The sequence below is a fragment of the Geodermatophilus sp. SYSU D01180 genome, assembly GCF_054050415.1.
On the sequence record NZ_JBJGZH010000002.1, the window covers coordinates 113,051 to 225,326 of the forward strand.

The following is a 112,276-nucleotide window of genomic DNA, read 5'->3' on the forward strand; positions in this document are numbered from 1 at the left end:
GCCGCCTTCGCCTGACGGCTCAGCCCAGCTCGCGCAGCCGCCCGGCGAGGAAGTCGCGCTCGACGGCGTTCTCGGTGAGCAGCAGCGCCTCGCCGTACGCGACGCGGGCCTCGGCGACGCGACCGAGCCGCCGCAGCAGGTCCGCGCGGGCCGCCGGCAGGTAGCCGTAGCCGGCCAGCTGCGGCTCCGCGGCCAGCTCGTCCAGGGCGGCCAGCCCCGCCGCGGGGCCGGACGCGAAGCCGACGGCGACCGCGCGGTTGAGCGCCACCACCGGCGAGGGCCACACCGAGGTGAGGACGCCGTAGAGCGCGACGATCTCCGCCCAGTCGGTGTCCGCCCACGACGGCGACTCGGCGTGCACCGCGGCGATCGCCGCCTGCAGCGCGTACCGCGACGGCGGCCGGGCGCGCAGCGCCTCGCGGACCAGCGCGACGCCCTCGGCGATGGCGGCCCGGTCCCAGCGCGTGCGGTCCTGCTCCTCGAGCAGCAGCAGCCGGCCGTCGTCGGCGGTGCGCGTCTCGCGGCGGGCGTCGGTGAGCAGCAGCAGCGCGAGCAGCCCGGCCACCGCCGGGTCGCCCGGCAGCAGCCGCCGCAGCATCCGGGCCAGCCCGACCGCCCGCTCCACCAGGTCCCGGCGCACCAGGTCCTCCCCGGCCGGGGTGGTGTGGCCGGTGGTGAACAGCAGGTGCACCACCGACAGGACGGCGTCGACCCGCCCGGGCAGCTCCGCGGCCGGTGGCACGCGGTACGGGATGCGGGCGACGGCGATCTTCTTCTTGGCGCGGGTGATCCGCGCGGCCATCGTCGCCGTCGGGACGAGGAAGGCGCGGGCCACCTCTGCGGTGCTCAGCCCGCACACCAGGCGCAGGGTGAGCGCCACCTGCGTGGGGCGGTCCAGCGCCGGGTGGCAGCAGGTGACCACGAGCCGCAGCCGGTCGTCGGGGTAGCCGTGCGCCTCGTCGACGAGTGAGGGCGCGATCCCGCCATCGACACGGTCGTCCTCCACCAGCAGCGGCAGGTGGCGGCGCTCGACGCCGTGGTGCCGCAGCACGTTGAGCGCCCGCCGCCGGGCCGTGGTGGTCAGCCAGGCGCCGGGCCGGGTGGGGACGCCGCGCGCGGCCCAGTCGGTCAGCGCCGCGGCGAAGGCGTCCTGGACGCACTCCTCGGCGAGGTCGAGGTCGCGGGTGACGCGCACCGTCGCGGCGAGCACGAAGGCCCACTCGCGACGGTGCGCGTCGGCGACCGCGGCCGCGACGGCGTCGGCGGTCGGGGCGGGCACCGGTCAGTCGAAGGTCATCACCGGGCGGACCTCGACGCCGCCGAAGCGGGCCGGCACCGTGCGCGCGACGGCCAGCGCGGTGTCGAGGTCGGGGGCGTCGATGACGTAGTAGCCGCCGAGGGCCTCCTTGGTCTCCACGAACGGGCCGTCGGTGACCTCGCCGCCGCGCACGCTGGTCGCCGTCGCCGTCGGCTCGAGCGCCTCGCCGCCGAGCAGCTTCGCGCCGTGCCGCTCCACGCCCGCGGAGAAGGCGTCGTGCTCGGCCGTGATCTCGCCGTAGACGTCGGGGGTCGCGGTTGCGTACTGCGCCTCGTCCTCGTAGATCAGGACCAGGTACTTCGTCATGGTGTCCTCCGGGGTCCGGGGGCCCGCCTGCCGGGCCCTCCACCTCTACGACACGCAGCACCGCACCAGATCGACAGCCGCCGCGGAAGGACTTCGCGCCGCCCCGTCTCCGGCATGATCTGACAACCGGACGGCCAGGTTCCGCGGTTGTTCTGACGGTGCGCGACAGGTCGGGGACTCCGTAACGTCACTGTCAGCAGTCAGGGCGTACCCGTCCGTCACGTACGGGTCACGCCACCTCCGAGACCCCGAGGAGCTCCCCGTGCCGTCCTCCCGCCTCAGCCTGATCACCGAGTCCTCCGCGCAGCCCGACGCCGTCGGGGGCTCGGTCTGGAACGTCCTCGGCGGCGGCGATGCCGCGTGGCGGCTCGACGCGCTGTGCGCCGAGACCGACCCCGAGGCCTTCTTCCCGGAGAAGGGCGGCTCGACCCGCGAGGCCAAGCGCGTGTGCGCCGGCTGCGACGTCCGCACCGAGTGCCTGGAGTACGCGCTGGCCAACGACGAGCGCTTCGGCATCTGGGGCGGGCTGTCCGAGCGCGAGCGCCGGCGGGTGCGCCTGGCCCGCCGCAGCATGCCGCTCAGCGCCTGACGGCCTGAGCGGGGCGGCACCGGCCCCGCGGGTTACGGTCCGTCGCCGGACCACCGCCGGACCACCGCCGGACCACCGCCTGACGAAGGAGCCGCCCGTGGCCGAGGTCGTGCTGTTCCACCACGCGCTGGGGCTGACGCCCGGCGTCACCGCGTTCGCCGACGATCTCCGCGCGGCCGGGCACACGGTGCACACCCCCGACCTGTTCGGGGGCCGCAGCTTCGGCTCGGTCCAGGCCGGCGTCGCCCACGCGCGGGAGATCGGCCTCGGCGAGGTGGTGGACCGCGGCGCCCGCGCCGTGGCGGACCTCCCCGAGGGGCTGGTCTACGCGGGCATGTCCCTCGGCGTGCTCCCGGCGCAGCGGCTGGCGCAGACCCGGCCCGGCGCCCGCGGCGCGGTGCTCCTCTACTCGTGCCTCCCGGTGGAGGAGTTCGGCTCCTGGCCGGCCGGCGTCCCGGTGCAGGTGCACGGCATGGACGCCGACCCGCTGTTCGTCGACGAGGGCGACCTCGCGGCGGCCCGCGCGCTCGCGGAGCGGGCCGACGACGCCGAGGTGTTCCTCTACCCCGGCGACCAGCACTGCTTCGCCGACCGCACGCTGCCCGCCCACGACCCGGAGGCGGCCGCGCTGCTCACCCGCCGGGTGCTCGATCTCCTGGCGCGCCGGTGAGCTCGCCCGAGGTGGCCGCGGCCCGGGTGCAGGCGGTCCTGGACATCCCGCTGCACCGGCACCTGGGCATGCAGCTGCGCGACCCCGCCGACCCGACCGCCGGCATCTGGTTCCCCGTCGGCGCGGCCGCGCAGAACCAGGCGGCGCTCCTGCACGGCGGCGTCGTCTACACCTTCCTCGACGTCGCGGCCTTCCTCGCGCTGCTGCCCTCCCTGGGCGACGGCGAGCACGCGGTCACCCACGACCTCACCGCCTCGCTGCTGCGGCCGGTGCGCGCCGGCGCGCGGGTCGACGTCACCGGCTCGGTGCTGCGCCGCGGCCGCGCGGTGGCGTTCCTGCGCTCCGAGGCGACGGTGGACGGCGCCCTCGTCGCCTCGGCGCAGGTCACGAAGACGATCGTCCCGGCGGGCTGACCGGGCTCAGCGGAGCCTGCTCACCACAGCGACATCGAGCGGCGGAAGATGCCGGCGACGTCCTCGGCGGTGACCTCCCGCGGGCAGGTGGCCAGTAGCCGCTGCTGCTTCATCGTGCCCTCGACCAGGTCGTCGACGTCGCCCTCGTCGAAGCCGACGGCGGCGATCCCGTTGGGGATGTCGATGTCGCGCATCAGGTCGGTGAGGACGGTGGGCAGGAACTCGGCCGGGTCGTCGGGCTGCCCGGCGTTGGGGGCGAGCAGCTGCGCGGCCCGCACGTGCCGCTCCGGCGACGCCTCGAAGGTGAACCGGAAGGCCTCCGGCGCGGTCAGCGCCACCGACATGCCGTGCGGCACCATCGGCTCGCCGGCCGGGTAGTCCTTGGGGTGGAAGTCCTTCACCTGCCCGGCGATCGGGTAGGCGTTGGCGTGCGGGACGTGCACCCCGGCGTTGCCGAAGCCCATGCCGGCGAAGGTCGCGGCCATCGCCATGTCCCCGCGCGCGGCGGTGTCGTCGCCGTGCCGCACCGCCCGCCGGAAGGAGCCGGCCAGCAGCGACAGCGCCTTCTCCGACCACATGTCCGAGATCGGGTTGGACCCGCAGTAGGGCACCCGCTGCTCGGGGGCCTTGCGGTCGTAGGTCGTGTACCAGCGCGCGGTGTAGCTCTCCAGCGCGTGGCACAGGATGTCCATCCCGGCCGCGGCGGTGACCCCGGGCGGCTGGGTCACGGTGAGGTCGGGGTCGATGACGGCGAGGGTGGGCCGCAGCCGCGCGTGGCTGATGCCGGTCTTCACCCGCTGCGCCAGCACGTCCATCACGCAGATCGTCGTGCTCTCCGACCCGGTGCCGGTCGTCGTCGGGACGGCGACCAGCGGCTTGAGCTGCTCGGTCGGCGCCTGCCCCTTCCCCACCGGCACGTTGACGTAGTCCAGCAGCTCTCCGGGGTTGGTGGTGAGCAGGTTGATCGCCTTGGCGGTGTCGATGCTCGACCCGCCGCCGACGGCGACGAACGCGTCCCACGGCCCGGACGCGCGGGCCGCCTCGATCGCCTCGGTCAGGCTGACGTCGGTCGGCTCGACGTGCACGCCGTCGTAGACCCGCGCCTCGATGCCGAAGCGGCCCATCTGGTCGGCGACCCGCTGCGGCAGGCCGGTGGCCGACACCCCGGCGTCGGTGACCACCAGGACCCGCCGCACGCCGAAGCGGCTGAGGTCGTACCCGATCTCCTCCGACGCCCCGCTGCCGAACTTCAGCTGCGGCGCCCCGTAGGTGAACACGGACTCGGCGGTCATGTCGGCCTCCTCGGCTCGGGCGGATCCCGGTTGCACGGATCGTTGCACCCTCCTTGTGGCAGGGACCACAGCGCGGCAGGGTCGGGTGCGCCCACCAACCTTCCCCCTGGAGGTCAGCCGTGACCGCAGAACCCGAGACCACCGCCGTCCCCGCCCTCGACGACCTGCTCGCCGACTCCCCCACCAACTGGGGCAAGTGGGGTGACGACGACGAGGTCGGCGCCCTCAACTACCTCGGCCCCGAGCAGGTGCTGGCGGCCGTCGGGCTGGTCCGGCAGGGCAAGGTGTTCACGCTGCAGCGGCTGATCGGCGACCCGAAGGGCGACCCGGTGTGGCCCGGCCGCTCCCCCGCCGAGCGCACCCAGATCCTCGACGAGTCCACCTGGGACTCCGACGACGCGCCGCAGTACCCCGGCGGCCTGCACTACGCCGACGACAAGATCAACGCCTTCCTGCAGGGCTCGACGCAGTACGACGGCCTCGGCCACGTCTGGTACGGCGGCAAGATCTGGAACGGCTACGACGCCCGCACCACCGTCGGCGGGCTGGACAAGGCCAGCGTCGAGCCGATCGCCCAGCGCGGCGTCGTCGGCCGCGGCGTGCTGCTGGACATGGCCCGATTCCGCGGCAAGCCCACCCTCGACAAGGGCGAGACCTTCACCCACGAGGACCTGCTCGCCTGCGCGGAGGAGCAGGGCGTGGAGATCCGCAAGCGGGACGTCCTGATCATCCGGACCAACTTCCTGCAGCTGTTCTTCGAGCAGGGCGACGCCTTCTACGACGGCTTCAACGAGCCCGGCCTGGTCTACAGCCCGGAGCTGGTGCAGTGGTTCCAGGACATGGAGATCCCCAACCTGGTCACCGACACCATCGCCAACGAGGTCACCACCGACCCGAACAACGGCGTCGCGCTGGTGCTGCACAACGCCCTGATGCGCAACCTCGGCGTCACCCTCACCGAGATCGCCGACCTCGAGGCGCTGGCCGCCGACTCCGCCGAGGACGGGCAGTACGAGGGCCTCTACGTCGCCGCGCCGCTCAAGGTGCACAAGGGCAGCGGCTCGCCGGTCAACCCCGTCGTCCTCAAGTGAGCCCGTCGTGAGCGTCTACGACGACCGCCCCTGGCTGGCGCTCTACGGCGACCAGCGGCCGGACTACGACATCGAGTTCGGCGACGCCCTGTCGATGTTCCGCGCCGGCGTGCAGCGCGACCCCGACGGCGACGCGCTGCGCTACTTCGACGGCACCGTCGTCCGCCGGGACCTCGACGCGATGACCGACGCGATGGCCGCCGGGCTGCTGGAGTCGGGCTTCCGGCCGGGTGACCGGCTGGCGGTCTACCTGCAGAACGTGCCGCAGTTCGTCATGGCCATGGTCGCCACCTGGAAGGCCGGCGGCGTCATGGTGTCGATCAACCCGATGAGCCGGGCGCGGGAGCTGTCCTACCTGCTGGCCGACTCCGGCGCGACGGTGCTGCTGTGCCTGGACACCCTCTACGACGAGGTCGCCCGCGACGTCGTCCCGGGCACCGACGTCCGCCTGGTGCTCACCACCAGCGGGCTGGACCTGCAGACCCGCAACGACGATCGGCTGTTCGCCGGCGTCACCCGGCAGCGGCACGAGGGCACCACCGACCTGCTCGAGTTCGTCGAGCGGTACCGCGGGCAGACCCCGCCGCCGGTGGAGCTCGGCCCCGACGACGTCGCGTTCCTGACCTACACGTCGGGGACGACGGGCGTGCCCAAGGGCGCGATGAACACCCACCGCAACGTCGTGTTCACCGCGCAGGTCTACCGGGACTGGGTGCACGCCGGGCGGGACGGCGCGATCTTCGGCATCGCCCCGCTGTTCCACATCACCGGCCTGATCGGGCACGTGGCGGTGAGCATGCTGGTGCCGGCGCCGCTGGTGCTGGCCTACCGGTTCGAGCCGCAGGTGGTGCTCGACGCGTTCCTCGAGCACCGGCCGGCGTTCACCATCGGCGCGATCACCGCGTTCAGCGCGCTGCTCAACGCCCCGGGGTTCCGCAAGGAGCACTTCGACTCGTTCACGTCGGTCTACTCCGGCGGGGCGGCGATCTCCCCGGCCGCCGAGCGCGGGTTCTTCGAGGCCACCGGCAAGCAGGTGCACAACGCCTACGGCCTCACCGAGACGACGTCGCCGATGACGGTGACGCCGTTCGGGTCGCCGTCGCCGGTGGACCCGACCTCGGGCGCGCTGTCGGTCGGCGTGCCGGCGCCGAACACGATCGTCCGCATCCAGGGCGACGACGGGCAGGACCTGCCGCTGGGCGAGGTCGGCGAGATCGTCGCCGAGGGCCCGCAGGTGGTGGCCGGCTACTGGGGCAAGCCCGAGGAGACGGCGGCCAACCTGCCCGGCGGGGCGCTCAGGAGCGGCGACGTCGGGTTCATGGACCCGCAGGGCTGGGTGTTCATCGTCGACCGCAAGAAGGACATGATCAACGCCTCGGGCTACAAGGTGTGGCCGCGCGAGGTCGAGGACGTCCTGGCCGAGCACCCCGCCGTCCGCGAGTCCGCCGTCGTCGGCGTGCCCGACGAGAAGCGCGGCGAGACGGTCAAGGCCTTCGTCAGCCTCCGGCCGGGGGCCAGCACCACCCCGGAGGAGCTGATCGCGCACTGCAAGGAGCGGATGGCCGCCTACAAGTACCCGCGCAGCGTGGTCGTGCTCGACGAGCTGCCGAAGACGGTCACCGGCAAGATCCTCCGCCGCGAGCTGCGGGGGACGTGAGCGCGGCCGGGTCCCCGCTCCCCCGGGGGCGGGGACCCGGTCACCGCACCGGCGCGCCCGGCCGGCGCGCCCACGTCGGCCGGGCGGCCCGGATCCCGGCCGCGCCGGTGCCCACGACCGCGACCAGCAGGGCCACCCAGGCCCACAGCCACGGGTCGTCGGCCTCGACGTCCCGGCGGTACCAGAGCACCACCACGAGCTCGAGCGCGCCGAACACGGTGTAGGTGACCGCCGCGACGCCCAGCCGGTCCAGGTCCCGCTCCCGGACCGACAGCGCCGCCGCGAACCCGAGGGCGAGCAGCCAGGCGCCGATCACCTGCGAGCTCAGCGGCGTGATCTCCCACGGCCAGAACGACGCCATGGTCTCCACGTGGTGGTGCACGGTGAGCCCGCCGGCGAACAGGACCGCGCCCGCCCCGGCCAGCAGCACCCCCTCGACGAGCAGCAGCCCGGTCAGCCGGGCGGGCAGCGGCAGCCGCACGGGCGGGCGCCGGCCCCGGCGGACCTCCTGCCCGAGGACCACCGCCAGGCACAGGGCGGGGACGACGAGGTAGACGGCCAGCCACACCCAGGCCGCCGCCCGGGCGACCGGCCCGCCGGTGAGCAGGTGCAGCCGGTGGGTGTGGATCAGCGTCGCGGCGCAGGTGAGGACGGTGAACAGGGTGACCGTGAGCACCGGCACCCGGATCCGGCTCCAGCGGTCCTGCCGGAGGGAGAGGACCGACAGCACCGCGCCGGCGGTGTAGGCGGCGCCGAGGAACGCGGCGGTCGCCTCGGTGCGGATGGACCAGGCCCAGAAGCGGTCGGCGACGTCGGCGAGCAGGAGCAGCTCGGCGACGGCGAGCAGGGTGAGCGCCAGGAAGGCCGTCAGCAGCCAGCGGGTACCGGGGCGGACCTCCTCGCCGGGGTCCGGCGCCCGCGGTGCGACGGGTTCCATCGGCTGCCGCCTGTCGGTCGTGCTCGACGTGCACGTCCACACCGGCTCCGCGACCTGGACCGGCGTCCCAGGCTGACGTGTCCCCGCCGCCGGGGCAAGGGCCCAGGGGCACCGTCCGGGCCGGTCAGCGCACGTTCTCCGTCCACACGTCCCAGCCGAGCCGGACGACGAGCGCGGTGACCACGACCAGGAACACGACCCGGATGAAGCCGGTGCCGCGGGAGGTCGCCGTCCGGGAGCCGACGTAGCCGCCGAGGGTGTTGGCCGCGCCCAGGCACAGGCCCAGGCCCCAGACCACCGACCCGTGCGGCACGAAGAACGCCAGCGCGCCCAGGTTGGTCGCGACGTTGACGATCTTGGCCTTGGCGCTGGCGTTGAGGAAGTCGTAGCCCAGCAGGGACACCAGGGCGAAGACGAGGAACGAGCCGGTGCCGGGACCGAGGACGCCGTCGTAGAACCCGATCACCGCCCCGACCGCGAGCGCCGTGCCGTGGTGGCGGCGGCCGGTGTGCCGCAGCGCCGTCACCTCCCCCAGCGCCGGGCGGAACGCGGTGAACAGCGCGATGCCGACCAGCGCCACGACGATCACCGGCTTGAACACCGCGGCCGGCAGCAGCGCCGCCACCGACGCCCCGCAGAACGAGCCGACCAGGGCGACCGCGGCCATGGGCAGCGCCGTCCGCAGGTCCGGGTGCACCCGCCGCTGGTAGGTGACCGCGCTGGTTGTGGTGCCGAACACCGACGCCAGCTTGTTGGTGGCCAGCGCCTGCACCGGGGCCAGGCCCGGCACCAGCAGCAGCGCGGGCAGCTGGATCAGCCCGCCGCCGCCGACGACGGCGTCCACCCAGCCGGCGGCCAGCGCCGCGACGAGCACGAGGGCGAGCAGGGAGGGCGTCAGGCCCTCCGGGAGGAGCAGGTCAGTCACGCGCGGGTCCCGATGCGGTCACGGACAGCCAGCCTCCCCGACGCCGGAGCGGACGCCGGCGCCGGGTCCGGGGAGCCGCGTTGCGGCCGGTGCCGTCCGGCGGTGCGATCAGGCATGGCGCACACCCGGGACGAGGAGCCCCCCGGCCGTGCGGCGGCGACCGACGCCCACTCGCCGCACCGGCTCACCGCCCGCGACTGGCGCCGGGTGCTGCGCCGCGCCGGGCGCCACGTGCTCAGCGACCGGCTCATGGTGCAGGCATCGGCGGTGGCGTTCTTCGCGCTGCTGTCGGTCGCTCCGGTGCTGGTCACCGCGGTGTCGGTGTACGGCGTCGTCAACACCCCCGAGGACGCGCTGCACCAGCTGTCCGGGGTGGCGGGGATGCTGCCGGAGGACCTGCGGTCGCTGGTGGTCGACCAGCTGACCACGATCACCACCGCCTCCACGCACGTGAACACCTGGCGCGGCCTCGGCGGCCTGGCCGCGGCGCTGTGGACGGCGACGACCGCGATGACCTACCTCATCGACGGGCTGACCCTCGCCTACCACGAGACCGAGACGCGGGGCTTCCTCCGCCGCAGCGCGCTGGCCCTCGTCCTCGTGCTCGGCGGCGCGGTCCTGCTCGGCGGGATCATCGCCGGCGCCGGCGAGGTCTCGAGTGCGCTCGCCGGGGCACCGGGCGCCGTCCGGGACGTCGCCCCCGTGCTGACGTGGGTGCTCGCCGCGGTGCTGATGAGCGCGGTGCTCGCCGTCCTCTACCGGTTCGGCCCCGACCGCGCGCAGGCCCGGTGGCGGTGGATCACCCCCGGGGCGGCGCTGACCACCGGGCTGTGGCTCGCGACGACGATCGGCTTCTTCGCCTACGTCCGCAGCCTGGGCGACTACTCCGCGACGTACGGGTCGCTCGCCGGCGTCGCCATCAGCATGTTCTGGCTGTGGACGACGGTCTTCCTGGTGATCGTCGGCGCGGTGGTGAACGCCGAGACCGAGCGGCAGACCGCCCGGGACTCCACCGTGGGTCCCGAGCGGCCGCTCGGCGAGCGCGGCGCGGTGGTCGCCGACAGCGCGCCGCCCTACCCGGGCGAGCGCTGAGGGCGGTCAGAGGTAGTTGACGTGCACGTGGTCGTAGTGGTTGGCCGTCGTGCCGCCGCGGTCCTCCATCGTCTGCCACGACCCGTTCGGCGAGGACAGCATCCGCTGCTCCCAGATCAGGTAGTCGACGCCGAGCTCGTCCCAGTGCGCGCGGTGGTAGGCGACGATCGCGTCGCCGAGGGCGGCGTCGCTCATGACCATGTAGTCCAGCGCCCTGCCGGAGGGGTGGCCGCCCGGGTCGGCCGCGCTGGCGCGGGTGCCGCCGAGGGTGATCGAGTCCGCCCCCGGCACGTTGCTGACGACGGCGTCCGCGGCGGCCTGCACCTGCGGCTCGACCGGGCCGGCGGTGTTGGTGATGCGGGCGACGACCGAGACGGCGGTGGTGCCCGCGGTCTCCGCCGGGCCGGCCTCCTCCGCGTCCGCGGCCTCCCCGGCCTCGGCGGCTGCAGCGGCTTCGGCGGCTTCGGCGGCCTCCGCCGCGGCGGCGGCCTCGGCGGCGGCCTCGGCGGCCGCGGCGGCCTCGGCGGCGGCACGGGCGGCGGCCTCGGCCTCGGCGCGCTGCCGGTCGACGGTGGCCTGGTCGGCGGCGGCCTGCGACTGCTGTGCCGCGGTCTCGGCGGCCTCCCGCGAACTGCGGGTGGCGGCGAGGTCCTCGAGCGGCGCGAGGTCCGGCGGGGTCGCGGCGGTGACCGGGCCGGACTGCGCCGACAGCCCCAGCGCCTCGGCGACGGCGACCGACTCGCTCGCCGTCCCGGCCTCGGCGGTGGCGGCCGGCTGCGGGCCGACCAGGACGTTGACCAGGACCGCACCGGCGGCGGCGACGCCCAGGTACAGGCCCGGACGGCGGTGCGCGGCCAGCGGACGGCGGCGGTTGGAACGGTTCACGGACGCGCCGGGGCGGCCGGGGGTGGTGCTCAAGGGCATGGGTGCAGGTCTCCCGTCAGCCGCCTACCGAGTTAGCTGACGGGTTCGGGCGGGAAGCGGCCCTACCCGCCCGGACGCGCGGGTCCGGTGCGGGATTCACCCCAGTACTGCGGTGGGTCCCCGGCTCGCCCAGGGGGCGACTCGGCGGCGACCGCCCGGGTCCCCTGGCGGGGACGGGGCCGGACGGCCTCGGCCACGGTAACGGCCGTTATGCGTCCGTGACAAACCCCGGCCGTGTTCCGTGGCGCGGACCACGCTCCGGTCAGGGGCGGGTGAGCAGCCGCCCGGCGACGCGCAGCGGCAGGCGCAGCCACCACCCGGTCACCCGCCAGGGCAGGACCGCCGCGGCCCGGACGCCGCGCGCGCCGAGGGCGGCGAGGTCGGCCCACTCGGCCGGCCGGGGTGCCGGGGCGGCCGGCGCGGCGGCGGGGTGCGGCCCGGCGGGGGGCGGCTCCTCGGCCGGCTCCGGCGTCCCGCCGGACGCCCCGTCCGAGGGCGCCGTGTCCGACGGCACCGCTCCCGACGGCACCGCTCCCGACGGCACCGCTCCCGACGGCACCGCTCCCGACGGCACGCTCTCCCCCGGGTCCTCCCCGGGCACGAGGACGTCGAACGCGGTCTTGCGGCGCGGCGCGCGCAGCGAGTCGAACGACGGGATCGCCGGGGACGGCGGTGCGTCGTCCCCGTCGGGCAGCGGCCACAGGCCCACCGCCACGGGCTCGGGGACGACCGCGCGGACGGCGGCCACCATCGCCGGCCCCAGCCCGGGGACGGCGGCCAGCTCGCGGCGGGTCAGCGCGGACAGCTGCTCGACGGTGGTGACGCCGGCGCGGCTGAGCGCGCCCACCGCCCGCGCGGGCAGGCCCAGCTCCCGGACGCTCCCCGTCGGCTCGACCCGCGACCTCGTCGACATGGCGTCGGACCCTAGCCCGAGCTCACCGCGAGCCGTCCCACGCCGGCTCCGCGGGAGCGGTCGCGCCGGTGCCGGCGTCCGGCGCCGGGGAGGTCGCCGGCGCCTCGCCCGTCGACGTCGTCCCCGCCTCCAGGGCCGGGGGCTCCTCCGGAGTCGGCGGAACGGTGTCCCCGGGCGTCCCGGTCGCCGGCGCCGGCGGTTCCGGCGTCGTGCTGCCGGACGGCGTGCTCCCCGTCGCCTCCGGGGTGCCCTCCGGCGTGGTCCCCGCGGACCCGGTGCCCTCCGCGGTGGGGGCCTCGGGCGTCGTGGCCTCGGGGGCCGGGGCCTCCGGGCTCGGGGCCTCCGGGCTCGGGGCCTCGGGGGTCGTGGCCTCGTCGCCGGGGGCCTCCGGCGTCGTGGCCTCGGGGGTGCCGCCGTCCGCGGCGGGCGCCTCGGGCGTCGCGGCCGGGGACTCCGGCCCCGCCTCGCCGGGCGAGCCCGGCCCGGCACCGCCGGCGGGCGTCCCGGGCTCGGGCACCGCGGTGTCCGGGGCGACGGCGACGAACACCTGCACCCGGTCGCCGGGCGCGAGCTCCACGTCCACCGGGTCCAGCCGCACGACGGTGCCCGGCGCCGCGTCCGCGGTCTGCTCGCTGCGCTGCCCCACGGTGAGGCCGAGGGCGGTGAGGTCGTCGGCCACCTCGGCGACCGGGCGGCCGACGAAGTCCGCGGCCCGCAGCACGATCCCGGCCTGCTGCGTCTCGGCGGCGTCGGCCACCGGCGCGTCGCCGGCCCGGGTCACGGTGAACAGCACGCCGCCGGCGACGAGCACGACCAGGAGCAGCGGCAGCAGGACCAGCGCCCGCCGGCGCCGGTGCGGCTCCGGCCGGGAGACGGGCCCGGCGGCGGGGGCCGCCCCGGGCGCGGGGGCGGCGGCCGCCACCGGGCGGGTGGGCGGCACCGGGGCGGCCTGGTGGTCGAGCGTCTCCTCGACCGCGGACAGGAACGCGGCGCCGTCGGGCAGGCGCTCGCCGGGGTCCTTGGTGAGCGCGGCGCCGATGAGCTCCCGGACGTCGGGCGGCAGGTCGTCGGGCAGGGGCTCGGGCTGCTCCCGGACCTGCTTGAGCGCGACGGTCACCGGGTTGGTGCCGGTGAAGGCGGCGTGGCCGGTCAGCGACTCGTAGCCGACCAGGCCGAGGGCGTAGACGTCGCTGGCCGGGCTGACCCGCTCCCCGGCGGCCTGCTCCGGGGACATGTACTGCGCGGTGCCGATGACCTGCCCGGTCTGGGTGAGCGGCACGCACTCGGCCGACCAGGCGATGCCGAAGTCGGTGAGCTTCACCCGCCCGTCGGGCCGGACGAGGATGTTGGAGGGCTTCACGTCGCGGTGCACCACGCCGTGGCGGTGCGCCTCGGCGAGGCCGGCCGCGGCCTGGCGCAGCACGGACAGCGCGGCGTCGGTGTCCAGCGGGCCCTCGGTCTGGATGAGGCTGGACAGCGGCGCGCCCTCGACCAGCTCCATCACCAGGTAGGCCAGGTGCTCGCCGGTGACGTCGTCGGCGCCCTCGCCGTAGTCCAGGACGGTGGCGATGTTCGGGTGGGTGAGCGCGGCCGCGTGCCGGGCCTCGTTGCGGAAGCGGGCGAGGAAGGTCGGGTCGTCGGCGTACTCGCTGCGCAGCACCTTGACCGCCACCGGCCGGGCCAGCAGGTGGTCCCGGCCCCGCCACACCTGGCCCATGCCGCCCGTGGCGATGAGTTCCTGCAGCTCGTAGCGGTCCCCCAGGGTCCGGCTCCCCTGCTCCACCGTGGTCACTGCGCGACTCCGTCCCGTCCGACGCCGCGGGTCCGCCCCGCCTCATCCGGCCCCCACCGGGAGCTGTCGCGACCGCTCCCCCCGCCGGGCGGCCGACCAGGTGTCGGTTCCCGGCCGGGGGGCCGGTCAACCACCGGACCGCGCACCGCCGGTCCCCCGGTCGCGTGCCGGTGCTCGCCCCGCCGGCCTCCGGTCCGCCAGGATCCGGGCGATCCGTGGCAACGGGGCCGCGGCCGTTCCGGAGGTCGCCCGTGGACTCGGCCCTCAGCACCGTCGCCCTGCCCGCCGCCCTGGCCGTGATCATGTTCGGGCTGGGGCTGTCGCTCACCGTCGACGACTTCGTCCGGGTCACCCGCCGGCCGCGCGCCGCCGTCGTCGCCCTCGGCCTGCAGCTGCTGGTGCTGCCGGCCGTGTGCCTCGGCCTCGTGGTGGTCGCCGGCCTGCAGCCCGTGCTCGCGGTGGGGATGGTGCTGCTGGCCGCCTCGCCCGGCGGCACGACGGCGAACCTGTTCAGCCACCTGTTCCGCGGCGACGTCGCGCTCAACGTCTCGCTGACGGCGGTCAACTCGCTGCTCGCCGTCGTCACCCTGCCGCTGGTGACCAACCTCGCCGTGACCGTCTTCGACCCGCCCGGCGCCGGGTCGATCGGCCTGCAGTTCGGCAAGACCGTGCAGGTGTTCGCGATCGTGCTGGTGCCGGTCGCGCTCGGCATGCTCGTGCGGCGGGCGGCGCCGGCGTTCGCCGCGCGGACGGACCGGCCGGTGCGGGTGCTGTCCGCGCTGGTCCTCGCGCTGGTGATCGCCGGGACCGTGGTCGCGGAGCGGGAGAACGTGGCCGGGTACCTGCGGGAGGTCGGGCTGGTGGCGCTCGCCTTCTGCGCGCTGAGCCTGCTGGCCGGGTTCGCCGTGCCGCGCGGGCTGGGCGTCGGCCACCGGCAGGCGGTCGCCTGCGCCTTCGAGATCGGCGTGCACAACAGCACGCTGGCGATCACGGTGGCGATCAGCGTCCTCGGCAGCGTGGAGCTGGCCGTCCCCGCGGCGGTCTACGGGGTGCTGATGTTCCCGGTGGCCGCGCTGGCCGGCTGGGCGATGACCCGGTCCTCCCGGTCGGGGGCGCCGGAGCGCGTCGCGTCCTGACCCGGCCACCGGCGGGCCAGGGCCGGGACGACCTCCGCGCCGGCGGTGCCGGCCGCGGCCCAGCCGAGGACGACCACCCAGGCCAGCGGATCCAGCGGGGTGCAGCCGAAGAACCGGCTGAGCCCCGGGGTCTGCACGACCGCGGCCAGGGCGGCCAGCGACCCGGCCGCGGTGGCCAGCACCAGCGGACTGCGCCGCCCGGCCCAGGCGGTCTGCCCGAGCTGGGTGGCGATCAGCGCGGCCAGCCCCATCGTGCTGGCCCGCCGGCCCAGGCCGGTGACGCGGCCGGTGGCCCACGCGCCGGTCGCGCCGACGGTGGTGGCCACCCCGCGGACGGCGACCAGGCGGCGCACCGCCTCGGCGAAACCGCGGTACGGGCCGGCGAGCAGCACCGGCGCGAGCGGGTGCCCGGCCAGCGGCCCGCCGTCCGCGGCCGGGGCGGCCGCCCGCGGCCGGGCCACGGCCACGGCCAGCGCCGGGAACATGTCGGTGAGCAGGTTGACCAGCAGCAGCTGCCGGGTGCCCAGCGGCGCCCGGCCGCCCAGCGCGGAGCCCAGCACGGTGAACGCGACCTCGCCGGCGTTGCCCCCGACGAGGATGGCGACGGCGTCCCGGACGCGGGACCACAGCGCCCGGCCCTCGGCGACGGCGTCGACCAGCCGGGTCAGGTCCCGGTCGGTGATCACCACGTCGGCGGCGCTGCGGGCGGCGGGCGACTCGGCGCCGGCGACACCGACCCCGACGTCGGCCAGCCGGATCGCGGCGGCGTCGTTGATGCCGTCGCCGGTCATGGCCAGCGTGGCGCCGGCGCGGCGCAGCGCGCCCACGAGCAGCACCTTCTGCTCCGGCGTCAGCCGGGCGAACACCGCCGCCCCGCGCACCAGGGCGGTCCGCTCGGACTCCGACGCCCGCGCCAGCTGCGCGCCGGTGACCACCCGGCCGGCGTCGGGGACCCCGGCCTCGGCGGCGATCGCGGCGGCGGTCTCCGGGTGGTCGCCGGTGGCCACGAGCACCCGGACGCCCGCCGCGGCCAGCTGCTCGACCGCCGCGGCCGACGAGTCGCGCACCGTGTCGGCCAGGCCCAGCAGGCCGCGCAGGGTCAGTCCGGTCGCCGCCGCCTCGAGGTCGTCGGGCCGGCCGTCCACCGCGCGGTCGGCGACGGCGAGCACCCGCAGCCCGTCGCAGGCCAGCTCCCGGACCCGGTCCGCGGCGTCGCCCGGGTCGGTGCACAGCCGCAGCACGACCTCCGGCGCGCCCTTGACCACCAGCCGGCCCGAGCGCAGCGCCGCCGAGAACCCGCGCCCGGTGGCGAAGGGCACCGAGGCCTCCGGCTCGCCGTCGCCGGCGACACCGTGGTCGGTGGCGGCGGCGTCGACGGCGCGGTCGGTCTCGTGCGCGTCGGTGTCGCCGGCGCCGATCCCGGCCGCGGCCAGGCGCAGCAGGCCGTCCTCCCGGTCGTCGTCCCCGCGGTCGTCCCCGAGGGGCAGCAGCCGGGCCACCCGCAGCCGGTTCTCGGTGAGCGTGCCGGTCTTGTCGAAGCACACGGTGTCCACCCGGCCGAGCGCCTCCAGCACCCGGGCGCTGCGCACCACCACCCCGTCCCGCGACAGCCGCCGGGCCGCCGCCTGCTGGGCGACGGTCGCGACCAGCGGCAGCCCCTCGGGGACGGCCGCGACGGCGACCGCGACCCCGGAGCTGACCGCCTCGCGCAGCGGCCGCCGCCACAGCACGCCGAGCGCGGCCACGGTCCCGCCGCCGGCCAGCGTCAACGGCAGCACCGAGCGGGTGAGCTCGGCCAGCCGGGCCTGCACGCCGGCCGGCGGCCCCCCGCGCCCGGCGGCCCGCGCCGCCCGGCCCGCCTGGGTGGCCGCCCCGACGGCGACGACGACCGCGCGGCCGGTGCCGGCGACGACGGTCGTGCCGTCGAAGAGCATGCAGCGCCGGTCGGGGACCTCGGCGCCCGGCGTCGCCGCCACCGACTTGGCCACCGCCAGCGACTCGCCGGTCAGGCTGGACTCGTCGGCCTCGAGGTCCTCCGCGGCCAGCAGCCGCGCGTCGGCGGTCACCACGTCGCCGGACCCGACGAGGACCACGTCGCCCACCCGCAGCGCGCTCGACGGCACCTCCTCCTCGCCGCCGTCGGCCTCACGGCGGACGCGGGCGTCCTGCTGCAGCAGCAGCGAGGCCAGCGCCGTCTCCGCGCGCATCCGCTGCGCCGCGCCGAGCAGCGCGTTGCCGACCGTCACCCCGCCGACCAGGAACGCGTCCGCGGTCTCGCCGAGCACGGCGGTGGCGCCGGCGCCGGCGCCCAGGACGGGGGTGAGCGGGTCGGCGAGCTCCGCGGCGACGGTGCGGCCGAACCGGACCGGCACCCGGACCGCGGCCGTGCCGGTCCCCCGCCGCCAGGCGCGGGTCAGGGGGCCGGGCGGGGCGTCGTCGTCCCGGGGCAGGCCGGCCAGCCGGCGCAGGACGTCGTCGGGGTCGAGGGCGTGCCACGGCGTGTGCACCGACGGCGGCGGCGGGGGGCGGCGGGCGGCGCGGACCGCCGTCACGGTGCCGTCGACCATCGTCCACAGCGCCGCGGACTTGCCCGGGGCCGTCGCCCGCCGCTGGCCGGCGCGGACCGAGCCGACGGCGGCGAGCAGCCCGCCCAGCACGTTGCCGGTGACCGCGCTCTGCACCGACCGGCGGGCCAGCCGCCGAGCGTCGGCCACGGCCCGCACCACCCGGCAGGCGTCGGCCAGGCCGGTCCCGGTCACCAGGTCCGCCGCCCAGGCGGGCGCCCGGTCCGGCCGCACGGGGGCGACCGCGACGTCGGCGGCCAGCAGCGCGGCCGCGTCGGCGGAGGAGACCAGCAGCACCCCGTGCCCGTCGGCCTGCAGTCGGCGGACGACGCCGGCCAGCGGCTCGTCCGCGGGTGCGACCTCCCCGGCGACGCCGGCGATCTCCCGGCTGCCGGCGTGCGCGGTGAGCACCAGGCGCGCGCCGGTGCCGGCGGCGGTGGTCAGCAGCGCCTCGGCGTGCGGGTCGAGCTCGGGGGCGACCAGCGCGGTGCCCACCCGGCGGCGCCCGGCGTACAGCCTGCGCAGCGCCGCCCCCGGCGCGTCCGGCGCTCCCCGCGGCGGGCCGAGCCGGGTGCCGTCCGCGCCGCCGCCGTCGGCCAGCAGCCGGGCCGCGGCCGTCCAGACGGCGGCGGGATCCCACCCGTCGGCCTCGGCGGTGGCCTCCAGGACGACCGGCGGGCCGGTGCACAGGGTCGCCCCGTCGACCACCACGCAGTCGACGCGGTCCAGCCGGCGGTAGGCCGTGCCGTCCAGGGGCAGCACGCCGGCGCGGCACAGCAGCCAGTCGAGGGTGGCGGCGAAGGACTCGCGGCCGGCCAGCGCGGCCTTGGGCGTGAGCGCCTTGACCAGGTCGGCGGCGCGGCCGGGGCGGCCGGTCAGGGCGAGGACGGCCAGCACGGCGCCGGTCGTCGTCGGGCCCATGCGGTGCTGGTAGCGGTCGACCGCGCCGGGCGGCAGCGGGACCGGCCGCTCCCCGGCGCGGGCCGCCGGGGCCGGGTCCTCCGGCTCGGTCCCGTCCGGCTCGGGCCGGCACAGCTGCTGCTCCCGGCGGCGCCACACCTGCCGCCGGGCGCGGACCTCGAGCACCTGCTGGGCGGAGGCGGCCGCGTTGAGGGCGGGGATGACCGGGCTCTGGGTGGCCGAGTGCAGCACGGCGGAGAGCCCCTCGAGCGCCAGGCGGGTGCCGTACCGGCCGATCCGCCGGGCGAGCAGCTCGGTGATCCAGTCCTGCGTGTCGATCAGCGTGACCGCGAGCGTGGCGTGCCGCGACAGGGCGGGGACGGGCAGCGCCCGGGCGGTGAGCGCGGTGAGGACGCCGAGGGCGTCGACGGCCAGCGCGGTCGCCGTGGCCAGCAGCGGCTCGAGGTCGGCGGGGTGGTCGGCCGCCTCCCGCAGGACGTCCCGCCGGTCGCCGGCGTCCTGCAGGGTGCGCACCGTGCCGACGACGTCGTCCACGCCCACCCGCCGCGTGTCGACGGCGACCAGCGCCCGGCCGAGGACCTCGTTGACCGTGGCCCACTGCACGCCCTCGAGCCGCTCGAGGCGCGCGCGCAGCGTGCGGCCGGCGTCGGGCGGCGCGCCGGGGGCGCACTCGGGCAGTTCCACCTGCACGAGGCCGGCGTCGGCCCACACCCGCGGCGTGTGCCGCCCGCCGACGGGCTCGAACATGCCGGTGGCGACCCGCGCGAGCTCCCGCAGCCGGCCGGTGGGCAGCGGGTCGGCGCCGGTGAGCAGCGTGCCGGCCGCCCGGACGCCGGAGACGGCGGCCTGGGTGAGGTCGACCGGGCGGCCGGCGACCCGGCTGGTCAGGCCCTCCGCCGTGCGCACCGCGGCGCGGGCGGAGACGCCGAGCAGGCCGGCGGTGAGCACGGCCGGCGCGGCGGCGACCTGCGCACCGGTGACCGCGAGGCGCGCCGTGGAGGCCAGGGCGCGCCGGGCGGTGGCGGCGCGGTGGAGGACGCGCATCGGCGATCTCCCCCCTGCGCGACACCTGCTGTCCACCCATCGTCCACCCGATGGTGACCGGAGTCACGGCTTGGTACCGGTCCACGGTCGTCCGCATGCCGTCAGTCCGTCGTGCCGCGCCAGCGCAGCACCTCCAGCGCCGCGGCCACGCCGAGGACGTTCTCGGCCAGCGGCCGGGGCAGCAGCTCGTCGGCGCGGGCCAGCCGGCGCAGCACGGTGTTGCGGTGCGTGTACAGCCGCTCGGCGGTGCGGGAGGCGTTGCCCAGCTCCCGGACGTAGGTGAGCACCGCCTGGCGGGTGTCGGGGTCGGCGGTCGCCAGCCGGCCGAGGGTGCCGGCGAGGAACTCCTCGAGCTGGGTCGGCTCGGTGGTCAGCAGCGACACCAGCTGCACGTCCTCGTAGCGGGCCACCTGCTGCGGGGACGTCAGCCGCGCCAGCATCCGCTGCGCCGTCGCCGCGTCGAGGTGGCTGCGGCGGAACCCGTCGACGTCGCGGCCCGGCCGGCCCACCGCCACCCGGACGTCGGGGTGCGCGGCCAGCGGCCCGGCCAGCTCCGCCGCCCGCGGCGCGGTGCCCACCGGCAGCCACACCCACAGCGCGGCCGCGCTGGCGACGACGGTCAGCCGCCGGGTCGCGCCCGCCGCCCGCATCACCGCCTCCGCGGCGGCCTCCAGCGGGCCGGGCGCGGCGCTGCCCGACCCGGTCCACACGACGGCGGCGGTGTGCGGCCCGGTCAGCCCGTAGCCCAGCTGCGCCTCCGCGCGGGCCCGGCCGATCGGCGCGCCCTCCAGCAGCAGGGTGACCGTGGCCCGGCGCTCGGCGTGCGCGCCGCGGGTGAGCTCGGCCCGCTCGGCCGCCATCCGCTCGGACAGGGCCGCGACCGTGTCGTCGATGAACGTGGTGATCGACAGCGCCGAGACGTCGAGCAGCTCGCGCAGCTCGGCCGGGTCGCCGGTCAGCTCGAAGCAGATCTCCATCCACCGCCGCCAGGCCACGCCCTGCGCCGTCCGGTAGGCGTCCAGCCCGCTCTGGTCCAGCCCGCGGCGGACCAGGTCACGGGCGGCCTCCAGCACCTCCCCGCCGGTGTTGGCCGGCACCCGCCGGCCCGGGTGCTGCACGTTGGCCGCCGCCCAGTGCAGGAGGTTGGCCAGGTTGGCCCGGCGGGTGGCGGCGGCGAGCACGGGGTCCTCGGCGACCGGGCGCATCCGCTCGGTGCCCAGGGACGCCCGGTGCAGCTCCTCGATCCAGTCGGCGCGGGGGTCCAGCGCCACCTCCGCGCCCCGCCGGAACAGCTCCCGGGTGCGGGGCGAGACGGACGGCCACTCGACGTTCCCTGCAGCACTCTGCACCGCATCAGTATCGGATCGGTGCACTTCGTCGTTGCACCGGGTGACCGGGACCACGCAGTGTCGTATGCCGCCGCACCCGTGTCCCGAGGACGGAGCACCGCATTGACCACCACGCAGACGCCGGTCGAGCACCTCGACGTGCTGATCGTCGGCGCCGGGATCTCCGGCATCGGCGCCGGCCGGTACCTGACCACCGAGCTGCCCGCGAAGAGCTTCGCGATCCTGGAGGCGCGCGGCGCCTCCGGCGGCACGTGGGACCTGTTCCGCTACCCCGGCATCCGCTCGGACTCCGACCTGTCCACCTTCGGCTACGAGTTCAAGCCGTGGCGGGACCGCCAGTCGATCGCCGACGCCCCGAAGATCCTGGCCTACCTGCGCGAGACCGCCACCGAGAACGGCCTGGACGAGAAGATCCGCTACCACCACCGGGTGCTGGCGGTGGCGTGGTCCGGCGAGGACGCGCGGTGGACGGTCGACGTCGAGCGCACCGACACCGGTGAGCGGCTGCAGCTGACCGCGGGCTGGGTGTTCTGCGCCGGCGGCTACTACCGCTACGACGAGGGCTTCACCCCGGCCTTCGAGGGCCGCGACCGCTTCCGCGGCGAGATCGTCCACCCGCAGGCCTGGCCCGAGGACCTCGACCTCACCGGCAAGCGGGTCGTCGTCGTCGGCTCCGGCGCCACCGCCGTGACGATCGTGCCGGCCATCGCCGGCACCGCCGCGTCGGTGACGATGCTGCAGCGCACCCCCACCTACGTGCTGCCGGTGCCGCGCGAGGACAAGGTGGCCGCGCTGCTGCGGAAGTGGTTCGGCGACGAGCGCGGCTACGCGCTGACCCGCCGCAAGAACATCGCCCAGCAGCGGGCGATCTGGAGCTTCTGCCAGAAGCACCCGAAGGCCGCCCGCAAGGTGATCCGCTGGGTCAACACCAAGCAGCTGCCCGAGGGCTTCGACGTCGACACGCACTTCAACCCGCCGTACGACCCGTGGGACCAGCGGCTGTGCGCCGTCCCCAACGGCGACCTGTTCCGCGCCATCCGCGAGGGCAAGGCCGACGTCGTCACCGACCGGGTCGTCGCCTTCGACGAGACCGGCATCCAGCTCGCCTCCGGCCGGCACCTGGACGCCGACGTGATCGTGACCGCGACCGGGCTGAACGTGCAGGCCTTCGGCGGCGTCGCGATCACCGTCGACGGCGCGCCGGTGACGCTGTCGGAGACGGTCTCCTACAAGGGGATGATGCTGTCCGGGGTGCCGAACCTCGCCTACGCGATCGGCTACACCAACTCGTCCTGGACGCTGAAGGTCGGCCTGCTCTGCGAGCACTTCGTCCGGCTGCTGCGGCACATGGACGAGCGCGGCCTGGACACCGCGCGGCCGGTGCCGGCCGACCCGGACATGCCCACCCGGCCCTTCCTCGACTTCGCCGCCGGCTACATCCAGCGCGCCGTCGGCCGGCTGCCGCGGCAGGGCGACCGGATGCCGTGGCTGACGTCGATGGACTACCACTCCGACGTCAAGCTGCTCCGGGCCGACAGCGTCGTCGACCCCGAGCTCCGGCTCACCCGCGCGGCCGACCGCGTGACCGCCGCCGAGGCGGTGCCCGCGTGACCGCCGCCGAGGCGCCGGCCCGCCCGGCGGCCGCCGACGAGGACCGCTTCGCCGACCTGCCGGCCGGCCCGCGGATCTGCTACCGCGTCGACGGCCCGGCCGACGGCGAGCCGCTGGTGCTCGTCGCGGGCCTCGGGCTGGACCTGACCTCGTGGCCGCGGCGGATGGTCGACGGGTTCGCCGGCCGCGGCTTCCGGGTGGTCCGGCTGGACAACCGCGACGCCGGCCGGTCCGGCCGGATCGCCACCCCGCCGCCGGGCCGCGCGCGGCAGCTGCTGGCCCGGCCCCGGCCGGACGCCTACGACCTCACCGACATGGCCGCCGACACCGTCGGCGTGCTCGACCACCTCGGCCTCGGCCGGGTGCACCTGGTGGGCATGTCGATGGGCGGGATGATCGCCCAGGTGGTCGCGGCCCGGCACCCGCACCGGGTGGCCAGCCTGACCTCGATCTTCTCGACCACCGGGTCGCGCCGGGTCGGGCAGCCGGCCCGCTCCACGGTCCTGCGGCTGGCGAAGGCCGCGCCGCGCGGCGTCGAGGAGTCGGTCGAGCGGCACCTGGCGATGCTCGGCCACATCGGCGGCCCCGGCTTCCCGCCCGACGACGACCTCGAGCGCGCCTGGGCGGCCGCGGTGTGGGAGCGCGGCGGCGGCGACCGCTCGCAGGAGGTGGCCCGCCAGATCGGCGCCATCCAGGCCTCCGGCGACCGCACCGCCGACCTGGCGCGGATCACCGCGCCGACGCTGGTCGTGCACGGCGACGTCGACCGGATGGTCCACCCCAGCGGCGGGCGGGCCACCGCGGACGCGATCGCCGGCGCCCGGCACGTCGAGATCCCCGGCATGGGCCACCACCTCGCGCCGGGCGTCGTCGACCGGCTCGTGGAGCTCACCACCGACCTCGCCCGGTCCGCGGGCGCCGACCTCCCAGGGGAGAACCGATGAGCAGCGTGCGCGGCAAGGTCGCCGTCGTCACCGGCGCCGGGTCCGGCATCGGCCGGCAGCTGGCCTTCGAGCTGGCGAAGCGGGGGGCGCGGCTGGCGCTGTCCGACGTCGACGAGCTGGGCCTGGGCCAGACCGCCGACCGGGCGAAGGCGCTGGGCGCGGAGGTGCACACCGCGCGGCTCGACGTCAGCGACCGGGACGCCGTGATCGCCTACGCCGACGCGGTGGCCGCGCACTTCGGCGTGGTGCACCAGGTCTACAACAACGCCGGCGTCTCCGGTGGCGGCCGCTCGGTGCTCGACACCGACTGGGAGACCTACGACCGCACCCTCGGGGTCAACCTCTTCGGCGTCGTCAACGGCACCAAGGCGTTCCTGCCGCACCTGGTCGCCTCCGGCGACGGGCACGTCGTCAACGTCTCCAGCCTCAACGGGTTCATGGCCCAGCCCACCCTGTCGGCGTACTGCGCGAGCAAGTTCGCCGTCCGCGGGTTCACCGAGGTCGTGCGCACCGAGATGATCGCCGGCGGGCACCCGGTGCAGGTCACCGTCGTCCACCCGGGCGGGGTGAAGACCAACATCGCGTCGGCGACGGTGGCCGAGGCGCAGGCGCAGGGCCTCGAGCTCTCCCCCGCGGAGCTGGCCCGCAACCGCGTCTACAACGAGAAGCTGCTGACGATGCCCGCCGAGCAGGCGGCGCGGATCGTCGTCGACGGCGTCGAGGCCGGGAAGCCGCGGGTGCGGGTCGGGAAGGACGCCGTCCTGGTCGACCGGCTGGTCCGGCTGTTGCCGGCCCGCTACCCGGTGCTGTCGGCCTGGTACGACCGCAAGCTGTTCGGGCGCGCCTGAGCCCGGGGCCCCGGCCGCCGCCCGGCGGCCGGGGCCCACCCCGTGTTCCGGTCCTCGGCACCCACGGTGCGCAGGTGCCGAGGAGCGGTCAGGGCGTACCGGGGTCGAGCGTCGGCCACCGGTCGACGGCCCACGCGAGCCAGGTCGACCGACCCGGTGGCGGGCTCGGGACGTCCTCCCCCGCGATCTCGGCGGCATCGGGCGCCTGGAACCGGTCACGCCACGAGAGGACGTCGTCCTCGGGCATCGGGAACGTCGCACGGGGGGTCGTGGCCCGACGGTGCGCGATACGCGCGAGCTGGGTGGCCGGGTCGACCGGCAGGTACACCACCTGGGACTGCGCCCCGGCTCCGGCGGCCAGCCAGCGCAGTGCCGACCGCTCGTCTCGGCTCCAGAGTCCGAAGTCGAGGACCACGCTGGTCCCCAGGGTCAGCGCGCGGAGCGCCACCGTGATCAGCCGGCCCTCCAGGACGTCGCGCTTGCCGTCGGCCGTCAGCGACGTACCGAACAGGGGGAGGTGCCACTCGTCCGGGGTCAGCCGCAGCGCGCGGTGCGACGCCGCCAGCTCCCGGGCCCTGCTCGTCTTGCCGGAGCCCGGGAGGCCGACCATCAGGAAGAGCGTGGTGACGGCGGGTCCGGGGGGCGGTCCGGACTCCTCGTGCTCGTGCGCGTGCATGCGGGGCTCCTGGTTGCCGGCAGGTGCCGGGCGACGCGACGTGGCCACCCGGCGGAGAGCCTGGCGGCGCGGGACCGGGGGAGGTACCTCCGGCCGTCCCGGCGCCGTCAGTGGGAACGGCCGGGACGGGTCACGGGGGCGCACGCAGACACGGCACCGACCGTACCGACGGCCGGACGCTCGCCGTGCCCGGCCGCCCGCTCACCGCCGCTCGCCAGGGACACCGGGTCAGAGCCACACGCCGGGCAGGACCCGCCAGATCCGGTCGAGGTCGGTCACGCCCGGCTCCTCGCCGTTGCAGGTGACCGCCACCGCGGTGTGCCGGTCCGCCGACACGCGGAAGGCGCTGCGGAACCCGGCCCAGCTGCCGCCGTGCTCGAGGTCCCCGGCCCGCATGACGAAGACGCCCGCGGCGTAGTCCCGCGCCGCGTCGACCGGGGCGGGGTCGGCGAGCCGGGCCGCGAGCATGGCCTCGCCCCCGAGCCGGCCTTCGCGGTACTCGTCGGCCCAGCGCACCAGCTCCGACGGCGTCGCCCGGACGGCGCCGTCGCCCACCTGCTCGAACCGCGAGCCGGCCGGCCGCCACGGTCCGGTGGCGGTGTCCTTGACGTGACCGCGCGCCGAGGCCGGGTCGGTGGTGTCCGGGGACGCCGCGGAGGGGTCGACCGCGAGGGCGAGGCCGAGGGGCTCGAAGACGCGGGTGCGGAGGAACTCCGGCAGGGGCTGCCCGGACGCCGCCCGGACCACCTCGGCCAGCAGCACGTAGTTGGAGTTCGAGTAGGCGAAGCCCTCCGCCGGCGGCAGCTCCGCGTGGGCGGCGATCGCCGCGACCGCCTGCTCCTGCGTCGTCCGGTCGGTGAGCGCGATCCCGGCCGCCTCGAAGTCGGCGAGGTAGTCGGGGATGCCGCTGGTGTGGTGCACCAGCTGGTCGAGGGTGACCTCGTCCGCCCAGGCCGGGAGGTCCGGCAGCCACCGGGACACCGGGTCACCCAGCGACAGCACGCCGTCCTGCTGGAGCAGCAGCACCGCCGTGGCGGTGAACTGCTTGGCCACCGAGCCGACGTCGAAGGTGGTGTCCGTCGTGAGCGGGCGTCCGGTCGTCGTGTCGGCCACACCCCGGGCCGCGGCCCAGACCACCTCGCCGTCGCTCCCCACCGCCGCGGAGCAGCCCGGCTCGTCGGCCGCGAGGACCTCCTCGAGCAGTGCCTCGCTGCGGGCGACCTGCTCCTCGAGCGCGGCCGCGGTCGCCGGTGCGGCCTCGTCCCCACCCGTGCCGGCGGAGGAGGTGCACGCCGCGAGGACACCGGCAGCGGCCACGAGGGCCGCGACCCTCAGGAGCGGTGGAGCCCCCGGGGCTGCGGGGCCAGGCGCCAGCCGGCCGCGCCGGTGAGGGCGATCGCGGCCGCGACGGCGACGTACAGCCAGGCCGCCGGCCGCTCCCACGCGACGTCGCCGCGGTGCAGCACGACGACCACGAGCTCCAGGACGCCGAACACGGTGTAGGCGATCGTCGCGGTGCGCAGCCGCTCGAGGTCCCCGGCCAGCGCGGCCAGGGCGGTGGCGACGCCGAAGGCGACCAGCCAGGCGCCCACCACCCGCGCGGTGAGCGGGGTGAGCGTCCAGGGCCACAGCGTCGCCGCCGACGACGGCGCGACCGAGATCGCGGCGCCCACGGCCAGCAGCACCACCGACTCCACCGCCAGCGCCGTCCGCAGGACCACCGGCACCGGCCGGGTCCGCGGCGGGTCGGTCCCCGGCGCCCGCTCCTGGACCGGCAGGACGACGAGCATCGCCAGCGGTATGACCACGTAGACGGCGGTCCAGAACCAGGCGGCGCCGCGGGCGAGCAGCGGCGCCGCGGCGAACTCGGCCTGGAAGTGGAACCGGTCGACGTGCACCAGCGTGGCGACCAGCGTGAGCACGGTGAACACCAGGATGGTGAGCACCGGCACCCGGCTGTGCGCCCACACCGGGTCGCGCAGCGACAGCACCACCAGGGTGAAGCCGGCCGCGTAGCCCGCGCCGAGGAAGGCCGCGGTCGCCGGCGGCTGGATGGTCCACGCGAAGCTCTCGCTGGTCCGCGTCGACAGGACGAACAGCGCGACGAAGCCCAGCGCGGTGAGCACGCTGAAGGCCAGGAGCAGCGCCCGCATGGCCGGCAGCAGCTCGCGCCGCCCGGTCGCGGGCCGCACGGCCGTGGGGACAGGGTCCACCGCGGACCTCCGTGGTTCCTCGGCCCCCGTGCGGGCCCCATTGGAGCACCGGCCGTCCGGCACTGTCACCGGACTTCCGCCCCCGTCCGGTACCGCCCTCGGGACCTACGCCTCTACGGCGCGGCGGCCCGTCCTGCGGATGCTCGGACCCGGCAGTGCACCCAGCGGTGCTCGACGCGTGCAGCGAGGCGGGTCCCCATGACGCCACCGCTCCCCGGTCCCCCGGGCGGCCGGGCATGACCGCCGGGGTGGCGCTCTCGGCCGAGACCCGGCTCGCGCGCCTGCTGGAGCGGCTGCTCACCGCCGCCGAGGCGTCGCTGGCCGCCGGCGACCTGGAGCCCGCGCGCACCACGGCCGAGGAGGTGCGCGCCGTCGACCCCGACAACCGGCGCGCCGCGCTCGTCCTGCAGCGGGTCGCCGGCCGCCAGGTCGGCCCGGCCGGCGAGCGGGCCCTCATGACCCTGCTGTTCTCCGACCTGGTCGGGTCCACGCTGCTGTCCGAGCAGGTGGAGCCCGAGCAGCTGCGGGACCTGTTCGCCTTCTACCGGGCGGCGGCGCGCGAGGCCGTCGACCGGTACGGCGGCACCCTCATGCACTACTCCGGCGACGGGATCCTCGCCGGCTTCGGCCACCCGGTCCCGCACGAGGACGACGCCCGCCGGGCGGTGCTCGCGGGCCTGGACCTGGTGGTGGCGCTGCACGACGCCCGCGCGCGGCTGACCGACCGGTTCGGCGTGGCCCTGGACGTCCGGGTCGGGATCCACACCGGCCGGGTGGTGGTCACCGACCTGGTCGACGACGGCGCCGTCGCCGAGCGGGACTCCGTCGTCGGCCTGGTGCCCAACCTCGCCGCGCGGGTCCAGCAGACCGCCGACCCCGGCACGGTGGTGATCAGCGACGTCACCCAGCAGCTGGTCGACGCCGACTTCTACCTGCAGTCCCTGGGCGAGCGCGGGCTCAAGGGGATCAGCCGCCCGGTCGAGGTGTTCCGCGTCGACCGGCCCCGCTACGCCGCGGCCCGCTTCCAGTCCGAGCGGTACCGCAAGGCCGGGCTCGTCGGCCGGGACGAGCCCCGCGCCCGCCTGCTGGCGGCCTGGGACGCCGTGCGGCGGGGCGACACCGGCGCCGCGTTCCTCGTCGTCGGCGAGCCGGGCATCGGCAAGTCGCGGCTGGCGGCGGAGGTCCTCGACCGGGTGGAGGCCAGCGGCGGCCGGGTGGTCGGCGCCGCCTGCCTGCCCTACCACGCCAACGTCTCGCTCTGGCCGATCGCGCGGATGATCGAGCGCCTGGTGAGCCGGGCGGGCGAGGGCGGGGACCGGCTGCGCCCGCTGGTCGCCCACCTGGAGTCCCTCGGGCTGGACCCGGCGGTCGTCGTCCCGCTGATCGGCCCGCTGGCCGGGCTGCCCCCGACACCGGAGTTCCCGGCGCCCGAGCTGGACCCGGGTGCCCTCCTCGACGAGACCCTCGACCGGCTCGTCGACTGGATGGCGGCGGCCGCCGTCCGGCGGCCGCACCTGCTCGTGGCCGAGGACCTGCACTGGGCCGACCCCTCCACCGTCGACCTGCTGGGCCGCCTCGCCGCGCGCCGCCCGGCGGGCCTGCTGCTGCTCACCACCAGCCGCGACGAGACCGCGGTCCCGTGGCGGGACGCCGCCCGCGTGGTCCCGCTCGGCCGGCTCGACGACCGGGCCGCCGACCGGCTGGTCGGCAACCTCACGGCCGGCCGGGACCTCGACGACGCGGTGCGGGCGGCGATCGTCGAGCACGCCGAGGGGATCCCGCTGTTCGTCGAGGAGCTCACCCGCTCCGGCATGGAGGCGCGGCGCTCGGAGCCGATCCCGCTGCGGCTGCAGGAGCTGCTGACCTGGCGGCTCAAGGCGCCGGGGGTCGACCTGCGGGTGGTCCAGGCCGCCGCCACGATCGGGCCCACCTTCGACCCGGCGACCGTCGCCGCGGCGGTGGGCGACCCGGACGTCGTGGCCGAGCAGATGACGGTGCTCGCCGACCTCGGCGTCGTCGAGCCGGCGGGGCTGGCGACGGGCGCCTACCGGTTCCGGCACGCGCTGATGCGCGACGCCGCGTACGAGACCCAGGTGCTCGACGTGCGCCGCCGCACCCACGCCGCCGTGGCCGAGGCGCTGGCCGCCCGCGGTGCCGAGCCGGCACTGGTCGCCCAGCACCTGGACCTGGCGAGCGCGACGCTGCCCGCGGTGGCCCGGTACGTCGAGGCCGCGCGGGCCGAGCAGGACCGTGGCGCGCACGCCGAGGCCGCGCGGCTGCTCACCCGGGCGCTGGAGCTGGTGGAACCCCTGCCCCCGTCCGACGACCGCGACGTGGCCGAGCTGGGCGCCCGGATGCTGCGCGGCCTGTCCACGAGCGCGATGCGCGGCTACGCCGCACCCGAGGTCGAGGCCGACCACCGGCGGGCGCAGGAGCTCGCCACCCGGCTCGGGCGCCCCGAGGCGCTGCCCGCTCTCATCGCGATCTGGGCCTACTGGTACGCCAGCGGCCGGCTGACCACGGCCCGAGGCGTGCTGGACCAGCTCACCGCGATGGCCCGGGAGTCCGCCTTCGCGGCCTTCGGGCCAGAGGTGGCGGCGGTGACCGGGATCCACGAGTTCGCCCGTGGCCACCTCGTGTCCGCACAGGAGCACCTGGAGCGGGCTGTGGCCGGCTTCTGCGCCCGGCCGGCCGAGGAGCGGGTCACGCCGCTGTGGCCTCTGCCCAACGACCCGCTCGCCGGTGTGCTGGCCGCGCACGCCCTCGTGAGCACCGCGCGCGGCGAGCTCGAGGAGGCCGGGCGCCGGGAGCGGGAGGCCTTCCGACGGGCCGAGGAGGTCGGCTCCCCGCGCGCCCCGTCCAGCCTCGCCTTCCTCCACGTCTATGGCTCCTGGATGCGGCACTTCCTCGGGGACGACGCCGGGGCCGCTCGGGCCGGGGCGGCGGCCGCCGCCATCGGCGACGAGCACGGGCTCGCGCTCTGGTCGGCGTACGGCGCCGCGTACGCCGGCACCGACGTCCCTGGGGGACCGCCGGACCGGGCGTTCCTCGAGCGGATCCTCGCGGCCCTGGACCTCATGGGGTTCCGGTCCTTCCTCGCCTTCCACCTCGCCCGGCTGGCGCGTCTGGACGCGGCGGCCGGTGACCCGGACCGGGCCGACGAGCACCTGGCCGAGGCGTTCACCGTCGCCCGGGAGAGCGGTGAAGAGATCCACCTGCCCGAGCTGCTCCGCCAGCGCGCGCACGTCGTGCTGGCGCGCGGCGGGGACCCCGCGGATGCGGCGGCCGACCTGACCCAGGCACTGTGGATCGCGACCGGGCAGGGCGCCCGGCTGTCCCGGCTGCGCGCCGCCCTCGACCTCGCCGGCCTCCCGGCGGAGGGGCGGCCGGAGGACTGGCGGACCCTCCTCGCCGAGGCGCGCGCGGACCTGCCGGCCACGACGGCGACCCCGGAGACGGCCGCGGCCGACGCGCTGCTGGCCGGCCGGCCGGCGCTCAGCGGCGGCGCGGGAGCACCACCCGGGCGCGGGTGACGCCGTCCTCGGAGGTCAGCGTCAGCCGGCCGCGGTGCTTCTGGGCGACCACCGCCAGTGACGTCGCCAGGCCCAGCCCGGTGCCCTGGCCGACCGGCTTGGTGGTGAAGAACGGGTCGAAGGCGCGGGCGAGCACCTCCGGGGGCACCGGCGGGCCGGTGTCCTCCACGTCGACCACCACGGCGTCGTCCTCCCCGCGGGTCCGCACCGTCACGGTGCCGCCGGGGTCCACCGCGGCGAGCGCGTTGTCGAGCAGGTTGGTCCACACCAGCGCCAGGTCCGCGGCCCAGCCCTGCACCGTCTGCGGCCGCGGGTCGAGGTCCTCGACCACCCGGACGCCGGGGGGCACCGCGTGGCGCAGCAGCACCAGCGCCTGCTCCAGGCTCGCGTGCACGTCGACGTCGGCCAGCGACTGGTCGGAGGAGTAGGCCAGCGGGCGCACCCCGGAGACGATCCGGGACAGCTGGTCGGCCCCGGCCGCGACCTCCTCCAGCAGGGCGGCGACCTCGGCCGAGCGGGCCAGCCCGCGCACCGCCCGGCCGCGCCCGGCGGCCGGCAGCGCGGCCAGCGCGCCGGCCAGGCCGGCCGGGTCGACGCCCAGCCGCACCAGGTCGGGGGCGACCGCCCAGCCTCGGTCGACACCCGCCGCGGCGAGGACGTCGGCGAGCGCCCGCTCGGCGTCCCCGCGCGCCAGCGGGTCGTCCGGGACGGGCACCGCGCCGGCGAGCGCGCGCAGCGGGGCGTCGGGGTCGTCGTCGCCGGACAGCAGGGTCCGCAGCCGGGCGACGCCGCGCTGGACGGCGGCCGCCGGGTTGTTGAGCTCGTGCAGCAGGCCCGCCGACAGCGCGCCGAGCGCGGCCATCCGCTCGTGCTGGCGGACCAGGCCCTCCTCGCGGTCCAGCCGGCGGGTGGCGGCCAGCAGCATCGCCCGGGCCGACGCGGGGTGGGTGAGCAGCCGGTCCAGCGCGTCGGCGCCGATCCGCTGGACGCGGGCGGGGGTCCGCGCCCGCACGGTGGCCGAGCGCGGCCGGCGGTGGGCCAGCCCGAGCTCGCCGACCAGGTCGCCGGCGCCGCACACGTTGAGCAGCACCTCGGAGCCGCCGACCTCCCGGCTGACCTCGAGGTCGCCCTCCAGCACGACGTACATGGCCTCCGGCGGCGAGCCCTCGGCCATGAGCACCTCGCCGGCGGCCAGGTCGACGCCGCGGCTGGCCCTGGCCAGCGCGGCGACGTCGTCCTCCGGGAGGTGCTCGAACAGCCGCGAGTGCCGCAGCGCGGCCGCGACACCCTCGTCCGCGGCGACGGTCACCGCGCGCCCAGCCGCTGGTGGGCGAAGCGGACCGCCATCGCGCCCTCCCCCACGGCCGCGGCGATCCGGTTGCCCGACCCGTGCCGCACGTCGCCGGCGGCGAACACCCCGGGCACCGACGTCTCCAGCGGCAGCGGCGGGGTCGACAGCGGCCACTCCGGCGCCCAGGTGCCGACGTCCATGCCGGTGAGCACGAACCCCCCGTCGTCGCGGCGGACCAGGTCGCCGAGCCACGCGGTGCGGGGCGCCTGCCCGATGAAGACGAACAGCGCGTCGGCGGCCACCTCGCGCTCCGCGGTGCCGGTCCGCAGCCGCAGCCCCTCCAGCCGCCGCGTGCCCAGCGCCCCGGCCACCTCGGTGTGGTACTCGACCGCGACCTTCTCCGAGGCGGCCAGCCGGTCGACCAGGTAGCGGGACATGGAGGCGGCGAGGTCCCCGCCGCGGACCAGCAGCGTCACCGACGAGGCGAACGTGGCGAGGAACAGCGCGGCCTGCCCGGCGGAGTTGCCGGCGCCGACGACGAAGACGTGGCCGCCCGAGTGGTCCACGCCCTCGGCCCGCCCGGCGCCGTAGTAGACGCCGACGCCGGTGAGCCCGGCGGCGCCGGGGACGTCGAGGGTGCGGTACTCGACGCCGGTGGCGATGATCAGCGTGCCGGCACTGACCTCCCCGCCGTCGTCCAGGCGCACCACCGTGTACGGGTCGGCCCGGCGGACACCGACCACCTCCGCGGGCACGAGGATCTCGGCGCCGAAGCGGACGGCCTGCTCGCGGGCGCGCAGCGTGAGGTCGGCGCCGGAGAGCCCGACCGGGAAGCCGAGGTAGTTCTCGATCCGGCTGCTCGTGCCCGCCTGCCCGCCGGGCGCGCTGCACTCCAGCACCAGCGTGGCCAGGCCCTCGGAGGCGCCGTAGACCGCGGCGGCCAGCCCGGCCGGCCCGGCGCCCACCACCACGAGGTCGTAGGCCGCGCGCTCGGCCCGCGCCCGCAGCCCGATCCGCGCGCCGACCTCGTGCAGGTCCGGCCGCACGAGCACCTCGCCGTCGTCGAGCACGAGCGCCGGCAGCGAGCCGGCGTCGATGCCGGCCACCTCGAGCAGCTCCCGGGCCTGCGGGTCGGTCTCGACGTCGAGCCACCGGTAGGGCACCAGGTTGCGGGTGAGGAACTCGCGGACCGCGTGGCTGGCCTGCGACCAGCGGTCGCCGACCAGGCGCAGGTTGGCCACCGGCGGCGGCCGGCGCCAGGTCTGCAGCAGGTCGTCGAGCACCGGGTAGAGCCGCTCCTCCGGCGGGTCCCAGGGCTTGAGCAGGTAGTGCTGGACGTCGGCGTCGTTGATCGCCTTGATCGCGGCGTCGGTGTCGGCGTAGGCGGTGAGCAGCACCCGCCGGGCGTCCGGGTAGAGCCGCCGGCTGGCGGCCAGCAGCTCGACGCCGCTCATCCCGGGCATCCGCTGGTCGACCAGCAGCAGCGCCACCGGCTCCTCGCGCAGCCGCAGCCGGCGCAGCAGGTCCAGCGCCTGGTCCCCGGAGGACGCCGCGTACACCTGGTACTGCTCGCCGTAGCGCTCCCGCAGGTCGCGCTCGACGGCGGCCAGCACCGGGCCGTCGTCGTCGACGGCGAGCAGGGCGGGCCGGCTCACCACGCGACCCGCGGGGCTCGGCTGTGCGCGCGGCGGCTGGTGACCGGGCCGGACGGAGCGTCCACGGGCCCACCTCCCGGCGGAGTGGCTGGCGGCCGTAGGCGCGGAGTCTAGGAGGCCCGCCGGTGCCCGAACAGCGCTCCGGCCGTCCGGTCAGGTGACGGTGAACGTGCCGTGCATGCTCGGGTGCGGATCGCACAGGTAGCGGTACTCGCCCGGCTGGAGGTCGAGGACCCAGACGGTCTCGCCGGTGTCGCGCACGCCGGTCTTCTCGTCGACCGCGCCGTCCCCGCCGTCGAGGTGGAAGTCGTGGACGTCGCTGTGGTCGGTGACGACGACGTTGTACTCACCGGCCGGCAGCTCGGTCACCGGCCTGCCCTCCTCGTCGATCAGCGCGATCTCGAAGGCGTCCGGCGAGTCCTCGGTCCCGACGCTGCCCTGCAGCGTCGGCGCGCCGGCCACCGTGGTGGGCGCGGCCTCCGCGTCGTCGCCCCCGGAGCCGCCGCACGCGGCCACGAGGAGGAGCGCCGCCAGGGGGGCTGCTGCTGGAGCTCTCATCGCCATCACCGGGCACCCCGCTCCGGCACCGGGGCGGTCCTGCGTCCCGACGTGGTGCCGCAGCAGGGGAACGGTAGTACGCCCGCGCCCGTCCGAGGGGACGTCGCCGTCCGCTCTCCGCCCCCGCCCCGCGGGCCACACTGTGGCCCGCCGTCAGCCCTGCCCCGGACGTGCGGAGGAGCCAGCGATGCCCGGTCCCGGAGCGCCCCGGACGGGCGGCCCGGCGGCGCCGGTGGCCGAGGCGCCTCCCCCGGCGCCGGCGGCCGCGCCGCCCGCACCCCGGGGCGCGGACCCCTCCGAGGAGGAGGTCACCGGCTACGCGCGGTCCCCCAGCGACGTGCTGCGCACCGCGGTCCTCGCCTCGGTCGCGCTGCTGCTGGTCCTGGTCGCCGCGTGGTCGCGCGAGGCGGCGGCCGCGCTCGACGCCGACCTGGTGGCGCGGCTGTCCGCGGCCGCCCCGGCCCTGGAGCGGTTGCTGACCGGGGCGGTGACCGCGCTGGTGGCGGTCTCGCTCGCCGCGGCGTGGACCGCTCCGCTGCTGCTCCGCCGCCCCCGGCTCCTCGGCTACCTGCTCGCCGGCGGCGCCGCCGCGGTGGGCCTGGCCCGCGCGGCGGCCTGGGCCCTGGGCGGGCAGCCGGGCGACCTGCGCGGCGCGCTCGGGGCGGACGGGCCGGCCGTGGCCGCGGCATCGTTCGTGGTGCTGGCGCCGTTCGTGTCCCGGCGGTGGAGGCGGGCCGGGGCGCTGGTCCTCGCGGTCACCGCACTGCTGCAGCTCCTCGCGCCCCGGGCGTTCCCGGCCACCCTCGCCGTGTCGCTGGTGCTCGGCGCCGCGGCCGGCTCCGCGACGCTGCTGGCGTTCGGCCGTCCCGTGGCCCGGCCGACGCGGGGTGCCGTGGCCGCGGCCCTGGCCGGCAGCGGGCTGGACCCGGTGGAGGTGGCGCCGGCCGTGGTCGACGCCCGCGGCTCGGTGCCCTGGACCGCGCGGCTGCGCGACGGGGACCGCGTGTTCGCCAAGGTGATGGGTGCGGAGAACCGGGCGGCGGACCTGCTGTTCCGCGCCTACCGGTTCCTCCGGCTGAAGGACGTCGGCGACGAGCGCCCGTTCTCCTCGCTCCGCCGCACCGTGGAGCACGAGGCGATGGTGTCGCTGCTGGTCCGCGACGCGGGCGGCCGGACCCCGCGCCTCCGCACGATCGCGCCGGTCGGCCGGGACTCGTGGCTGCTGTCCTACGACCTCGTCGACGGCGCGACGCTGGACCGCGTGCCCGACGCGGCCGTGACCGAGCGGGTGCTGCGCGGCGTCTGGGAGCAGGTGGCGGTGCTCCGCCGGCACGGGGTGGCCCACCGCGACCTGCGCCGGGCCAACGTGCTGCTCGACCCGTCGGGCACGCCGTGGCTGATCGACTGGGGGTTCAGCGAGGTCGCCGCGGCGCCCGCGCTGCTGGACGCGGACGTGGCCCAGCTGCTCGTCGCCCTCGCGCTGCAGGCCGGGGTGGGACCGGCCGTGGACACCGCGGTCGCCGTGCTGGGGCCGGACGCGGTGGCCGCGGCGCTGCCCCGGCTGCAGCCGGACTCGCTCAGCGGCGCCACGCGCGACGCGCTCCGGCGCGACCGGCACCTAGCGGCCCGGCTGCGCGCCGCGGTCAGCGAGCGGTGCGGCGTCCCGGAGCCCAGGCTGGTGGACCTGGAGCGCGTCCGGCCCCGGACGCTGCTCCTCGTCGGCGTGCTGGCCCTCGCCTGCTACCTGCTCCTCCCCCAGCTCGGCGACGTCGCCGGCATGGCCGAGCGCGTGCGGGACGCCGACTGGACGTGGGTGCCGCCGGTCCTCGTGGCGTCGCTGCTGACGTACGTGGGCGCCGCGGCGAGCCTCGCGGGGGCGGTGGCGGTGCGGCTGCGGCCGCTCCCGACCCTCCTCGCCCAGCTGGCCTCCTCGTTCGCCGGCCGGCTGGTGCCCGCCGGGCTGGGCGGGATGGCGTTGAACGTGCGGTACCTGCAGCGGTGCGGACTCGACGTCGCGGTCGCCTCGTCCGGCGTCGGGCTCAGCTACGCGGCCGGGAGCGTCGTCCACGTGGTGCTGCTGCTGGTGTTCGGGATCTGGGCCGGCCGCTCGCTGCCCGACCTCGCCCGGCCGGTGGAGTCGCCGGCCGTCGTGTGGGGCGCCCTCGCGGTGCTCGCCGTCACCGTCGCCGCCGCGGCGGTCCCGGCCGTCCGGCGGTTCACGGCCGCGCGGCTGGTGCCGCCGCTGCGCCGCTCGGTCCACGGCCTGGCCGGGGCGCTGCGCAGCCCCGGCCGGGTGGTGCTGCTGCTGGGCGGGTCGGCGCTGACCACGCTCGGCTACGCGGCCTGCCTCTACCTGTCCACGCGGGCGCTGGGCGGCGACGTGGGCCCGGTCGCCGTGGGCGCGGTCTACCTCGCCGGCGCCGCCGTCGCCGCGGCCGCGCCGACGCCCGGCGGTCTCGGCGCCCTCGAGGCCGCGCTCATCGCAGGGCTCGTCGGCGTCGGGATGGACCACACGGTCGCCGTCCCCGCCGTGTTCCTCTACCGGATCGCCACGTTCTGGCTGCCGATCCTGCCCGGCTGGGCCGCCTTCGCCTGGCTCCGCCGGGAGCACGAGGTGTAGGGCCTCAGAGGCCGAGCGCGCCGGAGGCCGGGTCGGCCCAGCGGCTGGAGTCGTCGTAGGTGCGGACGACGAGCGAGCGCCACCGGCCGGTGCGGCTGATCTCCTTCTCCGGCACGCCGCGGGCGTAGGCGGTGGTGGCGAAGCCGCGGCGCAGCGAGTGCGGGGACAGCCCCTCGGTGGGGACCCCGGCCCGCTCGGCGGCGCGCTCCAGGACCAGGTCGACGCTGCGGGTGGTCAGCGCGCCGGCGCCCAGCCGCGCGGTCCGCCCCTTGCCCACCGACCGGAACAGCGGGCCGGAGGTGACGCCCTGCGCGGCCAGGGCGGCCAGCCACGCCCGGGCGGCACGCACCGGGCAGGTGGCCGCGCGGACGCCGGGCGCGAGGGCGAGGGTCTCCCCCGCGCCCTCCTGGTCGGTCTTGGAGTACCGGAGGAGGACGTCGAGGCCGCCGTGCCCGGCCGGGGTCAGGTCCTCGATCCGCAGCCCGACCAGGTCGGAGGCGCGCAGGCCCAGCGCATAGCCGACGAGGACCAGCGCCCGGTCGCGAACGCCCGCGAGGCTGTCGGGCAGGTCCTCGACCAGCGCCCGGACGGTCGCGGTGTCCAGCGCGCGGGCCCGCCGCGGCCGGACGCCGGCGCGGGCGGCGGTGCGGCGGATGCCGGAGAGCGTGCGGCGCACCCCCTCGCTGTCACCGGGCGGGAGGTGCCCTGCGGTGCGCGAGGCGTCGTTGAGCGCGGACAGCCGGCGGGCGACGTAGCGCGGGCTGTGCCCGGCGTCGGCCATGGCGGCGAGCCAGGCGGCGACGGCGAGCGGGTCGGCCGGCAGCGCGGACGGCAGCGACCGGCCGCGGCACCACTCGGCCCAGGCGGCGAGGTCGCGCGTGTAGGCCGCCCGGGTGCTGTCGGCGAGGGACGCGGCGAGGTAGGTGCCGACCGCGGTCAGGTCCGTCCCCGGGACGACGCCGCCCCGCTCCCCGGGGCGCGGATCGGCCGGGACGGCCATGCCGGCACCTCCGTCCGTCCCCCGATTTCACTTCGCAGAGTAGGGGCTTCTCGGAAGTGATGCAGTGTTCGCTCCTGCCTCGGAGATACATGGATGGGCGCCGTCCATCTATCCTCACGGCATGACGGAGCCCTCCGCCGAGACCGTCTTCGCCACCTGCGCCTATCCCGGCTGCCCGGCACCGCCCCGGCCGCGCAGCCCCGGACGCAGCGGCCCCTCCCCGCGGTTCTGCGAGCGGCCGGACCACAACCCCGAGTCGGCGCGGCAGGCCCGTGCCCGGGCGGCGGGCTCCGCGGCCGCCCGGCTGGCGGCGACCACCGCCGCCCTCGTGCAGGATCTGCCGCCCGAGGGCCGGGTCCGGCAGCTGGTGGGCCGCTGGGCCGACGCCACCCGGGAGGCGGCCCGGACGGCCGAGGCCCAGGCCGCGCTGCTCGCCGCCGCGACCGAGGCGCTGGAGCAGTACCGCGACGAGTCGTCGGTGGAGGCCCGGCTCGCCCGCGCCTCGGCCGACGTCGACGCCGCGCACGCCGCCCGCCTCGACGCCGAGGAGCGCACCCGCGCCGCCGAGGTGCAGCGCGCCGACGCCGAGGAGGCGCGGCAGGCGGCCGAGCGGGACGCCGCGGCCGCTCGTGCCGACGCCGGCGACCGGATCGCCGCCGCGGAGGCGGAGGCCGCGCGCCGGGTCGCCGAGGCGGACGCGGCACGCCGGGCGGCGGAGACCGCCCGGGCGGAGGCGGAGGCGGCGCGCGACCGGGCCGGCGAGGAGCGGGACGCCGCCCGGCGGGAGACCGAGGAGGCCGCCGGCCGCCGGCGGGCGGCCGAGCGGGACGCCGCGGCGGCGCGGGAGGACGGGCGGCGGGCCCGCGCGGACGCCGCCCGGGAGCACGACGCGCTCGTCGAGGCCCGCGCCCGGTGGGACGTCACCGAGCGCGCGCTCACCGCCGACCTGGCGGCGCGGACGCGGGAGCGCGACGAGGCGGCGGTCGCCCGGGACGAGGCGCGCGCCGCCGGCGCCGCCGCCCGGGAGCAGGCCCGCGACGCCGAGCGGGACCGGGACGCCGCCCGGCGCGCCGAGCAGGACGCCCGGACGCTCGCGCGGGAGGCGGCCGACCGCGCGGCCGCGGCCGAGCAGGGGCTGCGCGAGGCGCTGACCGGGGCGGCGCGCAGCGCGGAGCGGGCCGAGGCCGCCACCCGCCGCGCCGGCGAGGCCGAGGCCGCGGCACGGGAAGCCGCGGAGCGCGCCGGCGCACTGACCGCCGAGCTCGAGGACCTGCGCGCCCGGCTCGCCGGGCGGGGCGGGCGGGACGACGGCGACCAGGGACCTCGGACCGGCGCGCCGGGGCCCGACCGCGCGTAGCCTCCCGGGACACGGGGCCGCGCGGGCAGCTGTCGTCGGGGAGCCCGCGCCCCGCCCCCGCTCCCCCGGCCGAACACCCGGCCTCCACCTCCGCCCCGGCGGTCCCGCCGGGCGGCGACCGAGGGACCCCGCCATGAGCGACCAGTGGCAGTACCCGGACCCGACCGCACTGCAGCCCCCCGCGGGGCCGACGGCCGACGTCGCCGTCGGGCCGCCCGTGGACGAGCCCGCCGACCTCGAGGAGGACCGGCGGCTGCTCGCGGACTGGGAGTACGCCGAGCTCGGCGGCGAGGGCTGAGGCCCGCCGCGCCCCGTCAGGGACGGGCGCGCAGGCCCTCGAACGTCGTCCGGACCAGCGCGTCGGCCAGCGCGTCCGGGGACAGGCTGCCGCCGGGCCGGTACCACTCGGTCAGCGAGTTGACCGTGCCGAACAGCAGCCGGCTGGTGACGGCGGGGTCGACGTCGGGGCGCACGTCGCCCTCCTCCTCGGCGGCGCGCACCAGGTCGGTGACGATCCGGTCGAACTCCCGCCGGCGCTGCAGCGCGGCCTGCTCGACCGGGGAGTTGCCGCGCACCCGCAGCAGCAGGGTGACGAAGGGCAGCTCGGCGGCCAGCACCCGCACCGAGCCGCGGACGACGTGCTCGAGCCGGTCGATCGCCCGGCCGGTGCGCGCGCCGGGCTCCTCGGTGACGGCGAACAGCGCGTCGAGCGCCCGGTCCAGCGCCAGCCGCAGCAGCTCGACCTTGCCGGGCACGTGGTGGTAGATCGCCGACTTGGTGACGCCGAGCCGGCCGGCCAGCTCGTCCATGCTGGTGGCGTCGTAGCCGCGCTCGTTGAACACCGCGACGGCGACGTCGAGCAGCGAGTCCAGCGAGTGCCCGGGGCGGCCCCGGCGGGCCCGGGCGAGTTCCGTCACGGACGGTCGCGGTTGTCGGTCATGCGCTGCAGTTTGCCCATCGAGCGCGGCAGCGTCTCCGGGTCGACGACGAGCACCTCGACGGTGCAGCCCACGGAGTCCTTGACGCCGGTCGCGACCTCCGCGGCCGCGGGCTCCCGGCGCTCGGGCGGGCAGTCCGGCCGCGCCTCGACGCGGCAGACCAGGTGGTCCATCCGGCCGCGGGTGACCAGCTCGAGGGCGAAGTGCGGCGACAGGCCCGGCGTCCGCAGCACGACCTCCTCGATCTGCGTGGGGAACAGGTTCACGCCGCGCAGGATGACCATGTCGTCGGTGCGGCCGGTGACCTTCTGCATCCGCCGCATGCCCGGCCGCGCCGTCCCGGGCAGCAGCCGGGTGAGGTCGCGGGTGCGGTAGCGGACGACCGGCATGGCCTCCTTGGTGAGCGAGGTGAACACCAGCTCGCCCTCCTCGCCCTCGGGGAGCACCTCGCCGGTGACCGGGTCGATGACCTCCGGGTAGAAGTGGTCCTCCCACACGTGCAGGCCGTCCTTGGTCTCCACGCACTCCTGCGCGACGCCGGGCCCCATCACCTCGGACAGCCCGTAGATGTCGACGGCGTGGATGCCGGCGCGCTCCTCCATCTCGCGGCGCATCTGCTCGGTCCACGGCTCGGCGCCGAAGATGCCGATCTGCAGGCTCGAGGCCCGCGGGTCCAGGCCCTGCTTCTCGAACTCGTCGACGACGGTGAGCATGTAGCTGGGCGTCACCATGATCACCCGCGGCGCGAAGTCGGTGATCAGCTGCACCTGGCGCGGCGTCATGCCGCCGGAGACCGGGACGACGGTGCAGCCCAGCGCCTCGGCGCCGTAGTGGGCGCCCAGCCCGCCGGTGAACAGGCCGTAGCCGTAGGCGTTGTGCAGCACGTCGCCGGGCCGGCCGCCGGCGGCGCGGATGGAGCGGGCCATGACCGCGGCCCAGGTCGCGAGGTCGCGCTCGGTGTAGCCGACGACGGTCGGCTTGCCGGTCGTGCCGGACGAGGCGTGCACGCGGCGCACCTGCTCGCGCGGGACGGCGAACATGCCGAACGGGTAGTTCTCGCGCAGGTCGGCCTTGCTCGTCGTCGGGAAGCGGGCCAGGTCGGCGAGCTCCCGGCAGTCGTCGGGGTGCACGCCGGCGGCGTCGAAGGCGCGGCGGTAGTGCGGCACGTTGTCGTAGGCGTGCCGCAGCGACCACCGCAGCCGCCCGAGCTGCAGCGCCCGCAGCTCGGCGGCGCCCATCCGCTCGGCGGGGTCCAGGGTCGCGGGGTCGGGGGCCTCGCCCAGCCGCTGCGCCGTGGTCGTCGTCGATGCCGCCATGACTGCCGTCCTCGCTCCGCGCTTGTGTCTCCGGGTGTCCTGGGCCACACTATTCCTGACCGCTCGGTCAGTAAATGGGAGGAAGGCCATGGCCGCACCCGTCGTGGACCGCGCCGCCGTCGACGAGACCACACTCCAGGAGCAGTTCGAGGCGACGATCGCCGCCGACCGGCGGATCGAGCCGCGCGACTGGATGCCCGAGGGCTACCGGCGGACGCTGGTGCGCCAGATCGCCCAGCACGCGCACTCGGAGATCATCGGCATGCAGCCCGAGGGCGACTGGCTGCTCGCCGCCCCGAGCCTGCGGCGCAAGGCGATCCTGCTGGCCAAGGTGCAGGACGAGGCCGGTCACGGGATGTACCTGTACTCGGCGGCCGAGACGCTCGGCGCCGACCGCGCCGACCTCACCGACAAGCTCATCGAGTCCCAGCAGAAGTACAGCTCGATCTTCAACTACCCCACGCTGACCTACGCCGACGTCGGCGTGATCGGCTGGCTGGTCGACGGCGCGGCGATCTGCAACCAGGTGCCGCTGTGCCGCTCCTCCTACGGGCCCTACGCCCGGGCCATGATCCGCATCTGCAAGGAGGAGTCGTTCCACCAGCGGCAGGGCTACGAGCTGCTGATGACGATGGTGCGCGGCACCGACGAGCAGCGGGCGATGGTGCAGGACGCCGTCGACCGGTGGTGGTGGCCCTCGCTGATGATGTTCGGCCCGCCCGACGACGACAGCCCCAACACCGCGCAGTCGATGGCGTGGGGCATCAAGCGGCACACCAACGACGAGCTGCGCCAGCGCTTCGTGGACATGACCGTGCCGCAGGCGCGGGCGCTCGGCGTCACGCTGCCCGACCCCGACCTGGCGCTCGACGAGGAGAGCGGGCACTGGCGGTACGGCCCGATCGACTGGTCGGAGCTCAAGCGGGTGATCAGCGGGGACGGGCCGATGAACGCCGTCCGGATCGCCCGCCGCCGCGCCGCCCGCGACGGCAACGCCTGGGTCACCGAGGCGGCCACCGCCTACGCGGAGAAGCACGCGTGAGCACCGACCTGACCGCTGAGGGCGGGCACGGCGCGGTCCCGACCGGGCCGGAGGTGCCGACGACGCCGGCGCCGTCGGTCAGCCGCCGCGACTGGCCGCTGTACGAGGTGTTCGTGCGGGGCAAGCGCGGGCTCAACCACGTGCACGTCGGCTCGCTGCACGCGCCCGACGACGAGATGGCCGTGCACGCCGCCCGCGACCTCTACACCCGGCGCAACGAGGGCGTGAGCATCTGGGTGGTCCGGGCCGCCGCCATCACCGCGTCCAGCCCCGACGAGAAGGACCCGATGTTCGCCCCGAGCGGCGACAAGGTCTACCGGCACCCGACGTTCTACGAGATCCCGGAGGACGTCCCCCACATGTAGAAGGACCCCCTCTCCCCTCACCCGCTCGTTCCTCGCGGGTGGGGCCCTGAGAGGGGGCCGCCCGCTGGGCACGAACTCATCGAGAGGTTCCGTTGGCATGGTGCACGAGGAGACGGTCTACGACGCGCTGACCAACGCGCACGACGACGCCGGGCACTGGGCGTTCGGCACCGGGTTCGACGACCCGCTGGCCGGGGTGGACACCACCGTCCCCGACGGCGTCGCCCCCGCCGACCTGGGCGCCTACTGCCTGATGCTCGGCGACGACGCGCTGGTGCTCGCCCAGCGGCTGACCCAGTGGATCACCGCCGCGCCCGAGCTCGAGGAGGAGGTCGCGTTCGGCAACGTCGGCCTGGACCTGCTCGGCCAGGCCCGGCTGCTGCTGGCCCGCGCCGGGTCGGCCGGCGTCCTGGGCCGGTCCCGCGAGCGGGCCACCGCGTCGATCCCCGACGAGGACGCGCTCGCCTACTTCCGCGACCCGGACGAGTTCCGCTGCACCGGCCTGGTCGCGGCGGAGAACGGCGACTTCGCGCGCACGATGGTCCGGCTGCTCGCGGCGTCCGCCGTCCGGCTGGCGGTGTTCGCCCGGCTGCGGGACTCCCGCGACCCGGTGCTCGCCGCGATCGCCGCCAAGGGCGTGCACGAGCTGGCCTACCACCGCGACCACGCCGCGCGCTGGGTGCTGCGCCTGGGCGACGGGACGGCCGAGTCGCACCGCCGCGCGCAGGCCGGCGTCGACGCGGTGTGGCCGCACCTCGCGGACCTCTTCGCCGCCACCGACGTCGAGGCCCGGCTGGTCGCCGCGGGCGTCGCCGTCGACCCGGCCGTCGTCCGCGACGAGGTGCGCGGCGTGCTCACCACCGTGCTGGAGAAGGCGACGCTGACGGTGCCGCCGTGGCCGGCCGACGCGCCGCCGCGCGGCCGGGTCGGCGACCACGGCCCGGAGCTGGCCGAGCTGCTCGCCGGCCTGCAGGGCCTGGCCCGGCAGCACCCGGCGGCCACCTGGTGACGGCAGAGATGGCCATCTCTGCCGACCCGCGGGCGGTCGCCGAGACGGTGACCGACCCGGAGCTGCCCACGCTCACGCTCGCCGACCTCGGGGTGCTGCGCGACGTCCGCGTGCACGAGGACACCGTCGTCGTCGACATCACCCCGACCTACTCCGGCTGCCCGGCGATGGGCGTCATGCGCGCGGACCTGCTGCACGCGCTGCACGCCGCCGGGTTCGACGACGTCGAGGTGCGCACCGTGCTCTCCCCCGCGTGGAGCACCGACTGGATCACCGAGGAGGGCCGCCGCAAGCTCGCCGCGGCCGGCATCGCGCCGCCCGGCAAGGCGCCGGTCCGCCCCGAGGGGCCGATCCCGCTGCAGCTCGGCCCGACCCGCCGGACGGCGGCCTGCCCGCTGTGCGGCTCCCCCGACACCGTGGAGATCAGCGAGTTCGGCGCGACGGCGTGCAAGGCGCTGCGCCGCTGCCGCGCCTGCGGCGAGCCGTTCGAGCACGTGAAGGAGATCTGAGTGAGCGCACCGGCCCGCCGCCGTCCGCGGTTCCACCCGCTCCGGGTGGCGAACGTCGAACGGCTCACCGACGACGCGGTCGCGGTCACCTTCGACGTCCCCGAGGACCTGGCCGACGACTACGCGTTCCGGCCGGGCCAGGCGCTCACCCTGCGGCGGGTCGACGGCGACCGCGACGAGCGCCGCTCCTACTCGATCTGCGCGCCGGTGGGCGCGCCGCCGCGGGTCGGCGTCCGCGAGGTGCCCGGCGGCTTCTTCTCCTCCTGGCTGGTGCACGAGGTGCGGCCGGGCGACGCGATCGAGGTGCTGCCGCCGTCGGGCACCTTCACCGCCGACCTGTCGCAGCCGGCCGACCACGTGTTCGTCGTCGCCGGCTCCGGCATCACCCCGGCGCTGAGCCTGGCGAGCACCGTGCTGCGCGACGGCGCGTCGACGGTCACCGTGTTCTACGGCAACCGGCGCACCAACACGGTGATGTTCGCCGACGAGCTCGCCGACCTGAAGGACCGCTTCGGCCCCCGGCTGCAGCTGGTGCACGTGCTGTCCCGCGAGCCGCGCGACACCGAGCTGACCAGCGGCCGGCTCGACGGCGACCGGCTGCGCACGCTGGTCGACGCCCTCGTCGACGCCCCGCACGTGGACCACTGGTGGCTGTGCGGCCCGCACGGGCTGGTCACCGACGCCCGCGCGCTGCTGCGCGAGCTCGGCGTGCCGGACGCGCGGGTGCACCAGGAGCTGTTCTACGTCGACGACGTCCCGCCCGAGCCGGTGCGCGGCGACGAGGAGACGGTGGCGGGCCCGAGCGCCCAGGTCACCGTGGTGCTGGACGGCCGCTCGACGACGCTGGCGCTGCCCCGCGACGTGCCCGTGCTCGACTCCGCGCAGCGGGTGCGCTCGGACCTGCCGTTCGCCTGCAAGGGCGGTGTCTGCGGCACCTGCCGGGCGCGGGTGACCGACGGCGAGGTGGAGATGCGCCGCAACTACGCGCTGGATCCGGCGGAGGTCGACGCCGGCTACGTCCTGACCTGCCAGTCGCTACCGCGGTCGGACGCCGTCACCGTCGACTTCGACGCCTGAGCCCCGTGCGCCCGGTCGCCGTCGGTGAGACCGCGGTGCTCGACGTCGTCGTCGCCGCGGCGATGACCGTGGACTTCGACGAGCTCGGCCCGGTGCACCCGGTCTACGCGACGTACGCGATGGCGAAGCACTTCGAGGAGGCCGGCCGGAAGCTGCTGCTCGGCCACCTCGAGCCGGGCGAGGCCGGGGTCGGCACCGCGGTGTCGGTCGAGCACCGCGCGCCGGCGTGGGTGGGCGACCGCGTCCGGGTGACCGCCCGCGCCACCGGGGTCCGCGGCAACCGGCTGACCTGCGCGTGCCGCGCGGTCGACGCCGCCGGCCGGGAGCTCGGCCGCGGCACCACCGAGCAGGCGGTGCTCGCCGAGGAGGTCCTCGCCGCCCGGCTCACCCGGCCGTCGACCGGCTAGCGGTCGCAGCGCACCACCTGGACAGCGGCCTCAGCCCAGTGGGTCGAGGGGTCACCTGGCTCGCGTGGAGACCGGGTCGAGGAAGAGGAGCTGCTGCGTGCTGTTGTAGTCGAGCACTCGGGCGACGACGTGGACGTTGGTGCCCGCGCCGATGGTGGCCGGGATGTCGGGACCCTCCCAGTGGAGGTCGCTCGTGGTGTTGACGTCACGGAGCAGGAAGTTCGGACCGATCGCCGTCGTCGTGCTGTAGTCCCCTGCGGACACGAGGATGTCGAATCGCGTGTCGTAGTCGCCGTGGTCGAGCATGCTCGCGACGTTCCCGTCGAACTCGATGAGCTGCCCGCGGTACCTGGTCGCGAAGTCGACGACCGTCTGACCGCCCGGATCCGACACCGCCAGCAGGGCGGCGAGGTCGGCGCTGTTCCCGGCGGTCAGGACCTGCTCAGCGAGGGGCTGAGGAGGGACGACCGCCGGCTCGGTCTCCTCGATCACCTGCGGTGCGGCGTCGGAGGCCTGCGCGCTGGGCGCGACGGCGGTCCGGCTGGCTGATGCGGCGGTCTCCGATGCGGCGGTCTCCGAGGCGCTGCCGCCACCGCGCAGCCCGAGGACGACCGCGAGGGCGACCACGAGCAGGACCACGCCGCCCGCCACACCCGCGAGACCGAGCCGCGCTCTCGGCGTCAGACGACGGAAGGCAGCCAGGACCCGGGTGCCGAGCGTCTCCGGCTTCACGCGACAGAACGTCAACTCCGTGCGCAGCAGCGACCCCTGGCTCTGACCGTCGAGCTCCCAGCCGTCCTGTTGCCACTTCGCGATCGTCCTGGACTCGGTGCCGCGGATCGCCCGCACGCTCGTGAACTCGTACTGCTGGTCGTCGGCCACGGCGAGGGACGGTAGGTGGCTGCAACGGGATCTCATGGTTGTTCGCCGTGACACCCGAACAGGCGTGATGCAGGGTTCCCGGGTTCACCCTGGTGCCCCCGGGGCGAACGGGACACCAGGGTGATCGCCGCCCTGTCCGCGGGCGTGGTCCAGCGGTCGCCGCGCACCACGTGGACGGCGGCCTCCTCGGGGACTAGGAGCTCCGCGCCAGACGGTCGCCGTGCTCCTGCTCCTCCGGCCGGACCTCCGACGCCCACGAGCGGACGAGCCGCCACGAGGTGCTCCCGCCCTCCGGGGTCGCGCCCGTGCCCCCGGCCAGGGCGCCGTCGATCGCGGCCCGCACCCGCGGTTCGTCGTCCGGCTCGGCCACGAAGAGCACCCGCAGCCGGACCTCCTCCCCCGCCCGCTCGGCCCGGGTGTGGTGCGGAGCGAGCGGGCACGGCGGCTCGTGTTCCCAGCTGCCGCACAGCGCGACGGTGACGGCCCCGCCCGGCGCACGGTCGTCCGCGCCGGGCGCCATCGACAGGACCGCGTCGTGCGCGAACCGCTCCCGGGCCACTACTCGTCCCCGCGGCGCACCAGGTGCACCGCCGCCTCCTCGGCCGACGCCGCCCCACCGTCGATGCCGAGGTCCTCGCCCAGCAGCTCGTCCTCCCGGTCGACCACGCCGTCGTCGCCGACCTCGGCCAGCCGGCCCGCGCGGGCGTCGCCGACCTCGTCGTCGAGCAGCTCGCCGTCGCCACCGGCGAGGTCACCGAGGCCGTCGGGACCGTCGTCGTCCCAGGACCCGTCCGGCAGCTCGCGGGCCAGCCGCCCGGCGAGGCTCTCGCCGGTGGCCTCCTCCCGCTCGGTGGTGCCCCAGTCGTCCACGCCCCAGGGCCGCTCCGGCGGCGACCAGCCGGTGTCCAGGTCGCGCGGCCGGCGAGGGTCCTCGAGGGTGTCCTCGGCCTCGAGCAGGCCGGTGGCCTCCTCGGGGTCGGTGCCGTCGGTGCCGTACAGGTCGCGGTCCACGGTGGGCTCCTCGGGGACGGGCGGGGCGGACGGCGCTGTCCGGGGCGAGCCCACCCTGCCACCGCGCCGGGCCGGGCGGGAGGGCCGCGCGTGTGACCGAACGAGCAGTCCGACCTGCGGCCACACCGTCCCGCACCGGCGGACACTGGAGACAGCCGACCTCCAGGGAGACCGCCGTGGACACCGCGATGACCACGCTGCACGAGCACTACGTCCGGCGGGTGAACGCCGCCGTCGCCGAGGACCGGACCGACCTCGTCCGAGACCTCTACGAGGAGTACTTCGAGGAGGCGCTGCGGCGCCTGCTCGAGACCAGCGCCGCCGCCTGACCGCCACCGCCTGACGCTCAGCCCGCGTCGGCCCAGGACCGCACGACCGCGACGTCGAGCGGGAAGTCGAGCGGGAACTCGCCGAACAGCAGCCGACCGGCGGTGGCCGCGGCGGCCCGGACCGCGGCGACGACGTCGTCGGCCAGGTCGGCCGGGGTGTGCACGACGACCTCGTCGTGCAGGAAGAACGCCAGGTGCGGCCGCTCCTCCAGCCGCCCCTCCCCCAGCTGCCAGAGCCGGTTGCGCAGGTCGGCCAGCCAGCACAGCGCCCACTCCGCGCCGGTGCCCTGCACGACGAAGTTGCGGGTGAACCGCCCCCACGCGCGCCGGGCGCGGTCGGAGTCGCGACCGCGGGGCTCGGGCGCCTCGCCGAGGTCGGCGTCCCGCTCGGCCCACGCCGCGCCCGGCGGCGGGGAGCCGCGGCCGAGCAGGGTGGACACCACCGCGCCGCGCTCCCCCGCCCGGGCCGCCTCCTCCACCAGCCCGATCGCCCGCGGGTAGCGGCGGGCCAGCCGCGGCACCATCCGCCCGCTCTCGCCGCGGGTCCCGCCGTAGAGCGCGCCGAGCACCCCGACCTTGGCCTCGGCGCGGGTGGCCACCACCCCGGCGTCGACCATGCCGGCGTACAGGTCCCGCGAGCGGGCCGCGGCGGCCAGCGCGGTGTCGCCGCTCATGCCGGCGAGCACCCGCGGCTCGAGCTGGGCGACATCGGCCACCACCAGCGCCCACCCGTCGTCGGCCACCGCGGCCGGGCGCACCTGCACCGGCACCGACAGCGCGCCCCCGCCCGACGACGCCCACCGCCCGGTGACCACCCCGCCGGGCAGGTAGACCGGGCGGAACCGGCCGCCACGCGCCCAGGCGTCCAGCCAGCCCCAGCCGTTGGCCGCGAGCAGCCGGGCCAGCCGCTTGTACTCCAGCAGCGGCGCGACGACCGGGTGGTCGATCCGCTCCAGCGTCCATGAGCGGGTGTCCTCGACCGGCAGCCCGGCTCCCTGCAGCGCGCGCAGCAGCGCCGCCGGGGAGTCGGGGTTGAGCTCGGGGGCGCCGAGCGCGGCGCGGACCTCCCCGGCCAGCGCCTCCAGCACCGCCGGCCGCACGCCCGCCGCCGGGCGCGGGCCGAGCAGCCCGGTGAGCAGCGTGTCGTGAACGTCGGCCCGCCACGGCATCCCGGCGTGCGTCATCTCCGCGGCGGCGAGCGCGCCGGAGGACTCGGCGGCCAGCAGCAGGCCCAGCCGCGCGCGCTGCGGGGAGGCGGCGAGCACGGCCTGCTGGCGGCGGTCCTCGGCGACCGGGTCGAGCGCGTCGGCGGGGTCGGCCAGGGCGAACAGCGCCGGGTCGTCCGCGGTCACCGGCTGCAGCGCCGCCCAGCCCGGGTCCTCCCCCGGCCCGGGACCGGCGTGCGGCGAGCCGCGCAGCACCGCGGCGCACAGCCGCAGGTCGGTGCAGCGCGCCACGCGGACGCCGGCGGCCAGCAGCGCCGGGTACCAGCGGGTGGTGTCGTCCCACACCCACCGGACGCCGGCCCGCTCGCGCTCCCCCACCAGCGCGGCGAGCCCGTCCACGGGGACCTCGGCGACGGTGCCGTCGGCCTCGTGCGCCGCCACGGCGTCCCCGCGGCGGCGCAGCAGGACCCGGTCCACCGCCGCAGTGTGCCCGGCCCCGCAGACGGTCCCCACGGACCCCGCGACGGTCAGGACCGGTCGCCGGCACCCTCCGTGGCCACCTGCCCGGGCGCGCCGTCGGCGGACCCCGGCCCCAGCGCCTGCTCGCCGAGGAGCACCGCGGCGGCCTCGACCGTGGGTGGTTCCTGCGCCGGGGCGGGCCCGGCACCGGCAGCCGGGGCCCTGGGTGGCGGGGCCGGCCGGGTCACCGGGGCCCTGGAGTCCCGCACCGGCACGGCCGTCGGGTCGGCGTGGCCCCAGGCCCGCTCCACCTCCCCGATCAGCGCCTCCAGGTAGGACCGCAGCTGCGTCCGGCACGCCTGGCCGAAGGCCTGCAGGTAGGCCACCTGCTCCTGCAGCTCCTCGGCGGTGCGGGCGTCCCCCGCGGTGTCCGGCGCGCCGCCCTCGGCGACGATCCGGGCCGCGGCCTCGTGGGCGGCCTGGATCATCGCGCCGACCTTCTCGCGCGCGGACTGCAGCTGCTCGTCGTACTGCTGCTGCGCCTCGCTGACCATGACCCGGCTGAACGTCTCCGCCTCCGCCACGTACTGGTCGGCGGTCTGCTGGGCGACCGCGAGCAGGCTCACCGCCTGCGCCGTCGGCTCCTCCCGGGGCTTCTCCTCGCCCACCTGGGCCTGCAGCTCCTGGACCCGGCCGCGCAGCTCGGACTTCTCCGCGTGCAGGCGGGCCAGCTCCTCGCCCACCCGGTCCAGGAACCGGTCGACCTCGGCGTCGCTGTAGCCGGGGTGCAGCATCGACGACCGGGTGAACCGCACCTCGCGCACGTCCGCGGGCGTCAGCCGCCGGCCGTTGGCGGCCACCGGCTCGGATGTCGTCATGACGTCACCTCTCCATCGACATCGGGTCCGGGACGGCTGGGGGCGAACACCTCGGTGCGGATGCGGTCCCGGGGCAGGCCGTGCCGCAGCAACCGCTCGACGGTGTCGTCGACCATCGGCCGGGGACCGGCGACGTAGGCTTCGCGGCTGCCCCACGGCCCGGAGCGCGCCACCACCTCGCCGACGTCGCCGTGTGCCCACTGCGAGTCCCCGTCCTCGGAGACGGCGACGGTGACGGTGAGCCAGGGGTTCTCCTGCTGGAGCCGCGCCAGGTCCACCCGGTCGTACAGGTCGCTCTCGGCGCGGACGCCGACGAAGAGGTCCACCCGCCGGGGCGGGCCGTTGCGGGCGACGTGGTCGACGATCGCCTTGAGCGGCGCCAGGCCCGTCCCCCCCGCCACCAGCAGCAGGTCGCGGTCGGAGGCGGGATCGAACTGCATGTGGTCCACCGGGGGCCCCAGCCGCAGGACGTCCCCGACGTCGACCTGCCGCACGAGGGCGGTGCTGACCGGCCCGCCGGCCTGCGCCCTGGCGTGGATCTCCAGCTCGCCGTCGGGCCGGCAGGCGTTGGCCGGCGAGTAGTAGCGCCACAGCCGCGGCCGCAGCTCGGTCTCCAGGGAGATCGACTCACCGGGGCGGTAGGGCAGCGGGATCTTCGTCCGCAGCCGCAGGACGGCGGTGTCGACGGTGCGCCGCTCGTGCGCCGTGACCTCGGCGTCCCACCACGGCGGCTCGCCGGCCATCTCCTCGGCGGCCGCGACCATCACCGAGGCGACCAGCTCGTAGGCCGCCGTCCAGTCCGCGGCCAGCGCGTCGCTCCAGTCCTCGTCGAAGTGCGCGAGCGTGGCCAGCAGGCTCGCTCCCACCGCGGGGTAGTGCTCGGCCACCGTCCCGAACTTGCGGTGGTCGCGCCCGAGCTGCTGCAGGATCGGCACGAGGGAGTCGAGGTCGTCGACCCGCGCCACCACCTCGCCGAGCGCGGCGAAGAGCCGGTCGCGCTGGTGCGCCATCGAGACCGGGAACATCTGCCGGGTCTCGGGATGGGCGAGGAACAGGTGCGAGTAGAACCACAGCGGCGCCTCGTCCCCGGCGGCCGCGGCCTTGGCGAAGCTCGCTCGCATGGCAGGGATGTCCACAGTCGTCCCCCCCGTGTGCCGTCGGCTCGGCCGTGTGACCTGGCGCACACTAGCGAGGCTCCCGGGCGGCGGCTAGACCCCTCCGGCACCGCACCGGTCGATTTCCGGAGCGGCCCCTGGCAGGGTCGCTCGCAGGGGCGCGCCGGTGGGGCACCCCTCCCCCGCGGACGGCGACGACGGGCGGGCACGGAAACGGGGGCTCAGCAGGTCACCGCGCGCCCGTCGTCCGGCCGAGGAGGACCGCATGCTCTCTGACCGCTCCCGTCCCGTGATCGAGGCGACGCTGCCCGTGGTCGCCGACAACATCCAGGAGATCGCCCGGCGCTTCTACGGGCACCTGTTCGGGGCCCATCCCGAGCTGTTCGACGGCGTCTTCAACCGCGGCAACCAGGCCACCGGGGAGCAGCAGGTCGCGCTGGCCGGCTCCGTCGCCGTGTTCGCCAGCACCCTGGTGAAGACGCCGGAGCAGCTCCCCGAGCAGCTGCTCTCGCGGATCGCGCACAAGCACGTCTCGCTCGGGATCACCCAAGCCCAGTACGACGTCGTCCACGAGCACCTGTTCTGGGCGATCGTCGACGTGCTCGGCGACGCGGTCACCCCCGAGGTGGCCGCGGCCTGGGACGAGGTCTACTGGCTGATGGCCTACGCGCTGATCCACCAGGAGCGCGGTCTCTACAGCGCCCGGGGTGTGCGCCCCGAGACGGTGTGGCGGGAGTGGGAGGTCGCCGAGAAGGTCGAGGAGACCCCCGACGTCGTCACGTTCCGGGTGCGGCGGGTCGACCACCGGCTGGTCAAGACGTCGCTGCCCGGCCAGTACGTCACCGTGCAGGTGCCGATGCCCGACGGCGTGCGCCAGCCGCGCCAGTACAGCCTCACCCGCGCCGACGACGGCGAGCACCGCCACTTCTCGGTCAAGCGGGTGCGCGGAGGGGACAAGCCCGACGGCGAGGTCTCCAACCACCTGTGCGACCGGGTGCAGGTGGGCGACCGGCTGACGCTGTCGGCACCCTTCGGCGACGTCGTCCTCGACGACTCCGGCCGCCCGGTCGTCTTCGCCAGCGCCGGCATCGGGATCACCCCGATGGCCGGGATGCTGTCCCACCTGGCCGCGGCGGGCTCCTCGCTGCCCGTCACGCTGCTGCACGCCGACCTGGACGAGGAGTCCTTCGCGCTGCGTTCCCAGGTCCTCGGGGACCTCCGCACGCTGCCGGACGCCGCGGCGCACGTCTGGTACGAGCGCGGCGCGCAGACCGCGCTGCCCGTGGACGGCGTGCACGACGGGACCATGGACCTCGACGAGGTCGACCTGCCCGAGGGCGCCGCGTACTACCTCTGCGGGCCCCTGCCGTTCATGCGCGCGGTCCGCAGCAGCCTGATCGACCGCGGCGTGCCCGCCCGCGACGTCCAGTACGAGGTCTTCGGCCCCGACCTGTGGCAAGCCGACTTCACCTCCGAGCCGGCGCCGGGCGCGACGGCGGAGCCCGCGGGCACGGGCCGGTAGCCGTCCCGGGCGGCACACTGGGCGGATGTCCCCGACCGCAGCCGCCCGCCGCGGGGTGGTGCGCCTGCTCAACACCTCCGGCGGGCGGGTCCTCTGCCTGGCCGGGGTCGTCGACGCGGACGCCGTCGAGGCGTTCTGGCGCTGCTACGGCCTGGAGCCGGTGCGCGTCGACGTCGTCGACGCCCGCTCGGTGACCGCCCTGTCGGTCTCGGGCCGCGAGCTCGTCGCCGACGTCCTCGAGGCGGCCGCCTGGCGGGGGCGGGAGGTCGTGCTGCGCCCGTCCGAGCCGGTGCGGCGGTCCCTGGCCGGCCGGGCGGTCTGACGCGACGAGCGTCACGGCCCGCGTTCACCTGGGCTTCACGCGCGGCGGGGACCGTGGGAGACGGCCGCACCCGCGGCCGACGGACGACGACGTCCCCCCGGACCCACCTCGAGGAGACGCCATGAGCACGACCACGAGCACGACCACGAGCACGAGCACGACCACCCGTCGCGACCTGCGCGGCTGGCTGCGGCGCTTCGACGCCTACACGCTGCAGGTGTTCAACGCCGGGACGCCCGGCCGGCCCGGGACCCGCTGAGCGAACGGGGCGGGGAGGCCCGGCCTCCCCGCCCCGCCGGTCACGCCCGCCGGCCCGCCGCGCCCTCGAGGATGCGGTGCGGGTCGGTGGCCGCGGCCAGCCCGGCCAGCCGCTCCCGGACGGCGGGGGCGGGCGTGCGGGCCAGCACGTCCGGCGCCGTCCCCCACCCGTGCGCCGGGGCGCGGCCGCCGAGGTCGCCGCCGAGCGCGGCGGCCAGCTCCTCCGCGCAGGCCCGGGTGGCCGCCCGGTCCTCGGCGCCGGTGCCGCCGACCACCCGCACCGCCAGCCGCGCGTCCCGGTGGCAGACGGCGCTGGGCTGCTGCGGCACCCAGCCGAGCGCGCCGCCGAGCAGCCGCACCTCGACCGTGCGCGGCCGGCTCCCGCCCGCCGCGCGCACCAGCGCCGCGACCGCGCCCTCGGAGAGCCGGTCGAGCAGCAGCGAGGACTCCACACCGTCGTCGAGCACCGGCGTGGCCAGGCCCGCCGGTCCGCGCGGCGCCAGGTCGGCCGCGACCGGCGGCGGGACCGTGCGCAGCCCGTCGAGCAGCCCGTCGCCGTCGTCGGCCTCCCCGGCCCAGGCGAACCGGACGGCCACCGACGCCTCGCCCCGCGCCGGCCGGGTGAGCACCAGCGAGGTGCCCGCCTGCGGCGGCAGCGCCGCCGACCAGGTGCGCCACGCCTCCGCCACCCGCGCGCCGTCGGCCGCGGACCAGCGCAGCTCGCCGCCCCACCGCGGCCCGGCGGCGAGCAGGTCCAGCTCCACCGCGGTGACCACGCCGAGCGCCGCGCCGCCGCCGCGGACGCCCCAGTACAGGTCGGCGCCGTCGGTGGGGGTGACCCGGCGCAGCACGCCGTCGCCGGTGACCACCTCCACCGCCCGCACCCGGTCCCCGGCCAGGCCGTAGGTCCGGGCCAGCGGGCCGACGCCGCCGCCGGTGACCGTGTCCGCGACCCGCTCGACCGCCGAGGACCCGGTGATCGGCGTCAGCCCGCGCCCGGCGGCCGCCGCGGCCAGGTCCCGCCAGCGCACGCCGGCGCCGACCCGCGCCCAGCCGGCGGGCGACACGCTCACCCGGGCCAGCCCCGCGGGGTCCACCAGCAGCGCGCGGGCGCCGTCGCCGCTGCGGCCGGGCCCCCGGACGGCGACGGCCACCCCGTGCCGGCCGGCCAGCCGCAGCGCGGCCACGACGTCGGCGTCCTCCGCGACCCGCACCACCGCCCCGTCGGCGAGCACCGCCGCCGGCGAGAGCCGGGCGCGCAGGGCGGCGGTCAGGTCGGGCGGCAGGACGGCCGGCCGCGGGTCCGCGGTGCGGGCCGGGGGCGTCGAGGGGACGGACAGGGTGCTCACGGGGCTTCTCCAGGTGCGGGGGTCGGTGCACCCGGAGGGTGGCCGGCGGTCCTTGGTGTCCCCTTGGCGGCCGCTTGGGCAGCAGGTCACGCGCGCTCCCGGGAGGTCACCGGCAGGTCACGGGGCGTCGCGGGCACTCCCGTGGGCGTGTCCGGGGTCCTACCCTGCCCGCCGATGACCTCCACCTCGTACCGCGTGCTCGGACCCGTGGAGGTCTGGCGCGACGGGCAGCTCCTCGCCCCCCAGTCCCCGCGCCACCGCGCCGTCCTGGCCGCGCTGCTGGTCGACGCCGGGCGCACCGTCCCCGTCGACCTGCTCGTCGACCGCGTGTGGAGCGGCCAGCCGCCCACCGCCGTGTCGGCCACCTTGCAGTCCATCGTGTCCCGGCTGCGCCGGGAGCTCGAGCCCGACGTCACCGGCGGCCGCTGGACGCTGCTGGTCACCCGCGAGCCCGGCTACCGGCTCGAGGTCGCCCCCGAGGACGTCGACGCGTTCCGCTTCGCCCAGCTGCTGCGCTCGGCCCGCGACCTGGCCGCCCGCGGCGACGCCGAGGCCGCCCGGGCCGCGGTGGCCGAGGGCCTGGCGCTGTGGCGCGGCCCGGCCTACGCCGACGTCGCGGCCACCTTCGCCGCCGAGGAGTCCGAGCGGCTCGAGCAGCTGCGGCTGGCGGCCCGGGAGCTGGCCGCCGAGCTGGACCTGCGACTGGGCCGGCACGCCGAGATCGTCGACGACGTCCGGGAGCTGCTGCGCGCCGAGCCGCTGCGCGAGGGCCTGCGCGCCTCGCTGATGCTGGCGCTGTACCGCAGCGGCCGTCAGGCCGAGGCGCTCGAGGTCTACGACGAGGGCCGCCGGCTGCTGGCCGACGGGCTGGGCGTCGACCCGGGCCGGCCGCTGCAGTCGCTGTACGAGCAGATCCTGCGCCAGGACCCGGCGCTGGCCGGGCCCGCCCCGGCGCCCGCCCCCGCCGCCCCGGCGCCGGAGCCCGCACCGACTCCCCCGGCGCCACCGACGGTGCGCGCCCTGGGCCCCCTGCCGGTCCCGCTCACCGCCTTCGTCGGCCGCACCGCCGAGCTCGGCCGGCTGGCCGCCGCGCTGTCCGGGCAGCGGCTGGTCACGCTGGTCGGGCCCGGGGGCAGCGGCAAGACGCGGCTGGCGCTGGAGGCGGCGCGCCGCCGGCCGGCCGGGTCGCCGCCGGCCGCGCTGGTCGAGCTGGCCGGCGTCGAGGACCCCGAGCTGGTCGCCGGGCAGGTGGCCACCGTGCTGGGCGTGACGCTGGCCGGCGGGGACCCGCTGGGCGCCGTCGCCACCGCCCTGCAGGACCGGCCGCTGCTGCTGGTCCTGGACAACTGCGAGCACGTCGTCGACGCCGCCGCCGCGGTGTGCGCCGCCCTGCTCCCCCGCTGCCCCGAGCTGCAGGTGCTGGCCACCTCCCGCGAGCCGCTCGGGCTGCCGGGCGAGGCGGTGCTGCCCTGCGGGCCGATGCCGGCCGACGCGCCGGGCAGCGACGCCGAGCGGCTGTTCCTCGACCGCGCCCGGCTGGCCGCCCCGCACCTGGCCGACCCCTCCGCGGAGGACCTGGGTCACGTCCGCGAGCTGGTCGCCGCCCTCGACGGCCTGCCGCTGGCGGTGGAGCTGGCCGCCGCGTGCCTCACCACCCTGCCGCTGGCCGAGGTCGCCGGCCGGGTCGACGACCGGTTCGCGCTGCTGTCGGGCGGTTGGCGCACCGCGGTGCCGCACCAGCGCACGCTCGCGGCCACCGTGCAGTGGAGCGTGGACCTGCTGGCGCCCGCCGAGCTCGCCGTCTTCCAGGCCGTCTCGGTGCTGCCCGGCACCTTCGGCCCGGACCTGGTCGAGGCGGTGGCCGGGCCGGAGGTCGACGGCCGGGCGCTGGAGCTGCTGCGGGTGCTGGTGGCCAAGTCGCTGGTCGAGCTCGACCACGCGGCCGGGCGCTACCGGATGCTGGAGACGCTGCGGCAGTACGCGGAGCAGGCGCTGGACCAGGCGGCGTCCCGGCGGCTGCGCGACCGGCTCACCGGCTTCGCCGTCGCGCTCACCGAGCGGCTGGAGCCGACGCTGCGCAGCCCGCAGTGGACCGAGAGCGCCCGCCGGCTCGACGCCGAGCAGCCGGCGCTGCGGGCGGCGCTCGGGCACGCGCTGGCCACCGGGCAGGGCGAGGCCGCGCTGCGGATCGGCGGGGCGCTGGGCTGGTACTGGTACCGCCGCGGCCACGTGCAGGAGGGCCGCCGCTGGCTGGCCGCCGCGCTGGACGCCACCCCCGGCGCGCCCGCCGGCGTGCGCAGCGGCGCGCTGCTCGCCGACGCGCTGCTGGCCTACCTGTCCGGCGACGTGCCCTCGCTGTGGGCGCGGACCAGCGAGATCGCCGAGACCGCCGACGACGCCGACCCGGTGCTGCCCCTCGCCCTGGTCCTGCGCGGCTTCGTCCGGGCCCTGCTCGGCCAGCCCGACCCCGACGGCGAGGTCGCGGCGGACATCGCCCGCGGACTGGCGCTGGCGCAGGCGTCGGGCATCGAGTGGGTGCAGGTCGAGATCGCCATGACCCTCGGCCAGTTCTCGCGGGCCGCCGGCGACCTCGACGGCGCGCTGGAGCACCTCGGCCGCGCCGAGCAGCTCGCGCTGCGGCTGGGCCACTCGTGGGCGCACTCCTCGGTGCTGTGGATCCGGGCGAAGGCGCTCACCGACGTCGGCCGGGCCGCGGAGGCGCTGGCCGACCTGTGGGCGATGGTCGAGCTGACCCACCGCGAGGGCGACGCCACCGGCACCCTCGCCGGGCTGCTGGCCGCCGTCGGCGCGGTCACCGCCGCGGGCCGGCCGCGCACCGCCGCGGTGCTGCTCGGCGCGGTGCAGGCGGTCGCCCGGCAGGTCGGCTACGACCCGCTGCGGATGGACCCGATGGACGGGCAGCGCTACGTCACCGCCACCCGCGAGGCCCTCGACGAGGTCGAGTACGACACCGCGCTGGCCGAGGGCGCGGTCGTCGACCGCGGCGAGGCGGTGGTGATGGTGGGCCGGCTGGCCGCGGAGACCCGCGCCGCCGACCCGGTCGGCTAGCCGGCCGGCGGCCGCAGCCCGGCGTACAGCCGGGCCAGGTCGGGCAGCTGGAAGTGCGCGTTCAGCCCGCTCGGGTTGGGCAGCACCCACGTCTCGGCGCCGCCGATCGCCACCGGCTGGCGGCCCCAGCCCGCGCGGGGCGCGCCGGTGGCCAGCCGCCAGGCGGTGAGCCCGAGGACCGCCAGCACCCGCGGCCGGCAGCGCGCGACCAGCCCGGCCAGCGCCGCCGCGCCCGCGCGCAGCTCGTCGGCGGTGAGCTCGGCCGCCGTCCGCGTGGGCCGGTCGACGAGGTTGGTCACCCCCAGCCCGTAGCGGGGCAGCTCGCGGTCCTCCTCCGGCGCCAGCCGGCGGGGCGTGAGCCCGGCCAGGTGCAGCGCAGGCCAGAACCGGTTGCCCGGGCGGGCGAAGTGGTGGCCGCGCTCGGCCGACAGCAGCGACGGGTTGATCCCGCAGAACAGGACGTCGAGGCCGGGGGCGACGACGTCGGGCAGCGGCTTCCCCGTCGTCCCGGAGCCGCTCACCGGCCGCGCCCGCCTGCACTCGTCAGGCGCTGACCTCCTCGTGGGTGTTCACCCCCGGGATCCGGCGGACCGACCCCCACCCGAAGCGGGCCCACGCCACCAGCAGCGCCGCGCCGACCAGGGACCCGAGGGTGTCGCGGACGAGGTCGCCGTTGGTGTCGTCGTTGTCCTCCGACAGCCGGGTGCCGAACCACGCGTCGGACCTCCACTCGTACACCTCCCACAGGGCCCCGATCGTGACGCCGAGCGCCGTCGTGACGACCGCGATCCCGACGTAGTGGCGCAGGTGGGTCTCGTCGCGGGGGTCGGGGACGACGTCGAGGCGGGCGAGCGCGATGTAGACGACGGGCGCGGTCAGCAGCGGCAGCGTGACGTGCACGAGGTCGTCGAACCGGACGAACCGGTCGTAGAGGCCCAGCGTCTCGCCGAACCCCTGCAGCACCATCCCGACGGTCAGTGCGAGGTCGTACACCCGCGGCAGGTCGACCAGCCGCGCCAGGACGGTGACGGCGCCCAGGAACAGCAGGACCGCCGCGTCCCCCGTCCGCCCCGTCACCGCGTAGGCGATCCCGCCCCCGATCAGGACCAGCCGCAGGACGTCGATGCCGTCCCGGAGCACGGGCGTCCAGTCGCCCATCACCAGCCTGCGCGCGTCCACGTCCCCGCCCTACCCGGCTCGGCACGGGGGGACCCTCCGCCGGCACCGGTCCGCCCGCGGTGGTCCGGGCGGGGCGGGACACCGCTCCGGGCGGGCCGCTCACCGCGGCGGGTCGGCCTCCGAGCCCACCGCGTCGTCGACCGAGGTCTCCCCGGCGGTGCGGCCTCCCCCGGCGTGCGCGACGTCCGGGCCGACGCTGGCCTGCGAGCCCTCGTCGTCCGGGCCGGGCTGAGGGGTCGGGTCGGTCTCGCTCATCGCTCCTCCTCGGGTGCGTGCCCTCCGTCCCCTACCCCGCCGGCGGCGGGCCACGCCGCCGGCGGGGCACGGGGCCCGGGTCAGCGCAGGCGCAGCACCTCCACCGCCCGGGCGGCCATCGCCGCCTCGCCGAGGGCGTTCGGGTGCACGATCACCGCGTTGGTGCCCTGCAGCACCGGCTCGACCCAGCGGACGCCGATCGGCTGGCACGCGTCGTGCCCGGCCGAGGCGCGGGAGAGGTCGACGTAGGTGACCCCGGTGGCCGCGGCCGCGCGCCGGACCGCGTCGTTCAGGGTGGTCTGCAGGGAGTGCAGGTAGGGGACGTCGCCCTCGGCGATCGGCATCCGGTCGAAGCAGCCGCCGGTCGGCGGCAGGATCGCCGGGTAGCCGAGGATCGCGACCCGGGCCCGCGGCGCGGCCTCGCGCACCGCCGACAGCGCCTGCACCAGCGCCGGGTAGGTGGAGGTGCGGACGGTGTCCTCGAACGAGGTGCCGTAGGTGTCGCGGCAGGGGCTGCCGCGACCCAGCGTCAGCATCCCGGCGGTGCCGCAGCGCAGGATCGACTCGATGAACACCCCGCTGTCGTTGCCGCCGATGGTCATGGTGACCAGCTGGGTGTCCGGGGACAGCGCCTGGAGCTGCGGCGGCACGCCGGGGTACTGCGCGGCGGCGAGGTCCGAGGTGTCCGCGCCGCCGCAGGTGACGTCGGTCAGCTGGGCGCCGGTCGCCTGCGCGATCACGTGCGGGTAGTTGCGGGTGGAGCGCAGGCACTGCGGCGGGGCGGTGGGGTCGGGGGGCAGCACGCCGGAGGCCGCGCTGTAGGAGTCGCCGAGGGCGACGTAGCGCAGCGGTCCCGGGGGTGCGGCCGAGGCCGGGGGGACGACGAGCAGGAGGCCGGCGAGCGCGGCGAGCAGGACGGTCAGCAGTCGGCGCACGGACCACTCCATCGGGGCCGGGGGCAGGTCGCCGGGCTCAACGACGACGGCCCGATCGGGTGACGGCGGTCACCCGGCCCCGGCGGCGACGAGCGGCTCCACCCGGTGCGTGCGCACCCACGCCGCCGGGTCGCGGCGGCGCAGGACCAGCGGCAGGACCGCGTCGCGGACGGCGCGCCCCGGGGCCGGGGGTGGCTTCGCGCTGCTCCGCCGCCACGCCTGGGCGACCACCCGCTCGGCCCGCGCCCGCCGCCGCTGCTCGAAGGCGCGCAGGGCGTCGTCGACCGGCAGGTCGCGCAGGCACGCGGCGAGGACGACGGCGTCCTCCATCGCCAGCGAGGACCCCTGCCCGGCGGCCGGCGAGGTCGCGTGCGCGGCGTCCCCGACCAGGACCGTGCGCCCGCGGGACCAGCGGCGCAGGGTGGGGACGTCGTACGTGGTCCACCCGCGCAGCGGCCCGGGGGTGGCCTCCACCAGGTCCACCAGCGGGGACCGGTCGCCGCGGAACAGGTCGTAGAGCAGGGCCCGCCAGCGCGGGTCGGGCGTGCCGGCGACCTCGCCGTCGGCCGGCGCGCGGGCCAGCGGCGGGTTGGCGAACCACCAGGTCCCGCCGTCCGGCGCGGCGAGGTACCCGGCGAAGCAGCGGCGGCCGAAGACCATGGTCAGCCGGCCCACCTCGGCGCCGTCCGGCACGTGCGCGGAGTACCCGGCGGTGTTCAGCACCGGCACGAAGCGGGGCGGCGGGGCGCCGGGGTCGACGAGGGCGCGCACCGTCGACCGGACGCCGTCCGCGCCGACGAGCAGGTCCGCGGTCTCCGTGCGGCCGTCGGCGAACTCGGCGGTGACGGCGTCGCCGGTGTCGTCCACCCCGGTGAGGCGGGAGCGGTAGCGGACCTCGATGCCGTGCCGGAGCGCCTCCGCGTGCAGGGTCCGGTAGAGGTCCGAGCGCCGCAGCGAGACGCCGGTGTCCCGCCTCCCGGAGGGGTCCCCGGTGGGCAGGGCGGCCAGGACCCGCCCCGTCCCGCTGCGGAACTCGATGGTCGGTGTGGGGAACGCCGCCGCGCGGACGGCGTCCTCGGCGCCGACCGCCGCCAGGGCGTCGAGGCCGTTGACCTGGACGCCGAGCCACGCGCCGACGTCGCCCTCGGGCGCCGGGTGGGCCTCGTGCACCGTCGCGTCGATCCCCACCCGCTGGAGCGCCATGGCCGTCACCGGCCCCGCGACCCCGCCGCCGACCACGATCGCGCGCGTCATGCCCGGGATTGCCTCACACCCGGCGGCGCGCGCCAACCCCCCGGGGCCCTCCCGTCTGCCAGCATCGGCGGCCACCGACCGGCGCACCCCGGGGAGGCTGCCCGTGTCCGACGTCCAGCGGACCGCCCTGACCGAGGTCGCGATCCCCCCGGGTCCGGGCGGGACGCCCGGGCTGCGCGGGCTGCTCGCCGTGCCCGACGGCCCCGGGCCGTGGCCGGGCCTGGTGCTGCTGCACGAGGCCTTCGGCGTCGACGGCGTGGTGCGGCGGCAGGCGCAGCGGATGGCCGCCGCCGGCTGCCTCACCCTCGTGCCGGACCTGTTCACCGACGGCGGCGCGCGGCGGGCCCTGGTCCGGACGTTCCGCGCGGTGGACGCCGGGCAGGGGCGCCCGTTCGCCGACGCCGAGGCGGCCCGCGCGCACCTGGCCGCGCACCCCGACTGCACCGGCCGGGTCGGCGTGCTGGGGTCCAGCGTCGGCGGCGGGCTGGCGCTGCACCTGGCGGCCCGCGGCTTCGACGCCGCCGCGGTCTTCTACGCGCGGCTGCCGCGGGACCCGCACACCGCGCTGCTCGGATCCTGCCCCGTGGTGGCCGGCTACGGCGGCCGCGACCCCGGGCTGCGCGGCACCGCCGCGGAGCTCACGACGGTGCTGACCCGGGTCGGCGTCCGGCACGACGTCCGCGAGTACCCCGGCGTCGGCCACGGCTTCCTGCACGACGCCCCGGTCGGCCCGCGGGTGCTGCGCCCGCTGCTGCGGGACGTGCTGCGGATCCGGCCGGACCCCGCCGCCGCGGCCGACGCATGGGCCCGGACCGACGCCTGGTTCGCCGAGCACCTGCGGGGGCGGCCGCCGGCCGAGGTGCCGGCGCTCAGGTCGCCGGCGCCGTGACCGGGGACTCCGGCTGCCGCGGGGCCGGGACCACCGGCACGCCGACGACCTCCGGCGCGGCCGCCGGGCGCGCGGGGCGGCGGGCGAAGCCCGCGGCGAACACGTCCGGCAGCACGAACACGACGCGCTGCGGCTGCTCGGGGCCGGCGTCGACCAGGGCGCGGACGCGGGCCAGCTCGTCCTCCGCGGCCCGGGCGTCCTCCCAGACCTCGTAGACCATCACCGACCGCGGCTGCCGGACGTGCCGGCGGGACAGGCAGTGCGGCGGCCGGTCGACGTCCTCCGGCAGTTCGCGGCGCAGCACCTCGTACTGCGCCGGCTCGACGTCGTTCCACCGCAGGTGCAGCACGAGGAGAGACACGGTTCCCCCTGATGGTCTGATGGTCGGTCCGGTGGTGCGGCACGGACGCTAGGGACGGCCGAACGGCACCGTCTGTACGCACTTCTGCGTAGGTGGCGGGCGCGGCACCCCCTTGACGGCGCGGGGATCTCCGTTGACGCGGGCCTGCGGCAGCGGCCACCCTCGTCCTGCGCAGAGGGCTGCACACGCGACCGACGCGGGACCGGCGGGGACCCGCGCAGGATGGTCGGAGGCGGGCCGTGGAGCCTGTGGTCCAGGAGCTCACCGACCTGGTGGTGGGCCTGCTCGACGGGATGGTGGGCCCGCGGCTGCCCGCCGGCCCCGTGTTCGCCGTCCTGTGCCCCCGCCTGGAGGCGCCCGCCGCGGTGCTGCAGCGCACCGACTGGCGCACCGGCGCCACCGAGATCACCGCCACCGGCCTCGACGCCGGCCAGCTGGAGCTGCTGGTCGACGCCACGCACCGCATGCGCTCGGTCCACCCCCTGCTGACCGCCGCCGCGGCCGGGGACCTCACGCCCGCGACCGCGCAGGAGGCGGCCGGCGGCTGGCAGAGCTGGCGCCGGTCCCCCGCCCGGAGCGTCATCGCCTCCGTGTGCGGCTGGGACCAGGTGGTCAGCCTGCCGCTGCGCGGCGGGGCCGAGGTCTGCGGGTTCGCCTTCGGCCGGCCCCGCCGCGACTTCACCGCGGCGGACCTCGCGCTGCTCGACGGCGTCGCGCCGGTGCTGCGGGCGCTGGACCGGCACGTGCGGACGGTGCGCGCCTGGCAGGACGGCGACGGGGACGGCGGCGAGCACGCCCGCTCGGCGGGGCTCACCTGCCGGGAGACGGCGGTCCTGCTGTGCCTGGCGGAGGGGCTGACGGCGACCGCGACGGCGCACCGGCTGGGCTGCTCGACCCGAACGGTCACCACGCACGCCGCGCGGCTGTACCGGAAGCTCGGCGTCCACGACCGGCTGACCGCGGTCCTCGAGGCGCAGCGCCGCGGCATCCTGCCCGCCCCCGCCGTGCCGGCCGGCTGAGCGGCGGGGTCAGCGCGGTGTCCGCCAGGGCAGCAGCCGGGGGTCCAGCGGGGCCCCGAACCAGCAGGCCATCCACCGCATCCGGGCACCGGTCGGCGAGGGCCGGCGGGCCGGCGTCGGGGTCGGGGTCGGGGTCGGGGTCGGGGTCATGGCGTCCTCCCTCGGAGCGGCTGCCGGACGAGCCTCGGACCGGGAGCGGTGCCGTCGCGTCGGGGGAAACCCGCGACCTGGTGGGCCGGGCGGCGGAGCTCGCGCGCGTCGACCGGCTCCTCGACGACGCCCGCGCGGGCCGGCCGGGCCTGCTGGTCGTCGAGGGCGAGGCCGGCGTCGGCAAGACCGCCCTGCTCGAGGCCGCGGCCGCGCGGGCCGCCGGGTGCACGGTGCTGCGCGCCCGCGGGATCGAGTCGGAGGCGACGCTGCCGCAGGCCGTGCTGCTGGAGCTGCTCGGCCCGCTGCGCCCCCTGCTGCCGGAGGTCCCGCCCGGGCAGGCGGCGGCGCTCGCCGCGGCGCTGGGCTGGGGGCCGGCCGAGGTCCCGGGCGAGCGGCACCTGGTCGCGGCGGGCACCCTCTCGCTGCTGGCCGCCGCCGCGGCGGCCGCGCCGGTGCTCGTCCTGGTCGACGACCTGCAGTGGGCCGACGCGGAGTCCGCGGCCGCGCTGCTGTTCGCCGCGCGCCGGCTGCACAGGGACCGGGTCGCGGTGCTGGTGGCGCGCCGGCCGGGAGCCGACCCCCTGCCCGGCGCCGAGGTCCTCCCGGTGGCCGCCCTGCCCGCCGACGCCGCCCGCGCGCTGCTCGCCGGCACCGTCGCCCCCGCGGTGGCGCGCCGGCTGGCCGACCGCGTCGGCGGGGTCCCGCTCGCGCTCCTGGAGGTGGCCGCGGCGTTGCCGGCCGCCCAGCGGGCGGGCACCGAGCCGCTACCGGCCGACCTGCCGGCCGGCCCGGCGCTGGCCGGCACGCTGGAGCCGGAGCTGGCCGCGCTGCCGGCCGGGGCGCGGGAGGCGGTGCTGCTGCTGGCGGCCGCCTACGACGGCAGCGCCGCCGCGGTGGCCGCGGCGCTCGCCCGGTCGGGCACCGACCCCGCCGCGGCCCTGGACGCCGCGGAGCAGCGGGGCGTCGTCGTGCGGGACGGGGACGCCCTGGCCTTCCGGCACCCGCTGCTGCGCAGCCTCGTGTGGCGCCGCGCGACGCCCGCCGAGCGGCGCCGGGCGCACCGGCTGCTGGCCGGGACCGCCCGGACCGGCGACGACCTCGCCGCGGTGTGGCACCGCGCCCTGGCCGCCGCCGGTCCCGACGAGGCGCTGGCCGGCGAGCTGGCCGCAGCCGCCGGCCGGGCCCGGGCGCGGCGCGGGTACGCGGCGTCGGCGGCGGCGCTGGAGCGCGCGGCCGCGCTGACCGGCGACGCCGCCCGGGCCGCGGGGCTGCTGGCGGCCGCGGTCCGGGACGCCGCCGTCGGCGGGGACGCCGCCCGCGCGCGGGCCCTGGCCGGGACCGTGCTGCGGGGCGCCGCGCCGCCGGCCGCGCGGGCGGACGTGCTGCACGTCCTGGGCCGCCTGGAGCAGGACACCGGCTCGGTGCCGGCCGCGGGCGACCTGCTGCGCGCGGCCGCCGACCTCGCCACCGGCCGCACCGCCGCCTGGGTGCTCACCGACCTCGCCGTCGTCCAGCACCGGCTCGGCGACGTGGCGGGCATGCAGGCGACGGCGCGGCGGATCGCGGCCGCCGCCGACGCCGGCGACCCCCTGCAGCGGGTGCTGGCGGCGTGGGTCGCCGGGCTCGCCGCACTGCACGCCGGCGACCCCGACCACGGCCGGCCGCACCTGCGCCGGGCGCTGGCCGGCATGGAGGCCGAGCCGGAGCTGCGCGCCGAGCCCCGGCTGCTGCCGCTGCTGGTCCTCGCGGTGGGCTGGCTGGCCGACCCGCTGGCCGCGCTCCCCGTCGTCGAGCGCCGCGTCCGCGAGACGCGGGAGGTCGGGGCGCTGGGCGTGCTGGTCGCCGTCCTGGCGATGACCGCGCACGGCCGGGCCTGGCTGCTCGGCGACCACGCGGGCGCCTACGCCGACGCCGGCGAGGCCGTCGAGCTCGCCGAGCAGCTGGGCTACGTCGCCGACGCCGCGCCGGCCCTGGAGCTGCTGGCGTCGGAGGCCGCCATGCGCGGGCGGCACGCGGAGGCGGCGGCGCACCTGACCCGCGCCCGCGCGCTGGTCACCCGCGCCGGCACCGGCGCCGTGGCCGCCCACCTGCCGATCTCCGAGGCGTTCTGCGCGCTGTGCCGCGGCGACCCGGCCGCGGCCGCCCGGCCGCTGGAGGCGCGGCTGGCCGCCGACGGCGGGACCGGCGCGCTCGGCGAGCCGCTGGGGGTGGCGCCGCTGCTGGTCGAGGCCTGGACGGGGCTGGGCCGGGCCGCCGAGGCCGCGGAGCTCGCCGCCGCGTACGAGCGGGTGTCGCGGTCGCCGCTGCCGCCGACCGCCGCGCTGGTGGCCCGGTGCCGGGCGCTGACCTGCCCCGACGACGACGCCGCGACGGCGCTGTTCGAGCGGGCGCTCGCCGCCCACGCGCTCGCGCCGGACCCCTTCGAGACCCCGCACACGCGGCTGCTGTTCGGGGCGCGGCTGCGCCGGTCGGGGCAGCGGACGCGGGCGCGGGTGGAGCTGGCCGCGGCGGCCGACGCGTTCGCCGCGCTGGACCTCACCGCCTGGGCGCAGCGGGCCGAGGACGAGCTGCGCGCCACCGGGCGGACCGCGCGCCCGCGCCGGGCGCTGCCCGAGGAGCCCCTCACCGCGCAGGAGACGCGGATCGCCGTCCTGGCGGCTCGGGGCGCCTCCAACGCGGAGATCGCCGCGGCGCTGTTCCTCAGCCCGAAGACCGTGGAGCACCACCTGAGCAGCGTCTACCGCAAGCGCGGGCTGCGCTCCCGCGTCGGGCTGGCCACGCTGTTCCCGCCCGGGGGCTGAGGCGGCTCAGCCGGCCCGGTCGAGGCGGCCGGCCAGCTTGTCGACGAACCGGTCGACCGGGCGCGGCTCCTGACCGGGCGGCAGGGGCTCGGAGGGGGTGAGCACCCACAGCACGGCGTAGAGCACCAGGCCGGCACCGCCGGCGAGGGTCAGGGCGACGGCGGCGGCGCGCCACAGCACCGCGTCGACGCCGGTGTAGGCGGCCAGGCCGCCGCAGACGCCGCCGAGCATGCGCTCGGTGGAGCTGCGCCGCAGCGGCGGCCGGGTCCCGGTGTACGAGGTCGGAGTCGTCATGGCACGAGGCTCCGCCGCCGCGGCCCCGCGGCACATCGGGGAAGGCCCGGAACCGCACCCGGAACCGACCCTGGTCAGCCCGCGGCGACCTTCGGGGCGACCTCGGTGCCCAGCAGCTCGATGCCGCGCAGCAGGTCCTCGTGGGCCAGGCGCGGGTTGGTCATCTGGATGGAGACCCGGTCCACCCCGCCCAGCTGGGCGGAGATCCGCAGCAGCTTCTCGGCCACGGTGTCGGGGTCGCCCGTGAAGAAGGCGCCGTCGGGCCCGCTGGTGGCGTCGAACTGCGCGCGGGTGGGCGCCCGGAAGCCGCGCTCGCGGGAGACCTTCGTGAACATCTCGTGCCAGCCCGGGTAGATCGTGTCCGCGGCGGCCCGGGTGCTGTCGGCGACGTAGCCGAACACGTGCAGCCCCACCTGCAGCCGCTCGGGCGCGTGCCCGGCCTGCGCGCCGGCCTGCCGGTACAGGTCGAACAGCGGCGCGAACTGCCGGGGCTCGCCGCCGATGACCGCGACCATGAGCGGCAGGCCGAGCAGCCCGGCCCGGACGAACGACGTCGGGGTGCCGCCCACGCCCACCCAGACGGGCAGCGGGTCCTGCAGCGGGCGCGGGTAGACGCCCTGGCCGGTGAGCGCCGGGCGGTGCCGGCCGGACCAGGTGACGTGCTCGGACTCCCGGATGCGCAGCAGCAGGTCCAGCTTCTCGTCGAACAGCTCGTCGTAGTCGGCCAGCGACAGGCCGAACAGCGGGAACGCCTCGGTGAACGAGCCGCGGCCGACGACGAGGTCGATCCGCCCGCGGCTGATGAGGTCGAGGGTGGCGAACTGCTGGAACACCCGGACCGGGTCGGCCGCCGACAGCACCGCGACGGCGCTGCCCAGCCGGATCCGCTCGGTGCGGGCGGCGGCCGCGGCGAGGATGACCGGCGGCGCGGAGTCGTAGTACTCGGGGCGGTGGTGCTCGCCGATGCCGAAGGAGTACAGCCCCACCCGGTCGGCCAGCTCGATCTCCTCGAGCAGGTGGGCCATCCGCTCCTCGGGACCCACGAGCCGGCCCGTCCGCGGGTCGGTCACCGCCGCCACGAAGCTGTCGACGCCGAGGTGCACGGCGGTCCTCCTCCCGGGGCGGGCGCCCCTGTCGTCGAGCACTCGGTCGTCAAGCGCTCAACGACCAGTGTTCCAGTCGCCCCCTACCCGCCGCACGCGCGAGCGCCCCTCCGGCCGGGAGCCGGAGGGGCGCTCGTGTGCACGGGTCCTAGGCGGCGGTGGTCGCCCGGTCGTCGGTGCGGGGGCGGGGCGCCGCTGGGCGGTCCTCGGCGCCGGCGCGCAGGCCGGCGAGGTGCCAGGCGGTGCAGTCGGGGCAGCTGGCGATCCAGACGTGCCGGGGGTGGCGGAAGCAGGCGGCTCGGTCGGCCGGAGAGCTGGACATGGTGCGGGTACTCCCTGCCGCCGGTCTGACGGCGGCTCGTGACTCGTGGGACGGGTGGTGCAACACGGACGGACCGCTCCCCCATCCGCGTGTGTGGGAGGACACGTGACAGCCCGCGTGCCTGCACATTCGGCGAGATGTGACGACGGGCACGTCACCCTTTGGCGGCGGGATGGTCACTCTCGACGACCGTGAATGCCGATCCTGGGCGCATGTCCGCTCGACTCGTCGCTGCCGGCAACGCCGCCGCGCAGCAGCCGTGGTCCCGGCCCGTCCCCCCGCCGGCGACCGAGGAGCAGCCCTGGTGGCGCTCGGCCGTCGTCTACCAGGTCTACCTGCGCTCGTTCGCCGACGGCAACGGCGACGGCATCGGTGACCTCGCCGGCCTGCGCGCCCGCCTGCCCTACCTGTCGTGGCTCGGCGTCGACGCGCTGTGGATCAACCCGCACTACCCCTCGGGCGGCGCCGACGGCGGCTACGACGTCGTCGACTACCGGGCGGTGGACCCCGAGTACGGGGACGTGTCCGACGTCGAGGCGCTGGTCGCCGACGCCCGCCGGCTGGGCCTGCGCGTCGTGCTCGACGTCGTCCCCAACCACACCTCCGACCGGCACCCCTGGTTCCAGGCGGCGCTGGCCGACCCCGACTGCCCCGAGGCCTCCCGCTACCACTTCGCGCCGGCGTCGGAGGAGCCGCCGAACAACTGGCGCTCGCTGTTCGGTGGGCCGGCCTGGTCGCGCACCCCGGACGGCCGCTGGTACCTGCACCTGTTCGCCCCCGAGCAGCCCGACCTCAACTGGCGCGACCCGGTCGTGGCCGAGGACTTCGAGCGGACCCTGCGCTTCTGGCTCGACCGCGGGGTGAGCGGCTTCCGCGTCGACGTCGCCTACGGCCTCCACAAGGACGCCGGCCTGCGCGACAACCCCGGCGAGTACTCCCCCACCCTGTTCGGCCACGGCCCCGAGCAGGCCATGACCTGGAACCAGCCCGAGGTGCACGACGTGTGGCGCCGCTGGCGGGCGATCTGCGACGAGTACCCGGACACCATGCTCGTCGGCGAGGTCTGCCTGGCCGACCTCGACGAGGTCGCCCTCTACTCGCGGCCCGACGAACTGCACCAGTCGCTGTCGTTCCGGCTGCTCAAGTCGAAGTGGGACACCCCGGCCTTCGCCGAGGCGATCAGCAGCGCGCTCGACGCCTTCGGCCGGGTGGGCGCGCCGGTGTCCTGGGTGCTCGGCAACCACGACAAGGACCGCATGGTCACCCGCTTCGGCGGCGGCGAGACCGGCCTGGCCCGGGCGCGCGCCGCGGCGCTGCTGCTGCTGTCGCTGCCCGGCTCGGCCTACGTCTACGCCGGCGACGAGCTCGGTCTGCCGCAGGCGCGCGTCCCCGACGAGGCCAAGCAGGACCCGATCTTCTTCCGCAGCGGTGGCGAGCGCGCCGGCCGCGACGGCTGCCGCGTCCCGATGCCGTGGAACGCCACCACCGGCGTCGGCTTCTCCCCCGACCGCTCCGCGAAGCCGTGGCTGCCGGTGCCCGCGGAGTGGAAGCGGCACGCCGTCTCGCGGCAGACCCGCGACTCCGGCTCGGTGCTGCACCTCTACCGGCAGGCGCTGGCCGTCCGCGCCGAGCACCCCGCGCTGGGCACCGGCGAGGCGACCGTCAGCACCCGCGGCGACGTCCTCACCGTGCGCTGCACCGGCGGCGGCCGCACCGTCCGCTGCGTGGTCAACATGGGCTCCGACACCGCGCTGGTCCGCTCGCGCGGACAGGTGCTGCTCGAGTCGGGCCCGGGTGTGCACACCTCGGCCCGCTCGGTGGCGCTGCCGCCGGACACGGCCGTCTGGATCGCCGGAGACTGAGGGCGTGAGCCCGGAGCGCTGCCCCTGCGGCACCGGCCTGGCCTACGCGGAGTGCTGCGGCCGCCTCCACGACGGGACGGCGGCCGCGGCCACCGCCGAGCAGCTGATGCGCTCGCGGTACAGCGCCTTCGCCGTCGGCGACGCCGCCTACCTGCAGGAGACGTGGGACCCGGCCACCCGGCCGCGCACGCTGGGGCTCGACCCGGCGGTGCGCTGGACCGGCCTGGAGGTGCTGACCACCACCGGCGGCGGCCTGTTCGACGCGGAGGGCACGGTGTCCTTCCGCGCGCACTCGCGCGCCGGTGGGGAGGAGCACGTGCAGGCCGAGCACAGCCGGTTCCGGCGCGCCGGCGGCCGGTGGGTCTACGTGGACGGCGCCCCCGCCTGAGGCGCCGGCAGCCAGCGGTCCAGCCAGCGCAGCGTGCGGTCGACGACCTGCTCCAGCGCGCCGGGCTCGGGGAACAGGTGGGTCGCCCCGGGGACGACGGTCAGCTCGGCCGGCCCGCCCAGCCGCGCGGCGGCCTCCCGGTTGAGCGCGAGCACCTGCTCGTCGGCGCCGCCGACGACGAGCAGCGTCGGCGCCCGCACCCGGACCAGCGCCTCCCCGGCCAGGTCCGGCCGGCCGCCGCGGGACACCACCGCGCCCACCCGGCCGGGCCGCTCGGCGGCGGTGAGGAGGGCCGCGGCCGCCCCGGTGCTCGCGCCGAACAGGGCCGGCGGCAGCCCGGCGGTCGCCTCCGCGCGGTCCAGCCGGTCGAGGGCCGCGGTCAGCCGGCCGGCCAGCAGGCCGACGTCGAAGCGCAGCGCACGGGTGCGGTCGTCGACCTCCTCCTCGGCGGGGGTGAGCAGGTCCAGCAGCAGGGTGGCCCACCCCGCCCGCTGCAGCGCGGCGGCCACCTGCCGGTTGCGCGGGCTGTGCCGGCTGCTCCCGCTGCCGTGGGCGAACAGCACCGCCCCGCGGGCGCCCACCGGCACGGCGAGGTCACCGGCCAGCACCGCCCCGGGTGCGGGCACCTCGACGGGGACCTCACCGGGCACGACCGTCCCTCCTCGGACGCTCGGCTCCCGGGTACCCGGTGGGGACCGGACCGACGCCCGGGTGTGGCGGGGAGCGGGCGGGTGTGGTGGTCTGCCGCGGTGCCCGCACCCGCTGCCGACGTCGTCGTCGCCGGGGCCGGGCCGGCCGGGCTGTCGGTGGCCGCCGCCTGCGCCGCCGCGGGCCTGCGCACGGTGGTGGTGGCGCCGGCGGTCCGCCCGTGGCCGGCCACCTACTGCCTGTGGGCCGACGAGCTGGCGGCCGCGGCCGCCCCGCTCGGGCTCGACCCGGCCGCCGTCGCGGCCACGTACGCCCCCACCGTCGTGCGCACCGCGGCCGGCGGCGAGCGGCGGCTGTCCCGCGGCTACGCCCGGCTGCGCAACGACGTCGTCACCGCCGCCCTGCTCGACCGGCTGCGCGCCGCCGGTGGCGAGGTGGTGACCGGCCGGGTGGCCGCGGTGGAGGCCGGGGAGGCCGCCGTCCTCGCCGACGGGCACCGGCTGGCCGCCCGCACGGTGCTCGACGCGCGCGGCGGCGGGCCGGGGACGGCCCAGCAGCGGGCCTGGGGCGAGGTGGTGGCCGGCCCGGTCGACGACGTCGTCCCGCCCGGCGGCGCGCTGCTCATGGACTGGACGGCGCTGGCCGACGCCGCCGCCCCGCCCGCGTTCCTCTACGGCCTGGCCCTCGACGACGGCACGGTGCTGCTCGAGGCGACCTCGCTGGCCGCCCGCCCGCCGGTGCCGCTGCCGGACCTGCGGGCCCGGCTGGACCGGTTCCTCGCCGCCCGCGGCCTGCGCCCGGCCGGGGAGCCCGAGCGGGTGGCGATCCCCCTGGACATCGCGCCGCGGTCCGCCGGCCCGGGGGTCCCGCTCGGCGCGTCCGCGGGGCTGGTGCACCCGGCCACCGGCTACAGCGTCGCATCCTCGCTGCGGCTGGGCCCGCGGGTGGCGGCCGCGCTCGCGGCCGGCGGGGACGCGCGCGCGGTGGTGCGGCGGGCCCGCCCCCGGACGACGGCGGCGCTGCTGGGCGTGGGCCTCGAGGTGCTGCTGCCGCTGGACACCCGCGCCACCGACGCCTTCTTCGCCGCGTTCTTCGCGCTGCCCGAGCGGGCCTGGGCGGCCTACCTGGACGTCGGCTCGCCGCCGGCCGCCGTCGCCGCGGCGATGGCCCGGGTGTTCGCCGCGCTGCCCGGGCCGCAGCGGGTGCGGCTGCTGCGCGGGGTGGCCGGCGGGTCGGCGCGCGGGCTCAGGCGGGCGTGGGCGGCGGCGTCGGGTCGATGACGGCGGCGTGCTCGGGCAGCACGCCGGTGCGCCGCCGCTGGCGCAGCAGGTACCACGCCAGGCCGACCGCGACGATCGCGCCGATGAACACCGGCGCGGCCCACTGCAGGTACCAGTGCGGCTCGCCGGTGGCGTTGTAGACCTCCCGCCGCGGCCAGGCCAGGTTGACCGCCATCCCGGCGCCCCACAGCACCGCGAGCACGTTGACCGGCAGGCCCAGGCGGCCGAGGGAGAACCGGCCCGGCGTCGGCCGGGGCCAGCGCCCGCGCAGCCGGGCGACCAGCATCGGCCCGGTCACCAGCAGGTACGCCAGGTAGATCATCACCACGGCGATGCTGGTCAGCGCGGTGAACACCTGCGGCTGGCGCACGTTGAGCAGCAGCACGCCGACGGCGAGCAGGCCGACCAGGACGGCGGGCACCACCGGCGTGCGCCGCCGCGGGTCGACGTGCGCGAGCCGGGCGGAGGCGGGCAGCGCGTTGTCGCGGGCCATGGCGAAGGTCATCCGGATCGCCGCGGTGTGCACCGCGAGGCAGCAGACGGTGACCGCGACGACGATGCAGACGAGGAACGCCTTCCCCAGGCCGGTGCCGGCCACCGACAGCAGGACGTACTGCAGGCCCCCGCTGCTGGAGGACAGCTGCGGGTCGGTGAGGTCGGGGGCGGCCATGAGCCCGAACAGCAGGATCAGCCCGCCGAGCACGAAGGACGCGGTGATCGCCCGCAGGATCGCCCGCGGCGCGGTGCGGCCCGGGTCGATCGTCTCCTCGCCGAGCGAGCTGGCGGTGTCGAAGCCGTACATGACGTAGCCCGACGCGAGCGCCGCGACGAGGAACGCGCCGAGGTAGCCCAGCGGCTCCCCCTCGCCCCGGCCGCCGGTGTCGAACAGCACGTCCTGCGGCCCGCGGGTGATCGCCAGGGCCAGGACGACGACGATCAGCACCGCGGCCACCAGCTCGATGAACACCCCGGCGCTGTTGATGCGCGCCATCAGCCGCACGCCGAAGGCGTTGACCAGGGTGGTGAACGTGATCAGCAGGCCGCCCAGCACGACGGCGTTGACGGCCACGTCGTAGGTGCCGGTCCCGTCGCCGACCAGCTGGAAGCCCGACCACAGCTGCGGCAGCGTGATCTGGTAGGCCAGCGCGGTCGCGGCGAGGGTGACGACCGAGGCGGTGAGCATCACCCAGCCGGCCAGCCACGACGTCGTCGCGCTGCCCAGGCGCTTGGTCCAGTTGTAGAGCGACCCGGCCACGGGGTAGCGGGCGGCCAGCTCGGCGAAGCACAGCGCGACCATGAGCTGCCCGGCGAAGACCATCGGCCAGGACCACACGTACGCCGGGCCGCCGGCGCCGAAGCCGAAGTAGAAGAGCTGGAACGTGCCGGTGAGGATCGAGATGTAGCTGACACCGGCGGCGAAGCTGGAGAACCGGCCGATGCTGCGGTCCAGGTGCTGCCGGTAGCCGAACTCCGCGAGCTGGGAACCGCCGTCGTCGGTGGGGCGCACGGGGGGCCTTCCGGGTGAGGGGTGCGGGCGCCCCACTGTGTCCGACGGCGCGGTCCCCGGCCAGCCGGGGACCGCGCCGCGTGGCTCAGCCGGCCGAGGGGGCGAACTGGGCCCGGGCCGCGGCCTCGCCCCCGGCGACCTCCTCGGGCGTCGCGGTGCCCGAGGCGGTCACCGTGTCCACCCACGCGTCGACCGACGCCGCGTTGAACCGGCGCACGTCCTCGCCGGCCTCCCACGCGACCGGGTCGGCGACGTCCTCCCCGCGCAGGTGCAGCGCCAGGCCGAGCAGCGCGACGTCCCAGCCCGGGCCCACGAACAGCGCGCCGGCGCCGCTGCCCGCGAGGGCCAGGGGGACGGTGTGCTCGAGCGCCAGGACGGTGCCCGCACCCGCCGGGGTCAACGAGACGGTGACGACGCTGACCGGCCCGCCCCAGGTGAGGACCAGGGTCGACGGCGGCGTGCACTCGCGGATCTCACCGTCGGCGTTGCCCTCGACGGTGAAGGTGCCGCCCGCCCGCAGGTCGCCGGTCACCGGCGCGAACCAGCGGGCCAGGCGGGCCGGGTCGGTGACCGCCTCCCACACGTCCTCGGGCGCGGCCGGGTACTCGCGGCGCACGGTGACGGCGACCAGCTCGTCGTCGCCCCCGCCCCGGCGGGCGACCTCTCGGGCGGTGTCGGCGATCTCGGCCAGCAGGTCTCTCACGGCTCCTCCTCGGGTGGGTGGTCCTGGGGCTGGGACTCGCGCAGGCGGCGCTCGCGCTCCCCCCGCGCGAGCTCGGTGGCGAGTGCGTCGAGGTGCCGGTCCCAGGTGCGGCGGAACCGCTCGAGCCACCGGTCGACGTCCTGCAGCGGCGCGGGCTCGACGGCGTACAGCCGCCGCGCCCCCTCGGCGCGGACCCGGGCGAAGCCGTTCTCCCGCAGCACCCTCAGGTGCCCGGACACGGCCGGCTGGGTGATCCCGAACTCCCGGCGGACGACGGCGGTGACCTCCCCGGCCGACAGCTCACCGTCGGCGAGGAGCTCGAGGATCCGCCGCCGGACCGGGTCGCCCAGGACGTCGAACGCGTGCACGGGAGGAGTGTTCAGTCTCAGCTGATATCAGTCAAGACCTATAGATCAGCCGAAGGTGAGCACCTCCGCGACCGGCCGGCGGTTGGTCGTCGGGCTGCGGTCCCCGGACGGGTACCCGAGCCGCATCAGCATCTGCGGGTGGCCGACCAGCGACAGCCGCGAGCGCAACTGCGCGCGGGTGGCCGGCCAGTCGAGCGCCTGGGTCAGCGGGGAGGCCGCGAGCCCGGCGGCGGTCACCTCGAGCAGCACCCGGCCGAGTGCCCGCCCGGCGGTGAGCCAGGCCCGCCGGTCGTCGCCGTCGGTGCCCAGGAGCAGCACGGTGGGGCGCTCGACGTCCGGCGGCGGCGCGTCGGGGTCCGGGTCGCCGGGCCGGCCGGCCGGTCGCGACCCGACCACGAAGTCGCGGACCAGCCAGTTCGACGGCCGGGTCGCCGGGTCCTCCCCGGGCACCGCCCCGACCGGGATGCCGTCGGGCGCGGCCGGGTCGGTGCGCAGCCACCGCTGCAGCTCGGCGAGGTACTCGGGCTCGCGCTGCTCGACCTCCTCGGCGCGGGACAGCAGGAAGGTCGTGGTGACCTCCTCGTCCTCCCCGCTGATCCGCTTCACCCAGACCCGGAACGCCCCGGCGGCGGCCTGCAGCCGGTCGACCACCCCGTCCGGGACGGCCTGCGGCAGGAACGGCGCCCGCTCGGTGTGCCGGGCGCCGATGGCGTCGGCCAGGGCGCGGTCGGCGTCGTCCGGGGGACGGCCGCCGGTGACGGTGAGGACGGCCAGCAGGTCGGGGTCGGCCGGGTCGGGCAGCTCCTCGACGGCGGTGCCGTGCCCGGCGGCCGCGAGCGCGACGACGGCGAACTCGACGGCGACGCCGCAGCTGACCACCCGTTGCCGGCCGCTGGGATCGAGGGCGGGCAGCGCCCGCGCGGGGTCGGTGCGGACCTCCAGCCGGTCGCCGGACGCGGTGAACCGCCACGGCTGCGTGTTGTGGATCGACGGGGCCCGGGTCGCGGCCTCCACCACACGCGTCCACTCCTGCTGGTCCACCGTCGTCCTCCCGTCGTCCGTGCGTCCCGTGCAGGACCTGCCTACCCCATCCCCGCAGGTCACACCGCGCGGACCGCCGGGGCCTGCCGGAGCCGCGCGGCGAGGAGGACGACGACGCCGCGGCCGGTGACCGCCGCCATCGTCAGGGCCATCGCGAGGCCGCCGAGGACGCCGATCGCGGCGACCGGCACCGGGTCCTGCCCCGGCTGCCACAGCGGTGTGGTGACGGCGGTGAACACGAGCAGGCCGGCGAGCCAGGCCAGCGCGGTGCACGCGATCCAGCGGCCGGCGCGGGGCACGTGCCGGCGCAGGACCGTCCACTGGGCGGCCCCGATGACGGTGAGCAGCAGCGCCGCCGCGAGCAGGGCCAGGGGCACCTGCACGGCGAGCGGCAGGTCGAGCACCCCGGACGCCCAGGTGCTCGGCGCCGTCCCGAGACACCACGCGACGACGGCGGCCGCGGCGGTGCGCAGCGTCCAGTCGCGGCGGGACAGGTCGGGCAGCACGGGGGCGAGCACGGCGGCCTGCGCCGCGCCGAGCAGCGCCCCCTCGGCCGCGCCGGCGGCGGCGAGCACCGCGAGGGCCGCGGGGCCGGGCAGGTCGGCGGCGCCGAGCAGCACCGCGGTCACCGGCACCAGGAACCCCAGGGCCTCGCCGGCGGTGACCACGAGCAGCCAGCGCCGCCACAGCGCGGTCGGGGTGGTCACCGGGGCAGCGTGCCGGGCGGACGCGCGCGTTCCGTAGGGCCGGAGGTCCCGGCCCGCCGGGCCCGCCGGCCAGTACCCTCCCGGCCGGTGAGCGCCCCTCCGTCCGACCCCGGCCCCGTGGCAGCGCTGCTGCGCCGGTGGCGGACGGCGGCCGCGCTCACCCAGGAGGAGCTCGCCGCCCGGTCCGGGCTCACCGCCAAGGCGGTGAGCGCGCTGGAGCGGGGCGAGCGGCGCCGCCCCCACCCGCACACCGTGCGCGCGCTCGCCGACGCCCTCGGCCTCGACGCCGCCGACCGCGCCGCCCTGACCGCTGCCGCCCGCCCGGCCGACCGCGGGCTCGCGGCGGGCCCCCTCCCGCCGCCCGCGGCGCCGGTGTTCGGCCGCGAGGACGACGTCGCGGAGGTGGCCGCGCTGCTGCGGTCGGGCACCGCGCGGCTGATCACGCTCACCGGCCCCGGCGGGGTGGGCAAGACGACGCTGGCGCTGGCCGTGGCGCGAGAGGTGGCGGCCGCGTTCCCCGACGGCGTGACGGTCGTCGAGCTCGCCCCGGTGCGCGAACCGGGGCTGGTGCTGCCCACCCTGGCCCGCGCGCTCGGCGGGCGGCAGCTGGCGGGGCCGGTCGCCGACGCGGTGGCCGCCCGGATCGGCGACCGGCGGCACCTCGTCGTCCTCGACAACGTGGAGCACGTGCTCGACGCCGCGCCGGAGGTCGCGGAGCTGCTCGGGCGCTGCCCGGGCCTCGCGGTGCTGGCCACCAGCCGGGCACCGCTGCGGGTGCGGGCGGAGCGGGAGCGCCCGCTCGCGCCCCTCCCGGTGCCGGCGGGCTCCGGCGCCGCGGCCGTGGCCGCCTCCCCCGCCGCCCAGGTGTTCCTCGACCGGGCGGCGGCCGCCGGGCGCCCGGTCGTCCTCACCGACGCCACCGCCGCCGACGTCGCCGCGATCTGCCGGCGCCTCGACGGGCTGCCCCTGGCCCTGGAGCTGGCCGCCGCGCACGCCCGCTACCTGCGGCCGGCCGCACTGCTCGGCCGGCTGGACGAGGCGCTCGGGTCCGGCGGCGCCCGGGACCTGCCCGAGCGACAGCGCACGATGCGGGCCGCGCTCGACTGGAGCCACGACCTGCTCACCGCCGCGGAGCAGCGGCTGCTGCGCCGGCTGGCCGTCCTCGCAGGCGGCTTCTCCCTCGACACCGCGCGGGCGGTGGCCGGCGTCCCCGACGTCCTACCCGCCCTGGGCGGCCTGGTCGAGCAGTCCCTGGTCGTCCCCGAGGACGGGCCCGAGGCCCGCTACCGGCTGCTGGAGCCGGTACGGCAGTACGCCGCCGCGCGCCTGGCCGACGCCGGGGAGACCGACCTGGCCGCCGACCGCGCGACGGCCGCCGTCCTCGACCTCGCCGCAGGCGCGGAGACCGGGCTGACCGGGCCGGAGCAGGGCGCCTGGCTCGACCGGCTGGAGCGCGACCACGGCAACCTGAGCGCGACGCTCGGCCGGCTGGTGGCCGCCGGCCGGTCCGCCGACGCCGCCCGGCTGGTGCGGGCGACCTGGCTGTACTGGGCCGTGCGCGGCGACGTCGCCGAGGGCCTGGGCTGGGTGGCCCGCGTCGATCGCGCCGGCCTCGAGCCGGTCGACGACGCCCGCCTGCTGCTCGCCCTCGCCGCGCTGCGCTACGCCGCCGGTGACGTCCCCGGCACGGCGGAGGCGGCGGCCGGAGCGGCGACGGCCGCAGCGGACGCCGGCGCCGGGGACCTGCGCGCCCTGGCGCTGGTGCTCACCGGCTCGGCCGCGGTCTTCCGCGGCGACCTCGGCACCGCCGGCCGCGACCTGGACGAGGCGCTGCGGCTGGCCGCGGAGACCGGCGAGGCGTGGGCGCGGGTGCACGCCGTCGTCGCCCAGGGGCAGCTGCTGCTGCAGGCGGGCGACCTCGCCGGCGGGACGGCGGCGCTGGCCGACGCCGAGCGGCTGGCCCGCGAGCTCGGCAGCCCGTTCAGCCTGGCGACGCTGCTCAACGTGCAGGCCTCGCTGGCCGCGCTCGCCGGCGACGAGGACGCCGCCTTCGACCGGTGGGCGGAGGCGGCCGGCCTCGCCGCGGAGGTCCGCACCTCGTGGACGCTGGCCTACACGCTGCCCGGGCTGGCCGCCGTCGCCTCCTCCCGCGGGCTGCCCGAGCTCGCGGCGCAGCTGTTCGCCGCGGGGTCGGCGACGGCGGAGGCGGCGGCGGTCGCGGTGGCCTTCCCGCCCGACGTCGCGCTGGCCGCCCAGGAGCTGCCGGCGGTGCGGGCGGCGCTCGGCGAGGAGGCGTTCGCCCGGGCCTGGGACGCCGGCCGACTGCTGCGCCCGGAGGACGTCCCGGCCCTCGCCGCGGCGATCAGGCGGGCCCGCGGACCTCGCTGACGTAGCGGCGGTACCGCCGGGCGAAGACCGTCCGCAGCAGCACCCGGACCGGGAACGGGACGACGTGCAGCATCATCGTCCGCTCGTCGGGGTCGCACTCCTCCAGCAGCGCGCCGAACAGCAGCGGCAGCTCCCGCACCGACATCTCGCCCTTGCCGTGCTCGCCGAGCCGCGCCCACTCCGCCTGCGTGACGTGCCGCTGCGCCAGGGGCAGGATCTCGGTCTCCTCCTCGGCCAGGTGCTCGGCCAGGACGGCGCCCAGCGCCTCGACGGTGGACGCCACCTCCTCGGCCACCGCCGGCCGCGCCTCGACCTCCCAGCGGTCCAGCGCCGGGCCGAGGGCGCCGATCAGCCGCTCGACCTCGGCGTGCTGGGCCTCCATGCGGTGGACGACGGCGGCGTCGGGCGGGCAGCGCTCGAGCAGCTTCGGCCAGAGCAGGTCGTCCTCGGCGGTGTGGTGCAGGTGCAGGCCGAGCAGCACCATCCGGGCGTGCCGGGCGAGGACGGCGGCGCGGGCGGTGTCGCCGGGGCCGACGGCGCGCACGAGCCCGGGGAGCAGGCCGAACTCGCGGCGGAAGGCGCGGTGGACGACGTACATGTCGCGGACGTCGGCCATCGGGACGGTGGGGGCAGGAGCGGTGTTCGTCATGGCGGCGAGCCTGTCGGCGGGGCCGCGCCGATCCCACCCACAGCAGCCCCACACCGCCCCCACGGTCCATCCGTGGGGGTGTGCAGGGGTCAGCTCTCGGAGGCGTGGTGGTGGAAGCGCCGCCACGGGTGCCGGCGGGCCGTCGGGGGCTCGGGGTGCCGCACCTCGTCCGGCGGCGGCCCCGCGGCCTCCGCCGCCGCGCCGGCCTGGGCGGCCCGGCGGGGGGTGGGCGGCCGGGTGCTGTCGGCCAGCCGCTCGCGGCTGAGCTGGTGCTGCAGGCCGAGCGGGTCGCAGCGGTGGCCGCGCGCGGCGACGTCGTGCTGCGCCTCCCACTGCGCGATGAGCTTCTCGTCGAGCGACATCTCGCGACGCACCGGCTCCTCGGGCGGGCGGGCGGTCGGGTCCATGGTTCCCCCTCTCACCCCCGGGGCCGTCCCCCGGGGGACGCAGGCGTCAGGGCGCGGCGGCTGCGCCGGACCCCACGGCCTCGGCGGGGCCGCGGCGCACCGCGTCGGGCCGCACGACGGTCACCGGGCAGGGCGCCGCGCGCAGCACCGAGGACGCGACCGAGCCGAGCAGCCGCCCGCGGGCGCCGCCCCTCCCCCGCGCCCCCAGGACCAGCAGCTCCGCGCCCTCGGTCGCGGCCAGCAGCGCGTCGACCGGCGCCCGGTGCACCGCGCGGCAGGTCACCGCGACCTCCGGCGGCACGCCGGCCGCGGCGACGTCGTCGGCGAGCGCCTGCTCCACCGCCCGCTCCCAGTCGGCCAGCGGCGGCACGTAGGCCGGTTCCCAGGTGTCCGGGCGGGGTGCGGTCGGCATGCTCCACGCGCGCACGGCGGTCAGCGGCATGCCGGTGCGGGCGGCCATCCGGCCCGCCCAGGCGAGCGCGGCCCGGGCGCACGCCGAGCCGTCCACCCCGACGACCACCCCAGCGGGCCCGGCTCCCGAGGTCACGGCACAGCCCCCCTCAGCACCGGTCACCGGTGGCCGGCGCGCCCCCATGACACGCCGCGGCGGCGCCCGGCGGCAGGGTCGGAGGTCCCGGTCGGCGGGTCTCCGGGCCCATGGAGATCAGACCTCCTCGGTCTCCAGGTCCCCCGCCGCGCGCTGCGCCCAGCCCGCCACCACGACCGCCACGACCAGCGCGGCCAGGGCGCCGACGACCACGGACGCCGGCAGCTCCAGCAGCGCGTCGAGCAGGGCCACGGCCGCGGCGAGCAGCGGCCACCACCAGCCGCGCCGGACGTCCCCCGTCATCGCCGAAGCGGTGACGCTCGCGGCGACCAGGTAGACCGCCACCCCGCCGGCCACCAGCAACCGGGTCCCCGCCGGCACCTCGCCGGCCGCGGCCTCCTTGACCGCGAGCTCGAGGCCCGCGCCGACCGTGGCCAGCGCGAGCGTCAGCGGCAGGTGCCCGAAGACGTAGGCGTCGTGGGCGTGGGCGCCGTTGTGCTCCCCCGCCTCGCCCAGCAGTCGCTTGGCGCGGGCGCCGGCGAGGTCGAAGTAGCTCCACCACAGCGCGGCGGCGAGGACGAAGGCCAGCACCGCCACCGGCAGCGCCGAGCCCGACCAGCCGGCGTCGTACAGGCCGTGCGCGACCGCGGCGACCGGCTCGCCGAGCACGAGGATGACGAACAGTGCGAACCTCTCGGGCAGGTGCTCGACGTGCAGCGGCAGGTCGGCCGAGGACCGCGTCGCCAGCAGCGGGACCAGCGCCTCGGCCAGCACCGCGGCGGCCCACAGCGCGAACGCGGCCGGCCGGGGCACCGCGAGCGACACCGCCCAGAGCGCCGCGCCCGCGGCGGTCCCGGCCAGGTAGAGCCGGGTGATCGGCCGCGCGTCCGGCACGTGCCGGTGGGCGCGGTGGTACTGCAGGAGCAGCAGCGCGCGCAGCAGGAGCTGGCAGACGACGAAGACGGCGAACCGCTCGCCGGTCGCCTCTGACGCCGAGGCCGCCAGCCCGACGACGGCGGCCATGCTCCCGAGCTTGTAGAGGCGGTAGACGACGTCGTCGTGGTCGAAGCGGTTGGCGTAGAGCGTCGAGCTGACCCAGGACCACCAGACGGTCGTGAAGAGCCCGGCGAAGACGAGGAACCCGTGCAGGGTCACGTCCTCGCGCAGCGCGATCGCGAGCTCGGCGACCACCAGGACGAAGGCCAGGTCGAAGAACAGCTCGAGCCGCGAGGCGGACCGGTCGTCGTCCGTGCGCAGTGACGGCGGCCGGACGGCGTCCCGGCCGGGAAGGGCGCCGAGCAGTCGCCGGGCCGGTGCCTGGTCGGGCACGAGTCCCCCCCGGTGTGGCGTCAGGGCGCGGGGGCCGTGTCCTCGACCGGCGCCGACCGGCTCAGCTTGCGCCAGATCCAGCTCTGCGGCACCCGGCGCCCGGTGAGCAGGTAGTCGGCGACGCCGTCGATGAACATCGTCGCCTCCACCTCGCGGTGCACCGCGGCGCGGCCGGCGAACAGCAGCTCGTCGCCGGGGCGGAGCACCGTCCCGGGGTCGGGCGTCAGCACCGCGTCGTCGCCGCGCAGCAGCAGCAGCGGCACGGCCAGCAGGGTCTGGTCCCGGTCGGCCGGGTCGCGCAGCAGGTCGGCCAGCCTGAAGCACCCCTCGGCCAGCCGCGGGTGCAGCGCCGGCGCGTCCTCGGGGGTCAGGCGCACCTTCCACAGCGCCTCGAGGTGCGCGCCGCACGCGTCCAGCAGCCGCTCGACCACGCCGGCCGACCACTCGTCGCTCTGCCCGGGCAGCTCGCGCAGGAACCGCCACAGCAGCGGCGTGCTCAGCCGGGCGTAGGCGTCGTGCGCCACCACCTCGGTGGGTACCAGCAGCGCGTCGACGTCCATCGCGGCGAACAGGGCGGCGTCGGCCGGCTGGTTCTGCCGGGCGGCGACGAACAGGTGCGGGTTGGTGCGCCGCGCCTCGGCCACCAGCGAGAGGTTGGTGGTGTCGTTGTCGGTGCCGGCCACCAGCCCGACCGCCGTCCCCAGGTCGGTCCGCCGGATGACGTCGGGGTCCGCGGCGTCGCCCACCACGACGCCCTCGCCCGGGGTCGTGTCGACGACGGTGACCTCCAGCCCCTCGGCGCCCAGGTCCGCGGCGAAGTGCCGGCCGAAGCGCCCGTAACCGCACACCACCCACCGCCCCGGCGCGGGCGCCGAGCCCCGCGGCGGCAGCTCGGCGCCCGGCCCGCTCTCCAGCCAGGTCGTGAGCTGGTAGGACGCCGGGGTCCGCAGGGCCAGCCGCAGGTGGTCCCCGAACCGGTCGAAGGGGTTGATGATCGTCGGCGAGCCGAACCGGCTCATCCGATCGGCGACCGCGGACGACGTCGTGCGGGTGACCACCGGCAGCTCCGGGCGCAGCAGGGCGGCGGCCATGGTCACCGCGAGGTTGGCCTCGTCGTCGCCGGTCACGGCCAGCACGCCCTCGCACCACGGGTGCCCCAGCCCCGCGACGCCGAGCACGTGCGGGTCGCGCGCGTCGCCCACAACGCCGGGGACGTCGCGCCGGTGCGGCGCGATCTCCAGGGCGTCGATGCGGGCCTCGGCGATGTCGACGACGGAGAACCGGCGGCCCAGCGCGTCCAGCGACAGCGCGAGCGTCTCGCCGGCCTGCCCGTAGCCGCAGATGAGCAGGAACGGCTCGCGCAGCCGGGTCACCTTGCGCGACACGTGCCGCAGCGCCAGCGCCTGCCGGAAGGCGCGGTCCTGCACCAGCGCCAGCAGCGAGCCGACGGCGTAGGCCCACCCGACGACGGTCAGGTAGATCGCACCGGTCACCCACATCCGCTGCGCGTAGCTGAACGCGTACGGGATCTCGCCGAAGCCGATCGTGGTCGCGGTGTAGCTCATGACGTAGAAGGCGTCGAACAGGCTCAGCCGGGCCGGCTGCCCGTCCGCGTCCACGCCCGGCACCAGGGAGAGCCCGAGCACGCTGACGGCGAAGATGACGATCAGCGTGATCAGCGGCGCGCGCATCCGCCGGAGGACGGTGAACACCGTCGCCGAGCCCTCCGCGCGCGGCACCACCGGCGCCCGGCGGCGGACGCGCCGTCCACGGGTGGTGACGGGGGGCGGCGGCGCGGTCTCCACGGTGGGTCAGTGCCGCTGGAAGGACACGGTCTCGACGACGAGCAGCACCACCGAGACCACGTTGGCCAGCAGTGCCCCTCCCGACAGCGACACCATGCTCGCCGTCGTGTGCTCCGTGAGCCCCTCCGCGGAGACGTGCACCGCCCAGGCCCAGGTGATGGTGGCCGCGACCAGCTGCAGGTCGGCGACCAGGCTGGTGGCCAGGTGCACCGCGCCGATCTGCGTGCGGTCGCCGAACTTGAGCACCGTGGCGACGAGGCTGACCACCAGCGCGGCGAACAGCTCGTAGACGTTGTGCAGCGCGGGGTCGGAGATGTCGCCGATGAAGAAGCCGAAGTTCAGCGTGGCGGCGAGCAGCACGAAGAACCCGAAGACGACCTTCTCGAGGTTCACGCGGGAGCCCTCCTCTCGGCGCGGACGACGCTAACCGGATCGGGGCACGCGCACCTCCCGGAGTCGTACCGCACTGTCACCATCGCCGGGTGCTGCTCGCCGACGTGGTCGCCGCCTCCGCGGCCGTGGCCGCCACCCGCTCGCGCACCGCCAAGGCGCAGGCCATCGCCGGGGTGCTGCGCGCGGCCGGGCCGGACGAGGCGGGGCCGGTGGCCGCGTGGCTGGCCGGCGAGCTGCCGCAGGGCCGGGTCGGCGTCGGCTGGCGCACGCTGGCCCGGACCGCGCCGCCGGCCGCGGCCGCGCCGTCGCTGACCGTCGCCGCCGTCGACCGCACGCTCACCGCGCTGGCCGGCACGGCCGGCAGCGGCTCCGCCGCCCGCCGCGAGGCGCTGCTGACCGAGCTGCTCACCGCCGCCACCGCCGACGAGCAGCACCTGCTCGTCCGGCTGCTCGGCGGCGAGCTGCGGCAGGGCGCGCTGGAGGGCGTGGTGCTCGACGCGATCGCCGCCGCGGCCGGCGTCCCGGCAGCGGCGGTGCGGCGGGCGATGATGCTGGCCGGCCGGCTCGACGAGACCGCCGTCCTCGCCCTCGGCGGCGGGGAGGCCGCCCTGGCCGCGGTCGGGCTGCGGGTGGGCCGCCCGGTGCGGCCGATGCTGGCCAGCCCCGGCTCCTCCCTCGACGCCGCGCTCGCCGACCTCGGCCCCGCGGTCACCGTGGAGCACAAGCTCGACGGCGCCCGCATCCAGGTGCACCGCGACGGCGACGACGTCCGCGTCTGGACCCGCACCCTGCGCGAGGTCACCGGCGGCGTGCCGGAGCTGGTCGAGCGGGTGCGCGCGCTGCCGTGCCGCACCGCCGTCCTCGACGGCGAGACCCTGGCCCTCGACGACGACGGCCGCCCGCGCGCGTTCCAGGACACGATGAGCCGGTTCGGCAGCGACGGCGCCGACGCCGGGGTGCTGCTGAGCCCGTTCCTGTTCGACGTGCTGCACCTCGACGGCCGCGACCTGCTCGACGAGCCGCTCGACGTCCGCCTCGACGCGCTGGCCGGCCTGCTCGCCGACGACGCCCACGCGCCCCTGCGCATGCCCGGGGTGCGCCGGCCCACGCCCGAGCAGGCGGCCGACGTGCTCGACGCCGCCCTGTCCGCCGGCCACGAGGGGGTGGTGGTCAAGGCGCTGGACGCCCCGTACGCCGCCGGCCGGCGCGGCCGCGCGTGGCAGAAGGTCAAGCCGGTGCACACCCTCGACCTCGTCGTCCTCGCCGCCGAGTGGGGGTACGGCCGGCGCACCGGCACGCTGTCCAACATCTGGCTCGGCGCCCGCGACCCCGACGGCGGCGAGCCGGTGATGGTCGGCAAGACGTTCAAGGGCATGACCGACGAGCTGCTGGACTGGCAGACCCGCACCTTCCCCGCCCACGCCCGGGCCGAGCACCCGTGGGGCGTGGAGCTGCGGCCCGAGCTCGTCGTCGAGGTCGCGCTCGACGGCGCCCAGCGCAGCCCGCGCTACCCCGGCGGGCTGGCGCTGCGCTTCGCCCGGGTGCTCCGCTACCGGCCGGACAAGACCCCCGGCCAGGCCGACGACCTCGACGCGGTGCGCGCCCTGCTCGCCGGCGGCTGAGCCGTCCGAGCCGGCCGGCAGCCGGCCGCAAGGCGCCGTGCCGAGGCTGCCGGGCGTGACCCCGACCCGCGCCCTCCCCGTCCTGCTCACAGCCGGCGCCCTCGTGCTCGCCGGCTGCACCGCCGTCCCCGACGACCCCGCCGCCGCGGCCGCGCCCGCCGCGCTCGACGAGCTCCCCGGCACCGACCTCGGGCCGTCCCCCGACGGCACCCGGGGCGCCGCGGCCGGCACGTGCGGGGACGCGGAGGTGGTCGCGGTCCTCGTCGGGTGACCCGGGCCGGGTGGTTCACTGCACCGGTCGGTCGGGCGGACGGGGGCAGGGCGTGGCACAGCCGGTCGGCGGCGGTCCGGTCCCGGGTGGGCTGGTCGCCCTGCTCGACGTCGCGGAGGCCGGGCCCGGCCGGTTCCGCGGCGCCGCGCGCGGCGTGCCGGCCGACCGGGCGTTCGGCGGCGCGGTGGTCGCCCAGGCACTGCTCGCGGCCACGGCGACCGTCCCGGACGAGCGGGCGGTGCACTCGCTGCACGCCTACTTCGTCCGCGCCGGCGACCCGGCCGCGCCCACCGACCTGCAGGTCACCCGGGTGCGCGACGGCGGCAGCTACACCACCCGGGAGGTCGCCGCCGTCCAGCACGGGGAGACGGTCCTGGTGCTGACGGCGTCCTTCGCCCGGCCCGAGAGCGGCCCCGAGCACCAGGTGCCCACCCTGGACGCCCCGCCGCCGGAGTCGCTGGCCGCGCCGGCCGACGCGGCGGCCGGCGCGCCCGCCCCGGTCCTCGCGTGGCTGGCGTGGCTGGACGCCCGGCACCCGTTCGACTTCCGGTTCGACGGCGGGCCGCCCCGGGTCGCGGCCGGCCGGGGCGAGCCGGCGCCGCCGCGGCAGCGCTTCTGGTTCCGCTCGCGCGAGGCGCTGCCCGACGACCCGCGGCTGCACGCCTGCGCGCTCGCCTACGCCACCGACATGCTGCTGCTCGCCGTCGCGGTCGCCCCGCACGCGGCGGTCATCGGCGACCCCGGCCTGGTGACGGCGAGCCTCGACCACGCCGTCTGGTTCCACGGCCCGGCCCGCGCCGACACCTGGCTGTGCTTCGAGCAGGAGAGCGCCTGGTCCGCGGGCGGCCGCGCGCTGTGCTCCGGGCGGGTGTTCGACCGCGCGGGCCGGCTGGTGCTGACCGTCGTCCAGGAGGGCGTGCTCCGCCGGCGCCGGGACTGAGCGGCCCCCGGTGCGGGTGCCCGGGCGCGCGTCCCCCCGTCCGGGGGGAGCATCTGCTCTGATGGGAGCTACAGCGGTTCGCCACGCCCCCGCGGAGGTGCCGATGGCCGGCTGCCCGGCGAGCACCCCCGGGCTCACCCGACCGGGTGGGGATCCCGCGTCCGCCCTGTCGCGGCGGGCCGCCCCTGCCGATGGGGAGTCGTGACCAGTCTCGCCGTCCGTCCGGACGCCGGCGCCGTACCCGGGGGGTCCCCGCGGCCGCCGGACCCGCTCGCGGTCCTGCTCACGACGCTCGACGAGCTGGAGACCCTCACCCGCTTCGACTCCGAGGCGGCCGCGGAGCGCGCCGGGGCCGCCGCGGGCACCGCCCGCGAGCTCGGCCGTCCCGACCTCGAGCAGCGGGCGCGGCTGGTGGCCGCCGACCTGCTGCGGCGCCGCGGCTCGGTGGCCGAGGGCGGGCGGATCGCGCAGGAGGTGCACCGCTGGGCCACCGAGGCCCGGTCGCGGCACCTGCTCGCGCGCAGCTCCTTCGTCCTCACCGCGGTGTTCCAGGAGCTCGGCGACCTCGCCGGCGCGCTGGAGCACGCCGTGCAGGGCGTCGACCTGCTCGACGACGACGCGCTCCCCGCCCTGCGGGTCGACCACCTGGTCCGGCTGGCCGACGTCCTGGGCCTGTCCCGCGACCCCGCCGCCCCCGAGCGCTACGCCACCGTCCTCCGGCTGGCCGAGGACCTCGGCGACGTCGACCGCCAGCTGCGCATCCTCAACAACCGCGCCTACACCGACACCCTCGCCGGCCGGTTCGCCGACGCCCTGCACTTCAGCACCCGGCTGCAGGACCTGGCCGCCGCGCACGGCGTCCCGCTCGACGTCGGCCGGCTGGACACCGTCGCCCGGGCGCTCATGGGCCTGGACCGGCTGGACGAGGCCGAGGAGGCGCTGCTGCCGGGCCTGGTGCCGGAGGTGCTCGACAGCTCCCACGACGGCGATGCCGGGGCCGACTTCCTGCTCACCCTCGCCGAGGTGCAGCGCCGCCGCGGCGCCGTCGACGCGGCCCAGCGGACCCTCGACGAGTGCGTGCGCCGCTGCCGGCAGCACGGGCTGACGTCGATCCGGGTGCGCGCCCGCGCCGAGCAGGCCGAGCTGCACGCCGCCGCCGGAGACCACCGCGCCGCCTTCGAGGAGCACAAGCGCTACTGCGCCGAGCTCATGGAGCAGCAGTCCGCCCAGCGCGAGTCCCGCGCCCGCGCGCTGCAGGCCATGTACGAGACCACCGAGGCCCGCCGGCAGAGCCGCCGCTGGCGCGAGCTGTCCCTGCGCGACCCGCTCACCGGCCTGCACAACCGCCGGCACGTCGACGACGAGCTGCCCCGGCTGCTGGCCGACGGCGCGCTGGTGTGGGTGGCGCTGCTGGACCTGGACCACTTCAAGCGGGTCAACGACACCTGCTCGCACGCCGTCGGCGACGAGGTGCTGCGCACCGTCGCGGGGATCGTGCAGGACCTCCCGACGCCGGGCACCGGCTCGCTGGTCGCCCGCCTCGGCGGCGAGGAGTTCCTCGTCGTCCTCGCCGGCGCCGACGCCGCGGCCGCGGCCCGCCACCTGGAGGACGTCCGCAGCGCCGTGGCCGCCCACGCGTGGGGCCCGCTCACCGGGGACCTGCCGGTGACCGTGAGCATCGGCGCCGCCAGCACCAGCGAGGTCCCCGACCGGACGCCCGCGCAGCTGCTCGGCCGCGCCGACGCCCGCCTCTACCGCGCCAAGCGCGAGGGCCGCGACCGCGTCGTCGTCGCGGACTGATCGAGGACCCCCTTGCCCCCCGCCCCTGCAAGGGGGCCTGACGGGGCCGTGCGACGCGCTGCGTCGACCCACGCGGTCGACGCCGGACCGGCCGCGGGGCACGCTGCACGGGTGACCACCGACCCGGCGCCGATCAGCCGCTTCCCCGTCGCCGATTCCGCCGACCTGCCGCCGGACCTGGCCGAGCGCCACGCCGAGGTGCAGGAGAAGTCGGGGTTCCTGCCCAACGTCTTCGCGGCGCTGTCCTGGCGGCCGGCCGAGGAGCGGGCGTTCCTCGCGATGCACGACGCGCTGATGGACAAGGACACCCCGGGCCTGTCGACCGGCGAGCGCGAGCTGATCGTGGTCGCCACCAGTGCGGCCAACGACTGCGCGTACTGCGTGGTGGCGCACGGCGCGATCGCGCGCATCCGCACCCGCGACCCGTACCTCGCCGACCTGGTCGCCGTCGACTGGCGCAAGGCCCCGCTCGACGACCGGGTGCGCGCCGTCCTCGACGTCGCCGTCCGGCTGGCCACCGACCCCGCCGCGGTGACCGCCGCGGACCTCGACCGGCTGCGCGCGCACGGCCTGACCGAGGACGACGTCTGGGACGTGGGCGCGATCACCGCCTTCTTCGCGCTGTCCAACCGGCTCGCGCACTTCGCCGCGATCCCGCCCAACCCCGAGTTCCACCTCATGGGGCGACTCCCCCGGTGACCGCGGGCGGGCCGTCTACCGTGGGCCCGTGACCAGCGCGGACAGCGGGACCGACGACCCGTCGAGGATCGCCGACGCCGACTTCGACCGGCTGGTCGTCCTGGTCCGCACGCTGCTCGACGTCCCCACCGCCCTGGTGACCCTCGTGGAGCCCGGCCGCCAGGTGTTCCCCGGCGCGGTCGGCCTCCCGCCCGAGTGGCAGGCCCGCCGCGCCACCCCGCTGAGCCACTCGTTCTGCCAGTACGTGCGGGCCACCGCGCAGCCGCTGGTGGTCCGCGACGCCCGCGAGGTGGAGGTCCTGGCCGGCAGCCGGGCGATCGACGACCTCGGCGTGGTCGCCTACTGCGGCGTCCCGCTGACCGGCCCGGACGGCGACGTCGTCGGCGCGGTCTGCGCCATCGACTCCCGCCCCCGCGACTGGACCGACACCGACGTCGCCGTGCTCACACAGGTCGCCGGGCTGGCCGCCTCCGAGCTGCGGCTGCGCGCGCTGACCCGCGACGCCGAGACCGCCCGGCGGGCCGCGGAGCGGGTCGGCGAGCAGACCCGGCTGCTGCTGCGGTTCGCCGAGACGCTGGCCGACGCGGTCACCCTCGACGACGTCGCCGCGGCCGTGACCGGCGCCGCCGCCGAGGCGCTGGGCGCCTCGTGGACCTGCCTGGCCCTCGTCGACCCCGCGACCCGCCGGCTGCGGCTGGTCCCCGGCGCCCCGGACGACGCGGCGGGCATCCCGCTCGGCGCCGAGGTCCCGCCGGCGGTCGCGCTGGCCACCGGGCATGCGGTGTTCCTGCCCGACCCGGCCACCGCCGCCGAGCGGTTCCCGCACGCGCGGCCCCCGCGGCCGGCCGGGGCGTCGGCGCACCTGCCGCTGCCGGTCGCCGGCGCGCTGCCGGGCACGCTCGGCCTGGCCTGGGACGAGCCCCGCCGGTTCGGCCCGGTCGAGCAGGCCCTGGTGCTGGCCCTGGCGCAGTACACCGCCCAGGCCGTCGCCCGCGCGGTGCTGCTGGCCCGGCAGGAGTCGGTGGCCACCACCCTGCAGCGCGCGCTGCTCGGCGCGCTGCCCGCCCCGGCCGGGCTGGAGCTGGCCGCCCGCTACCTGCCCAGCAGCGCCGGCGCGCAGGTCGGCGGCGACTGGTGGGACGCCTTCGACGACTCCGACGGCGCCACGGTGCTGGTCATCGGCGACGTCAACGGCCACGACGTCGCCGCCGCGGCCACCATGGGCCAGCTGCGGGCGATGCTGCGCGGTTTCGCCTTCGAGGGCGGCGAGCCGCCGGCGCGGGCGCTGGACCGGCTCGACGCCGCCGTCGCCGGCCTGCGCACCGGCGCCCTCGCCACCGCGCTGGTCAGCCGGGTCGACCTCGGCGACGACGGCGGCCGGGTCCTGTCCTGGAGCAACGCCGGGCACCCGCCGCCGCTGCTGCGGCACGCCGACGGCCGGGTCGAGGTGCTCGCCTCCACCCCGGACCTGCTCGTGGGCCTGGACCCGACCCGGGCGCGGGGCACCCACCGGATCGCCCTGGAGCCGGGCAGCACGGTGCTGCTCTACACCGACGGCCTGGTCGAGCGCCGGCGCACCGACCTCGACGACGGCATCGCCCAGCTCACCGCCGCGGTCGCCGCGGACGGCGCCGGCTCGCTGGACGACCTGCTCGACCGGCTGCTCGAGGGCGTGCGCGGCTCCACCGACGACGACGTCGCGCTGCTCGCCGTCCGCGTGCGGTGACCGCGGTCGGGCGTCCGCGACCCCGCCGCGCCGCCGGGTGACCGGGAACGCCGAGGGGCCCGCGCCGGACCCACCCGACCGGGGCGGGCAGGATCGGCGCCGTGCCCGCCCCCGGTACCCCCCTCGCCCGGCTCGGCTTCCTCACCATCGGCCTGTTCGACCCCGCTGACCCGGCCGCGGGCCACGAGACGACGCTGCGGACGGTCGAGCTCGGCGAGCGGCTGGGCTTCGACAGCGCCTGGCTGCGCCACCGGCACCTCCAGTACGGCATCTCCTCGCCGGTCGCCGTCCTCGCCGCGGCCACGCAACGGACACGGCGGATCGAGCTCGGCACCGCGGTCACCCCGCTCGGCTGGGAGAACCCGCTGCGGCTGGCCGAGGACCTCGCCACCGTCGACGTCCTCTCCGGCGGCCGGCTCAACCCCGGGGTGAGCGTCGGCCCGCCGATGCACTGGGACGACGTCAAGGGCGCGCTCTACCCGGACACCGCCGACGTCGAGGACTTCTCCTACGCCCGGGTGGAGCGGCTGCTGCGGCTGGTCGCCGGGGAGCCCGCGGCGTCGTTCGCGGGGCGCGAGGGCGTCGTCGAGGAGTGGTCGGACCGGGTGCAGCCGCACTCCCCCGGCCTGCGCGACCGGCTCTGGTACGGCGGGGCGAGCACCCGCTCCGCGCAGTGGGCCGGGCAGGCGGGCATGCACCTCCTCACCAGCAGCGTGGTCCGCGCCGAGGGCGGCTCCACCGACTTCGCCGCGATCCAGGCCGACCAGGTGCGCGCCTTCCGCGAGGCCGACCCCGGCGGGCGGGTGTCGCAGGGCCTGGTCGTCATCCCGACCGACAGCGCGACCGCCGAGCAGCGGGAGCGGTACGCCGCCTACGTCGAGGCCCGCAGCCCCCGGGTGGGGACCCCCCAGGGCCCGGGGCGGCTGCTGTTCGCCCCCGACCTGCTCGGCACCTCCGAGCAGATCGCGGAGGCGCTGTACGCGCACGCAGGCTTCCGCGAGGTCACCGAGGTGGTGTTCGCGCTGCCGTTCAGCCTCACCGAGGACGACTACCGGCAGATCCTCACCGACACCGCCGAGCGCCTCGGCCCGCTGCTCGGCTGGTCCCCGGCCGCCTGAGCGCTCAGCGCGGCACGGACACCGACCACGCGGCCGGGGTCAGCCGCCAGGTGCGCGCGCCGGCCGGTGGCAGCAGGTCGCCGTCGGCGTCGAGGCCGGCCGGCTCGCCGGACACGGTGACCTCCCGCCCGCGCACGACGACGACGTCGTCGCGGCCGGGGTGCCGCCCGGCGAGCAGCGCGACGGCGAACGCGGCCCGCGCGGCGGGGCCGGTGGCCGCGCTGACCACGACGTCGGCCAGGCCGTCGCCGGGGTCGGCGCCGGGCGCGAGCGCCGTCCCGCCGCCGATCGTGGGCCCGTTGCAGACGCCGACCATCAGCAGCGGCGTCCCCCCGTCGGCCGCCCAGCCGGCGGGCGCGCGGACGACGGCGCCGTCGACGGTCACCCGCAGCCGGTGCTCCGCGCCGGCGATGCCGGCGACCGCGGCCCCGACGGGGTAGGCCAGCACGCCGAGCCGCTCCTTGAGCCCCGCGGCCTCGTCGGCGGCGAGGACGCCGATCCCGGCGTGCGCCGCGTTGACCACCACGCCCCCGGCGTCGTCGCGCAGCAGGTCCAGCGGGCGCGGGGCGCCGTCGAGGACGCACCGCGCCGCGGCGGCCGGGTCGTCGGGCAGCCCGAGCGCGCCGGCCAGGTCGTTGCCGGTGCCCAGCGGCACGACGCCGAGCGGGTCGGCGGGGTCGAGGGCGCCGGCGCGGTCCAGCGCGGCGACGACCGCGTGCACCGAGCCGTCGCCGCCGGCGACGACCAGCCGGCGCCCGTCCCGCCCGGCGAGCACCCGGTCGAGGTCGCCGGCGTCCGCGGTCGCCGCGACCTCGACGTCGGCGCCGGCGCGCAGCACCTCCAGCGCCGGGTCCAGCCCGTCGGCGCTCCCCGCCGACCCGTTCACCACCAGCAGCAGCCGCACGGGGAGCACCCTCCCAGCCCGCGCGGGGCCCGGCCGCCCGCGGGCAGGATCGGCACCGTGACGAGTGACGCCGACGCCGTGGTCGCGGGCCTGCGCTCCCGCGGCAGCCTGAAGTGGACCCGCTACCCCGACGCGCTGGGCGCCTGGGTGGCCGAGTCCGACCTGGGCACCGCGCCCGCGGTCACCGCCGCGCTGCACGACGCCGTCGCCCGCGGGCTGTTCGGCTACCTGCCCGACTGGCTCGCCGACGACATGGCACGGGCGACCGCCGGCTTCCTGCGCGACCGGCACGGCTGGGAGGTGCCGCCGGAGCGGGTCCGGCCGATGGCCGACGTGCTGGCGGGGCTGTCCGCGGCGATCACCCACCTGTCCCGCCCGGGCTCGCCGGTGGTCCTGCCCACCCCGGCCTACATGCCCTTCCTGGAGGTGCCGCCCGCGCTGGGCCGGGAGGTGCTCGAGGTGCCGATGGCCCGCGACGGCGACCGGTTCGTCTACGACCTCGACGCGCTCGACGCCGCCTTCCGGGCCGGCGGGCACCTGCTGGTGCTGTGCAACCCGCACAACCCGATCGGCCGGGTGCTCGAGCCCGCGGAGATGCTCGCCGTCGCCGAGGTGGTCGACCGGCACGGCGGCCGGGTGTTCTCCGACGAGGTGCACGCGCCGCTGGTCTTCCCCGGCTCCCGGCACGTGCCCTACGCGTCGCTGTCGGACACCACCGCCGCGCACACCCTCACCGCCACCAGCGCGTCCAAGGCGTGGGACCTCGCCGGCCTCAAGTGCGCGCAGCTGCTGCTCTCCAACGACGTCGACGCGCAGCTGTGGGCGCGGGTCGGGCACGAGGTGGAGCACGGCTGCTCGACGCTCGGCGCCGTCGCCAACACCGCCGCCTACCGGGACGGCGTCGGCTGGCTGGAGGAGACGATCGCCGTCCTCGACCGGCACCGCCGGCTGCTCGCCGACCTGGTCGCCTCGCACCTGCCCGGCGTCCGGTACCGCCCGCCGGAGGGCACCTACCTGGCCTGGCTGGAGGGCCTCCCGGCCGACGCCCCCGGCGACCTGCTGCTCGAACGGGCCGGCGTGGCGGTGGTCGACGGCGCGCGCTGCGGCGAGGCCGGGCGCGGCGCGGTGCGGCTCAACCTGGCCACCCCGGAGCCGGTGCTCACCGCGATCGTCGAGCGGATGGCGGGCGTGCTGCGCTGACCGGTCCCCTCAGTTCCGCGCGACGCGGTAGACCCGGTACTCGACCGCCGGCCCGACCAGCACGCGCCCCTCGGCGACGAACAGCGTCTGGTTCACCCAGGCATATCGCTCGTCGCCGGTCTCGAGGCGCGGGGTGGTGAAGAAGTACTGGTCCCCGAAGTCCGTCGAGGCCCCGCCGCCCATGATGGCGAGGATCGCCGGGGTCAGTTCCATCAGGCCCGGGTACTGGGCATAGATGTAGGCGCCGTCCACCGTCTGAATCGTGGCCCGCACGTCCAGGCGGCCGAAACCATCCGGGCCCACCAGCAGCCAGTCGGCACCCGCGCCGACGAGCCGACCCTTGAGGCGTTCGCCGTGGACCTCGCCGCCGGTGATCGTCGCCTCCATGCGATTACCGAAGGGACCCGGCCCGACCGGATGCGGCTCGAGATCGGCGTGGTACTCGAACTCCGGGACCAGTTGTGGCATGGCGTCCCTCCCCCGGGACGAGGGCGGGCGGGAACCCGCCGGGGGGCGGACGGTCCGCCGCCACGACCGGACGGTCAAGGAACCCGCGCGCGCCCGGGCGTTCCGGACACAGCGCGTGCAGGCGGACTTCCGGCTGCGTCAACTGCGGGTGTCGGCCTCCACCGCCTCGAACGCCTTGCGGGCGGCGATGAGCACCGGGTCCCACACCGGCGCGAACGGCGGCGCGTAGGACAGGTCCAGGGACAGGACCTCGTCGACGGTCATCTCGTTCCAGATGCAGATGGCCAGCGCGTCGATCCGCTTGGCCGCGCCCTCCTCGCCGACCACCTGGGCACCGAGCAGCCGGCCGCTGCGCCGCTCGGCGATCATCTTGACCCGGATCGGGGACGCTCCGGGGAAGTAGCCGGCCTTGGTGGTCGAGTCGACGGCGGCGGTGACGAACGCGTAGCCGGCGTCCTCGGCCTCCCGCTCCGACAGCCCGGTGCGCGCGGCCTCGACCGTGCAGATCTTGGTGATCGCCGTCCCGATGACGCCGGGGAAGGTGGCGTAGCCGCCGCCGATGTTGATCCCGGCCACCCGGCCCTGCTTGTTCGCGTGCGTGCCGAGCGCGACGACGACCCGCTGCCGGGACAGCCGGTGCACCGACTCCACGCAGTCGCCGGCCGCCCACACCCCGGACACCTGGGTGCGCATCCGCTGGTCGACGGCGACGCCGCCGGAGGTGCCGAGCGGGATGCCCGACTCCTGCGCCAGCCGCACGTTCGGCCGCACCCCGAGGCCGAGGACGACGAGGTCGGCGGGCAGCTCGCGGCCGCTCTCGGTGACCACCGCGCGCGCCCGCCCGTCGCGGCCGACGTCGATGCCCGCGACGCCGTCGCACAGGACCAGGTCGACGCCCTCGCTGCGGACGCCGTCGGCGATGAACCGGCCGACGTCGGGGTCGAAGGTGCCCACCGGGGTGGCCGACTTGTCGACGACGGTGACCTCGAGCCCGCGCACCCGGCACGCCTCGGCGATCTCCAGCCCGATGTAGCCGCCGCCGACGACGACGACCGTCCGCACGCGCCCGCTGTCGAGCTCGGCGCGCAGCGCGACGCCGTCGTCGAGCACCTGGACGCCGTAGACGCCCTGCGCGTCGATGCCCTCGACCGGCGGGCGCATCGGCACGCTGCCGGTGGCGTAGACCAGGTCGTCGTAGGGCTCGGTGCCCTCGGTGCCGGCGTCGAGGTCGCGCCAGTGGACGACGCCCTTGTCGGTGTCGATGCCGACGACCTCGGTGCGCGTGCGGACGTCGATGCCGGCCGCCCGGTGCTGCTCGGGCGTGCGGGTGACCAGCTGCGCCTCGCTGGCGACGGTGCCGGAGATCCAGTACGGGATGCCGCAGGCGGAGTAGGAGGTCGCGCGGCCGCGCTCGAACATCACGACGTCGAGGTCTGGCTGCCGCTTCCTGGCCTGGGACGCCGCGCTGCCGCCGGCGGCGTCCCCTCCGATGACGACGAGACGACGGGTGCTCACCCCGGCAGGCTAGGACTCAACGGTCCTCCAGGCTCACCGCGACGGTGGCGGCGAGCTCGCGGACCGCCTCGAGGTCGTCCTTCGTCGGCGCGCCGGTGAGCGACAGCGGTGCCGCGACCTGCTTCCACCGCAGCGCGCCGGTGATCGTGCCGATGGCCCGGAGCGCGCCGGCCGTGTCGTCGCCGCCGTGCACCCAGACGCCGAAGGGCAGCCCGACGGTGGCGTCCAGGCACGGGTAGTAGACGGTGTCGAAGAAGTGCTTGAGCGCGCCGCTCATGTAGCCGATGTTGGCCGGGGTGCCGAGCAGGACGCCGTCGGCGGCGAGCAGGTCCGCGGCCCCGGCCGACAGCGCCGGCCGCTCGACCAGCTCGGCCTCCTCGACCATCGCCACCCCCTCGCGGGCCGCCTCGAGCACCGCCTGCAGGTTCGGCGAGGGCGTGTGGTGGACGACGAGCAGCCGCGGCATGCCGCCATCCTCCGCTGTCGAGGTGCGCACCGCGGGCGGCTGCCCCACGATCTGCGCTGGTGGGAGGGGGATGCGCGTGCCCGCCGGGTCGTGTCGGACGTGCCGGACGAAGGAGTCCCCCGCCGTGAGTTCCTACCGCTACAAGTCCAGCGAGCCCGTCGCCGTCGCCGCGCTCGACACGTGGGCGACCTTCTCGGAGCGGGGCCCTGACGACGTTCGTCCGGACCTTCGACGACACCCCTCGCCCGACCGGCCGTGACGCCGCACGTCGACCTGCGGCGGTCTCCGGCGGCTCGAGACCGCAGCAGGTCGACACCCGGCGCGCGCGTGACCGCCGCGGCGGGGGTGCTCGGCGTCGGCCCACGGCGGGACCGCCGCTGCGGGGGCGGACCGCCCGCGGCCGACGCCGGGTCCGGCAGGATCGCCGCCATGGCGGACAACCCCCGGATCGGGCCCATCGAGCGGACCACGAAGCGGTCCTGGGACGAGTGGCTCCGCTTCCTGGACTCCGTCGGCGCGCGGGACCTCGACCACCAGGCGATCGCGCTGCACGTCTACGAGGAGCTCGGCGACGGCTTCGAGCAGCGCGGCTGGTGGACCCAGTCGGTGACGGTCGCCTACGAGCACCACATCGGCCGCCGCGTCCCCGGCCAGCGCTCCGACGGCTCCTTCCAGACCAGCGTCAGCCGGGCCACGCCGCTCGGCATGACCGAGCTCATGGAGCGCTGGCTCGCGTTCGCCGACGGTGACGCGGCCGTGCAGGAGGTCGTCGCCGGCGGGGACCTCAGGGTCAGCGGCACCGACCGGCGCATCACCTGGCGGACGAGGGCGGCCGACGGCTCCTCCGTCGTCGTCACCAGCGAGCCGAAGAGGAACGGGACGGCGTCGCTCGTGGCGACCCAGATGGGCCTGCCCACCCTCGAGGCCAACGAGGCGGCCCGCGCGCGGTGGGCGGGGATCGTCGAGCGGTTCCTGGCGGGCGCGCAGCCGGGACGCTGACCCGCGGTCGGTCACCGCCGCGGCCCGCGCGCTCCCCCGTCGCCGGCCCGCCCGCCCTGCACGAGGAACGAGACGCCCAGCCCCAGGAGGACGAGCAGCTCCAGGGCCGCCGTCCACCACTCCGCGGCGTCGTCCCCGACGACGAGCTGGACGACGGCGAGTGCGGCCAGCACCAGCCAGCCGGCGGCGAGGGCGTACGACAGGCGCGGTGACCGGGGCCTGCTGCGCGTGGACGGGGACCGCTGTGAACCACCGACGGGTGCGTTCATGTAGCGACCCTAGGGACGCCCGGCCCGGTTCAGGGGTGTTTCCGCCCGCGGCCGGGACACCCCTCCACGCGGCACGCAACCGCTACCCTCCCGCCGCCATCGGCGCGGTGAACGGAGGGACGTGGGCCTCAGGATCGGCACGGGGGTGCTGGCGGCGCTGGTCGTCGGCGCGGCCCTCGGCGCGGTCAGCCGCGCGCTCATGTCCCTGGTCAGCCTCGCGGCCACCGGGTCGAGCACGTTCTCGTGGAGCGGGACGTCCTTCGTCCTGCTGCTCTACGTGCTGGTCGCGCTCCCGGGCGGCGCGGTGGCGGGGCTGACGGTGCACCGCCTGCGGTGGCTGCTGCCGGTCGCCGGGGCGCTGTTCCTCTGCCTGCCGGCCGTCGGGGTGGCCGCGGCGGAGGTCGGTTCGACGACCGGGTTCGGCGCCCTCCAGTGGCTCGGCGTCGTGGGCTCCGGCTCCGCCGTGTTCGCCACCATCGGCCTGCTCCCCCTCCTCACCGTCCGGCTGACCGACCGGTGGCTCGGCCGCCGCCGCACCCCCGCCGGCAGAGGGCCCGTGACCGCGGCCGAGGACACCGCACCGGCGGCTGCCACCCCCTGAGCTCGTTGTCGGCACTAGCGTGGCGCGATGGCCATCGAGGTCCACCCGGCGACGCGGGAGCGGTTCGACGACGTCGCGACGGTGCTCGGCCCGCGGAACCCCGACGCGAACGTCTGCTGGTGCCTGAGCCACCGGCTCGACTCGCGGACCAACCGCGAGCTCGTCGGTCCCGCCCGGCGGGAGTACGTCCGCGAGCTGACCGGGCGCCCGGTCGCGCCGGGGGTGCTCGCCTACGACGACGGCGAGGTGGCCGGCTGGGCCGCGGTCGCGCCGCGGGCGGAGCTGCCCTTCGAGCGGTCGCGGAGGATCCCGCACGTCGACGACCTGCCGGTGTGGTCGCTGTGGTGCGTGCGCGTGCGTCCGGGCCACCGCGGGAAGGGCATCGCGCACGCGCTCCTGCAGGGGGCGGTCGGGTACGCGGCGGCGAACGGCGCCCCCGCCGTCGAGGGCTATCCCGCCGACAGCGGGGACGAGCGGGTCGACACGACCATGGCCTACGTCGGCACGCGGCGGATGTTCGAGGCGGCCGGCTTCACCAAGGCCGCGGACACCGACGCCGTCGCCGGCGGGTTCCCCCGCGTCCTCGTGCGCCGCGCCCTCCCCTGAGCCGGGTCGTCACCGGTCGTCACGGCCCGTCGACGAGCGGGCGGCCCACGCCGAGCGCGACCGCCGGCGTGCGCGGGACGTCGTCCGGCGTCCACGGGCGCACGAGGCTGGCCCCAGGAGCGACGGGCACGGGACCGGCTGTCAGGAGTGGGCGATGACCAGGGTGGCGATCGTGACCGGAGGCGCCTCGGGGATCGGGCGGGCGTTGGGTGCGGCGCTGGTGCGCCGGGGTGACCAGGTGGTCCTCGCGGACGTCGAGGGTGCGGCCGCGACCGAGGCCGCCGGGGAACTCACGGCCCTCGGCCCGGGGACGGCGTCGGGGGTGGCCCTGGACGTGCGGGACGCGACCGCGGTCGAGGCGCTGGTGACCGGCACCGCGGCGCGGCACGGCCGGCTGGACCTGCTGTTCAACAACGCCGGAGTGGCCTGGGGCGGCCCCGTGGAGGAGCTGTCCCTCGCCCACTGGGACCGGATCGTCGACGTCAACCTGCGCGGCGTCGTCCACGGCGTGCAGGCCGCCTACCCCCTGATGCTGCGGCAGGGGTCCGGGCACATCGTCAACACCGCGTCCCTGGCCGGGTTGCTGCCGATGCCCGGCAACGTCCCGTACGGCACGACGAAGTGGGCGGTGGTCGGCCTGTCGCTGTCCCTCCGCACCGCGGCGGCGCCTCTGGGCGTGCGGGTCAGCGTGGTGTGTCCGGGCGCCGTGGACACCCCGCTGCTGGACCAGCGGACACCGGCGGACCTCCCGCGCGTCCCCACCGCGGAGGCCATCGACGTCCGCGCGGCGCTGACCCGGGCCAGCGGGGGCCGCCTGTACGGCGCCGACGCGCTGGCCGCCGACGTGCTGCGCGGGGTGGACCGCAACCGGGCGGTCGTCGTCGCCCCCCGGCAGGCGCGGGTCATGTGGCGGCTGATGCGCCTGTCGCCGTCCCTGGTGATGCGCCTCGAGCAGGGGATGATGGCCCGCGAGATGGCTGCCCTGTCGGCCCCGGCCGCGGCGGTGCCGACGCCGAGGACGGAGCCCGCCGAGGACGTCCGCACCTCCGGCTGACAGGACCCGGGCCCGTAGTGGAGCGCCCGCTCCACTACGGTGACCTCGTCCGTCCACGGAGGAGGTCCCGATGCCCCGGCCCCGGGTCCACGCGCCCGACGCGGTCCTCGACGCCGCCGAGGAGCTGCTCGTCGACCGGGGCCGCGCGCAGCTGACCGTCCGCGCGCTGGCCGCCCGGTCGGGGGCCTCGAACGGCAGCATCTACCACGCCTTCGGCTCGCTGGAGACCGTCGTGGGTGCCGCCTGGCTGCGCCGCGCGCGGCAGTTCCTCGACCAGCAGGAGGCCGCCGTCGCCGCGGCCGGCCGGGACGCCCGCCGCGCCGTGCAGGCCGCCGCGGACGCCCCGGCCCGGCTCGCCGGGCAGGACCTGCGGGCGGCGCGGCTGCTGGTCGGGCTGCCGCGCGACGACGTGCTCGCCGACGCCGTCGCCCCCGACGTCGCCGACGGCCTGCGCGCCCTGGACGCCGCACTGCTCGACACGCTGCGCCGGCTCGCCCGCTCGCTGTGGGACCGCGACGACGCGGCCGCCGTCGGTGCCGTCACCACCTGCGTCGTGCGGCTGCCCGCCGCCCTGCTCTTCCCCGGGATCCGCGCCGGGCGGGTGCACCCGCACACCCGCACCCAGCTCGCCGCCGCCGTCGGCGCGGTCGTCGACTGCGGCCCGCCGGCCTGAGCCCGCTCCACCCCACCCACCGAACCGGGAGACCACCGTGCCCACGCTCGACCGCTCCGACGACGTCTTCGTGCTCGACCTCGGCGCCGACGAGAACCGCTTCTCCCCCGACTGGCTCGCCGCCGTCGACGCCGCCCTGGACGAGGTGGAGGGCGCCTCCGGGCCCCGCGCCCTGGTCACCACGGCCACCGGCAAGTTCTTCTCCAACGGCCTGGACCTGGCCTGGCTGCTCGAGCACCCCGACCAGCGGGACGCCTACGTGGGCACGGTCCAGCGGCTGTTCGCCCGCGTGCTGGCGCTGCCGGTCGTGACCGTGGCGGCGGTCCAGGGCCACGCCTTCGCCGCCGGGGCGATGCTCGCGCTCGCGCACGACCAGCGGGTCATGCGCGCCGACCGCGGCTTCTGGTGCCTGCCCGAGATCGACATCGACCTCCCCTTCAGCCCCGGCATGTCCGCCCTGGTCCAGGCCCGGCTGACCCCGCAGACGGCGCACGTGGCGATGACCACCGGCCGCCGCTACGGCGGCACCGACGCCCTCGCCGCGGCGATCGTCGACCGCGCCGTCGTCGAGGAGGAGGTCCGCCCGGCCGCCGTCGAGATCGCCGCCGCGCACGCCGGGAAGGCCGGCCCGACCCTGGGCACCATCAAGTCCCGCCTGTACGCCCCGGTCCTCGCGCTGCTGCGGGGCGAGGTGTCACCCCGGGGCTGAGCGGGGGCCGAGGGCGGCCAGCAGTCCGGCGCGGGCGGTGGCCAGCGACGGGCCGTACCAGGTCAGCGCCCGCCCGGACACCAGCACCGACCGCACCCCGGGGAACGCCTCGGGGCCGTCGTCGGCAGTGAAGACGTAGGGCTCGTCGGGCAGCACGACGACGTCGGGCCGCGCGGCGCGGACGTCGTCGACGGCGACGTGCGGGTAGCGGTCCTCCCCCTCCCCGAAGGCGTTGACCAGGCCCAGGCGGGCGAGCACGTCGCCGGTGAAGGTGCGCGGGCCGACCACCATCCACGGGTCCCGCCACACCGGCACCGCGCAGCGCAGCGGCGGCTCGGGCGCCGGCCGCGCCCACTCGCGCGCGGCGTCCGTCAGCCACGCCGGCTCGGGGACCGCCAGCGCCTCGGCGAACAGCCGGCGCATCGAGGCCAGCGCCTCGTCCACCGACTCGACGACGGTCACCCAGACCGCGATGCCCGCCGCGCGCAGCCGGTCGACGTCCAGGCGCCGGTTCTCCTCCCGGTTGCAGACGACGACGTCCGGCGCCAGCGCGACGACCGCCGCCCGGTCGGGGTTCTTGGTGCCGCGGACGCGCGGCACGTCGAGCCCGGCCGGGTGGGTGCACCAGTCGGTGGCGCCGACCAGCCGGTCGGGCACGGTCACCGCCAGCGCCTCGGTCAGCGAGGGCACCAAGGAGACCACCCGGCGCGCCGGCCCCGCCAGCGGGACCGGCTCCCCCAGGTCGTCGACCGGGGCGGCAGAAATGGCCATTTCTGCCGCTAGACGTTGCGGCGGTACTGGCCGCCCACCTCGAAGAACGCGTCGGAGACCTGGCCGAGCGAGCACACCCGGACGGCGTCCATCAGCGCGTCGAAGACGTTGCCGCCCGTCGTCGCCGCCTCCTGCAGCCGGGCGAGCGCGGTCGGCGCCTCGTCGGCGTGCCGGGCGTGGAAGTCGGCCAGCCGGTCCAGCTGCGACTGCTTCTCCGCCTCGGTGGCCCGGGCCAGCTCCAGCTCCTTCGACGGAGCGTCGTCGCGGTGCGGATCGACGAAGGTGTTGACGCCGACGATCGGCAGCGAGCCGTCGTGCTTGCGGTGCTCGTAGAGCATCGACTCGTCCTGGATCCGGCCGCGCTGGTAGCCGGTCTCCATGGCACCCAGCACGCCGCCGCGCTCGGCGATCCGGTCGAACTCGGCCAGCACCGCCTCCTCGACCAGGTCGGTGAGCTCCTCCACGATCGCCGACCCCTGCAGCGGGTTCTCGTTGCCGGCCAGCCCCCACTCCCGGTCGATGATCATCTGGATGGCCAGCGCCCGGCGCACCGAGTGCTCCGACGGCGTGGTCACCGCCTCGTCGTAGGCGTTGGTGTGCAGCGAGTTGGCGTTGTCGTAGATCGCGCACAGCGCCTGCAGGGTGGTGCGGATGTCGTTGAAGTCCATCTCCTGCGCGTGCAGCGACCGGCCCGACGTCTGCACGTGGTACTTGAGCTGCTGCGACCGCGCGCCGGCGCCGTAGCGGTCGCGCATCGCGACCGCCCAGATCCGCCGGGCCACCCGGCCGATCACCGTGTACTCGGCGTCCATCCCGTTGGAGAAGAAGAAGCTCAGGTTGGGCGCGAAGTCGTCGATCGCCATGCCGCGGGCGAGGTAGGCCTCGACGTAGGTGAAGCCGTTGGCCAGCGTGAAGGCGAGCTGGCTGATGGGGTTCGCCCCGGCCTCGGCGATGTGGTAGCCGGAGATCGAGACCGAGTAGAAGTTGCGCACCCGGTGCTGGATGAACCACTCCTGGATGTCGGCCATGCAGCGCAGCGCGAACTCGGTCGAGAAGATGCAGGTGTTCTGACCCTGGTCCTCCTTGAGGATGTCGGCCTGCACCGTGCCGCGGACGTTGGCCAGCACCCAGGCGCGGACCTCCTCGGCCTCGGCGGCGTCGGGCTCGCGGCCCTCCTCCTCGCGGAACCGGTCCAGCCGCTGCTCGATCGCGGTGTTCATGAACATCGCGAGGATCGCCGGCGCGGGGCCGTTGATCGTCATCGACACCGACGTCGTGGGCGCGCACAGGTCGAACCCGTCGTAGAGCACGCGCATGTCGTCGAGGGTGGCGATGGAGACGCCGGAGGTGCCGACCTTGCCGTAGACGTCGGGCCGCGGCTGCGGGTCGCGGCCGTAGAGGGTCACCGAGTCGAACGCCGTGGACAGCCGGGTGGCCTCGTTGCCGGCCGACAGCACCCGGAACCGCCGGTTGGTGCGGAACGCGTCGCCCTCGCCGGCGAACATCCGCGCCGGGGCCTCGCCGGAGCGCTTGAACGGGAAGACGCCGGCCGTGTACGGGAAGGAGCCGGGCAGGTTCTCCCGCCGCAGGAAGCGCAGCAGGCCGGCGGCGTCGGAGGTCCGGGGCAGCGCCACCCGCGGCACCTTCGTCCCGGACAGCGTCTCCCGGGTCAGCGGCGTGCGGATCTCCTTCCCGCGGACCGTGTAGACGAACTCGTCGCCGGAGTACTGCTCCACCCGCGCCGGCCACTCCTCGAGCAGCGCGCGCACCTCCGGCAGCAGCTCCCGGTCGGCGGCCTCCGCGGCCTCACGAGCGGCTGCGGCCGCGTCCCCGTCCAGCACCTCGGCCGCGGTGGTCAGGTGCTCGCGGCGGCGGACGACGGCGGCCTGCTCCTCGGTCACCCGGTGGTGCGCGCGCACCGCCTCGGCCACCTCGGCGAGGTACCGCGACCGCGACGACGGGACGACGCTGGCCAGCCCGGTCGAGGCGCGCACGTCCACCCGCGGCAGGACGCCGGTGCCCGCGGGCAGGCCCTTCTCGGCGAGCAGGCCGAGCAGGTGCTGGTAGAGCGCGGTGACGCCGTCGTCGTCGAACCGGGCGGCGCTGGTGCCGAACACCGGCATCTGCTCCCACGGGGTGCCGAACGCCTCGCGGTTGCGCACCATCTGCCGGGCGACGTCGCGGCGGGCGTCCTCCGCGCCGCGGCGCTCGAACTTGTTGATCGCGACGACGTCGGCGAGGTCGAGCATGTCGATCTTCTCGAGCTGCGAGGCGGCGCCGAACTCCGGCGTCATGACGTAGAGCGAGACGTCGCTGAACGGCACGATCGCCGCGTCGCCCTGCCCGATGCCCGGCGTCTCCACGATCACCAGGTCGAACCCGGCGGCCTTGACCGCGGCGAGGACGTCGTCGAGGTGCGCGGGCACCTGGGCGCCGGCGGCGCGGGTGGCCATCGAGCGGAAGAAGGTGTGCGAGCCCTCACCGGACTCCAGCGCGTTCATCCGGATCCGGTCGCCGAGCAGCGCGCCGCCCCCGCGGCGGCGGGTGGGGTCGACCGCGACGACGGCGACCCGCAGCTTGTCCTCCTGGTCGCGGCGCAGCCGGCGCAGCAGCTCGTCGGTGAGCGAGGACTTGCCCGACCCGCCGGTGCCGGTGATGCCCAGGACCGGCACGGTGCGGGCCGCGGCGGCCTCGCGCACGCGGGCGGCGAGCGCCTCGTCGGCGCCGGCCTCCAGCACGCTGATCGCCCGCGCCAGCGCCCGCGGGTCGCCGGTGAGCAGCGCGTCGACGTCGGGGCCCTCGGTGGTGAGGTCGACGTCGCAGGCGCGGACGAGCTCGTTGATCATCCCGGGCAGGCCCAGGCGGGCGCCGTCCTCGGGGCTGAACACCCGCACCCCGCGCTCGGCGAGCAGCGCGATCTCCTCGGACACGATGACGCCGCCACCGCCGCCGAAGACCTGCACGTGGCCCGCCCCGGCGTCGGCCAGCCGCTCCTTGAGGTAGCTGAAGTACTCGACGTGCCCGCCCTGGTAGCTGGAGATCGCGACGCCCTGCACGTCCTCCTCGACGGCGGCGCGCACCACCTCGTCGACGCCGCGGTCGTGACCGAGGTGCACCACCTCCGCGCCCTGGCTCTGCAGCAGCCGCCGCATCACGTTGATCGCCGCGTCGTGCCCGTCGAACAGGCTGGCCGCGGTGACGAAGCGGACGGGGTGGACGGGCACGTGCAGCTGCGCAGACGCCATGGCTGAACGGTAGGCCTGATTTAGTAGGACGTCCAACCATCTCGGCGTGTCCCGCACGGGGCGTCGCCGACCGGCCCGGAGACGGCGTCCCGGTGGGAGGCTCTGCGGCACGCGCGGGAACCCCTCGTCAGGTCCCGGCCGTCGTGTCAGGGTGCCCGCCGTCCCCGAACCGAACGGAGCAGCACCCCCATGGCCTTCCGCAACCTGATGGCGAAGCTCGGCGCCGGCAACGCGAGCGTCGACGCCGTCCTCGACCGCCCGGTGACCACCCCCGGCGGCACCGTGACCGGCACCGTGCACCTCACCGGCGGGCAGGTCGCCCAGGAGATCAACGTGATCCGGGTGTCCCTGCAGGCCACCGTGGAGGTGGAGAGCGGCGACCACGAGTGGAGGGAGAACGTCACCTTCGGCACCGCGCCGATCGCCGGCGCCGGCCGGATCGAGGCGGGCGCCAAGGCGGCGATCCCGTTCAGCTTCCCGGTGCCCTGGCAGTGCCCGTTCACGACGCTCGACGGCTGGACGCTGCGCGGCGTGAAGATCGGTCTGCGCACCAAGGTCGACATCCCCGGCGCCGTCGACCCCGGCGACCTCGACGCGGTCACCGTCGAGCCGCTGCCGGTGCAGCGCACCGTGATCCAGGCGCTCGGCGGCCTGGGCTTCGGCTTCCGCGGCGCCGACGTCGAGAAGGGCCGGCTGGCCGGCAGCGACCTGCCCTTCTACCAGGAGGTCGAGTTCGCGCCGCCGTCGTCGCTGCGCAGGAACATCAACGAGCTCGAGGTGACCTTCCTGGCCGGCCCTCAGGGCGTCGAGGTCGTGCTCGAGGTGGACCGGCGCGGCGGCCTGCTCACCGAGGGCCGCGACGTCGGCGGCCGGCTCCGCTTCGGCCTGCACGAGACCGACGTGTCCGGGGTGGCGGCGCAGCTCGACGCCGCCGTCCGCCAGCTCGGCGCCCGGCGCGGCTGGCTCTGAGCAGCCCGGACCGGGCCCTGACACGGGACGGGGCGGCCGCGCGCCTGCGGGACCTCCCGCGGCGCGCGGCCGGCCGCCCCGACCTGCGGCATGCCGCCGTCGCCGTCTGCGTCACCTGCGCCGGCGACGTCCCGGCCCTGCTGGTCACCCGCCGCGCGGCCGGGCTGCGGGCGCACGCCGGGCAGTGGGCGCTGCCCGGCGGCCGGCTCGACCCGGGCGAGACCCCGGTGCAGGCCGCGCTGCGCGAGCTGGAGGAGGAGGTCGGACTGGTCCGCGGGGAGGACGACGTCCTCGGCCTGCTCGACGACTACGTGACCCGCTCCGGCTACGTCATGACGCCGGTGGTCGTGTGGGCCGGCGACGCCGGGGAGCTGCGCCCGGCCGAGGCCGAGGTGGCCGCGGCGTACCAGGTGCCGCTGGCCGACCTCGACGTCGAGCCGGCGCTGGTGTCCATCCCCGAGTCCGACGCCCCGGTCATCCGGCTGCCGCTGCTCGGCGGGTGGGTGCACGCCCCGACCGCCGCGGTCGTGTACCAGTTCTGCCAGGTGGTGTGCCGCGGGCTGCCCACCCGCGTGGCCCACCTGGAGCAGCCGGTCTTCGCCTGGCGCTAGCGGCGGTGCCAGCGGGCGGCGCCGTAGGAGGCCAGCCCCAGCACGATCCCCGACAGGACGGCGCTGCGCCTCGCCACGTCGCCCTCGGCGCGGGAGGTCCACACCGCGGCGGCGTCCAGCGCGGTGAGCAGCAGCGTCACCTCGGTGGTCCGCCGCGCCTGCGGCGCCGGGGTGACCAGCAGCGCGGCGCCCATCGCGATGTTGCGGGCCGCGCCCAGGCGCACCAGCAGCGGCAGCGCGACGTCGCCCCGCGCGGCGTCGGGGCGCACCCCGAGCGTCCGCGCGATCCACCGGGGCGCGAACAGCGCCGCCGTCCCGATCCACATCGACAGCGACCCGACGGTCCTGCGGGTGACGTCCCAGTCGTGACTGCTCACGGGCGGCCCTTGCCCGCGGACGCCCTGCTCGAACCGGCGGCGAGCACCAGCACGACGGCGAGGAACGGCAGCGTCGCCCAGCTGGCCACCACGTCGCTGACCGTCGCCACGGTGAACGCCGCCGCCGACGGGGCGTCCAGCGGGCCGACCACGCCGTCGACACCGAGCGCGGCCACCGACGCCGGGACGGTCAGCAGCGCCGACACCGCGCCGCCGAGCACCACCCCGGCGAGCACCGCGGCCGGCGAGGTGCGCACCGCCCGCAGCGCGGTCGCCGTCCCCCGTCCCAGCGCGCCGGCGGGCCGCCCCCGGCCGTCGCCGGGCAGGCCGGTGAGCGCGCCGGTCAGCCACAGCTGGGCGATCAGGGCGGTGGCGAAGCCGACGACGTCGACCAGCAGCGCGTGCCCGACGCCCGGGTCGTCGTACACGAGCAGCTGGCGCAGCACGTCGGGGACGGTGTTGACCAGCGTGACCGCGAGCGAGAGGGCGTAGACCCGCCCGGCGTGCCGGCGCAGCAGCGCCAGGGTCTCCCGGACGACCGCGGGGACGCGCACGCCCGCCGTCGTCGTGCCCGGTGCGGTCGTGCCCCGGGTGGTCATGCCCGCGTCGCGACGGCCTGGACCCAGCGGTCGCCGGCCGCCCGCCGCAGCCGCCCCGGCGGCACCTCCAGCCCGTGCGCGCTCAGCTCGGCCAGCAGCTGCTCGGTGGAGAACCGGTCGGCCGGGTGGCGGGAGACCGCGCGCAGCCACTGCGCGTCGACGAACCGCGCGGTCATCTCGGTGAGCGCCAGCTGCCCGCCCGGGCGCAGCACCCGCGCGACCTCGGCGACGGCGGCCCGCCAGTCGGGGATGTGGTGCAGCGCGTGGAAGTCGACGACGAGGTCGGCGCTCGCGTCGTCGACCGGGAGCGCGGTGGCGTCCCCGACGCGGAAGGTGACCCGGTCGGCGAGGTCGGCGCAGGCGATCCGGGCGCGGCCGACGGTGGCCGGGTACAGGTCGAACGCCGTCACCCGCGTGGCGCCGAGCCGCTCGACTGCGACCCGCGCGCCCAGGCCGCGGCGGCCGGTGCCGATCTCGACGACGCGCTCGCCGCGGGCGCCGAGGCGGCGCAGGATCCGCCCCTCGACCCGCAGGCCGATCTCGTACCGGGGACGGGAGTCGACCCAGAGGCGGTTGGCGTCGACGTAGGTGGGGGGCACGGTGCGGCTCCCGTGCGCGGCAGTCATGTCGGACGGCTACCCACGTCGCGGGCGAGCGCACCGTAGACGTCGCGGGCGTGGTCGAAGACGAGGAAGTGCCCCTCGCCGGCGTGCCAGTGCGCGGTGACCGACGGCAGCATCCCGGCGAGCACCCGGCCGAGCGCGACCGGCACCTGCCAGTCCTGGGTGCCGTGCCAGATGTGGACGTGCTGGCGGACCTCCCCCACGGGGAAGCCCCACGGCCGGAACAGCAGCGCCCGGTCCTCGGCCAGCACCCCGGCGCCCTGGCGCAGCCCCTCGGTGAACGTCCGCGCCAGCACCCGCCGCACCGCGGGCCGCCCGATCACCCGCCGGTCGGCCGGGTTCAGCCGCAGCTGCAGGTAGCGGGGCAGCAGCTGCGGGCGGACGGTGAGCGGCGCGAACACCGGCAGCAGCAGCGCCGCCGTCGCCGGGGACGGGCGGTGCGCGGCGGCCCGGACCGACGTCGGCAGCCAGCCCGGCCACGGCCACGGGACGTCCGGCGGCGGGGCGCCGCCGAGGATCCCCACGGCGGACACCCGGTCGGGCAGGGCGTGCGCGCAGGCCAGCGCGTAGGCGGCGCCGCCGGACAGCGAGAGGACGGCGAACCGGTCGATGCCGAGGGCGTCGAGCAGCTGGACGACGTCGCCCGGCCAGTCGGTCACCCGCCGGCCCGGCTGCGGGTCGGAGGCGCCGAAGCCGGGCCGGTCGGGGACGACGAACCGCACGCCCCACCGGCGGTAGGCGGCGGGGTCCTCGACGTGCCGCTCCAGCCGGGAGCTGGGCGAGCCGTGGCAGCCGAGCACCGGCCGGCCGTCGGGGTCGCCCCACTCGGCGTAGGCCATCGTGCGGCCGTCGCGCAGCTGCAGCCGGCCCTCGCGGGGCCCGTCGGCGGAGTCGGTGCCGGGGTGCATGCCCGGGGGCTACCCGGCGGGCGGGCGGGTCAGGCGCGGCGGCCGAGCAGCGCCAGGACCCGCGTCGGCCGGTCGGCGCCCTCCGGCGCGTCCACCTGCCGGCAGATGCCCTCCGTGTAGAGGGCGTCGCCCCAGGTGCGGGCGCCGGACTCGATGCGGTCGAGCTCGGCGGCGGTCAGCGTCGCGTCCTGTCCGGTGGCGCGGGCGAGGTCCCAGCGGTGGACGACCATGTCCCACACGTAGAACTGCGCCAGGGTCTCCCCCACCGTCGTCGGGCCGGAGTAGCCGTCGTAGCCGGCGTCGGCGACGGCCGGGTCGGCGACGGCGGCGAGCACCCGGTCGGCGTGCTCGCGCAGCGCCGCGGCGGGGCCGGCGGCGACGTCGGGCGCGGGACCGAGGTCGACGCCCCGGCCGGTGAGGAACTCGCGCTGGGTGTCGACGAGGTGCGCCACCAGGTCGCGGGCGGTCCAGTCCTCGCACGGCGTGGCGGCGTCCCACCCGGCGGCGGGCACGGCGTCGGCGACGGCGAGCAGCGGCTCGAGGACGGCGGCGTAGTCGGCGGCGATCGGGGTGGTGGTCGTCGTGTCCATGGCCCGAGCCTGGCCGCGTGCGGCAGCCTGCGTCTTGATGGAACCCGACAGCACCGCCGTCCCCCGCCGCGACGCCGTCGAGCGGGCGCACCTGCGCGACCCGCGCGACGCCTCGCACGTCATGTACCGCTACGAGGTCACGGGCCCCCTGGCCGCGCTGGTGCAGCGGTTCTGGATCCCGGTGTGGTCGGTGGCGCCCGGCGGGGAGGCGGTGCAGCGGGTGCTGCAGTACCCGGTCTGCCTGCTCGTCGTCACGCCGGACTACGCCCGCTTCTACGGCGTCGTGTCGGGGCTGTCGACGACGACGCTCACCGGCGACGGCTGGGCGGTCGGCGTCATGCTCACCCCCGCCGCGGGCGCGCTGGTGGCCGGCGGGCCGGTGGCCCCGTTCACCGACCGGCACGTCGACGTCGGCGAGGTGCTCGGCGGCGGCGGCGCCCGGCTGGCCGCCCGGGTGCGCGCGGCGATGGCGGCCGACCCGCACTCCCCCGCCGCGCACGCGCAGGCGCGGGCCGCCTACGACGACGCGCTGCGCCGGTTCCTGCCGGTCGACGAGGAGGGCGCGCTGGTGGACCGGCTGGTCGCGCTGGTCGAGTCGCGGCCGGACCTCACCCGCGTGGACCAGTTGTGCGCCGAGACGGGGCTGTCCGAGCGCGCGCTGCAGCGGCTGGTGTCCCGCCGGCTGGGCCTCACGCCCAAGTGGCTGGTGCAGCGGCGTCGGCTGCAGGAGGCCGCGGGCCGGCTGCGCGACCGGACGGCGACGCTCGGCGGGGTCGCCGCCGACCTGGGCTACGCCGACCAGCCGCACCTGACCCGCGACTTCGCCCGGGTCACCGGGATGACGCCGGGCGAGTTCGCCGCGCGGTACGCGCAGTAGCGGCCGTCGTGCTCCCGCGACAGCTCGTCGATCTGCGCCCGCGCCCCGGGGCCGGTGGTCGTGCCGGTCACCCGGCCGCGCGCCTCGGTGCAGGCGGGCTCGCGGGTGACCGGGTGGAGCGAGGGGCCGTCCCGGGTGTCCGCCACCGCGGGTACCCACCCCGTCCGGTTCCGGTGCACGCCGTCCGTGTTGCGGGCCCCGACCCGGCAGCCCACCGTGG

110 protein-coding genes and 1 riboswitch (1 of these 111 only partly in view) are annotated in these 112,276 nt (G+C 77.3%); of the genes, 50 read left to right on the top strand and 60 right to left on the bottom strand.

From position 1 onward, the window contains the following. A protein-coding gene (locus ACI8AA_RS03280; RefSeq protein ID WP_457043090.1) for a D-arabinono-1,4-lactone oxidase crosses the window boundary here: on the top strand, positions 1–15 show its end. Its footprint begins 1,248 nt before the window's first position; only the last 15 of its 1,263 coding nucleotides appear in the window; the start codon falls outside the window, past its left edge; it ends in the stop codon at positions 13–15. 4 nt (positions 16–19) lie between these two features. On the opposite strand, the gene ACI8AA_RS03285 is transcribed toward ACI8AA_RS03280, so the two are convergent. Both ACI8AA_RS03285 and ACI8AA_RS03290 read right to left on the bottom strand, forming a co-directional pair. Then, positions 20–1,279 carry an RNA polymerase sigma factor gene (locus tag ACI8AA_RS03285; protein ID WP_457043091.1) on the bottom strand — a complete coding sequence of 420 codons (1,260 nt, stop codon included), beginning with the start codon at positions 1,277–1,279 and terminating at the stop codon, positions 20–22. Between the two features lie 3 nt (positions 1,280–1,282). Beyond that, positions 1,283–1,624: a YciI family protein gene (locus ACI8AA_RS03290; protein WP_457043092.1), complete on the bottom strand. Its 342-nt coding sequence runs from the start codon at positions 1,622–1,624 to the stop codon at positions 1,283–1,285. Positions 1,625–1,886: 262 nt separating this feature from the next. On the opposite strand from ACI8AA_RS03290, the gene ACI8AA_RS03295 reads away from it, so the two are divergent. From ACI8AA_RS03295 to ACI8AA_RS03305, 3 genes are all read left to right on the top strand, one after another. After that, positions 1,887–2,213 carry a WhiB family transcriptional regulator gene (locus ACI8AA_RS03295; protein WP_457043093.1) on the top strand — a complete coding sequence of 109 codons (327 nt, stop codon included), beginning with the start codon at positions 1,887–1,889 and terminating at the stop codon, positions 2,211–2,213. A gap of 97 nt (positions 2,214–2,310) precedes the next feature. Beyond that, positions 2,311–2,883 (top strand): dienelactone hydrolase family protein, encoded by a 573-nt coding sequence (locus ACI8AA_RS03300; RefSeq protein WP_457043094.1) that lies wholly within the window; start codon positions 2,311–2,313, stop codon positions 2,881–2,883. Further along, positions 2,880–3,296, top strand: coding sequence for a PaaI family thioesterase (locus ACI8AA_RS03305; protein WP_457043095.1), 417 nt, complete (start codon positions 2,880–2,882; stop codon positions 3,294–3,296). Before ACI8AA_RS03300 ends, ACI8AA_RS03305 begins: the two co-directional genes overlap by 4 nt. Positions 3,297–3,316: 20 nt before the next feature. On the opposite strand, the gene ACI8AA_RS03310 is transcribed toward ACI8AA_RS03305, so the two are convergent. Beyond that, entirely contained in the window at positions 3,317–4,588 is a 1,272-nt protein-coding gene (locus ACI8AA_RS03310; protein ID WP_457043096.1) for a hydroxyacid-oxoacid transhydrogenase, read from the bottom strand. Positions 4,589–4,707: 119 nt separating this feature from the next. On the opposite strand from ACI8AA_RS03310, the gene ACI8AA_RS03315 reads away from it, so the two are divergent. Both ACI8AA_RS03315 and ACI8AA_RS03320 read left to right on the top strand, forming a co-directional pair. Next, positions 4,708–5,679 carry a cyclase family protein gene (locus ACI8AA_RS03315; RefSeq protein ID WP_457043097.1) on the top strand — a complete coding sequence of 324 codons (972 nt, stop codon included), beginning with the start codon at positions 4,708–4,710 and terminating at the stop codon, positions 5,677–5,679. Between the two features lie 7 nt (positions 5,680–5,686). Continuing rightward, positions 5,687–7,336, top strand: a complete 1,650-nt coding sequence (locus ACI8AA_RS03320) for an AMP-binding protein (protein ID WP_457043098.1) — start codon at positions 5,687–5,689, stop codon at positions 7,334–7,336. Positions 7,337–7,376: 40 nt separating this feature from the next. Here the strand turns inward: ACI8AA_RS03320 and ACI8AA_RS03325 are convergent, their stop codons facing one another. Together ACI8AA_RS03325 and ACI8AA_RS03330 are read right to left on the bottom strand one after the other, a co-directional pair. Further along, on the bottom strand, positions 7,377–8,273 hold the full coding sequence (locus tag ACI8AA_RS03325; RefSeq protein WP_457043099.1) for a hypothetical protein: 897 nt from the start codon (positions 8,271–8,273) through the stop codon (positions 7,377–7,379). 124 nt (positions 8,274–8,397) lie between these two features. Further along, positions 8,398–9,198: a sulfite exporter TauE/SafE family protein gene (locus ACI8AA_RS03330; protein WP_457043100.1), complete on the bottom strand. Its 801-nt coding sequence runs from the start codon at positions 9,196–9,198 to the stop codon at positions 8,398–8,400. A gap of 114 nt (positions 9,199–9,312) precedes the next feature. Here ACI8AA_RS03330 and ACI8AA_RS03335 point away from each other — a divergent pair, with 114 nt between their 5' ends. Further along, on the top strand, positions 9,313–10,290 hold the full coding sequence (locus ACI8AA_RS03335) for a YihY/virulence factor BrkB family protein (RefSeq protein ID WP_457043101.1): 978 nt from the start codon (positions 9,313–9,315) through the stop codon (positions 10,288–10,290). A gap of 6 nt (positions 10,291–10,296) precedes the next feature. On the opposite strand, the gene ACI8AA_RS03340 is transcribed toward ACI8AA_RS03335, so the two are convergent. The 3 genes from ACI8AA_RS03340 to ACI8AA_RS03350 all read right to left on the bottom strand — a co-directional run bounded on the left by ACI8AA_RS03340 (position 10,297) and on the right by ACI8AA_RS03350 (position 13,919). After that, positions 10,297–11,214, bottom strand: a complete 918-nt coding sequence (locus ACI8AA_RS03340) for a hypothetical protein (protein ID WP_457043102.1) — start codon at positions 11,212–11,214, stop codon at positions 10,297–10,299. Positions 11,215–11,220: 6 nt separating this feature from the next. Beyond that, positions 11,221–11,371, bottom strand: a riboswitch (cyclic di-AMP (ydaO/yuaA leader). A 105-nt stretch (positions 11,372–11,476) separates the two neighbouring features. Continuing rightward, positions 11,477–12,127: a helix-hairpin-helix domain-containing protein gene (locus tag ACI8AA_RS03345; RefSeq protein ID WP_457043103.1), complete on the bottom strand. Its 651-nt coding sequence runs from the start codon at positions 12,125–12,127 to the stop codon at positions 11,477–11,479. A 22-nt stretch (positions 12,128–12,149) separates the two neighbouring features. Further along, positions 12,150–13,919 carry a protein kinase domain-containing protein gene (locus tag ACI8AA_RS03350; protein ID WP_457043104.1) on the bottom strand — a complete coding sequence of 590 codons (1,770 nt, stop codon included), beginning with the start codon at positions 13,917–13,919 and terminating at the stop codon, positions 12,150–12,152. Between the two features lie 251 nt (positions 13,920–14,170). Here ACI8AA_RS03350 and ACI8AA_RS03355 point away from each other — a divergent pair, with 251 nt between their 5' ends. Then, the gene (locus ACI8AA_RS03355) at positions 14,171–15,055 is read left to right on the top strand and encodes a bile acid:sodium symporter family protein (RefSeq protein ID WP_457043105.1); all 885 of its coding nucleotides are present in this window, start codon (positions 14,171–14,173) and stop codon (positions 15,053–15,055) included. Here ACI8AA_RS03355 and ACI8AA_RS03360 read toward each other — a convergent pair. Beyond that, a complete protein-coding gene (locus tag ACI8AA_RS03360) occupies positions 14,962–19,584 on the bottom strand; it encodes an HAD-IC family P-type ATPase (RefSeq protein WP_457043106.1) in 4,623 nt (1,540 codons plus the stop codon). The genes ACI8AA_RS03355 and ACI8AA_RS03360 overlap by 94 nt on opposite strands. Positions 19,585–19,685: 101 nt before the next feature. Beyond that, positions 19,686–20,933: a PucR family transcriptional regulator gene (locus ACI8AA_RS03365; RefSeq protein WP_457043107.1), complete on the bottom strand. Its 1,248-nt coding sequence runs from the start codon at positions 20,931–20,933 to the stop codon at positions 19,686–19,688. Positions 20,934–21,035: 102 nt separating this feature from the next. On the opposite strand from ACI8AA_RS03365, the gene ACI8AA_RS03370 reads away from it, so the two are divergent. The 3 genes from ACI8AA_RS03370 to ACI8AA_RS03380 are packed head-to-tail and all read left to right on the top strand — an operon-like array spanning position 21,036 to position 24,336. Then, a complete protein-coding gene (locus ACI8AA_RS03370; RefSeq protein WP_457043108.1) occupies positions 21,036–22,544 on the top strand; it encodes a flavin-containing monooxygenase in 1,509 nt (502 codons plus the stop codon). Next, positions 22,541–23,488 (top strand): alpha/beta fold hydrolase, encoded by a 948-nt coding sequence (locus tag ACI8AA_RS03375; protein WP_457043109.1) that lies wholly within the window; start codon positions 22,541–22,543, stop codon positions 23,486–23,488. Before ACI8AA_RS03370 ends, ACI8AA_RS03375 begins: the two co-directional genes overlap by 4 nt. Next, positions 23,485–24,336 (top strand): SDR family NAD(P)-dependent oxidoreductase, encoded by an 852-nt coding sequence (locus ACI8AA_RS03380; protein WP_457043110.1) that lies wholly within the window; start codon positions 23,485–23,487, stop codon positions 24,334–24,336. The genes ACI8AA_RS03375 and ACI8AA_RS03380 overlap by 4 nt, the downstream gene beginning before the upstream one ends. Positions 24,337–24,424: 88 nt before the next feature. Here ACI8AA_RS03380 and ACI8AA_RS03385 read toward each other — a convergent pair whose 3' ends face one another. The 3 genes from ACI8AA_RS03385 to ACI8AA_RS03395 form a co-directional block, all read right to left on the bottom strand. Further along, entirely contained in the window at positions 24,425–25,012 is a 588-nt protein-coding gene (locus ACI8AA_RS03385; RefSeq protein WP_457043111.1) for an AAA family ATPase, read from the bottom strand. 228 nt (positions 25,013–25,240) lie between these two features. Beyond that, on the bottom strand, positions 25,241–26,329 hold the full coding sequence (locus tag ACI8AA_RS03390; RefSeq protein ID WP_457043112.1) for a serine hydrolase domain-containing protein: 1,089 nt from the start codon (positions 26,327–26,329) through the stop codon (positions 25,241–25,243). A gap of 14 nt (positions 26,330–26,343) precedes the next feature. After that, positions 26,344–27,225 carry a hypothetical protein gene (locus ACI8AA_RS03395; RefSeq protein WP_457043113.1) on the bottom strand — a complete coding sequence of 294 codons (882 nt, stop codon included), beginning with the start codon at positions 27,223–27,225 and terminating at the stop codon, positions 26,344–26,346. Positions 27,226–27,461: 236 nt separating this feature from the next. Between ACI8AA_RS03395 and ACI8AA_RS03400 the strand changes: the two genes are divergently transcribed. Beyond that, a complete protein-coding gene (locus ACI8AA_RS03400; RefSeq protein WP_457043114.1) occupies positions 27,462–30,758 on the top strand; it encodes an ATP-binding protein in 3,297 nt (1,098 codons plus the stop codon). Here ACI8AA_RS03400 and ACI8AA_RS03405 read toward each other — a convergent pair. The 3 genes from ACI8AA_RS03405 to ACI8AA_RS03415 form a co-directional block, all read right to left on the bottom strand. Beyond that, the gene (locus ACI8AA_RS03405; RefSeq protein WP_457043115.1) at positions 30,721–32,067 is read right to left on the bottom strand and encodes a sensor histidine kinase; all 1,347 of its coding nucleotides are present in this window, start codon (positions 32,065–32,067) and stop codon (positions 30,721–30,723) included. The two genes, ACI8AA_RS03400 and ACI8AA_RS03405, sit on opposite strands and share 38 nt — an antisense overlap. Further along, on the bottom strand, positions 32,064–33,704 hold the full coding sequence (locus tag ACI8AA_RS03410) for an FAD-dependent oxidoreductase (protein ID WP_457043116.1): 1,641 nt from the start codon (positions 33,702–33,704) through the stop codon (positions 32,064–32,066). The genes ACI8AA_RS03405 and ACI8AA_RS03410 overlap by 4 nt, the downstream gene beginning before the upstream one ends. 153 nt (positions 33,705–33,857) lie before the next feature. Beyond that, on the bottom strand, positions 33,858–34,262 hold the full coding sequence (locus ACI8AA_RS03415; RefSeq protein WP_457043117.1) for a cupredoxin domain-containing protein: 405 nt from the start codon (positions 34,260–34,262) through the stop codon (positions 33,858–33,860). 187 nt (positions 34,263–34,449) lie between these two features. On the opposite strand from ACI8AA_RS03415, the gene ACI8AA_RS03420 reads away from it, so the two are divergent. Next, a complete protein-coding gene (locus ACI8AA_RS03420) occupies positions 34,450–36,882 on the top strand; it encodes a lysylphosphatidylglycerol synthase domain-containing protein (RefSeq protein ID WP_457043118.1) in 2,433 nt (810 codons plus the stop codon). Positions 36,883–36,886: 4 nt separating this feature from the next. On the opposite strand, the gene ACI8AA_RS03425 is transcribed toward ACI8AA_RS03420, so the two are convergent. Further along, positions 36,887–37,882 (bottom strand): site-specific integrase, encoded by a 996-nt coding sequence (locus ACI8AA_RS03425; protein ID WP_457043119.1) that lies wholly within the window; start codon positions 37,880–37,882, stop codon positions 36,887–36,889. A 121-nt stretch (positions 37,883–38,003) separates the two neighbouring features. On the opposite strand from ACI8AA_RS03425, the gene ACI8AA_RS03430 reads away from it, so the two are divergent. Together ACI8AA_RS03430 and ACI8AA_RS03435 are read left to right on the top strand one after the other, a co-directional pair. Then, complete coding sequence (locus ACI8AA_RS03430; protein WP_457043120.1) at positions 38,004–39,239, top strand: hypothetical protein; 1,236 nt, start codon at positions 38,004–38,006, stop codon at positions 39,237–39,239. A gap of 133 nt (positions 39,240–39,372) precedes the next feature. Beyond that, entirely contained in the window at positions 39,373–39,537 is a 165-nt protein-coding gene (locus ACI8AA_RS03435) for a hypothetical protein (RefSeq protein ID WP_457043121.1), read from the top strand. Positions 39,538–39,553: 16 nt separating this feature from the next. On the opposite strand, the gene ACI8AA_RS03440 is transcribed toward ACI8AA_RS03435, so the two are convergent. Beyond that, positions 39,554–40,156, bottom strand: coding sequence for a TetR/AcrR family transcriptional regulator (locus ACI8AA_RS03440; RefSeq protein ID WP_457043122.1), 603 nt, complete (start codon positions 40,154–40,156; stop codon positions 39,554–39,556). Continuing rightward, positions 40,153–41,493: a phenylacetate--CoA ligase PaaK gene (gene paaK / locus ACI8AA_RS03445; protein ID WP_457043123.1), complete on the bottom strand. Its 1,341-nt coding sequence runs from the start codon at positions 41,491–41,493 to the stop codon at positions 40,153–40,155. Before paaK ends, ACI8AA_RS03440 begins: the two co-directional genes overlap by 4 nt. Before the next feature lie 88 nt (positions 41,494–41,581). On the opposite strand from paaK, the gene paaA reads away from it, so the two are divergent. The 6 genes from paaA (at position 41,582) to ACI8AA_RS03475 (ending at position 45,902) form a co-directional block, all read left to right on the top strand. Further along, entirely contained in the window at positions 41,582–42,535 is a 954-nt protein-coding gene (gene paaA / locus ACI8AA_RS03450; protein WP_457043124.1) for a 1,2-phenylacetyl-CoA epoxidase subunit PaaA, read from the top strand. Beyond that, positions 42,532–42,900: a 1,2-phenylacetyl-CoA epoxidase subunit PaaB gene (paaB, locus tag ACI8AA_RS03455; RefSeq protein WP_457043125.1), complete on the top strand. Its 369-nt coding sequence runs from the start codon at positions 42,532–42,534 to the stop codon at positions 42,898–42,900. Before paaA ends, paaB begins: the two co-directional genes overlap by 4 nt. A gap of 97 nt (positions 42,901–42,997) precedes the next feature. Continuing rightward, on the top strand, positions 42,998–43,909 hold the full coding sequence (gene paaC, locus ACI8AA_RS03460) for a 1,2-phenylacetyl-CoA epoxidase subunit PaaC (protein WP_457043126.1): 912 nt from the start codon (positions 42,998–43,000) through the stop codon (positions 43,907–43,909). Positions 43,910–43,917: 8 nt separating this feature from the next. Continuing rightward, positions 43,918–44,418, top strand: a complete 501-nt coding sequence (gene paaD / locus ACI8AA_RS03465; protein WP_457043127.1) for a 1,2-phenylacetyl-CoA epoxidase subunit PaaD — start codon at positions 43,918–43,920, stop codon at positions 44,416–44,418. After that, positions 44,419–45,495, top strand: a complete 1,077-nt coding sequence (gene paaE, locus ACI8AA_RS03470; RefSeq protein WP_457043128.1) for a 1,2-phenylacetyl-CoA epoxidase subunit PaaE — start codon at positions 44,419–44,421, stop codon at positions 45,493–45,495. Positions 45,496–45,500: 5 nt separating this feature from the next. Further along, positions 45,501–45,902 carry a thioesterase family protein gene (locus tag ACI8AA_RS03475; protein WP_457043129.1) on the top strand — a complete coding sequence of 134 codons (402 nt, stop codon included), beginning with the start codon at positions 45,501–45,503 and terminating at the stop codon, positions 45,900–45,902. A 51-nt stretch (positions 45,903–45,953) separates the two neighbouring features. Here ACI8AA_RS03475 and ACI8AA_RS03480 read toward each other — a convergent pair whose 3' ends face one another. The 3 genes from ACI8AA_RS03480 to ACI8AA_RS03490 form a co-directional block, all read right to left on the bottom strand. Continuing rightward, a complete protein-coding gene (locus ACI8AA_RS03480; RefSeq protein ID WP_457043130.1) occupies positions 45,954–46,784 on the bottom strand; it encodes a DUF4839 domain-containing protein in 831 nt (276 codons plus the stop codon). A gap of 193 nt (positions 46,785–46,977) precedes the next feature. Then, complete coding sequence (locus tag ACI8AA_RS03485; protein ID WP_457043131.1) at positions 46,978–47,343, bottom strand: hypothetical protein; 366 nt, start codon at positions 47,341–47,343, stop codon at positions 46,978–46,980. After that, positions 47,343–47,795, bottom strand: coding sequence for a DUF5709 domain-containing protein (locus ACI8AA_RS03490; protein ID WP_457043132.1), 453 nt, complete (start codon positions 47,793–47,795; stop codon positions 47,343–47,345). The genes ACI8AA_RS03485 and ACI8AA_RS03490 overlap by 1 nt, the downstream gene beginning before the upstream one ends. A 176-nt stretch (positions 47,796–47,971) precedes the next feature. On the opposite strand from ACI8AA_RS03490, the gene ACI8AA_RS03495 reads away from it, so the two are divergent. Next, positions 47,972–48,124, top strand: a complete 153-nt coding sequence (locus tag ACI8AA_RS03495) for a hypothetical protein (protein WP_457043133.1) — start codon at positions 47,972–47,974, stop codon at positions 48,122–48,124. A 17-nt stretch (positions 48,125–48,141) separates the two neighbouring features. Here ACI8AA_RS03495 and ACI8AA_RS03500 read toward each other — a convergent pair whose 3' ends face one another. Genes ACI8AA_RS03500 through ACI8AA_RS03510 form a run of 3 tightly spaced genes read right to left on the bottom strand, consistent with a single transcriptional unit; the run spans position 48,142 to position 51,748 of the window. After that, positions 48,142–49,767 carry a bifunctional 3'-5' exonuclease/DNA polymerase gene (locus tag ACI8AA_RS03500; RefSeq protein ID WP_457043134.1) on the bottom strand — a complete coding sequence of 542 codons (1,626 nt, stop codon included), beginning with the start codon at positions 49,765–49,767 and terminating at the stop codon, positions 48,142–48,144. Between the two features lie 50 nt (positions 49,768–49,817). After that, entirely contained in the window at positions 49,818–50,627 is an 810-nt protein-coding gene (locus tag ACI8AA_RS03505) for a DivIVA domain-containing protein (RefSeq protein ID WP_457043135.1), read from the bottom strand. After that, positions 50,624–51,748 carry a globin domain-containing protein gene (locus tag ACI8AA_RS03510; RefSeq protein ID WP_457043136.1) on the bottom strand — a complete coding sequence of 375 codons (1,125 nt, stop codon included), beginning with the start codon at positions 51,746–51,748 and terminating at the stop codon, positions 50,624–50,626. Before ACI8AA_RS03510 ends, ACI8AA_RS03505 begins: the two co-directional genes overlap by 4 nt. A gap of 259 nt (positions 51,749–52,007) precedes the next feature. Between ACI8AA_RS03510 and ACI8AA_RS03515 the strand changes: the two genes are divergently transcribed. From ACI8AA_RS03515 to ACI8AA_RS03525, 3 genes are all read left to right on the top strand, one after another. After that, positions 52,008–53,264 carry an FAD-binding oxidoreductase gene (locus ACI8AA_RS03515; RefSeq protein ID WP_457043137.1) on the top strand — a complete coding sequence of 419 codons (1,257 nt, stop codon included), beginning with the start codon at positions 52,008–52,010 and terminating at the stop codon, positions 53,262–53,264. Between the two features lie 25 nt (positions 53,265–53,289). Next, positions 53,290–53,586 (top strand): hypothetical protein, encoded by a 297-nt coding sequence (locus ACI8AA_RS03520; protein ID WP_457043138.1) that lies wholly within the window; start codon positions 53,290–53,292, stop codon positions 53,584–53,586. Positions 53,587–53,707: 121 nt separating this feature from the next. Continuing rightward, the gene (locus tag ACI8AA_RS03525) at positions 53,708–53,845 is read left to right on the top strand and encodes a hypothetical protein (protein WP_457043139.1); all 138 of its coding nucleotides are present in this window, start codon (positions 53,708–53,710) and stop codon (positions 53,843–53,845) included. 40 nt (positions 53,846–53,885) lie between these two features. On the opposite strand, the gene ACI8AA_RS03530 is transcribed toward ACI8AA_RS03525, so the two are convergent. Then, entirely contained in the window at positions 53,886–55,193 is a 1,308-nt protein-coding gene (locus ACI8AA_RS03530; RefSeq protein WP_457043140.1) for an FAD-binding oxidoreductase, read from the bottom strand. A gap of 174 nt (positions 55,194–55,367) precedes the next feature. Between ACI8AA_RS03530 and ACI8AA_RS03535 the strand changes: the two genes are divergently transcribed. After that, complete coding sequence (locus ACI8AA_RS03535; RefSeq protein ID WP_457043141.1) at positions 55,368–58,262, top strand: AfsR/SARP family transcriptional regulator; 2,895 nt, start codon at positions 55,368–55,370, stop codon at positions 58,260–58,262. Here ACI8AA_RS03535 and mug read toward each other — a convergent pair. The 5 genes from mug to ACI8AA_RS03560 all read right to left on the bottom strand — a co-directional run bounded on the left by mug (position 58,259) and on the right by ACI8AA_RS03560 (position 61,885). Then, positions 58,259–58,783, bottom strand: a complete 525-nt coding sequence (gene mug / locus ACI8AA_RS03540; RefSeq protein WP_457043142.1) for a G/U mismatch-specific DNA glycosylase — start codon at positions 58,781–58,783, stop codon at positions 58,259–58,261. The two genes, ACI8AA_RS03535 and mug, sit on opposite strands and share 4 nt — an antisense overlap. 22 nt (positions 58,784–58,805) lie before the next feature. After that, complete coding sequence (locus ACI8AA_RS03545) at positions 58,806–59,441, bottom strand: hypothetical protein (RefSeq protein WP_457043143.1); 636 nt, start codon at positions 59,439–59,441, stop codon at positions 58,806–58,808. Positions 59,442–59,540: 99 nt separating this feature from the next. Further along, positions 59,541–59,696: a hypothetical protein gene (locus tag ACI8AA_RS03550; protein ID WP_457043144.1), complete on the bottom strand. Its 156-nt coding sequence runs from the start codon at positions 59,694–59,696 to the stop codon at positions 59,541–59,543. A gap of 80 nt (positions 59,697–59,776) precedes the next feature. Then, complete coding sequence (locus ACI8AA_RS03555) at positions 59,777–60,631, bottom strand: SGNH/GDSL hydrolase family protein (protein WP_457043145.1); 855 nt, start codon at positions 60,629–60,631, stop codon at positions 59,777–59,779. Between the two features lie 69 nt (positions 60,632–60,700). Next, positions 60,701–61,885: an FAD-dependent oxidoreductase gene (locus ACI8AA_RS03560; protein ID WP_457043146.1), complete on the bottom strand. Its 1,185-nt coding sequence runs from the start codon at positions 61,883–61,885 to the stop codon at positions 60,701–60,703. Positions 61,886–61,988: 103 nt separating this feature from the next. Between ACI8AA_RS03560 and ACI8AA_RS03565 the strand changes: the two genes are divergently transcribed. Continuing rightward, positions 61,989–62,774, top strand: a complete 786-nt coding sequence (locus ACI8AA_RS03565; protein WP_457043147.1) for a dienelactone hydrolase family protein — start codon at positions 61,989–61,991, stop codon at positions 62,772–62,774. Here ACI8AA_RS03565 and ACI8AA_RS03570 read toward each other — a convergent pair. Then, complete coding sequence (locus tag ACI8AA_RS03570) at positions 62,755–63,135, bottom strand: hypothetical protein (RefSeq protein ID WP_457043148.1); 381 nt, start codon at positions 63,133–63,135, stop codon at positions 62,755–62,757. The two genes, ACI8AA_RS03565 and ACI8AA_RS03570, sit on opposite strands and share 20 nt — an antisense overlap. A 239-nt stretch (positions 63,136–63,374) precedes the next feature. Here ACI8AA_RS03570 and ACI8AA_RS03575 point away from each other — a divergent pair, with 239 nt between their 5' ends. Continuing rightward, entirely contained in the window at positions 63,375–64,154 is a 780-nt protein-coding gene (locus ACI8AA_RS03575) for a helix-turn-helix transcriptional regulator (RefSeq protein WP_457043149.1), read from the top strand. 9 nt (positions 64,155–64,163) lie between these two features. Here ACI8AA_RS03575 and ACI8AA_RS03580 read toward each other — a convergent pair whose 3' ends face one another. Beyond that, positions 64,164–64,304: a hypothetical protein gene (locus ACI8AA_RS03580; RefSeq protein ID WP_457043150.1), complete on the bottom strand. Its 141-nt coding sequence runs from the start codon at positions 64,302–64,304 to the stop codon at positions 64,164–64,166. Between the two features lie 80 nt (positions 64,305–64,384). Here ACI8AA_RS03580 and ACI8AA_RS03585 point away from each other — a divergent pair, with 80 nt between their 5' ends. Continuing rightward, positions 64,385–67,105 (top strand): helix-turn-helix transcriptional regulator, encoded by a 2,721-nt coding sequence (locus ACI8AA_RS03585; RefSeq protein WP_457043151.1) that lies wholly within the window; start codon positions 64,385–64,387, stop codon positions 67,103–67,105. A gap of 6 nt (positions 67,106–67,111) precedes the next feature. Here the strand turns inward: ACI8AA_RS03585 and ACI8AA_RS03590 are convergent, their stop codons facing one another. The 3 genes from ACI8AA_RS03590 to ACI8AA_RS03600 form a co-directional block, all read right to left on the bottom strand. Continuing rightward, positions 67,112–67,399, bottom strand: a complete 288-nt coding sequence (locus ACI8AA_RS03590; protein ID WP_457043152.1) for a PspC domain-containing protein — start codon at positions 67,397–67,399, stop codon at positions 67,112–67,114. Positions 67,400–67,473: 74 nt separating this feature from the next. Then, positions 67,474–68,502, bottom strand: a complete 1,029-nt coding sequence (locus tag ACI8AA_RS03595) for an LLM class flavin-dependent oxidoreductase (protein ID WP_457043153.1) — start codon at positions 68,500–68,502, stop codon at positions 67,474–67,476. A gap of 148 nt (positions 68,503–68,650) precedes the next feature. After that, positions 68,651–68,824, bottom strand: a complete 174-nt coding sequence (locus tag ACI8AA_RS03600) for a hypothetical protein (RefSeq protein ID WP_456939409.1) — start codon at positions 68,822–68,824, stop codon at positions 68,651–68,653. Between the two features lie 212 nt (positions 68,825–69,036). On the opposite strand from ACI8AA_RS03600, the gene ACI8AA_RS03605 reads away from it, so the two are divergent. Together ACI8AA_RS03605 and ACI8AA_RS03610 are read left to right on the top strand one after the other, a co-directional pair. Beyond that, complete coding sequence (locus tag ACI8AA_RS03605) at positions 69,037–70,686, top strand: glycoside hydrolase family 13 protein (protein WP_457043154.1); 1,650 nt, start codon at positions 69,037–69,039, stop codon at positions 70,684–70,686. Positions 70,687–70,690: 4 nt separating this feature from the next. Next, entirely contained in the window at positions 70,691–71,074 is a 384-nt protein-coding gene (locus ACI8AA_RS03610; RefSeq protein ID WP_457043155.1) for a YchJ family protein, read from the top strand. Here the strand turns inward: ACI8AA_RS03610 and ACI8AA_RS03615 are convergent. Further along, the gene (locus ACI8AA_RS03615; RefSeq protein WP_457043156.1) at positions 71,050–71,724 is read right to left on the bottom strand and encodes a dienelactone hydrolase family protein; all 675 of its coding nucleotides are present in this window, start codon (positions 71,722–71,724) and stop codon (positions 71,050–71,052) included. The genes ACI8AA_RS03610 and ACI8AA_RS03615 overlap by 25 nt on opposite strands. 99 nt (positions 71,725–71,823) lie before the next feature. Here ACI8AA_RS03615 and ACI8AA_RS03620 point away from each other — a divergent pair, with 99 nt between their 5' ends. After that, the gene (locus tag ACI8AA_RS03620; protein WP_457043157.1) at positions 71,824–73,002 is read left to right on the top strand and encodes a lycopene cyclase family protein; all 1,179 of its coding nucleotides are present in this window, start codon (positions 71,824–71,826) and stop codon (positions 73,000–73,002) included. On the opposite strand, the gene ACI8AA_RS03625 is transcribed toward ACI8AA_RS03620, so the two are convergent. From ACI8AA_RS03625 to ACI8AA_RS03645, 5 genes are all read right to left on the bottom strand, one after another. Continuing rightward, a complete protein-coding gene (locus ACI8AA_RS03625) occupies positions 72,968–74,509 on the bottom strand; it encodes an APC family permease (RefSeq protein WP_457043158.1) in 1,542 nt (513 codons plus the stop codon). The genes ACI8AA_RS03620 and ACI8AA_RS03625 overlap by 35 nt on opposite strands. A gap of 85 nt (positions 74,510–74,594) precedes the next feature. After that, positions 74,595–75,212 carry an SRPBCC family protein gene (locus tag ACI8AA_RS03630; RefSeq protein ID WP_457043159.1) on the bottom strand — a complete coding sequence of 206 codons (618 nt, stop codon included), beginning with the start codon at positions 75,210–75,212 and terminating at the stop codon, positions 74,595–74,597. Next, the gene (locus ACI8AA_RS03635; RefSeq protein WP_457043160.1) at positions 75,209–75,580 is read right to left on the bottom strand and encodes an ArsR/SmtB family transcription factor; all 372 of its coding nucleotides are present in this window, start codon (positions 75,578–75,580) and stop codon (positions 75,209–75,211) included. Before ACI8AA_RS03635 ends, ACI8AA_RS03630 begins: the two co-directional genes overlap by 4 nt. A gap of 45 nt (positions 75,581–75,625) precedes the next feature. Next, positions 75,626–76,621 (bottom strand): Acg family FMN-binding oxidoreductase, encoded by a 996-nt coding sequence (locus ACI8AA_RS03640; RefSeq protein ID WP_457043161.1) that lies wholly within the window; start codon positions 76,619–76,621, stop codon positions 75,626–75,628. 59 nt (positions 76,622–76,680) lie between these two features. Beyond that, on the bottom strand, positions 76,681–77,328 hold the full coding sequence (locus ACI8AA_RS03645) for a hypothetical protein (RefSeq protein ID WP_457043162.1): 648 nt from the start codon (positions 77,326–77,328) through the stop codon (positions 76,681–76,683). Positions 77,329–77,415: 87 nt separating this feature from the next. Here ACI8AA_RS03645 and ACI8AA_RS03650 point away from each other — a divergent pair, with 87 nt between their 5' ends. Continuing rightward, the gene (locus ACI8AA_RS03650) at positions 77,416–79,716 is read left to right on the top strand and encodes an ATP-binding protein (protein ID WP_457043163.1); all 2,301 of its coding nucleotides are present in this window, start codon (positions 77,416–77,418) and stop codon (positions 79,714–79,716) included. Here the strand turns inward: ACI8AA_RS03650 and ACI8AA_RS03655 are convergent. From ACI8AA_RS03655 to ACI8AA_RS03680, 6 genes are all read right to left on the bottom strand, one after another. Beyond that, a complete protein-coding gene (locus ACI8AA_RS03655; protein ID WP_457043164.1) occupies positions 79,691–80,365 on the bottom strand; it encodes a hemerythrin domain-containing protein in 675 nt (224 codons plus the stop codon). The genes ACI8AA_RS03650 and ACI8AA_RS03655 overlap by 26 nt on opposite strands. An 89-nt stretch (positions 80,366–80,454) precedes the next feature. Further along, on the bottom strand, positions 80,455–80,772 hold the full coding sequence (locus tag ACI8AA_RS03660) for a hypothetical protein (RefSeq protein WP_457043165.1): 318 nt from the start codon (positions 80,770–80,772) through the stop codon (positions 80,455–80,457). 46 nt (positions 80,773–80,818) lie between these two features. Beyond that, entirely contained in the window at positions 80,819–81,319 is a 501-nt protein-coding gene (locus ACI8AA_RS03665; protein WP_457043166.1) for a universal stress protein, read from the bottom strand. A gap of 117 nt (positions 81,320–81,436) precedes the next feature. Next, positions 81,437–82,648 carry a low temperature requirement protein A gene (locus ACI8AA_RS03670; RefSeq protein WP_457043167.1) on the bottom strand — a complete coding sequence of 404 codons (1,212 nt, stop codon included), beginning with the start codon at positions 82,646–82,648 and terminating at the stop codon, positions 81,437–81,439. Positions 82,649–82,668: 20 nt separating this feature from the next. After that, a complete protein-coding gene (locus ACI8AA_RS03675) occupies positions 82,669–84,453 on the bottom strand; it encodes a potassium channel family protein (protein ID WP_457043168.1) in 1,785 nt (594 codons plus the stop codon). Positions 84,454–84,459: 6 nt separating this feature from the next. Then, positions 84,460–84,846 carry a DUF6394 family protein gene (locus ACI8AA_RS03680; protein WP_457043169.1) on the bottom strand — a complete coding sequence of 129 codons (387 nt, stop codon included), beginning with the start codon at positions 84,844–84,846 and terminating at the stop codon, positions 84,460–84,462. Positions 84,847–84,935: 89 nt separating this feature from the next. Between ACI8AA_RS03680 and ACI8AA_RS03685 the strand changes: the two genes are divergently transcribed. From ACI8AA_RS03685 to ACI8AA_RS03715, 7 genes are all read left to right on the top strand, one after another. Further along, positions 84,936–86,468 (top strand): ATP-dependent DNA ligase, encoded by a 1,533-nt coding sequence (locus ACI8AA_RS03685; RefSeq protein WP_457043170.1) that lies wholly within the window; start codon positions 84,936–84,938, stop codon positions 86,466–86,468. Positions 86,469–86,523: 55 nt separating this feature from the next. Next, positions 86,524–86,739 carry a hypothetical protein gene (locus ACI8AA_RS03690; protein WP_457043171.1) on the top strand — a complete coding sequence of 72 codons (216 nt, stop codon included), beginning with the start codon at positions 86,524–86,526 and terminating at the stop codon, positions 86,737–86,739. Between the two features lie 52 nt (positions 86,740–86,791). Further along, positions 86,792–87,679 (top strand): acyl-CoA thioesterase, encoded by an 888-nt coding sequence (locus ACI8AA_RS03695; protein WP_457043172.1) that lies wholly within the window; start codon positions 86,792–86,794, stop codon positions 87,677–87,679. A 201-nt stretch (positions 87,680–87,880) separates the two neighbouring features. Continuing rightward, positions 87,881–89,479: a GGDEF domain-containing protein gene (locus ACI8AA_RS03700; RefSeq protein ID WP_457043173.1), complete on the top strand. Its 1,599-nt coding sequence runs from the start codon at positions 87,881–87,883 to the stop codon at positions 89,477–89,479. Between the two features lie 111 nt (positions 89,480–89,590). Next, on the top strand, positions 89,591–90,178 hold the full coding sequence (locus tag ACI8AA_RS03705) for a peroxidase-related enzyme (RefSeq protein ID WP_457043174.1): 588 nt from the start codon (positions 89,591–89,593) through the stop codon (positions 90,176–90,178). Positions 90,179–90,206: 28 nt separating this feature from the next. Next, positions 90,207–91,904, top strand: coding sequence for a GAF domain-containing SpoIIE family protein phosphatase (locus tag ACI8AA_RS03710; RefSeq protein ID WP_457043175.1), 1,698 nt, complete (start codon positions 90,207–90,209; stop codon positions 91,902–91,904). Positions 91,905–92,005: 101 nt separating this feature from the next. After that, the gene (locus ACI8AA_RS03715; RefSeq protein WP_457043176.1) at positions 92,006–93,022 is read left to right on the top strand and encodes an LLM class flavin-dependent oxidoreductase; all 1,017 of its coding nucleotides are present in this window, start codon (positions 92,006–92,008) and stop codon (positions 93,020–93,022) included. A gap of 4 nt (positions 93,023–93,026) precedes the next feature. On the opposite strand, the gene ACI8AA_RS03720 is transcribed toward ACI8AA_RS03715, so the two are convergent. After that, positions 93,027–93,926, bottom strand: a complete 900-nt coding sequence (locus tag ACI8AA_RS03720) for a diacylglycerol/lipid kinase family protein (protein WP_457043177.1) — start codon at positions 93,924–93,926, stop codon at positions 93,027–93,029. A 57-nt stretch (positions 93,927–93,983) separates the two neighbouring features. On the opposite strand from ACI8AA_RS03720, the gene ACI8AA_RS03725 reads away from it, so the two are divergent. Beyond that, complete coding sequence (locus tag ACI8AA_RS03725; protein ID WP_457043178.1) at positions 93,984–95,126, top strand: MalY/PatB family protein; 1,143 nt, start codon at positions 93,984–93,986, stop codon at positions 95,124–95,126. A 9-nt stretch (positions 95,127–95,135) separates the two neighbouring features. Here the strand turns inward: ACI8AA_RS03725 and ACI8AA_RS03730 are convergent, their stop codons facing one another. The 3 genes from ACI8AA_RS03730 to ACI8AA_RS03740 all read right to left on the bottom strand — a co-directional run bounded on the left by ACI8AA_RS03730 (position 95,136) and on the right by ACI8AA_RS03740 (position 97,575). Beyond that, positions 95,136–95,594 carry a DUF3237 domain-containing protein gene (locus ACI8AA_RS03730; RefSeq protein WP_457043179.1) on the bottom strand — a complete coding sequence of 153 codons (459 nt, stop codon included), beginning with the start codon at positions 95,592–95,594 and terminating at the stop codon, positions 95,136–95,138. A 138-nt stretch (positions 95,595–95,732) separates the two neighbouring features. Further along, the gene (locus ACI8AA_RS03735; RefSeq protein ID WP_457043180.1) at positions 95,733–97,109 is read right to left on the bottom strand and encodes an FAD-dependent oxidoreductase; all 1,377 of its coding nucleotides are present in this window, start codon (positions 97,107–97,109) and stop codon (positions 95,733–95,735) included. A gap of 16 nt (positions 97,110–97,125) precedes the next feature. Next, the gene (locus ACI8AA_RS03740) at positions 97,126–97,575 is read right to left on the bottom strand and encodes a flavodoxin family protein (RefSeq protein ID WP_457043181.1); all 450 of its coding nucleotides are present in this window, start codon (positions 97,573–97,575) and stop codon (positions 97,126–97,128) included. 429 nt (positions 97,576–98,004) lie between these two features. Here ACI8AA_RS03740 and ACI8AA_RS03745 point away from each other — a divergent pair, with 429 nt between their 5' ends. Then, the gene (locus ACI8AA_RS03745) at positions 98,005–98,574 is read left to right on the top strand and encodes a hypothetical protein (protein ID WP_457043182.1); all 570 of its coding nucleotides are present in this window, start codon (positions 98,005–98,007) and stop codon (positions 98,572–98,574) included. 11 nt (positions 98,575–98,585) lie between these two features. Here the strand turns inward: ACI8AA_RS03745 and ACI8AA_RS03750 are convergent, their stop codons facing one another. After that, positions 98,586–98,843 carry a hypothetical protein gene (locus ACI8AA_RS03750; protein ID WP_457043183.1) on the bottom strand — a complete coding sequence of 86 codons (258 nt, stop codon included), beginning with the start codon at positions 98,841–98,843 and terminating at the stop codon, positions 98,586–98,588. A gap of 121 nt (positions 98,844–98,964) precedes the next feature. On the opposite strand from ACI8AA_RS03750, the gene ACI8AA_RS03755 reads away from it, so the two are divergent. The 5 genes from ACI8AA_RS03755 (at position 98,965) to ACI8AA_RS03775 (ending at position 102,486) form a co-directional block, all read left to right on the top strand. Continuing rightward, positions 98,965–99,444 (top strand): hypothetical protein, encoded by a 480-nt coding sequence (locus ACI8AA_RS03755; protein WP_457043184.1) that lies wholly within the window; start codon positions 98,965–98,967, stop codon positions 99,442–99,444. A 27-nt stretch (positions 99,445–99,471) separates the two neighbouring features. Beyond that, on the top strand, positions 99,472–100,050 hold the full coding sequence (locus tag ACI8AA_RS03760) for a GNAT family N-acetyltransferase (protein WP_457043185.1): 579 nt from the start codon (positions 99,472–99,474) through the stop codon (positions 100,048–100,050). 154 nt (positions 100,051–100,204) lie between these two features. Next, a complete protein-coding gene (locus tag ACI8AA_RS03765; protein ID WP_457043186.1) occupies positions 100,205–101,104 on the top strand; it encodes an SDR family NAD(P)-dependent oxidoreductase in 900 nt (299 codons plus the stop codon). 70 nt (positions 101,105–101,174) lie between these two features. After that, on the top strand, positions 101,175–101,777 hold the full coding sequence (locus tag ACI8AA_RS03770) for a helix-turn-helix domain-containing protein (RefSeq protein WP_457043187.1): 603 nt from the start codon (positions 101,175–101,177) through the stop codon (positions 101,775–101,777). A gap of 37 nt (positions 101,778–101,814) precedes the next feature. Next, positions 101,815–102,486: an enoyl-CoA hydratase-related protein gene (locus ACI8AA_RS03775; protein ID WP_457043188.1), complete on the top strand. Its 672-nt coding sequence runs from the start codon at positions 101,815–101,817 to the stop codon at positions 102,484–102,486. Here the strand turns inward: ACI8AA_RS03775 and ACI8AA_RS03780 are convergent. Then, on the bottom strand, positions 102,472–103,257 hold the full coding sequence (locus ACI8AA_RS03780; protein WP_457043189.1) for a helical backbone metal receptor: 786 nt from the start codon (positions 103,255–103,257) through the stop codon (positions 102,472–102,474). The genes ACI8AA_RS03775 and ACI8AA_RS03780 overlap by 15 nt on opposite strands. Positions 103,258–103,265: 8 nt before the next feature. Beyond that, a complete protein-coding gene (gene icmF, locus ACI8AA_RS03785; protein WP_457043190.1) occupies positions 103,266–106,502 on the bottom strand; it encodes a fused isobutyryl-CoA mutase/GTPase IcmF in 3,237 nt (1,078 codons plus the stop codon). A 189-nt stretch (positions 106,503–106,691) separates the two neighbouring features. On the opposite strand from icmF, the gene ACI8AA_RS03790 reads away from it, so the two are divergent. Further along, positions 106,692–107,471 carry a sporulation protein gene (locus tag ACI8AA_RS03790; protein WP_457043191.1) on the top strand — a complete coding sequence of 260 codons (780 nt, stop codon included), beginning with the start codon at positions 106,692–106,694 and terminating at the stop codon, positions 107,469–107,471. An 83-nt stretch (positions 107,472–107,554) separates the two neighbouring features. After that, positions 107,555–108,082: an NUDIX hydrolase gene (locus tag ACI8AA_RS03795; protein WP_457043221.1), complete on the top strand. Its 528-nt coding sequence runs from the start codon at positions 107,555–107,557 to the stop codon at positions 108,080–108,082. On the opposite strand, the gene ACI8AA_RS03800 is transcribed toward ACI8AA_RS03795, so the two are convergent. Genes ACI8AA_RS03800 through ACI8AA_RS03820 form a run of 5 tightly spaced genes read right to left on the bottom strand, consistent with a single transcriptional unit; the run spans position 108,079 to position 111,179 of the window. Continuing rightward, positions 108,079–108,459, bottom strand: a complete 381-nt coding sequence (locus ACI8AA_RS03800) for a DUF4267 domain-containing protein (protein ID WP_457043192.1) — start codon at positions 108,457–108,459, stop codon at positions 108,079–108,081. The genes ACI8AA_RS03795 and ACI8AA_RS03800 overlap by 4 nt on opposite strands. Then, positions 108,456–109,058: a hypothetical protein gene (locus tag ACI8AA_RS03805; protein WP_457043193.1), complete on the bottom strand. Its 603-nt coding sequence runs from the start codon at positions 109,056–109,058 to the stop codon at positions 108,456–108,458. Before ACI8AA_RS03805 ends, ACI8AA_RS03800 begins: the two co-directional genes overlap by 4 nt. Then, positions 109,055–109,657, bottom strand: a complete 603-nt coding sequence (locus ACI8AA_RS03810; RefSeq protein ID WP_457043194.1) for a class I SAM-dependent methyltransferase — start codon at positions 109,655–109,657, stop codon at positions 109,055–109,057. The genes ACI8AA_RS03805 and ACI8AA_RS03810 overlap by 4 nt, the downstream gene beginning before the upstream one ends. Positions 109,658–109,680: 23 nt before the next feature. Then, positions 109,681–110,589, bottom strand: coding sequence for an alpha/beta fold hydrolase (locus tag ACI8AA_RS03815; protein ID WP_457043195.1), 909 nt, complete (start codon positions 110,587–110,589; stop codon positions 109,681–109,683). Between the two features lie 29 nt (positions 110,590–110,618). Then, positions 110,619–111,179, bottom strand: coding sequence for a TIGR03086 family metal-binding protein (locus tag ACI8AA_RS03820; protein ID WP_457043196.1), 561 nt, complete (start codon positions 111,177–111,179; stop codon positions 110,619–110,621). A gap of 37 nt (positions 111,180–111,216) precedes the next feature. On the opposite strand from ACI8AA_RS03820, the gene ACI8AA_RS03825 reads away from it, so the two are divergent. Next, positions 111,217–112,056: a helix-turn-helix domain-containing protein gene (locus ACI8AA_RS03825; RefSeq protein WP_457043197.1), complete on the top strand. Its 840-nt coding sequence runs from the start codon at positions 111,217–111,219 to the stop codon at positions 112,054–112,056. The last annotated feature ends 220 nt before the right edge of the window (positions 112,057–112,276 follow it).

Coding starts and splice junctions, on each gene's coding strand:
- ACI8AA_RS03435 (WP_457043121.1), top strand. CDS start 39,373: ATGAGCGACCAGTGGCAGTACCCGGACCCGACCGCACTGCAGCCCCCC.
- paaD (WP_457043127.1), top strand. CDS start 43,918: ATGGCCATCTCTGCCGACCCGCGGGCGGTCGCCGAGACGGTGACCGAC.
- ACI8AA_RS03790 (WP_457043191.1), top strand. CDS start 106,692: ATGGCCTTCCGCAACCTGATGGCGAAGCTCGGCGCCGGCAACGCGAGC.
- ACI8AA_RS03765 (WP_457043186.1), top strand. CDS start 100,205: ATGACCAGGGTGGCGATCGTGACCGGAGGCGCCTCGGGGATCGGGCGG.
- ACI8AA_RS03520 (WP_457043138.1), top strand. CDS start 53,290: ATGTCCCCGACCGCAGCCGCCCGCCGCGGGGTGGTGCGCCTGCTCAAC.
- ACI8AA_RS03385 (WP_457043111.1), bottom strand. CDS start 25,012: ATGCACGCGCACGAGCACGAGGAGTCCGGACCGCCCCCCGGACCCGCC.
- ACI8AA_RS03745 (WP_457043182.1), top strand. CDS start 98,005: ATGGCGGACAACCCCCGGATCGGGCCCATCGAGCGGACCACGAAGCGG.
- ACI8AA_RS03605 (WP_457043154.1), top strand. CDS start 69,037: ATGTCCGCTCGACTCGTCGCTGCCGGCAACGCCGCCGCGCAGCAGCCG.
- ACI8AA_RS03660 (WP_457043165.1), bottom strand. CDS start 80,772: ATGGACCCGACCGCCCGCCCGCCCGAGGAGCCGGTGCGTCGCGAGATG.
- ACI8AA_RS03325 (WP_457043099.1), bottom strand. CDS start 8,273: ATGGAACCCGTCGCACCGCGGGCGCCGGACCCCGGCGAGGAGGTCCGC.
- paaA (WP_457043124.1), top strand. CDS start 41,582: ATGGCCGCACCCGTCGTGGACCGCGCCGCCGTCGACGAGACCACACTC.
- ACI8AA_RS03360 (WP_457043106.1), bottom strand. CDS start 19,584: ATGCGCGTCCTCCACCGCGCCGCCACCGCCCGGCGCGCCCTGGCCTCC.
- ACI8AA_RS03415 (WP_457043117.1), bottom strand. CDS start 34,262: ATGAGAGCTCCAGCAGCAGCCCCCCTGGCGGCGCTCCTCCTCGTGGCC.
- ACI8AA_RS03820 (WP_457043196.1), bottom strand. CDS start 111,179: ATGGACACGACGACCACCACCCCGATCGCCGCCGACTACGCCGCCGTC.
- ACI8AA_RS03730 (WP_457043179.1), bottom strand. CDS start 95,594: ATGCCACAACTGGTCCCGGAGTTCGAGTACCACGCCGATCTCGAGCCG.
- ACI8AA_RS03580 (WP_457043150.1), bottom strand. CDS start 64,304: ATGACCCCGACCCCGACCCCGACCCCGACCCCGACGCCGGCCCGCCGG.
- paaC (WP_457043126.1), top strand. CDS start 42,998: ATGGTGCACGAGGAGACGGTCTACGACGCGCTGACCAACGCGCACGAC.
- ACI8AA_RS03425 (WP_457043119.1), bottom strand. CDS start 37,882: ATGGCCGTCCCGGCCGATCCGCGCCCCGGGGAGCGGGGCGGCGTCGTC.
- ACI8AA_RS03430 (WP_457043120.1), top strand. CDS start 38,004: ATGACGGAGCCCTCCGCCGAGACCGTCTTCGCCACCTGCGCCTATCCC.
- icmF (WP_457043190.1), bottom strand. CDS start 106,502: ATGGCGTCTGCGCAGCTGCACGTGCCCGTCCACCCCGTCCGCTTCGTC.
- paaK (WP_457043123.1), bottom strand. CDS start 41,493: ATGGCGGCATCGACGACGACCACGGCGCAGCGGCTGGGCGAGGCCCCC.
- ACI8AA_RS03815 (WP_457043195.1), bottom strand. CDS start 110,589: ATGCACCCCGGCACCGACTCCGCCGACGGGCCCCGCGAGGGCCGGCTG.
- ACI8AA_RS03740 (WP_457043181.1), bottom strand. CDS start 97,575: ATGCCGCGGCTGCTCGTCGTCCACCACACGCCCTCGCCGAACCTGCAG.
- ACI8AA_RS03560 (WP_457043146.1), bottom strand. CDS start 61,885: ATGACGCGCGCGATCGTGGTCGGCGGCGGGGTCGCGGGGCCGGTGACG.
- ACI8AA_RS03380 (WP_457043110.1), top strand. CDS start 23,485: ATGAGCAGCGTGCGCGGCAAGGTCGCCGTCGTCACCGGCGCCGGGTCC.
- ACI8AA_RS03525 (WP_457043139.1), top strand. CDS start 53,708: ATGAGCACGACCACGAGCACGACCACGAGCACGAGCACGACCACCCGT.
- ACI8AA_RS03825 (WP_457043197.1), top strand. CDS start 111,217: ATGGAACCCGACAGCACCGCCGTCCCCCGCCGCGACGCCGTCGAGCGG.
- ACI8AA_RS03590 (WP_457043152.1), bottom strand. CDS start 67,399: ATGACGACTCCGACCTCGTACACCGGGACCCGGCCGCCGCTGCGGCGC.
- ACI8AA_RS03335 (WP_457043101.1), top strand. CDS start 9,313: ATGGCGCACACCCGGGACGAGGAGCCCCCCGGCCGTGCGGCGGCGACC.
- ACI8AA_RS03340 (WP_457043102.1), bottom strand. CDS start 11,214: ATGCCCTTGAGCACCACCCCCGGCCGCCCCGGCGCGTCCGTGAACCGT.
- ACI8AA_RS03805 (WP_457043193.1), bottom strand. CDS start 109,058: ATGACCACCCGGGGCACGACCGCACCGGGCACGACGACGGCGGGCGTG.
- ACI8AA_RS03770 (WP_457043187.1), top strand. CDS start 101,175: ATGCCCCGGCCCCGGGTCCACGCGCCCGACGCGGTCCTCGACGCCGCC.
- ACI8AA_RS03760 (WP_457043185.1), top strand. CDS start 99,472: ATGGCCATCGAGGTCCACCCGGCGACGCGGGAGCGGTTCGACGACGTC.
- ACI8AA_RS03515 (WP_457043137.1), top strand. CDS start 52,008: ATGCTCTCTGACCGCTCCCGTCCCGTGATCGAGGCGACGCTGCCCGTG.
- ACI8AA_RS03400 (WP_457043114.1), top strand. CDS start 27,462: ATGACCGCCGGGGTGGCGCTCTCGGCCGAGACCCGGCTCGCGCGCCTG.
- ACI8AA_RS03600 (WP_456939409.1), bottom strand. CDS start 68,824: ATGTCCAGCTCTCCGGCCGACCGAGCCGCCTGCTTCCGCCACCCCCGG.
- ACI8AA_RS03780 (WP_457043189.1), bottom strand. CDS start 103,257: ATGGCCATTTCTGCCGCCCCGGTCGACGACCTGGGGGAGCCGGTCCCG.
- ACI8AA_RS03655 (WP_457043164.1), bottom strand. CDS start 80,365: ATGACGAACACCGCTCCTGCCCCCACCGTCCCGATGGCCGACGTCCGC.
- ACI8AA_RS03345 (WP_457043103.1), bottom strand. CDS start 12,127: ATGTCGACGAGGTCGCGGGTCGAGCCGACGGGGAGCGTCCGGGAGCTG.
- ACI8AA_RS03535 (WP_457043141.1), top strand. CDS start 55,368: ATGACCTCCACCTCGTACCGCGTGCTCGGACCCGTGGAGGTCTGGCGC.
- ACI8AA_RS03510 (WP_457043136.1), bottom strand. CDS start 51,748: ATGCGAGCGAGCTTCGCCAAGGCCGCGGCCGCCGGGGACGAGGCGCCG.
- ACI8AA_RS03420 (WP_457043118.1), top strand. CDS start 34,450: ATGCCCGGTCCCGGAGCGCCCCGGACGGGCGGCCCGGCGGCGCCGGTG.
- ACI8AA_RS03505 (WP_457043135.1), bottom strand. CDS start 50,627: ATGACGACATCCGAGCCGGTGGCCGCCAACGGCCGGCGGCTGACGCCC.
- ACI8AA_RS03310 (WP_457043096.1), bottom strand. CDS start 4,588: ATGACCGCCGAGTCCGTGTTCACCTACGGGGCGCCGCAGCTGAAGTTC.
- ACI8AA_RS03750 (WP_457043183.1), bottom strand. CDS start 98,843: ATGAACGCACCCGTCGGTGGTTCACAGCGGTCCCCGTCCACGCGCAGC.
- ACI8AA_RS03290 (WP_457043092.1), bottom strand. CDS start 1,624: ATGACGAAGTACCTGGTCCTGATCTACGAGGACGAGGCGCAGTACGCA.
- ACI8AA_RS03550 (WP_457043144.1), bottom strand. CDS start 59,696: ATGAGCGAGACCGACCCGACCCCTCAGCCCGGCCCGGACGACGAGGGC.